This is a genomic window from Thermomonas carbonis (assembly GCF_014396975.1).
Lineage (GTDB): Bacteria > Pseudomonadota > Gammaproteobacteria > Xanthomonadales > Xanthomonadaceae > Thermomonas > Thermomonas carbonis.
Window position 1 is genome coordinate 3,115,545 of sequence record NZ_CP060719.1, and the last position, 115,343, is coordinate 3,230,887.

91 protein-coding genes, 1 tRNA gene and 4 pseudogenes (1 of these 96 only partly in view) are annotated in these 115,343 nt (G+C 66.2%); 34 read left to right on the forward strand and 62 right to left on the reverse strand.

The features are described 5' to 3' along the window. The 6 genes from H9L16_RS14460 to H9L16_RS14485 form a co-directional block, all read left to right on the forward strand. Window positions 1–1,065: the 3' portion of a sensor domain-containing protein gene (locus tag H9L16_RS14460; protein ID WP_229796476.1), read on the forward strand. 1,503 nt of this gene lie to the left of the window's left edge; 1,065 of the gene's 2,568 nt are visible here — the last part of the coding sequence; its start codon lies off the left edge, out of view; its stop codon occupies window positions 1,063–1,065. 61 nt (window positions 1,066–1,126) lie between these two features. Beyond that, window positions 1,127–1,573 (forward strand): GNAT family N-acetyltransferase, encoded by a 447-nt coding sequence (locus H9L16_RS14465; protein ID WP_229796477.1) that lies wholly within the window; start codon window positions 1,127–1,129, stop codon window positions 1,571–1,573. A 248-nt stretch (window positions 1,574–1,821) separates the two neighbouring features. Continuing rightward, entirely contained in the window at window positions 1,822–2,592 is a 771-nt protein-coding gene (locus tag H9L16_RS14470) for an SDR family NAD(P)-dependent oxidoreductase (protein WP_187552349.1), read from the forward strand. Then, entirely contained in the window at window positions 2,589–2,879 is a 291-nt protein-coding gene (locus H9L16_RS14475) for a hypothetical protein (RefSeq protein WP_187552350.1), read from the forward strand. Before H9L16_RS14470 ends, H9L16_RS14475 begins: the two co-directional genes overlap by 4 nt. A 10-nt stretch (window positions 2,880–2,889) precedes the next feature. Beyond that, the gene (gene yeiP / locus H9L16_RS14480; RefSeq protein ID WP_187552351.1) at window positions 2,890–3,456 is read left to right on the forward strand and encodes an elongation factor P-like protein YeiP; all 567 of its coding nucleotides are present in this window, start codon (window positions 2,890–2,892) and stop codon (window positions 3,454–3,456) included. A 105-nt stretch (window positions 3,457–3,561) separates the two neighbouring features. Next, window positions 3,562–4,149, forward strand: coding sequence for a GNAT family N-acetyltransferase (locus H9L16_RS14485; RefSeq protein WP_187552352.1), 588 nt, complete (start codon window positions 3,562–3,564; stop codon window positions 4,147–4,149). On the opposite strand, the gene H9L16_RS14490 is transcribed toward H9L16_RS14485, so the two are convergent. Continuing rightward, the gene (locus H9L16_RS14490) at window positions 4,150–5,532 is read right to left on the reverse strand and encodes an FAD-binding oxidoreductase (RefSeq protein WP_187552353.1); all 1,383 of its coding nucleotides are present in this window, start codon (window positions 5,530–5,532) and stop codon (window positions 4,150–4,152) included. 210 nt (window positions 5,533–5,742) lie between these two features. On the opposite strand from H9L16_RS14490, the gene serA reads away from it, so the two are divergent. Continuing rightward, on the forward strand, window positions 5,743–6,984 hold the full coding sequence (gene serA, locus H9L16_RS14495) for a phosphoglycerate dehydrogenase (RefSeq protein ID WP_187552354.1): 1,242 nt from the start codon (window positions 5,743–5,745) through the stop codon (window positions 6,982–6,984). Between the two features lie 62 nt (window positions 6,985–7,046). On the opposite strand, the gene H9L16_RS14500 is transcribed toward serA, so the two are convergent. After that, the gene (locus H9L16_RS14500) at window positions 7,047–7,598 is read right to left on the reverse strand and encodes an NUDIX hydrolase (protein WP_187552355.1); all 552 of its coding nucleotides are present in this window, start codon (window positions 7,596–7,598) and stop codon (window positions 7,047–7,049) included. Between the two features lie 151 nt (window positions 7,599–7,749). On the opposite strand from H9L16_RS14500, the gene H9L16_RS14505 reads away from it, so the two are divergent. The 4 genes and pseudogenes from H9L16_RS14505 to mtnC all read left to right on the forward strand — a co-directional run bounded on the left by H9L16_RS14505 (window position 7,750) and on the right by mtnC (window position 11,284). Then, a complete protein-coding gene (locus H9L16_RS14505; protein WP_187554213.1) occupies window positions 7,750–9,288 on the forward strand; it encodes an amino acid permease in 1,539 nt (512 codons plus the stop codon). 109 nt (window positions 9,289–9,397) lie between these two features. Then, window positions 9,398–10,033 (forward strand): methylthioribulose 1-phosphate dehydratase, encoded by a 636-nt coding sequence (locus tag H9L16_RS14510; protein ID WP_187552356.1) that lies wholly within the window; start codon window positions 9,398–9,400, stop codon window positions 10,031–10,033. Continuing rightward, window positions 10,030–10,592 (forward strand): annotated as a pseudogene (locus tag H9L16_RS14515) (1,2-dihydroxy-3-keto-5-methylthiopentene dioxygenase). The gene H9L16_RS14510 and the pseudogene H9L16_RS14515 overlap by 4 nt, the downstream one beginning before the upstream one ends. After that, entirely contained in the window at window positions 10,592–11,284 is a 693-nt protein-coding gene (gene mtnC / locus H9L16_RS14520) for an acireductone synthase (protein ID WP_187554214.1), read from the forward strand. The pseudogene H9L16_RS14515 and the gene mtnC overlap by 1 nt, the downstream one beginning before the upstream one ends. 1,167 nt (window positions 11,285–12,451) lie before the next feature. Here the strand turns inward: mtnC and H9L16_RS16280 are convergent. Then, window positions 12,452–13,639, reverse strand: a pseudogene (locus tag H9L16_RS16280) (calcineurin-like phosphoesterase C-terminal domain-containing protein); the annotation flags it as partial. 246 nt (window positions 13,640–13,885) lie between these two features. On the opposite strand from H9L16_RS16280, the gene H9L16_RS14530 reads away from it, so the two are divergent. Next, on the forward strand, window positions 13,886–15,694 hold the full coding sequence (locus H9L16_RS14530; protein ID WP_187552358.1) for a sensor domain-containing diguanylate cyclase: 1,809 nt from the start codon (window positions 13,886–13,888) through the stop codon (window positions 15,692–15,694). Between the two features lie 2 nt (window positions 15,695–15,696). On the opposite strand, the gene hisIE is transcribed toward H9L16_RS14530, so the two are convergent. The 11 genes from hisIE to hisS form a co-directional block, all read right to left on the reverse strand. Continuing rightward, entirely contained in the window at window positions 15,697–16,308 is a 612-nt protein-coding gene (hisIE, locus tag H9L16_RS14535; protein ID WP_187552359.1) for a bifunctional phosphoribosyl-AMP cyclohydrolase/phosphoribosyl-ATP diphosphatase HisIE, read from the reverse strand. Beyond that, a complete protein-coding gene (hisF, locus tag H9L16_RS14540) occupies window positions 16,305–17,075 on the reverse strand; it encodes an imidazole glycerol phosphate synthase subunit HisF (RefSeq protein WP_187552360.1) in 771 nt (256 codons plus the stop codon). Before hisF ends, hisIE begins: the two co-directional genes overlap by 4 nt. After that, on the reverse strand, window positions 17,069–17,803 hold the full coding sequence (gene hisA, locus H9L16_RS14545; protein ID WP_187552361.1) for a 1-(5-phosphoribosyl)-5-[(5-phosphoribosylamino)methylideneamino]imidazole-4-carboxamide isomerase: 735 nt from the start codon (window positions 17,801–17,803) through the stop codon (window positions 17,069–17,071). The genes hisF and hisA overlap by 7 nt, the downstream gene beginning before the upstream one ends. Then, a complete protein-coding gene (hisH, locus tag H9L16_RS14550) occupies window positions 17,800–18,402 on the reverse strand; it encodes an imidazole glycerol phosphate synthase subunit HisH (protein WP_187552362.1) in 603 nt (200 codons plus the stop codon). Before hisH ends, hisA begins: the two co-directional genes overlap by 4 nt. After that, window positions 18,399–19,478, reverse strand: a complete 1,080-nt coding sequence (gene hisB, locus H9L16_RS14555; RefSeq protein WP_187552363.1) for a bifunctional histidinol-phosphatase/imidazoleglycerol-phosphate dehydratase HisB — start codon at window positions 19,476–19,478, stop codon at window positions 18,399–18,401. Before hisB ends, hisH begins: the two co-directional genes overlap by 4 nt. Next, window positions 19,475–20,566, reverse strand: a complete 1,092-nt coding sequence (gene hisC / locus H9L16_RS14560; RefSeq protein ID WP_187552364.1) for a histidinol-phosphate transaminase — start codon at window positions 20,564–20,566, stop codon at window positions 19,475–19,477. The genes hisB and hisC overlap by 4 nt, the downstream gene beginning before the upstream one ends. Beyond that, on the reverse strand, window positions 20,563–21,861 hold the full coding sequence (gene hisD / locus H9L16_RS14565) for a histidinol dehydrogenase (RefSeq protein WP_187552365.1): 1,299 nt from the start codon (window positions 21,859–21,861) through the stop codon (window positions 20,563–20,565). Before hisD ends, hisC begins: the two co-directional genes overlap by 4 nt. Further along, entirely contained in the window at window positions 21,858–22,772 is a 915-nt protein-coding gene (hisG, locus tag H9L16_RS14570; RefSeq protein ID WP_187552366.1) for an ATP phosphoribosyltransferase, read from the reverse strand. Before hisG ends, hisD begins: the two co-directional genes overlap by 4 nt. 10 nt (window positions 22,773–22,782) lie before the next feature. Next, entirely contained in the window at window positions 22,783–23,106 is a 324-nt protein-coding gene (locus H9L16_RS14575; protein WP_187552367.1) for a YerC/YecD family TrpR-related protein, read from the reverse strand. A 90-nt stretch (window positions 23,107–23,196) separates the two neighbouring features. Next, window positions 23,197–25,089 (reverse strand): HAL/PAL/TAL family ammonia-lyase, encoded by a 1,893-nt coding sequence (locus H9L16_RS14580; RefSeq protein ID WP_187552368.1) that lies wholly within the window; start codon window positions 25,087–25,089, stop codon window positions 23,197–23,199. Beyond that, complete coding sequence (gene hisS / locus H9L16_RS14585) at window positions 25,086–26,465, reverse strand: histidine--tRNA ligase (RefSeq protein WP_187552369.1); 1,380 nt, start codon at window positions 26,463–26,465, stop codon at window positions 25,086–25,088. Before hisS ends, H9L16_RS14580 begins: the two co-directional genes overlap by 4 nt. Before the next feature lie 108 nt (window positions 26,466–26,573). On the opposite strand from hisS, the gene H9L16_RS14590 reads away from it, so the two are divergent. Next, window positions 26,574–26,650: transfer RNA gene (locus H9L16_RS14590), tRNA-Pro, on the forward strand. Between the two features lie 65 nt (window positions 26,651–26,715). Here H9L16_RS14590 and H9L16_RS14595 read toward each other — a convergent pair. The 12 genes from H9L16_RS14595 to H9L16_RS14650 all read right to left on the reverse strand — a co-directional run bounded on the left by H9L16_RS14595 (window position 26,716) and on the right by H9L16_RS14650 (window position 35,324). After that, window positions 26,716–28,953: a phage tail tape measure protein gene (locus H9L16_RS14595; RefSeq protein ID WP_187552370.1), complete on the reverse strand. Its 2,238-nt coding sequence runs from the start codon at window positions 28,951–28,953 to the stop codon at window positions 26,716–26,718. Continuing rightward, a complete protein-coding gene (locus H9L16_RS14600) occupies window positions 28,946–29,542 on the reverse strand; it encodes a hypothetical protein (protein WP_187552371.1) in 597 nt (198 codons plus the stop codon). The genes H9L16_RS14595 and H9L16_RS14600 overlap by 8 nt, the downstream gene beginning before the upstream one ends. Then, window positions 29,517–29,663, reverse strand: a complete 147-nt coding sequence (locus H9L16_RS14605) for a hypothetical protein (protein ID WP_187552372.1) — start codon at window positions 29,661–29,663, stop codon at window positions 29,517–29,519. Before H9L16_RS14605 ends, H9L16_RS14600 begins: the two co-directional genes overlap by 26 nt. A gap of 193 nt (window positions 29,664–29,856) precedes the next feature. After that, window positions 29,857–30,147, reverse strand: coding sequence for an HNH endonuclease (locus tag H9L16_RS16595; protein ID WP_189375815.1), 291 nt, complete (start codon window positions 30,145–30,147; stop codon window positions 29,857–29,859). A gap of 96 nt (window positions 30,148–30,243) precedes the next feature. Beyond that, complete coding sequence (locus H9L16_RS14615; RefSeq protein ID WP_187552374.1) at window positions 30,244–31,719, reverse strand: phage portal protein; 1,476 nt, start codon at window positions 31,717–31,719, stop codon at window positions 30,244–30,246. Next, a complete protein-coding gene (locus tag H9L16_RS14620; RefSeq protein ID WP_187552375.1) occupies window positions 31,706–32,035 on the reverse strand; it encodes a hypothetical protein in 330 nt (109 codons plus the stop codon). The genes H9L16_RS14615 and H9L16_RS14620 overlap by 14 nt, the downstream gene beginning before the upstream one ends. Beyond that, complete coding sequence (locus tag H9L16_RS14625; protein ID WP_187552376.1) at window positions 32,032–33,054, reverse strand: phage major capsid family protein; 1,023 nt, start codon at window positions 33,052–33,054, stop codon at window positions 32,032–32,034. Before H9L16_RS14625 ends, H9L16_RS14620 begins: the two co-directional genes overlap by 4 nt. 404 nt (window positions 33,055–33,458) lie before the next feature. Beyond that, a complete protein-coding gene (locus H9L16_RS14630) occupies window positions 33,459–33,908 on the reverse strand; it encodes a hypothetical protein (protein ID WP_187552377.1) in 450 nt (149 codons plus the stop codon). A gap of 237 nt (window positions 33,909–34,145) precedes the next feature. After that, window positions 34,146–34,607, reverse strand: a complete 462-nt coding sequence (locus H9L16_RS14635) for a hypothetical protein (protein WP_187552378.1) — start codon at window positions 34,605–34,607, stop codon at window positions 34,146–34,148. 98 nt (window positions 34,608–34,705) lie between these two features. Further along, window positions 34,706–34,909 (reverse strand): hypothetical protein, encoded by a 204-nt coding sequence (locus H9L16_RS14640; RefSeq protein WP_187552379.1) that lies wholly within the window; start codon window positions 34,907–34,909, stop codon window positions 34,706–34,708. Continuing rightward, a complete protein-coding gene (locus H9L16_RS14645; RefSeq protein ID WP_187552380.1) occupies window positions 34,906–35,139 on the reverse strand; it encodes a hypothetical protein in 234 nt (77 codons plus the stop codon). The genes H9L16_RS14640 and H9L16_RS14645 overlap by 4 nt, the downstream gene beginning before the upstream one ends. Further along, window positions 35,136–35,324, reverse strand: coding sequence for a helix-turn-helix domain-containing protein (locus tag H9L16_RS14650; RefSeq protein ID WP_187552381.1), 189 nt, complete (start codon window positions 35,322–35,324; stop codon window positions 35,136–35,138). The genes H9L16_RS14645 and H9L16_RS14650 overlap by 4 nt, the downstream gene beginning before the upstream one ends. Window positions 35,325–35,422: 98 nt before the next feature. Between H9L16_RS14650 and H9L16_RS14655 the strand changes: the two genes are divergently transcribed. Then, window positions 35,423–35,803 carry an Arc family DNA-binding protein gene (locus H9L16_RS14655; RefSeq protein WP_187552382.1) on the forward strand — a complete coding sequence of 127 codons (381 nt, stop codon included), beginning with the start codon at window positions 35,423–35,425 and terminating at the stop codon, window positions 35,801–35,803. On the opposite strand, the gene H9L16_RS14660 is transcribed toward H9L16_RS14655, so the two are convergent. After that, window positions 35,792–36,988: a site-specific integrase gene (locus H9L16_RS14660; RefSeq protein ID WP_187552383.1), complete on the reverse strand. Its 1,197-nt coding sequence runs from the start codon at window positions 36,986–36,988 to the stop codon at window positions 35,792–35,794. The genes H9L16_RS14655 and H9L16_RS14660 overlap by 12 nt on opposite strands. Window positions 36,989–37,292: 304 nt before the next feature. Between H9L16_RS14660 and H9L16_RS14665 the strand changes: the two genes are divergently transcribed. Both H9L16_RS14665 and H9L16_RS14670 read left to right on the forward strand, forming a co-directional pair. Then, window positions 37,293–38,915: an ATP-binding response regulator gene (locus H9L16_RS14665; RefSeq protein WP_229796479.1), complete on the forward strand. Its 1,623-nt coding sequence runs from the start codon at window positions 37,293–37,295 to the stop codon at window positions 38,913–38,915. After that, window positions 38,912–40,504, forward strand: coding sequence for a methyltransferase regulatory domain-containing protein (locus H9L16_RS14670; RefSeq protein ID WP_187552385.1), 1,593 nt, complete (start codon window positions 38,912–38,914; stop codon window positions 40,502–40,504). The genes H9L16_RS14665 and H9L16_RS14670 overlap by 4 nt, the downstream gene beginning before the upstream one ends. A gap of 16 nt (window positions 40,505–40,520) precedes the next feature. Here the strand turns inward: H9L16_RS14670 and tssE are convergent, their stop codons facing one another. The 9 genes from tssE to H9L16_RS14715 form a co-directional block, all read right to left on the reverse strand. Continuing rightward, on the reverse strand, window positions 40,521–40,949 hold the full coding sequence (gene tssE, locus H9L16_RS14675) for a type VI secretion system baseplate subunit TssE (RefSeq protein ID WP_187552386.1): 429 nt from the start codon (window positions 40,947–40,949) through the stop codon (window positions 40,521–40,523). A 98-nt stretch (window positions 40,950–41,047) separates the two neighbouring features. After that, complete coding sequence (locus tag H9L16_RS14680) at window positions 41,048–41,539, reverse strand: Hcp family type VI secretion system effector (protein ID WP_187552387.1); 492 nt, start codon at window positions 41,537–41,539, stop codon at window positions 41,048–41,050. A gap of 37 nt (window positions 41,540–41,576) precedes the next feature. Continuing rightward, on the reverse strand, window positions 41,577–43,061 hold the full coding sequence (gene tssC, locus H9L16_RS14685; protein ID WP_187552388.1) for a type VI secretion system contractile sheath large subunit: 1,485 nt from the start codon (window positions 43,059–43,061) through the stop codon (window positions 41,577–41,579). 67 nt (window positions 43,062–43,128) lie between these two features. Then, window positions 43,129–43,641, reverse strand: coding sequence for a type VI secretion system contractile sheath small subunit (tssB, locus tag H9L16_RS14690; protein WP_187552389.1), 513 nt, complete (start codon window positions 43,639–43,641; stop codon window positions 43,129–43,131). 193 nt (window positions 43,642–43,834) lie between these two features. Then, entirely contained in the window at window positions 43,835–44,920 is a 1,086-nt protein-coding gene (tssA, locus tag H9L16_RS14695; RefSeq protein WP_187552390.1) for a type VI secretion system protein TssA, read from the reverse strand. A 21-nt stretch (window positions 44,921–44,941) separates the two neighbouring features. Further along, a complete protein-coding gene (locus H9L16_RS14700; RefSeq protein ID WP_187552391.1) occupies window positions 44,942–48,538 on the reverse strand; it encodes a type VI secretion protein IcmF/TssM N-terminal domain-containing protein in 3,597 nt (1,198 codons plus the stop codon). Beyond that, window positions 48,535–49,866 (reverse strand): DotU family type IV/VI secretion system protein, encoded by a 1,332-nt coding sequence (locus tag H9L16_RS14705; RefSeq protein ID WP_187552392.1) that lies wholly within the window; start codon window positions 49,864–49,866, stop codon window positions 48,535–48,537. The genes H9L16_RS14700 and H9L16_RS14705 overlap by 4 nt, the downstream gene beginning before the upstream one ends. A gap of 16 nt (window positions 49,867–49,882) precedes the next feature. Next, window positions 49,883–51,277, reverse strand: coding sequence for a type VI secretion system baseplate subunit TssK (gene tssK, locus H9L16_RS14710; protein ID WP_187552393.1), 1,395 nt, complete (start codon window positions 51,275–51,277; stop codon window positions 49,883–49,885). Between the two features lie 93 nt (window positions 51,278–51,370). Beyond that, window positions 51,371–52,621 (reverse strand): TraB/GumN family protein, encoded by a 1,251-nt coding sequence (locus H9L16_RS14715; RefSeq protein ID WP_187552394.1) that lies wholly within the window; start codon window positions 52,619–52,621, stop codon window positions 51,371–51,373. 225 nt (window positions 52,622–52,846) lie between these two features. Here H9L16_RS14715 and H9L16_RS14720 point away from each other — a divergent pair, with 225 nt between their 5' ends. The 9 genes from H9L16_RS14720 to H9L16_RS14760 all read left to right on the forward strand — a co-directional run bounded on the left by H9L16_RS14720 (window position 52,847) and on the right by H9L16_RS14760 (window position 66,189). Beyond that, entirely contained in the window at window positions 52,847–53,515 is a 669-nt protein-coding gene (locus tag H9L16_RS14720; RefSeq protein WP_187552395.1) for a response regulator, read from the forward strand. A gap of 120 nt (window positions 53,516–53,635) precedes the next feature. Beyond that, a complete protein-coding gene (locus tag H9L16_RS16035; RefSeq protein WP_223158153.1) occupies window positions 53,636–55,513 on the forward strand; it encodes an MltA domain-containing protein in 1,878 nt (625 codons plus the stop codon). Between the two features lie 123 nt (window positions 55,514–55,636). Next, complete coding sequence (gene tssF, locus H9L16_RS14730; protein ID WP_187552396.1) at window positions 55,637–57,472, forward strand: type VI secretion system baseplate subunit TssF; 1,836 nt, start codon at window positions 55,637–55,639, stop codon at window positions 57,470–57,472. 59 nt (window positions 57,473–57,531) lie between these two features. Further along, entirely contained in the window at window positions 57,532–58,566 is a 1,035-nt protein-coding gene (gene tssG, locus H9L16_RS14735) for a type VI secretion system baseplate subunit TssG (RefSeq protein WP_187552397.1), read from the forward strand. Next, a complete protein-coding gene (tssH, locus tag H9L16_RS14740; RefSeq protein ID WP_187552398.1) occupies window positions 58,557–61,217 on the forward strand; it encodes a type VI secretion system ATPase TssH in 2,661 nt (886 codons plus the stop codon). The genes tssG and tssH overlap by 10 nt, the downstream gene beginning before the upstream one ends. A gap of 165 nt (window positions 61,218–61,382) precedes the next feature. Continuing rightward, window positions 61,383–63,548, forward strand: coding sequence for a type VI secretion system Vgr family protein (locus H9L16_RS14745; RefSeq protein ID WP_187552399.1), 2,166 nt, complete (start codon window positions 61,383–61,385; stop codon window positions 63,546–63,548). 235 nt (window positions 63,549–63,783) lie between these two features. Continuing rightward, the gene (locus H9L16_RS14750; RefSeq protein ID WP_187552400.1) at window positions 63,784–64,242 is read left to right on the forward strand and encodes a DUF4123 domain-containing protein; all 459 of its coding nucleotides are present in this window, start codon (window positions 63,784–63,786) and stop codon (window positions 64,240–64,242) included. Window positions 64,243–64,352: 110 nt separating this feature from the next. Continuing rightward, window positions 64,353–64,607 (forward strand): hypothetical protein, encoded by a 255-nt coding sequence (locus H9L16_RS14755; RefSeq protein WP_187552401.1) that lies wholly within the window; start codon window positions 64,353–64,355, stop codon window positions 64,605–64,607. A 1-nt stretch (window position 64,608) separates the two neighbouring features. Beyond that, window positions 64,609–66,189 (forward strand): hypothetical protein, encoded by a 1,581-nt coding sequence (locus H9L16_RS14760; RefSeq protein WP_187552402.1) that lies wholly within the window; start codon window positions 64,609–64,611, stop codon window positions 66,187–66,189. 235 nt (window positions 66,190–66,424) lie between these two features. Here the strand turns inward: H9L16_RS14760 and H9L16_RS14765 are convergent. Together H9L16_RS14765 and H9L16_RS14770 are read right to left on the reverse strand one after the other, a co-directional pair. Continuing rightward, a pseudogene (locus H9L16_RS14765) lies at window positions 66,425–66,709 on the reverse strand (PAAR domain-containing protein); the annotation flags it as partial. A 9-nt stretch (window positions 66,710–66,718) separates the two neighbouring features. Then, window positions 66,719–67,279 (reverse strand): OmpA family protein, encoded by a 561-nt coding sequence (locus H9L16_RS14770; protein ID WP_187552404.1) that lies wholly within the window; start codon window positions 67,277–67,279, stop codon window positions 66,719–66,721. A 224-nt stretch (window positions 67,280–67,503) separates the two neighbouring features. On the opposite strand from H9L16_RS14770, the gene H9L16_RS14775 reads away from it, so the two are divergent. Then, window positions 67,504–68,865, forward strand: a complete 1,362-nt coding sequence (locus H9L16_RS14775) for an ATP-binding protein (protein ID WP_187552405.1) — start codon at window positions 67,504–67,506, stop codon at window positions 68,863–68,865. 25 nt (window positions 68,866–68,890) lie between these two features. Here the strand turns inward: H9L16_RS14775 and H9L16_RS14780 are convergent, their stop codons facing one another. The 16 genes and pseudogenes from H9L16_RS14780 to H9L16_RS14850 all read right to left on the reverse strand — a co-directional run bounded on the left by H9L16_RS14780 (window position 68,891) and on the right by H9L16_RS14850 (window position 99,598). Next, complete coding sequence (locus H9L16_RS14780; RefSeq protein ID WP_187552406.1) at window positions 68,891–75,964, reverse strand: two-partner secretion domain-containing protein; 7,074 nt, start codon at window positions 75,962–75,964, stop codon at window positions 68,891–68,893. 17 nt (window positions 75,965–75,981) lie between these two features. After that, window positions 75,982–77,670 (reverse strand): ShlB/FhaC/HecB family hemolysin secretion/activation protein, encoded by a 1,689-nt coding sequence (locus tag H9L16_RS14785; RefSeq protein WP_187552407.1) that lies wholly within the window; start codon window positions 77,668–77,670, stop codon window positions 75,982–75,984. A 32-nt stretch (window positions 77,671–77,702) separates the two neighbouring features. After that, the gene (locus H9L16_RS14790; RefSeq protein ID WP_223158154.1) at window positions 77,703–79,922 is read right to left on the reverse strand and encodes a CHAT domain-containing protein; all 2,220 of its coding nucleotides are present in this window, start codon (window positions 79,920–79,922) and stop codon (window positions 77,703–77,705) included. Window positions 79,923–80,090: 168 nt separating this feature from the next. Then, the gene (locus tag H9L16_RS14795; RefSeq protein WP_187552408.1) at window positions 80,091–85,085 is read right to left on the reverse strand and encodes a beta strand repeat-containing protein; all 4,995 of its coding nucleotides are present in this window, start codon (window positions 85,083–85,085) and stop codon (window positions 80,091–80,093) included. 17 nt (window positions 85,086–85,102) lie between these two features. Further along, window positions 85,103–86,791: a ShlB/FhaC/HecB family hemolysin secretion/activation protein gene (locus H9L16_RS14800; RefSeq protein ID WP_187552409.1), complete on the reverse strand. Its 1,689-nt coding sequence runs from the start codon at window positions 86,789–86,791 to the stop codon at window positions 85,103–85,105. A 32-nt stretch (window positions 86,792–86,823) separates the two neighbouring features. Continuing rightward, a complete protein-coding gene (locus H9L16_RS16285) occupies window positions 86,824–88,026 on the reverse strand; it encodes a CHAT domain-containing protein (protein ID WP_325065078.1) in 1,203 nt (400 codons plus the stop codon). Window positions 88,027–88,352: 326 nt separating this feature from the next. Beyond that, the gene (locus tag H9L16_RS16290; RefSeq protein WP_233449396.1) at window positions 88,353–88,904 is read right to left on the reverse strand and encodes a hypothetical protein; all 552 of its coding nucleotides are present in this window, start codon (window positions 88,902–88,904) and stop codon (window positions 88,353–88,355) included. Window positions 88,905–89,272: 368 nt separating this feature from the next. Then, the gene (locus H9L16_RS14810; RefSeq protein WP_187552411.1) at window positions 89,273–90,550 is read right to left on the reverse strand and encodes a glutamate-5-semialdehyde dehydrogenase; all 1,278 of its coding nucleotides are present in this window, start codon (window positions 90,548–90,550) and stop codon (window positions 89,273–89,275) included. Then, on the reverse strand, window positions 90,547–91,698 hold the full coding sequence (proB, locus tag H9L16_RS14815) for a glutamate 5-kinase (protein WP_187552412.1): 1,152 nt from the start codon (window positions 91,696–91,698) through the stop codon (window positions 90,547–90,549). Before proB ends, H9L16_RS14810 begins: the two co-directional genes overlap by 4 nt. A gap of 3 nt (window positions 91,699–91,701) precedes the next feature. Then, window positions 91,702–92,997 (reverse strand): argininosuccinate lyase, encoded by a 1,296-nt coding sequence (gene argH / locus H9L16_RS14820; protein ID WP_187552413.1) that lies wholly within the window; start codon window positions 92,995–92,997, stop codon window positions 91,702–91,704. Window positions 92,998–93,021: 24 nt separating this feature from the next. Further along, complete coding sequence (gene argC / locus H9L16_RS14825; RefSeq protein ID WP_187552414.1) at window positions 93,022–93,969, reverse strand: N-acetyl-gamma-glutamyl-phosphate reductase; 948 nt, start codon at window positions 93,967–93,969, stop codon at window positions 93,022–93,024. After that, the gene (locus H9L16_RS14830) at window positions 93,966–95,303 is read right to left on the reverse strand and encodes an acetylglutamate kinase (RefSeq protein WP_187554217.1); all 1,338 of its coding nucleotides are present in this window, start codon (window positions 95,301–95,303) and stop codon (window positions 93,966–93,968) included. The genes argC and H9L16_RS14830 overlap by 4 nt, the downstream gene beginning before the upstream one ends. A gap of 5 nt (window positions 95,304–95,308) precedes the next feature. Beyond that, window positions 95,309–96,418 (reverse strand): acetylornithine deacetylase, encoded by a 1,110-nt coding sequence (locus H9L16_RS14835; RefSeq protein WP_187552415.1) that lies wholly within the window; start codon window positions 96,416–96,418, stop codon window positions 95,309–95,311. A gap of 122 nt (window positions 96,419–96,540) precedes the next feature. Next, window positions 96,541–97,751: pseudogene (locus H9L16_RS14840) on the reverse strand (argininosuccinate synthase). A gap of 65 nt (window positions 97,752–97,816) precedes the next feature. Further along, complete coding sequence (locus tag H9L16_RS14845; RefSeq protein WP_187552416.1) at window positions 97,817–98,824, reverse strand: N-acetylornithine carbamoyltransferase; 1,008 nt, start codon at window positions 98,822–98,824, stop codon at window positions 97,817–97,819. Between the two features lie 318 nt (window positions 98,825–99,142). After that, on the reverse strand, window positions 99,143–99,598 hold the full coding sequence (locus H9L16_RS14850) for a hypothetical protein (RefSeq protein WP_229796481.1): 456 nt from the start codon (window positions 99,596–99,598) through the stop codon (window positions 99,143–99,145). Between the two features lie 97 nt (window positions 99,599–99,695). Here H9L16_RS14850 and cysS point away from each other — a divergent pair, with 97 nt between their 5' ends. Genes cysS through H9L16_RS14865 form a run of 3 tightly spaced genes read left to right on the forward strand, consistent with a single transcriptional unit; the run spans window position 99,696 to window position 102,768 of the window. Then, on the forward strand, window positions 99,696–101,087 hold the full coding sequence (gene cysS / locus H9L16_RS14855; protein WP_187552417.1) for a cysteine--tRNA ligase: 1,392 nt from the start codon (window positions 99,696–99,698) through the stop codon (window positions 101,085–101,087). Continuing rightward, window positions 101,084–101,542, forward strand: a complete 459-nt coding sequence (locus tag H9L16_RS14860; RefSeq protein WP_187552418.1) for a SufE family protein — start codon at window positions 101,084–101,086, stop codon at window positions 101,540–101,542. The genes cysS and H9L16_RS14860 overlap by 4 nt, the downstream gene beginning before the upstream one ends. Beyond that, window positions 101,539–102,768 carry an MFS transporter gene (locus H9L16_RS14865; protein ID WP_187552419.1) on the forward strand — a complete coding sequence of 410 codons (1,230 nt, stop codon included), beginning with the start codon at window positions 101,539–101,541 and terminating at the stop codon, window positions 102,766–102,768. Before H9L16_RS14860 ends, H9L16_RS14865 begins: the two co-directional genes overlap by 4 nt. Window positions 102,769–102,850: 82 nt before the next feature. Here H9L16_RS14865 and H9L16_RS14870 read toward each other — a convergent pair whose 3' ends face one another. Together H9L16_RS14870 and dksA are read right to left on the reverse strand one after the other, a co-directional pair. Next, window positions 102,851–103,051, reverse strand: a complete 201-nt coding sequence (locus H9L16_RS14870; RefSeq protein WP_187552420.1) for a CsbD family protein — start codon at window positions 103,049–103,051, stop codon at window positions 102,851–102,853. A gap of 212 nt (window positions 103,052–103,263) precedes the next feature. Then, window positions 103,264–104,265, reverse strand: coding sequence for an RNA polymerase-binding protein DksA (dksA, locus tag H9L16_RS14875; protein WP_187552421.1), 1,002 nt, complete (start codon window positions 104,263–104,265; stop codon window positions 103,264–103,266). A 111-nt stretch (window positions 104,266–104,376) separates the two neighbouring features. On the opposite strand from dksA, the gene yidD reads away from it, so the two are divergent. From yidD to H9L16_RS14890, 3 genes are all read left to right on the forward strand, one after another. Then, window positions 104,377–104,634, forward strand: coding sequence for a membrane protein insertion efficiency factor YidD (gene yidD, locus H9L16_RS14880; RefSeq protein ID WP_229796566.1), 258 nt, complete (start codon window positions 104,377–104,379; stop codon window positions 104,632–104,634). Then, entirely contained in the window at window positions 104,631–105,977 is a 1,347-nt protein-coding gene (locus H9L16_RS14885) for a dihydroorotase (RefSeq protein WP_187552423.1), read from the forward strand. Before yidD ends, H9L16_RS14885 begins: the two co-directional genes overlap by 4 nt. 170 nt (window positions 105,978–106,147) lie before the next feature. Continuing rightward, the gene (locus H9L16_RS14890) at window positions 106,148–106,927 is read left to right on the forward strand and encodes a M23 family metallopeptidase (protein WP_187554219.1); all 780 of its coding nucleotides are present in this window, start codon (window positions 106,148–106,150) and stop codon (window positions 106,925–106,927) included. Window positions 106,928–106,972: 45 nt separating this feature from the next. Here the strand turns inward: H9L16_RS14890 and folE2 are convergent, their stop codons facing one another. From folE2 to efp, 6 genes are all read right to left on the reverse strand, one after another. Next, on the reverse strand, window positions 106,973–107,896 hold the full coding sequence (folE2, locus tag H9L16_RS14895; protein WP_187552424.1) for a GTP cyclohydrolase FolE2: 924 nt from the start codon (window positions 107,894–107,896) through the stop codon (window positions 106,973–106,975). Window positions 107,897–107,956: 60 nt separating this feature from the next. After that, window positions 107,957–108,643, reverse strand: coding sequence for a phytoene/squalene synthase family protein (locus H9L16_RS14900; RefSeq protein ID WP_187552425.1), 687 nt, complete (start codon window positions 108,641–108,643; stop codon window positions 107,957–107,959). Then, entirely contained in the window at window positions 108,640–109,314 is a 675-nt protein-coding gene (gene gph, locus H9L16_RS14905) for a phosphoglycolate phosphatase (protein WP_187552426.1), read from the reverse strand. Before gph ends, H9L16_RS14900 begins: the two co-directional genes overlap by 4 nt. Before the next feature lie 74 nt (window positions 109,315–109,388). Continuing rightward, window positions 109,389–110,102, reverse strand: coding sequence for a bifunctional 2-polyprenyl-6-hydroxyphenol methylase/3-demethylubiquinol 3-O-methyltransferase UbiG (gene ubiG, locus H9L16_RS14910; protein ID WP_187552427.1), 714 nt, complete (start codon window positions 110,100–110,102; stop codon window positions 109,389–109,391). After that, window positions 110,099–111,439: a TRZ/ATZ family hydrolase gene (locus H9L16_RS14915; RefSeq protein ID WP_187552428.1), complete on the reverse strand. Its 1,341-nt coding sequence runs from the start codon at window positions 111,437–111,439 to the stop codon at window positions 110,099–110,101. Before H9L16_RS14915 ends, ubiG begins: the two co-directional genes overlap by 4 nt. Before the next feature lie 4 nt (window positions 111,440–111,443). Continuing rightward, window positions 111,444–112,010: an elongation factor P gene (efp, locus tag H9L16_RS14920; RefSeq protein ID WP_187552429.1), complete on the reverse strand. Its 567-nt coding sequence runs from the start codon at window positions 112,008–112,010 to the stop codon at window positions 111,444–111,446. A 92-nt stretch (window positions 112,011–112,102) separates the two neighbouring features. Between efp and epmB the strand changes: the two genes are divergently transcribed. Then, window positions 112,103–113,164 (forward strand): EF-P beta-lysylation protein EpmB, encoded by a 1,062-nt coding sequence (gene epmB, locus H9L16_RS14925; RefSeq protein ID WP_187552430.1) that lies wholly within the window; start codon window positions 112,103–112,105, stop codon window positions 113,162–113,164. Between the two features lie 39 nt (window positions 113,165–113,203). Further along, window positions 113,204–115,285: an EAL domain-containing protein gene (locus tag H9L16_RS14930; protein ID WP_187552431.1), complete on the forward strand. Its 2,082-nt coding sequence runs from the start codon at window positions 113,204–113,206 to the stop codon at window positions 115,283–115,285. Window positions 115,286–115,343 lie beyond the last annotated feature (58 nt).

Here is a 115,343-nt window from a genome sequence, read left to right on the forward strand (position 1 = left end):
CTGATCGCGCGTTTCGGCGGCGACGAGTTCCTGGTGGCATGCCGCGCTGACGACGACCACGAACGCCCGCAACGATTGGCGAAGCAGATCCAGCAGGCCTTCGGCGAACCGTTCCGGCTCGGCAAGGACGAGTTCAACGTCACCACCAGCATCGGCATCGCCCGCGCGCCGGACGATGGCGATACCCCGAACCAGCTGATCCAGAGCGCCGACGTGGCGATGTACGACAGCAAGCGCCGGCAACGCAACGGCTTCCAGTCGTTCTCGCCGGAGTTGGCCAGCCGGCAGCACGAGCGTTTGCAGACCGAAACACAGCTGCGCCGCGCGCTCGACAAGGGCGAGTTCCACCTGGTCTACCAGCCGCAGGTCGACCTGCGCACCGGCCGCATCCTCTACGCGGAGGCGCTGGTGCGCTGGCGCAACCCGCAGCTCGGCGAGATGCGCCCGGACCGGTTCATCGAGCTTGCCGAAACCACCGGCGACATCGTGCGCATCGGCCAGTGGGTCCTGCAGGAGGCCTGCGCGCAGATGCGTCGCTGGCGCGAGCAGGACCTGCCGATCCAGCGGGTCGCGGTGAATGTCTCGTACCGGCAGTTCGGTGCGGACGACTTCGGCCAGGGCGTGCAGCGGGTCCTGCACGAGGCCGGCCTGCCCGGCCATGCACTCGAGCTCGAGCTGACCGAACGCGTGCTGGTCGATGACGCGGCGGACTCGCTGGCGGTGTTCGATGCTCTGCGCAGGCTTGGCGTGCAATTGTCGATCGACGATTTCGGCGAGGGCTACAGCGCGCTCAACTACCTGCGCCGGCTGCCGATCCATGCGCTGAAGCTCAGCCAGACTTTCATCAAGGGCGTGCCGGGCAAGCCCTCAGACGTGGCGATCTGCCAGGCGGTGGCCGGCATCGCCGGCAGCCTGGGACTGGGCCTGGTCGCCGAGGGGATCGAGACCGAAGCCCAGCGCGATTTCCTGATCAGGCTCGGGGTCAAGGTCGGCCAGGGGTTCCTGTTCGCCCCGGGCTTGTTGCCGGGCGAATTCGCCAAGCGCGTGATCGCGCAACAGGACTGAGCGTATGGCGCTGCCAGGCAACACGTCGATTCGACCGATTCACCTCGATGACGATGCCGCGATGGCCGCGATCATCCGCACGGTGATGCCTGAATTCGGCGCGACCGGCTGCGGCTTCGCGATCAGCGACCCCGAAGTGGACTGGATGTCGCGTGCGTATGCCGAGCCGCGGCATGCGTATTTCGTGGTCGAACGCGACGGCCGTGTCATCGGCGGTGCCGGTGTCGCACCGCTGGCCGGCGACGATGGCGACACCTGCGAACTGCGCAAGATGTATTTCCTGCCCGAGGCACGCGGCAGCGGTGCCGGTGCGGCGATGATGGCCGCATGCCTGGAGGCGGCGCGAAGCTTCGGTTTCCGCCAGTGCTACCTGGAAACCCTGACCGGCATGGACGCGGCGATGCGGTTGTATGAGCGCAGCGGCTTCCGCCGGATCGACGGGCCGATGGGCGCGACCGGGCATGGCGGCTGCAATACGTTCTACCTGCTCGACCTCGCTTCGCCATAGTCCGCGACGGGCCTGCCGCCGGGGGCTGCTCGCGGCTCAATGCGAACGTCCTGTTCGATATCGCCGACGTGCGCTCGGCAAGCCGACCCTGCCCGGCACAGCGTGCCCGGCGTTCGCGTGCGCCGCGCGGCAATGCCGCGCAATATGGCGCGCGCTCACCCATGGCGCACTCTCCGCAGCCCCCGGCGGCAGGCCCCTCGCTCATCGCAGTTCGGTAAAATCGCGGTTTCCGCCCGCAGGAACCCCGCATGCAACTTTCCAATGCCCTCTCCGTGGTCACCGGAGGTGTCTCCGGCCTCGGCTTCGCGGTGGCGCAGCACCTGGTCGCCCACGGTGGCAAGGTCGCCCTCTTCGACGTCAACGACGACAAGGGCGCAGCCGCCGTCGCCGAACTCGGCGAGGCCAACGCGCGCTATTTCCGCACCGATGTCTCCGACGAAGCCGGCGTCGCCGCCAATGTCGCCGCGGCCAAGGACTTCCTCGGTGGCCTCAACGTCGCGGTGAACTGCGCCGGGATCCTCGGCGCCGGCCGCGTGCTTGGCCGCGATGGCGCGATGAAGCTGTCGCAGTTCCAGACCACGGTGATGGTCAACCTGGTCGGCAGCTTCAACGTGGCCAAGGCCTGCGCCGAACAGATGCAGGGCAACGCGGCCGGCAGCGACGGCGAGCGCGGCGTCATCGTCAACACCGCCTCGGTCGCCGCCTACGAAGGGCAGATCGGCCAGGCTGCGTATTCGGCCTCCAAGGGCGGCGTGGTCGGCATGACCCTGCCGATGGCGCGCGAACTGGCGCGTTTCGGCATCCGCGTGATGACGGTCGCACCCGGCATCTTCTGGACGCCGATGGTCGATGGCATGCCGGACGACGTGCAGCAGTCGCTGGCGGCATCGATTCCGTTCCCCTCGCGCCTCGGCAAGCCGGAGGAGTTCGCCGACCTGGTCGGGTACATCCTCGGCAACATCTACCTCAACGGCGAAACCATCCGCCTGGACGGCGCGACCCGGCTGGCATCGAAGTGACCGACTACGGTTCGCGCGCCGAACGCTGGGTCGCCACCCGCTGGCCGACAATACGAGCACGCGGCATGTGGCGCTTCGTGCTGCTGAAAGGCGTGGCGTTCTGGGGTGGGCTGATGTTCGCCTTCCTCGCCATCATGATGCTGGTGCAGTTCGGCGTCGCGCATCCGAAGTTCCCGCTGCTGCTCGCCGTCGCCCTGCCGCTGTGCGCAATCGGCGGGCTGGGCTGGGGCTTGCTGACCTGGTTCTTCAACGAGCGCATCTTCCGCGCCCTCCACAACTTCCGATAGAAGACATCCCATGAAGGCTTTCGACATCAAGAAAGGCAACGTCGTCGAACACAACGGCAGCGTCTACCAGATCCGCGACATCGAACGTAGCAGCCCGCAGGGCCGCGGCGGCAACGTCAAATTCCGCTTCACGATGTACAGCGTGCCGGGTGGCAGCAAGCTCGACCTGAGCGTGGGCGGCGACGACGAATTGAAAGAGGTCGAGCTCACGCGCCGGCAGGTGACGTATTCGTACAAGGATGGCGATGCGTTCGTGTTCCTCGATGACGAGGACTACACGCCCTACACGCTCGACGCCGAGGTGGTCGGCGATGCCGCCGGCTATATCGTCGACGAACTGACCGGCTGCTATGTGCAGATCATCGACGACCTGCCGGTCGCCATCCAGTTGCCGGCCAGCGTCGCCATCGAAGTGGTCGAGACCCCGCCGGAACTCAAGGGCGGCACCGCCACCAAACGCCCGAAGCCGGCGCGCCTGAGCACCGGCATCGAAATCATGGTGCCGGAGTACATCGGCAACGGCGAAAAGGTCATGGTCAACACGGCGACCGGCGAATTTGCGGGGCGCGCGGACTGAGCAACGCCGCTGCTGTCATCCCCGCGAAGGCAGGGATCCAGCGGTTGGATCAAAAGAACTCAGACGCTGGATTCCCGCCTTCGCGGGAATGACGAGCCAAAGCAAATGAATCCCACTCTTGCGACCATCACCCTCGCCGGCCACGGCATCCGCCTGGAGCCGCTGACGCTCGCGCATGTCCCGGCGCTGCAGGACGCGGTGGACGATGGCGACATCGGCTCGATCAACTACGTCAACGTGCCGGGCCGCGACGGCATCCCGGCATGGATCGAACACGCATTGGCGATGCGCGATGCCGGCCGCGAGCTTCCGTTCGCGATCATCAGCGACGGCCGCGTGGTCGGCAGCACCCGCTTCTACGACATCGACCTGTCCGTGCCCACGCTGGCGATCGGCTACACCTTCCACGCGGCGTCTGTGTGGCGCACCCACGTCAATACCGCCAACAAGCGGCTGATGCTGGGCCACGCCTTCGACGCGCTTGGCGCAAAGTCGGTGTTCTTCCACACCAGCCACCTCAACCTGCGCTCGCAGGCAGCGATCGAACGGCTGGGCGCACAGCGCGACGGCATCCTGCGCGCGCACAGGCGGCACAAGGATGGCTCGCTGCGCGACACCGTCACGTACTCGATCGTCGCGGACGAATGGCCGGCGATCCGCGAGCGGCTGGACGCGCGGCTTGCGACCGCTTGATCAGTCGAACAACTTGCCCGGATTCATGATCCCGGCCGGATCCAGCACCGCCTTGATCCCGCGCATCAGCGCGATCTCCACCTCGCTGCGCGTGCTCGACAGATAGGGTTTCTTGACCAGGCCGATGCCGTGCTCGGCGGAGATGCTGCCGCCATGCGCATGCAGGCGCTCGGCCAGCAGCCTGGTGACGCGGTCGCAATCGGCGACGAACTCCGCCTGCACCATGTCGTCCGGCTTGAGCACGTTGATGTGCAGGTTTCCGTCGCCGATGTGGCCGAACCAGACCACGTCGAACTGCGGATACGCATCGCCCAGCAACGCCTGCGTTTCCGCGAGGAACGCCGGCATCGCCGACAAGCGCACCGACACGTCGTTCTTGTAGGGCACGTACCTCGCCAGGCTCTCGGTGATGCCTTCGCGCAGGCGCCACAGCTGCGCGGCCTGGGCGTCGCTCTGGCTGATCACGCCGTCGCTGACCAGGCCGGCTTCCATGCACTGTTCGAATGCGGCCAGCGCTTCGGTCTCGCTGGCTTCGTCGCTGGCGAATTCGGTGACCACATAGAACGGATGCGTCTCCGCGAACGGCGCCTGCGCACCATGCGCCAACACATGATGCAGCGCGCGGTCGGTGAGGAATTCGAAGGCTTGAAGCTGCAAGCGGGCGCGGAATGCATCGAACACCTGCATCAGCGCATCGAACGACGGCAAGGCCAGCAGCATCACGTTGGTCGGCGGCGGCGGGTCGGTGAGCTTCAGCGTTGCCTCGACGATGATGCCGAGCGTGCCTTCCGAGGCGATGGCGAGGTGGCGCAGGTCGTAGCCGCTGGAGTTCTTGACCAGGCTGCGCCCGACATCGAGCAACTCACCGTCGCCGATCACCAATTTCAGCCCCGCAATCCATTCGCGGGTATTGCCGTAACGCACCACGCGGGTGCCGCCGGCATTGGTGGCGATGTTGCCGCCGATGCTGCACGAGCCGCGCGCAGCGAAATCCACCGGATATTGCAGGCCGTGCTCGCGCGCCGCCTCCTGCGCCAGCTGCAGCGGGATGCCGGCCTGCACGGTCAGCGTCCGGTCGATCGCATCGAAGCCGATGACCTGGTTCATCCGTTCCAGGCTGACGACCAGTTCGCCATTCGCCGCGACTGCACCGCCGGACAGACCGGTGCGGCCACCGGACGGCACGATGGCCACCGCATTCGCCTTCGCCCAACGCACCACCGACTGGACCTCTTCAATGCTGCCCGGCAAGGCGATGGCGAGCGGTGCCGGCGTCCAGCGCCGGGTCCAGTCGCGACCGTAATGCTCGAGGTCGGCGGGGTCGGTCTTCAGGCGCAGGCCGGGCACCGACGCTTGCAGGTCGGCGATGCGGGAATCGGTCATGGGCGGGCAATGCCGACGCGGGGGATGCCGCAGCGTGCCAGCGATGGGGCCATGCGTCCAGCGCGCCAAGAACGCATGGAATGGCGGTTTCAGCCGCAACTTTCGCTAGCGATCCCAGGGCATGGGCGCGGGCGGAAATGGCATGACGCAGTGCGGCAAAACCGTGCTCGCATCTGGCATAGTGCGGCTCCCCTCGCCCGTTGCCGCACCATGCCGCCGAAGAAAACGTCATACCCCAAGCAGGACATCAAGGTGCTGCTGCTCGAAGGCATCAGCCCCAACGCGGTGGAGACGTTCCGCGCGGCCGGTTACAGCAATGTCGTGACCCATGCGAAATCTCTGCCCGAAGATGAACTGCGCAAGGCGATTGCCGACGCCCACTTCGTCGGTATCCGCTCGCGCACGCAGCTAAGCGCCGAGGTACTGGCCGACGCCAAACGCCTGATGGCGATCGGCTGCTTCTGCATCGGCACCAACCAGGTCGACCTGGACGCCGCCGAACTGGCCGGCGTGCCGGTGTTCAACGCGCCCTACTCGAACACCCGCAGCGTGGCCGAACTGGTCCTGGCCGAGGCGATCATGCTGTTGCGCGGGATCCCGCAGAAGTCCGCGCAATGCCATCGCGGCGGCTGGAGCAAGTCCGCGGCCGGCAGTCACGAAGCCCGCGGCAAGACCCTGGGCATCGTCGGCTACGGTCATATCGGCACCCAGGTCGGCGTGCTTGCCGAGGGGTTGGGCATGCAGGTGGTCTTCCACGACATCGAAACCAAGCTCTCGCTGGGCAATGCACGCGCCACCCGCGACCTCGACGAACTGCTGGCGACGTCGGACGTGGTCACCCTGCACGTGCCGGAAACCGCGGCGACGCGCTTGATGTTCGGCGCGCCGCAGATGGCGAAGATGAAACCGGGCGCGCACCTGATCAATGCCTCGCGCGGCACCGTGGTCGACATCGACGCGCTCGCCGCTGCGCTGCATTCGGGCCACATCGGCGGCGCCGCGGTGGACGTGTTCCCGGAAGAGCCCAAGGGCAACGACGATCCGCTGGTGTCGCCGCTGCTCGGCATCGACAACGTGATCCTGACCCCGCACGTCGGCGGCAGCACGCTGGAGGCGCAGGACAACATCGGCATCGAAGTCGCGGCCAAGCTCGTGCGCTACAGCGACAACGGCAGCACGCTGAGCGCGGTGAACTTCCCCGAGGTCACCCTGCCCGAGCATGCCGGCAGCCACCGCCTGCTTCACATCCATCGCAACGTCCCGGGCGTGCTGTCGCGGGTCAACGAGATCTTCGGCCAGCGCGGCATCAACATCGATGGCCAATTCCTGCGTACCGACGCCAATGTCGGTTACGTGGTGATCGATGTCAGCGCCGACGACGCCCAGGCTACCGAACTGCGCGCGGCGCTGGCGGCGATCCCGGGGACCTTGCGGACGCGCGTGTTGTATTGATGTTGGGGTGACCCCCTGTGGTCGCCCTGGGGGGCAGGCACGGGGGCCTGCCCCTGCGAATGCTACGAACGCGCCAACCACTTGCGCGCCATCCGCTGCACCGACGGATCCGTGCCCGCCTCCCTCACCAATTCCGCGATGTTGCGCCACGCAAGGTCGTGCGATTCCTCGCTGACCGTGTAGGCCTCGTCCTCGCCGGCGTGGACAACGTAGCGCACGTCGTAATGCCAGTGCGCGGCAACGCCCTTGTGTTCGGGGATCCAGTGGCGGTCCAGATCGAAGATCGCGGGCTCGATGCGCAGCTCGGGCAGGCCGGACTCTTCCTCGGCTTCCTTCAGGGCCGCAATGCGCAGGTCGCGCTCGCCATCGGCGTGCCCACCCAGTTGCAGCCAAAGGCCCAGCTTGCGGTGATGGGTCAGGAGCGTGCGCTCGCCGCTGCGGTCGACCAGCCAGCAGGACGCGGTGAAGTGGCCGCCAATGCGTTCGCGTACGTACGGATTGCCGGCATCGCCCACCAGCTCTTCGAACAGGCCAACCGTTGCGCGCTCGTCAGGCCATTGCTGGGCGTATTCAGCCAGCGCAGAAGCGAAGGCAACGTCGTCGATGTGGGTCATGGCAGGTCGCGGAAGCTTGCGGAGAGCGCGATTATCGCCGCCGGATGACCGCGGGTGCTTGTGCACGCCGCATGTGAACGTTTATGGTCGCGGGCTTGCGGCCTGCCTGGGCAGGTTCGTTTTCATGAACAAGAACCCGGGGGACCACCTGATGCTGTTCCAGCGAATCAAGCCGCTCGACAAGATCCTCGAGACTGCCGAGAAAAAGGCGCTCAAGCGCCAACTCGGTGCCTTCCAGCTCACCATGCTCGGCATCGGCGCGATCATCGGCACCGGCATCTTCGTGCTGACGGCAGAAGCAGGCCAGAAGGCCGGCCCGGCGATGATGGTAGCGTTCGTGATCGCGGCGGTGGTTTGCGCGCTGGCCGCATTGGCCTACTCGGAACTGGCCTCGATGATCCCGGTCTCCGGCTCGGCCTATACCTACACCTACGGCGTGATGGGCGAAGCCTTGGCGTGGACGGTGGGCTGGGCGCTGGTGCTCGAATACGCGGTCGCCGCGGGCGCGGTCTCGGTTGGCTGGTCCGGCTACATGAACGGGCTGCTCGCGAGTGCGGGCATGGAGATACCTCTCGCCCTCCGGACCGGACCGATGGATGGCGGTGCGTTCAACATCCTCGCCTTCTGCATTGCATTGCTGGTGACCGTATTGCTGGTGATGGGCACTTCGAAATCGGCCAAGGTCAATGCGATCCTGGTGCTGGTCAAGGTCGCCGCGCTCACCGCGTTCATCATCATCGCGGTGCCGGCCGCCCAGGACGAGAACTTCAAACCGTTCTTCCCGACCGGCTGGGGCAGCCCGCTGGGTGGCGTTGGCGTGCTCGGCGCGGCGGCATCGATTTTCTTCGCGTATGTGGGGTTCGATGCGGTGTCCACCGCGGCCGAGGAAACCGAGAACCCGAACCGCAACATCCCGATCGGCCTGATCGGTTCGCTGCTGGTCTGCACGATCTTCTACATGCTGGTCGGCTACGGTGCGGTCGGCGCGATCGGTTCGCAGCCGATGATGGGTGCCGACGGCATGGCCATCCACCCCGGCACACCGGAACTGGCGGCGGCATGCATGGGTTCCGAAGCGCTGGTCTGCAGCAAGGAGCCGCTGGCCCACGTGCTGAAGATGCTGGGCTTCGCCGGCTGGGGCAATGCGATCGGCCTGGCCGCGGCGCTGGCGCTGCCGTCGGTGGTGCTGATGATGCTCTACGGCCAGACCCGCATCTTCTTCACCATGTCGCGCGACGGCCTGTTGCCGGAAGTCCTGTCCCGGGTGCACCCGAAGTACCACACCCCGCACGTGGTCACCATGATCACCGGCGTGTTCGTTGCCCTGTTCGCCGCGATGTTCCCGGTCGGCATCCTGGCCGACATCTCCAACTCGGGCACCCTGTTCGCCTTCATGGCGGTGTCTGCAGGCGTGCTGATCCTGCGCAAGCGCGACCCGCATCGCCACCGCCCGTTCCGTACGCCGCTTGCGTGGGTGGTGTGCCCGCTGGCCATCGCCGGCTGCCTGTTGCTGTTCCTGAACCTGTCGGTCTACACCCTGGGCATGTTCTTTGGCTGGGCGGCCCTCGGTTTCATCGTGTACGCACTGTATGGCTATCGCAACAGCGAGCTGGGGCGTGGGCTGAAGGCGGCGAAGAACGGCCCGAAGATCGATCCGGAGCCGCCGTTCCACGAGGGTCCGCAGGCCTGATCTCCAGCCAGATCGGCATGGACAGATGACGAAGAACCCGGCTCCGGCCGGGTTTTTTGTTGCCTGTGCTTCAACAATCCAACAACCGCCATTCGCTACACTGGCCGGCATGGAAACACTCCCCTACGACGCCCAGCAGCTGCGCCACCTCGCCGGCGAGATCATCACCAACGTGCGCGAGCTCGCGCATGCCGGCTGGACGCCCGCGACCAGCAGTAATTTCTCGCGCCGGCTGGATGACCACCACGCGGCGATCACCGTTTCCGGCCGCGACAAGGGCCGGCTGACCGAAGCCGACATCATGGTCGTCGACTTCGACGGCAATCCCGTGGGCAACGACAAGCGACCGTCCGCGGAGACCCTCCTGCACACCCAGCTGTACCGGCGATTCCCGGAGATCGGCTGCGTGCTGCACACGCATTCGCGCACGCAGACGGTGGCCTCGCGCTTGTACGCGCCTGCTGGCCACATACGCTTCGAAGGCTACGAATTGCAGAAGGCGTTCCAGGGCAACACCACCCACGAAGGCGCGATGGACGTGCCGGTGTTCCCGAACACCCAGGACATGCCCGAACTCGCAGGCTGGGTCGAGGCCGCGCTCGACGCGCAACCGATGTGGGGCTACCTGATCGATGGCCACGGCCTGTACGCCTGGGGCCGCGACATGGCCGAGGCACGGCGCCACCTGGAAGCCTTCGAATTCCTGCTGGGCTGCGAACTGGAACTGAGGACACTGAAGCAATGAGCCGCTTGCGCATCTTCGACGACCACGCCCCGCCACGCCGTTGCTGTCGACCGACGAGCGCGCCGGGATGACCGCCGAACTGGCGAAGATCGGCGTGCACCTGGAGCAATGGGCGCCTGCCCATCCCGTGACGCCCGGCGATGCGCCGGAGACGATCATGGCCGCCTACCAGGACGACATCGATCGCCTGGTCGAAGCCAACGGCTTCAAGTCTGTGGACGTGGTCAGCATCGCGCCGGACAACCCCAATCGCGAGGCGATGCGCGGCAAGTTCCTCGACGAACATTTCCACAAGGAAGACGAGGTGCGCTTCTTCGTCGCCGGCTCCGGCCTGTTCACCCTGCACGTCGATGGCAAGGTCTACGAGGTGCTGTGCGAGGCCGGCGACCTGATCGCGGTGCCGGACAGCATGACCCACTGGTTCGACATGGGCCCGGAGCCGAGCTTCGTCGCGATCCGGTTCTTCACCGAGCCGGACGGGTGGGTCGGCCACTTCACCGGCACCGACATCGCGACGCAGTTCCCGCGCTACGAAATCGGGCAGGCGCGTCCGTCGTGATCAAGACCACCATCCTCACCGATATCGAAGGCACGACGTCCAGCATCTCCTTCGTCCGCGACGTGCTGTTCCCGTACGCGCGCGCCGCCCTGCCCGACTTCGTGCGCGAACACGGCGATGACCCGAACGTGCGCCATTGGCTGGACATCGTTGCAGTCGAGAGCGGCGGGCTGTGCCAGGACGCGATGATCGTCGAGACGCTGCAGGGCTGGATCGACCAGGATCGCAAGCACACCGCACTGAAGGCGCTGCAGGGACTGATCTGGGAAGCCGGTTATCGTGATGGCGACTTCACCGCGCCGCTGTATCCCGACGTGGTGCCAGCGCTGCGCGCCTGGCATGACGCCGGCCATCCGCTGGCGGTGTATTCCAGTGGTTCGGTGCCGGCGCAGAAGCTGCTGTTCTCGCATACCGATGCCGGCGACCTGGTCCCGCTGTTCCGCGGCTTCTTCGACACCGAGATCGGCCACAAGCGCGATGCCGACAGCTACCGGCTGATCGCCGACCGGCTGGATCGCAGCCCGGGCGACATCCTGTTCCTGTCCGACGTGGTCGAAGAACTCGACGCCGCACGCGATGCCGGCATGCGCACTGTCTTGCTGGACCGACTCGAGGACTATCCACAGCCGCGGCTCGATGAGGCGGCCAACGGACATCTTCGCGTCGAATCCTTCGCCGACATCGTGCTGTAGCGCGGCCCTACGCCTGCCACTAGGTTACGGCTTTTCCAGCATCCCCGCACGCACCAGCGCATCGATTAACGGTTGCCGATTGTCGGCAGGATTGCGTGGCCAACCGCTGATGCGCTCGACGATCCTTCCTTCGCGCAGGATGAAGAACACCGGCATTTCCCATCCGCCGGGCAGGAGCGACGCCCACTCCGCACGATCATGGATCGGCTCAGCCTTGGCCTGCGGGAAGCGGTGATTCCATTCGCGGATCGCGTCCAGATCCTCATCGCCCGGCGGTAGTACGAGCCAGTGCGCATGCTTTGCAAAGGCCGGGCCCAGCAATGGATCCCGGGAAATGTCTTCCGCCGCATCGATCGAGAAGTGGCAGCCTGCGGTGACCAGAATCACGGGGCGACTCACGTCGAGCGGCGTTCGGGTGAATGTCTCGCCGTCGATGCTGGCACGCCAAACCGTGGGCATCGAGGCATTGCTGCCGATGCTGTCAACCATGGCCGGAATCGACGGAAGCTCGGCTTGCACGTGTTCTCCGGCAAAACGCCTGGCGTCCTCGAAGCGGCGCACCTTGAGCATGGCATGGAAGACATTGCCCAAGTCGGAGACTTGCGCGATCCGGCGGCGCTGCATCTCGGCAACGATCAGGCGGAGGTGCTCCACATCGTCCGATGTGACTGCAACAGACATCGGCAACTCGACGGCGCGAAGCAGAAAAATCAACTCGCGATCTGGCAGGCGCGCCAGCGCTTCCGGCTGCCGCGACATGCCACCGAACAGTTCCGCGAATGTCCGATGGAGATTGCCGGAACCTTTCTCGCCGGCTTCGGCGATCCGGTAAAGCACATCGAATCCCATCTCGACCCGGCCAGGTGACGAGGCGTTGGCTCGCCATGCAGGTGGACCGTCCTGATGGCGCGACGGGACGACCTTTGCGTACTCCTCCACATCGAATAGCGCCAACACGCGCCCGACCTCCGCGGGCGTCAGTTCCATGGCAAGGTCATCGACACCGAACCCGCCAAGCCCCTTCGATCCGAATCGCAGGCTGGCCAGAAACCGCTGCCTGGTCAGCGGCGGCAACAGGTCGAAAGGGGTGTCGCGACCCTTGTTCGCCGCAAGATAGGCATCCAGGTCTGCCTGCGATCGCAGAACCACCCGAGCGTCGGCAACGAAATCCTCCAGCCGATACGTCGTTCTCGCCCGCACCTCCCCGCGCCAGCGATCGAATGCACGCACCTCGACCACGTGTTCGCCGGCATCGAGTGTCGTCGGCAGCGCACCCCGCCACAGGTGCGGCGACAGTTCGGCCTCCGGCGAGCGATCGAAGCCGCGCAAGACCTCGGTGACATCGTCGCGCGCGTTCTCGGCGACCAGCGCGGGATCCGGCAAAAGCACTTTCTTCATCGGCATCCACTCACCGCCGTCGACGCGGAACTCGACGCGGGTGTCGTCCAGTCCCATGTACACGTTCGCGAATACGCCCCAGGCCGGATACGCACCACGCCGCAGCACGTTCGGTGCATGCAGGCCGATCTGGCGGTCTTCCGCGTCGCGTGCGTTGTGCCAGGCCAGCGCGTACTCGCCGCCCTGCCTGACCGTCAGAAATGCGTAACCGTTCGGCGTGCCGTCCGCCATCGTCGCGGCGGGAATGCCCTGCGCGTCCGCCGCGCCGGACCAGTACGACCCGCAGGCCGCGCCGACGTTGTATTCGTGCAGCGGTTTCGCACCGTGCCAGCCGGTGTCGGCACCGTGGAAGACATGCTGCTGGGTATGGCTATGCGCCGTGAGCACCAGCACGTTCGGAAACGGCTGCAGCAGCACGAACAGGCGCTCGCGGTCGGCATCGCGGAAGCTGTCCTTGCCGGCTTCGTCGAACAGGTGGATGTGCATCGCCAGCACCAGCAGGCGGTTCTTCTGGAGCGTCGGCAGCCAGCGTTCGAGGAAGGCGAACTGATCCTCGCGCAGGCCGCCGATGTAGCCCGGCTTCTGGCCCGGCAGCAGGATCACGTCGTCGAGTACGGCGATGTTGGCCAGCGCGGTCTGTCGGGCGTAGGTGTCCGGCCCGATGTCGCGCTGGAAGTTGCCGAGTGAGGCGGCGTCGCTGGTCGCCCCCGGATCGACATCATGGTTGCCGGGTGCATGCAGCCAGGGGATGCCCAGCGAGGCCGTGGCCGCCTTGACTTCGGGCAACAGCGCGGGGACATCGTCGACCAGATCGCCCAGCGTGATGCCGAGTGCCGCATCGTGCTTGCCGACCAGCGGCTCCACGATGTCGCGGCGGAAGTAATCGACATCGTCCGCCGACTTCACTTGCGGGTCGCCGAACACGAGCAGGCGCGCCTCGGTGGAGGGTATCGCCCGGGCCACGCGCTGATAGGCGATGCAGCCGGGGCCACTGCGATCCGAACGCGGCAATGGCAGCGATGCTTCGACCTGCACCGTCACGCATGCGGCAGGGGAAGCATCGACAGGTGCCCCGAGGGCGAGCATGGCGGCAAGCAGGAGTGCAGGCATGCCCCATTATCGCCTACCGCAGGCGCACGGCGGCTGGACTAGAATCGCCCCAGGGGATCGAGCGGCGGGGGTCGTTTGCGCGCATCACGGGGCATGTTGCAGGCATGGTTGTTGGTGGTGGCGATTGCGCTGCTGTCCACGGCCGGGCCGGCACGCGCGGTGGAACCGCTGCGGCTGGCCGGCGAGCGCGCCATCCCCCTCAACGACGTGATCGCCTACCGGCACGACGTGTACGCCAGCGACGGTGCCACCGATGCGTTTGCACAGGCCCGTGCCGGCAGGCTCTCGCCCTTGCCCGGCGGCAGTCCCAATTTCGGCTTCCAGAAAGGCGCGTACTGGTTCTACCTGCCACTGGTGAACATGCAGCGCGACGAGCCGCGCTGGCTGCTGGTCCAGCAGTACGCGCTCAGCGACCAGCTCGACGTCTACCTGCGCTACCCGGACGGGCACGTCGAGCATCACGCCAGTGGCGACCACGTGCCGTTCAACAGCCGCTACATCCGCTATCGGCACCCCAATTTCCGTCTGGACCTGCCGCACGGCGAACAGGTGGAACTGCTGGTGCGCGTGCAGAGCCAGAGTTCGATGCAAGTACCGCTGGTGCTGTACACGCCACGCACCTTCACCGAGGTCATGCGCGACGCGCAGTTCTCCACCGGCCTCTACTACGGAATCGTGCTGGCGCTGCTGTTCTACAACCTGGTGTTGTGGCTGATGCTGCGCGACTCCGGCTACTTCTGGTACCTGCTGCATACCGGTGCGTTCGGCCTGGTGCTGTTCACCCTCAATGGCTACGGCTTCGAATATTTCTGGCCGAATTCGGCGTGGCTGGCGGATGCCTCGGTGCCATTGTCGATCTGCCTGGCCTTGATCGGCATGCAGCTGTTTACCCGCAGCTTCCTGGAACTGCAGGAACGCTGGCCGCGCGGCAACCTGGTCAGCCTGGGCGTGACCGGCTTCTTCGTGGTGCTGGGCATCGCCTCGTTCTGGCTGCCGTACGGCACGGCGACGCCGCTGGCCTCGCGTGCGGTGCTGGTCAGCGTGGTCTGGATCATGGTGGCCACGGTGGTGATGCTGCGCCGCGGCTACAAGCCGGCGAAGTTGTTGCTGCTGGCGTGGTCACTGTTCCTGGCCGGCACCACCGCCTTCACCCTGCTCGCCTTCGGGGTGGTGCCGCCGAATTTCTGGACGCTCAATGGCGTGCAGATCGGCTCGGCGCTGGAGATGCTGCTGCTGTCGCTGGCGCTGGGCTCGCGCTATGCGGGGCTACGCAACGAGAACATCCGCATCGTCACCGAAAACAACGAAAGGCTGGAACGCAGCGTGATCGACCGCACCCGCCAGCTGCGCACGGCGATGGCGCAACTCGGCGAAGCCAACGTGCAGCTGCGCGAATACAGCCAGCGCGACCCGCTCACCGGCGTCTACAACCGCCGGCATTTCCGCGAAGCGCTGTCGCAAGCATTGGAGCTGCGCGGTACCAATGGTCAACCGGTCGCTCTGCTGCTGCTGGACCTCGACCATTTCAAACGGATCAACGATACCCACGGCCATCTGGTCGGCGACGACTGCCTGAACGTGGCCGCGCGCTGCATCGAGGACGTGGTCCAGCCACGCGGCGGGATCGTCGCGCGCTTCGGCGGCGAGGAATTCGTGGCGGTGCTGCCGGGGCTGGATGCGCAGCAGGCATTGCAGGTCGCCGAAGCGGTGCGCCTGCGCATCCAGCAGACGCCGGTCGACAACGAAGGCCGCAACATCCGCCTCAGCGCCAGCATCGGCGTGCACACCGCGACCGGCGAACGGGCGACGCCGGAGGACGCGATCCGGCTTGCCGATGAAGCCCTGTACCGGGCCAAGGACGACGGCCGCAACTGCGTGCGGCATTCGGTCAGCCTGGTCTGAGGCTACCCGCGGCGTGCCTCGAGCACGCGCTTGGCATCGTCCAGCGACAGGCCGCGCGCGCGCAGCAGCACGATCAGATGGAACAGCAGGTCGGCAGACTCGCCGAGCAAGGCCTCATCGTCCTGCACAACACCTGCAAGCGCGGTTTCCACGCCTTCCTCGCCCACCTTCTGCGCCACCCGGCGCACGCCGCCCTCGAACAGGCGCGTGGTGTAACTGCCCTCGGGACGTTCGCGTTCGCGCATGGCGACCAATGCATCCAGCGTCGCCAGCGTGTCTGCAGGCGCAGCCGGAAAACAGCTGGCGCGCTGCAAATGGCAGGTCGGGCCTTGCGCGCGCGCCTGCACCAGCAGGGTGTCGGCATCGCAGTCGGTTTCGATATGGACAAGATCCAGCACGTCGCCCGAGCTTTCGCCCTTCATCCACAGGCGCTGCTTGCTGCGACTGAAGAACGTGACCCTCCCGCTTTCCAGCGTGGCGACCAGCGCCTCGCGGCTCATGTAGCCGAGCATCAACACGCGCAGGTTGTCGGCATCCTGCACGATCGCCGGCAGCAGTCCACCCTGCTTGTCCCAGGCGAGTGCCTCGATATCGATGTCGATGGCTTGCGTCACAACCGCACCTCGATGCCCTGCGCGCGCAGGGCCTGCTTGAGCGCGGGAATCGCCACCGCGCCGGAATGGAAGATGCTGGCGGCCAGCGCGGCGTCGACATCGGCCTGGCGGAAAGCCTCGGTGAAATGGGCGGCCTCGCCGGCACCACCGGACGCGACCAGCGGCACGTTGCAGACCGCGCGCACCGCAGCGATTTGCTCGAGGTCGTAGCCACCGCGCACGCCGTCGCTGCCCATGCAGTTCAGCACGAGCTCGCCGGCACCCAGCGCCTGCGCCTCGACCACCCAATCGAGCGTGCGCTTGCCGGGCGCGCGCATCGCATCCGGATCGCCGGTGTGGCTGCGCACGCGCCATTCACCATCGACGTCGCGCAGCGAATCGATGCCGACGACCACGCATTGCACGCCGAATGCTTCGGCCAGTTCGGAAATCAACGCCGGCCGTTCCAGCGCGGGTGTGTTGATCGAGACCTTGTCGGCGCCGGCGAGCAACACCGCGCGCGCATCGTCGACGCTGCGGATGCCGCCGGCCACGCAGAACGGGATGTCGATGACGCGCGCCACCCGCTCCACCCACCCGCGATCCACGCTACGCCCCTGCGGGCTGGCGGTGATGTCGTAGAACACCAGCTCGTCCGCGCCCTGGTCGCGATAGCGCATCGCCAGTTCGACGATGTCGCCCATGTCGACGTGGTCGCGGAACTTGACACCCTTGACCACGCGGCCCCCGCGCACGTCCAGGCAGGGAATGATGCGACGGCTCAGCATTGCAGTGCCTCCGGCAACGACAATCGTCCTTCCAGCAAGGCCTTGCCGAGCACCGCACCGCTGCAGCCGGCGTCACGCGCGGCGATGACATCGGCCACGTCGCGCACGCCGCCGCTGGCTTGCAACTGCAGGCCCGGATGCGCGGCGGAGATGTCGCGATACAAGCCGATGTTCGGGCCGGACAGCATGCCGTCGCGTTCGATGTCGGTGCACAGCAGGTGGCGCAATCCGCCATCGGCGTAACGGCGCAGCAAGTCGTCGAGGGTTTCCGATGCGGTCTCTGTCCAGCCGTGCACCGGCAAGCGCCAGACACCATCCCCATCGCGACGCGTATCGAGGGCGACGGTGATGCGCTCGCTGCCGAATTCGCCGATCCACGCCAGCACGCTCGCGGGATCGCGCACCGCCAGCGAACCGATCACCACGCGCGATGCGCCGGCATCGAGCAACGCGGCCACGTCGTCACGGCTGCGGATACCGCCACCGGTTTGCACCTGCAAGCCCTTGCACACAGCGATGTCGCGCAGCAATGGCAGCAGCGTGTAGCCGCCGGCTTTGGCGGCGTCGAGATCGACCAGGTGCAGCCACGTCGCGCCGGCATCGGCATGACGTTTCGCGAAGGCGAACGGGTCATCGCCGTATCGGGTTTCCTCTGCGTAATCGCCCTGCCGCAGGCGCACCACGCGGCCCTCGCGCACGTCGATGGCGGGATAGACAGTGAAACTCATGCGCCGTTCCATTGCAGGAAATTGGACAGCAGCCGCGCGCCGACCGTGGCCGAACGCTCGGGATGGAATTGCGCGCCGACCACATTGCCACGCTGCACCATCGCGGCGAAACGCTCGCCATGCGTGCAGGCGGCGATGCAGTCCGCAGTCACCGGCGCGGCATAGCCATGCACGAAGTACGTACCCGCATCGTTCGCAACGCCTTCGAGCAGGGCCGAATCGCGCACAAATTCAAGCCCGTTCCAGCCCATGTGCGGCACCCGCAATCCCCGAGTACCGACCATCCTTTGCACACGGCCGGGCAACAGGCCGAGACATTCGACATCCCCTTCCTCGGAGGACTCGAACAGCAATTGCATGCCCAGGCAGATGCCCAGCAACGGCACGCGCGTCGCACGCAACGGCTCGACGAGCCCGCGTTCGCGCAGCAGGGCCATCGCCGGAGCGGCCGCACCCACGCCGGGCAGGATGATGCGTTCGGCATCGCGCAGGTCGTCGCCATCGCGCACGATGCGTGCCTCCACGCCCAGGCGCTCCAGTGCGTAACGCACCGAGCCGAGATTGGCACCACCGGCATCGATCAGCGCGAGCGCGGTCACAACGTGCCCTTGGTCGATGGCAGTTCCGCGCCTTCGCGCTTGATCGCTTGCCGCAGTGCGCGCGCCAGTGCCTTGAAGCAGGCCTCGACCTTGTGATGGTCGTTGTCGCCACGCACCTGCAGATTCAAGTTGAGGCCGGACGCATCGCAGACCGAACGGAAGAAATGCGGCACCAGTTCGGTCGGCAGGTCGCCCACCCGCTCGCGCTTGAACTCGCCGTCGAAAACGAAGTACGGCCGGCCGCTGAAGTCCAGCGCGGCACTGGCCAGGGTTTCGTCCATCGGCAGGGTGAAGCCGTAGCGACCGATGCCCCGTTTGTCGCCCAGCGCTTCCTTCAGCGCCTGGCCAAGCGCAAGCCCGGTGTCTTCCACCGTGTGGTGCTCGTCGATGTGCAGGTCGCCGTCGGTGCGTACGTCCAGCGCGAAGCCGCCGTGCTTGCCGATCTGTTCCAGCATGTGATCGAAGAACGGCAAGCCGGTGTTGATGCGAGGCTCGGCCACGCGATCCAGGTTGACCTCGACGCGAATCTTCGTTTCCTTCGTATTGCGCTGGACGACCGCGCGGCGTGGCGCATCCGCGAGTTCATGCGCGATGCCGTTCCAGTCCCACTCGCCACCGAACTGTTCGGTCTTGAGCTGGAAGCCGCGGATCTTCAGGTTGTCGGCAAATTCGATGTCGGTGGGCCGATCGCCGACCATGCCGGAACGCGTCCAGTCGATGCCGCGATCCTGCAGGTAGCCCACCATCATGCCAAGTCCCGGCTTGCGGGTCGGCTTGTTGTCATGCGGGAAGCTTTCGTCGATCAACACGTCGCGGAAACGCAGGCCCTGGCTCTCGAACACCTGCATCATCAGGTCGTGCGGCCCCCGGAAGTTTTCGCGCGGATAGCCTTCGGTGCCCAACCCGTCCTGATTGCTGACGATGACGAACTGGTAGCCGGCGTCACGCAGCTTGAGCATCGCCGGGATCACGTCCTTGACGAAGCGCAGCTTGGGATAGGCATCGATCTGGAAATCCTCCGGCTCCTCGATCAGGGTGCCGTCGCGATCGACGAACAGGATCGGCGTGCCTCTCATGCCGCTACTCCCACTGCATCCGCATCCAGTGCCGCCAGCACGCGCCGGCATTCGTCCGGCGTGCCGACGCTGACCCGCAATGCGTCGCCGAGTTGCGGCATCGCGCGCATGTCGCGCACCACCACGCCGGCTTCCAGCAGTTGGGCGAACGCGGCATCGGCATCGACGAAACGCGCCAGCAGGAAATTACCCGCCGACGGATACACCTGCAGCACCTGCGGCAGGCTGCGCAGGCCGGCCGCGAGCCGTTCGCGCCAGCCGCGCGTCTCCGCGACATGTGCGGCCGTGCTTGCCAGCACCTGCGGCGTCAGTGCCTTCAGCGCGGCTTCCGTCACCGGTCGCGGCATCGGGTACGGGGCTTGGCAGCGGCGCAGGGCGTCGATCAATTCGGGCGCACCCAGCACGCAACCGACACGCGCCGCGGCCAGCGCATGCGCCTTCGACAATGTACGCAGCACCGCGATGTTTTCGTGCGCGGGAAACAGTGCGGTCGCCGATGGCACGTCGGAGTATTCGGCATACGCCTCGTCCACCACCACCAGCGCCTTACCGCGCAGACGCACCGCGAGCGAGGCGATCTCGATCAATGGCAAAGCCTCGCCGGACGGATTGCCGGGTGTGCACAGGAACACCAGGCTCGCGCCACTGGCCAACGCGGCATCGCCCAATGCCTGCAGGTCCACGCACAGGCCCTGCTCGCCATCGACCAGCGGTACGTCGACGATGCGAGCGCCATGCAGGCGCGCAGACACCGCATACATGCCGAACACCGGCGGTGCGATCGCGATCGCACCCTGCCCCGGCGCGCAGAACGCGCGCACCAGGAGGTCGATGGCTTCGTCGCTGCCGCGGCCGACCAGCAATTGCGCCGGTTCGACGTCGTAAAGCGCGGCCAATCGCGAACGCAATGCGCGCGGCTGCGGATCCGGATAGCGGCGCAAGGTCGCGTCCGCATCGGACGGATTGGCCCAGGCCGATTCATTGGCGTTGAGCCAGGCGCTGCCTTCCAGCGATTCGCTGCGCGCCGACTTGTAGCCGGCGAAATCGCGCAGGTCGTCGCGCAGCAGTGCGTTCACCGTCACGTTCATGCCGCGCGCTCCAGGCGCAGTTCGACCGCGCGCGCATGCGCCTGCAAGCCTTCCGCATGCGCGAGCGTGGCCGCGCACGGACCTGCAGCGGCAATGCCGGCGCGAGTTGCATCCTGCACGGTGATCGCCTTCTGGAAACTGGCCACCGACAGCCCACTCCACGCGCGCGCGGCGCCTCCGGTGGGCAGCACGTGGTTGCTGCCGCTGCAGTAATCGCCCAGCGCTTCCGGGGTCCAGTCGCCGAGGAAGATGCTGCCGGCGTTGTGCACGCGCTCCAGCCATGCGCGCGGTTCGCGCACGGCCAGGATCAGGTGTTCGGGCGCATACGCATCGCTGACTTCGATGGCCTGGGTGATGTCGCGCACCCACACCAATCGCGACGCCGACAAGGCCTGCGTGGCGATGGCGGCGCGCGGCAATTGCGCAAGTTGCGCATCGACTTCGACCGCAACCGCATCGAGCAAGGCATCGCTGTCGGATACCAGCAAGACCTGCGAATCGGGACCGTGTTCCGCTTGCGACAACAGGTCTGAAGCAACGAATGCCGGATCGGCACCCGCATCGGCGATCACCAGCACTTCCGACGGACCGGCGGGCATGTCGATCGCAATCCCGCCCGGCCGCTGCAGCGCTTGCCGCTTGGCCTCGTCGACCCAGCCATTGCCCGGCCCAAAGAGTTTGTCGCAACGCGGCACGCGCTCGGTGCCCACGGCCATCGCGGCGATCGCCTGCGCGCCGCCGAGCTTGAACACGCGCACGCCTGGTGCCTGCCGCGCCGCCAGCAAAACCGCGGGATCGGCGGTGCCGTCCTTGCGCGGCGGCGTGCACAGGATGATCTCGATGCATCCGGCCAATCGCGCGGGAATGGTGAGCATCAGTGCGGTCGACGGCAGCGGCGCACTGCCCGCCGGCACGTACAAGCCCACGCGAGCGATCGGCCGTTGCACGCGTTCGCAGCGCAGGCCGGGCGCTGTTTCGACTTCATACGGTGCGGCGATCCCGGCGCGATGAAACGCTTCGATGCGGCCTGCGGCCTCGTCGATCGCCGCCTGTACCTCGGCGCTCACGGATGCACGCGCGGCGTCGAACTCCACCACGTCCACTTCGAAATCGTCGAGCATCACGCCATCGAATTGCCGCGTGCATGCGCGCAACGCCGCATCGCCATCGGCCACGACCGCATCGAAGATCGCCGCGACGCCGCTGCGCACCGCATCGGACACCGCCTGCACCGGGCGCTGCAACACCGCCGCGCGCTCGCCCTCGTCCAGCGCGTTCCAGTCGATCCGCTTCATGCCAGCATCCGCTCCACCGGCAGCACCATCAGTCCACGCGCGCCCGCACGCTTGAGGTCTTCCAGGCGCTGCCAAGTCATCGCGCCATGGCAGAGCGCCTGCAATGAGAGGGTGTCGGCGCCATCGATCGCGCACATCGTCGGCGGCTCGGCATCCGGCAACAGCAACATGAGTTGGTCGACCGCATCGCGCGGGGCCTGGAACATCAGCAGCTTGCTGTCGCGGATGCGCAGTACGCCGTCCATGCGCCGCAGCAGCAGGTCGGCGAGCTCGGCGCGCACATCGCCGAAGGGTTGCGCCGGGCCCGCAAGCACCGCTTCGCTCTGCAGGATGTCGAGCACCGGCTTCAACTGGTTGGCGGCCAAGGTCGCACCGCTCGAAACGAGATCGCAGATCACGTCGGCCTGGCCGAGGCGCGGTGCGATTTCGACCGAGCCGTTCAATACCACCGCTTCGGCCTGCACGCCTTGTTCGCGCAGCCAGCCGCGCAGCAGGTTCGGATAGGTCGTAGCGATGCGCTTGCCGGCGAGTTGCGACGGCCCTTCCCACGTCCAGTCGTCGGGCACCGCCAGCGACAGCTTGCAGGCACCGAAGCCGAGCGAGCGCCATTCGCGGAACACCTCGGGCTTGCCGGCTTCCGCGCGTTCGCCGGCCTGCTCCACCAACACATTGCGACCAACGATGCCGAGGTCGCAGACGCCGTCGGCGATCAGACCGGGAATGTCGTCGTCGCGGACCAGCAACAGGTCGACCGGCAGCGATTCGCCATAGCAGAACAGCTTGTCGCGGCTCTCGCGCCAGCTCAGGCCGGACGAGGCCAGCAAGGCACGCGCCGGTTCGCTCAGGCGTCCGGATTTCTGGATGGCGATGCGCAGTCGGTCGCGCACCGCGCTGTTCGCGGTGGGGCTCATGGGGATTGGCTCAATGGGAAGCGGTGGGCAGGCGCAGGCGACGGGCGGCGGTGCCGTACCCGCCGGTGCCACGTTCGAGCGTGCGGGCAACGCGGCCAACGGTGGTCACGCTGACCAGGGTGCGCTCGTGGATCTCGCGATACGGCAATCCCTGCAGCAGGCACGGCACCACCCGCCAGCGATCGCCCATCGCCTCGAGTTCGGCGGGTGTGCACAGGTCTTCGAGGAAAGCGCGGATCTCGCCCGCCCCCTTGAGTGCGGACAGCGCTTCGGCCAAGGCGTCGATGGCGATGGCGGCGTCGTACTTCGGCAGGGGTTCGGGGCGTTGTTTCATTGGATTAATGTATTAGCGTGTTAATACATTAATCCATCACGACAACCGAGGTCAACCCCTGCCAAGCAAGGGATGACCTCGGTTGTCGTGTCAGTCCAGTGCGCTTCGCGCGGCAGCCAGCACGCTGCCCTCGACCACCAATGCAACGGCAGTCGCGACATCCCCATCCATCGCGTGGTCGCGCCCCATGAACGGGATGCGCGCGCGAATCGCGGCATGCGCCGCAGCGACGGCACGGCCTGGCCGGAATTCGGCAGCATTGGCCAGTTGCGTGCGCAATGCATCGACCTCGACCAGGAACTCGCCATGGTCGCCGGCATCCGGCAGCGGCCCGCCCTGGACTTTCATCGCGAACGCCTCGGCATCGGCGCGATCCGCCAGGTCACGCGCGGCGTTGATCATGTCGCGACGCAGGTCGAGCGCCTGCGCGGCGGTGTACAGCTCCAGCCCGAGCACCTTCCCAAGGTCGGATGCCATCGCCAGCACGTGGCGCGCCTCGTTGGCGCCCATCGAGACATGGTCCTCGGCGTTGGCGGAGGTCGGGATCGAATACACCGACGCCGGCATCGCGCGGCTGGCGAGGTCGTTGACGATCGCCGCAGCGGTGTACTGCACGATCATGTGGCCGGACTCGGTGCCGTCCTCATTGCCGATCAGGAACGCCGGCAGGCCATCGTTGGTCGCCGGATCCACCAGCTTGTTGAGGCGGCGCTCGCTGATCGAGGCCAGCACCGGGATCGCCGCCTTCAGGTAGCTCATCGCCAGCGCCAGCGGCATGCCGTGGAAATGGCCGGCGGAGATCACCTGCTGCTCGACGTGCTCGGCCTGCTTGTCCGGGAAGATCAGCGGGTTGTCGGTGAGCGCGTTGAGCTCGATGTCGAGCACGCGCTTGGCCTGCCCCAGCGCATCACGCACCGCGCCATGCACCTGCGGGATGCAACGCAGCGAATAGCTGTCCTGCGGCTGGTGCTTCTTGCCGCCGCGGAACGGCAGGAAGCGCCGGTAGAACTTCTCGCGGCCATGGCGCTGGCCGAACGGCACCCAGTCCCAGCCGATGTCGAAGCTGAGCGCTTGCGCAGCCTGCGTATCCCAGCTCGACGGCAACCACTGCCGGAACCGTGGCACCAAGTGATACGCGATGTCGGACAGGGTCGATCCGTCGAGCAGGCGCAGCAGGTTGTCGGCGGTCTGCACCTGGCCCGGATGTGGACGCAGTGCGTGCACCTCGGGCGCGAACGCGCCGAGTCGACCCGCGAACGCATCGATGGTCATCGCTGCAGCAAGGTCGGCGGTGTCCAGCAGGTCTTCGAGCTGCTGCACCGCGAGCACACCTGTTGCGAGCATCTGCGCGGTGCCATTGTTCAGCGCCAGCCCTTCCTTGTACGACAGCGTGACAGGCTGCAAGCCCTTGCGACGCAGAGCCTCGGCACCGGCAACGCGCTCGCCGTCGACGAAGGCTTCGCCGCCGCCGAGCAGGACGATGGCCAGGTGCGACAGCGGCGCGAGGTCGCCGGACGCACCGACGGACCCCAGCTGTGGCACCACCGGCACGATACCGGCGTTGAGCATGGCCGCCAGCGCCTGCAGGGTCTGCACGCGGATGCCGGAGTGTCCGCGCAGCAGCGTGTTGATGCGGATGCACAGCATCGCTCGCACCACGCCCGGCGCGAACGGTTCGCCCACGCAAACCGCATGGGTGACGATGAGGTTGCGCTGAAGTTCGATGTGCGGCGACTGCCCGGATTTCGACGCACCCGGCAATTCGTCGCGCAGTGGATGCGCGCCGAGCAGTTTGTCGGCATTGCTGCCGAAGCCGGTCGACACGCCATAGATCGGTTCCTCGCGCGCGACCTGCGCGGCGAGGAAATCGGCAGCACGCGCGACGCGTGGCAGCGAGGCCTCGTCCAGTTCCACGCCTTCGCCACGCGCGACCTGCACCAGTTGCGCGCGCGTCAGCGAAACGCCATCAAGACGGACGGTCATCGCGCTGCTCCGCTCGTGCGCAATTGTTCGCGCTCGACGAGGAGCGTGGGCGCGAGCTCGGCTTCGGAGACCTCGAACTGCTCACCGCGACGCAGGTCCTTCACCGCGACCACGCCGCGCGCGGCCTCGTCCTCGCCGTGCATCACCACGAAGCGGATGCCGGCCTTGTCGGCGTACTGCAACTGCTTTGCCAGCTTGCGCGGCTCCAACTGCGTTTCGACGTTGAGGCCAGCGGCGCGCAGGCGCTGCGACAGGCCGAGCGCATGCGCCAGCCCGGTGTCGTCGAGCAACGCCACCAGCACGTCGACCGAACTCTCGGCGGTATCGACCAGGCCGGCGTCCTTCAACTGGAAGAACAGCCGGGTCAGGCCGATGGAGATGCCGACGCCGGGCAACTTCGACTTGGTGTAATGACCGGCCAGGTTTTCGTAGCGCCCGCCCGAACAGATCGAGCCGATCTGTGGGTAGGCGTCGAGCGTGGTCTCGTAGACCACGCCGGTGTAGTAGTCGAGGCCACGCGCGATCGACAAATTCAGCGCATAGCGCGAGTCGGCCACGCCGAGCGCCTGCAACTGGACCAGGATCGCGCGCAACTCGTCGCGACCTTCCTCGAACAGCGGCGTGCCGGTGCCGAGCGCATCGAGTTTGGCCAATGCATCCGCATGTCCCTGCGAGCGCACCTTCGAGAACGACATCAACCGGCCGATCACCTCGTCGGACAAGCCGAAGCCATCGCCCGCCAAGGTCGCGCGCACCGCGTCCTCGCCACGCTTGTCCAACTTGTCGAGCTCGCGCAGCACCGCGAACTGCGCTTCGCCCTCGATGCCCTGCCCCTCGAAGAAGCCGCGCAGCAGCTTGCGGTGGTTCAGCTGGATGGTGAATTCGCCGATCGCAAGCCGCTCGAACACCGCCGAGATCACCGCCGGCACTTCCGCATCGAAGCGCGGCGACAGCGCGTCCTTGCCGACCACGTCGATGTCGCACTGGTAGAACTCGCGGAAGCGGCCGCGCTGGGCGCGCTCGCCGCGATACACGCGCTGCATCTGGTAGCGGCGGAACGGAAAAGCGAGGTCGTGCTCGTGTTCGGCCACGTAGCGGGCCAAGGGCACGGTCAGGTCGAAGCGCAGGGCCAATTCGGGCAAGCCATCGGCACCCTTCTCGAGAGCGCCAGTGGACTGGACGAAGTACACCTGCCGCTCGGTTTCGCCGCCGGACTTGGTCAGCAGCACCTCGGACAACTCCATCACCGGCGTTTCCACCGGCAAAAAGCCGAAGCGCTCGAACACCTGGCGGATCGTGTCCAGCATGCGCTGGAAGGCAATCTGGTCGCGGGGCAACAGCTCCATGACCCCGGGCGGGGTGCGTGGCTTGATCAAGGCAGGAACTCCGTCACGGAATGGCGTTAGTTTAGCTGCCGATGGCGTGCGAACAGCTGCCCTCTTGCCGACCGCGCCACATGCCCCTAAAATGCGCGGCTCTGCTGTCGGGGTGTAGCTCAGCCTGGTAGAGCGCTACGTTCGGGACGTAGAGGTCGCAGGTTCGAATCCTGTCTCCCCGACCAACAGAATCAAGCATTTAGGCCACCTTTACGGGTGGCCTTTTTGTTTCCGTTCTTTAAGCGTTCTTTTAGGCGAACCTCATCGCGTGCTTCAGCTTCTGTGCCGCTTCGGCCTCGCGTTGCGCGGAGCTACTGCGGTCATACATGCGGGGGTTGTAGAAGTTCTGGACGACTTGCTGGCTGCCGCCTCCCCCGCCGAGCTTGTGGTTAGGCGTGATGGTCACGGCGTCATTCCCAGTCATCAGGTAGTCGCGGCCACGGACGGTCATCAGCTCGGGGCCGTTCTCGTTGACGCGCGCAATGCTGTTGGCAGGCATCAGGCCGCCAGAGGCGTACCCGCCCTGCATCCAGCTCAGGTAGCTCGAACCACCAGCCGCCGAAGCGCCTGCCCCTGCCCCTGCCCCGCCGCCTGCGAAAGCGCCGAGGACTGAGGTAAAGAGTCCCGCCCAGCCATCCCCAGCCTTGCCGCCCTGCGTAGTGCCCAGCTGTCCAAACAAGTCCTCGATGACTTTCTTCGACGCGAAGTCGAACACGGCATCCGCGAAGTTATCGAACGCATCCTTCACCGCATCCCATGCGTTCTTGCCGTTGTAGATGTCGCCGAAGATCCCGCGCACCGACTCGCGGAACTCGTCCATCAAACCGACTTGTTCGCGTATCCGATCACTCTGCGCGTAGGCGTCCTGCAGCTTCGACAGCGCGCCCGCTTGCTGCGCTATTGCGTCGGCATCCATGCCCCGTGTCGCAATCGCCAGTTGCCGCTCAACGTTACCCATTCCGACAAGCGAGTTCTCAAACTCCAGGTCGGCCAGCAACTCGCCCAACGGGTCTAGCTGTTTTCGGATGGCTTCGACGTTGAGGTCGTATTCCTTCCGCAAGTTCGCCTGCGCTTTCTCTAGCTCTTTGGTGCCGACCTCTCCCGCCTTTGCGGTGTCGATCAGCCTTTGATTTTCGACCGTATAGCGATACAACGCCTCGGCTAGCGGGCCTGACAGCGATGCGGCCATGGCGTCGAACTCCTCACGGGCGCGGACGACAGCTTCGACCTGTTCGCGAAGCGCCTTCGCTGCATCCTCGGCGTTGTCTCTGACAGACTTGCCTTTGCCGCCACCCTTGGCCTTGGAATCCCCGCCTCCGTAAACGCCAGCCAATGCAGCGGCCAGTCTTTCGGCTTCCTTCCTTGCTTCCGCAGCCTGAGCCGCCGTCTTTTTGAACAGGCCATCAGGATCGGCGTCGATCCCAGCGAACAGCACCGGCTTCGGCGTGCCGCGCACATTGCTGAAGTCGGGGAGGTCATTGAAGGCGTAGTAATACGCCCTGTCCGCCTTACCTTTAGCGGCCATGATTTGATCAATGCCGCGTGAGGTGTCTTTGAACAGCAGGGTTCCCAGCCCCTGCAGTGCCTGGGCGCTGCCCTCTTTGATCGCGGTGAGCATCTGAATAGTGCCCGCGCCGATAGAGTTGGCTTTCTCCAAATAGTCGACCAGTGAGCTAGCCGCGCCACCGACAGAATCGAGTGCACCGCCTGCCGCTTGGCCCTCTTTCGCTGCGTTCTGGAACATGGTCGCCAAGCGGTCTAGCGATGGCAGCAAGTCCTCCGCGAGCTTCAGGAAAAGCCCCTCAGAGATTGCCCAAATGTCGCCCATCTTGTCGTTGAACTGGTCTGCAGCTCGCAACGTGTCGCCATCAAGTTCGACGCCCAACTCGCGCGCACGGTCGCGCAGGCTTTCGATACCGTCCTGACCCTGATTCAGGAACTCCAGCAAGTCAGTGCCCGACTTTCCAAACAAGTCCATCGCAAGCGCGCTTTCCTGAGTCGCGTTGTCGAGTTCCTTGAAGCGAGCTGCAATCGCGGGCAGTACATCCTCAACATCCCTCAGCTTGCCCTGAGCATCCACGACAGACACGCCTAGCGCATCGAACAGCTTGCCTTGCGACGACTTCGGATCCAGCGCCTCAGCCATGTTCTTGGCGAGCTTCTTCAGGCCGATGCCAAGCGAATCGATGTCCGTGCCGGATTGCTTCGCTGCGTAGGCCCAGCCCGACAACGCTTCGGCAGAAACGCCGAGACGCTGGTTCATGTCGTTGAGCTGGTCGGCGTAGTCAATGGCCTGTTTCACACCAGCGGAAATTGCAACTGCTGCACCGGCTACGGCTGCACCTGCCACGGCTCCGAACTTTTTAGCCCGTGCCTCCATTTCTCGCATGCGCTTGTCGGTAACTCGCGCGGCTTTGTCCATTCCTTGCTCAAATCCGCCCATGCGGAGAACTAAATCGAGCGTGAGCGCGCCCAAAGACTTAGCCATTGATTGCCCCCAAGTCGCGCACATTCGTTCCGGCGCGCGTTATCTCGGCAACCAGCAAACGTCCGCCAGTGACAGCGGTAGGCGTGTTGCCTTCCATCCATGCAACTTGATCGCGTGCGAGCTGGAGCGCACGCTGGTCATCGAAGCAGGCCGGAATCGGCACCTTTGGAAGCGGTGCCACGCGGCAACGATTGACCTCGCCGAATAGCTTGGCTGTCTTGGCATTCAAGTCTGCAACGTAGGTAACGCCCGCCATGCTTTGTTTGGCCTCAGACCAGCCGACCAAGTGCACCTCGCACTGCGTAGCTTCATCGGGGAAGCCGGCAGGAAAGTTAGCCGCAGCCCAGCTAATCAGCTCGGGCAACTTCTCGGCCAGGTTGTCGTAACTGGTAAGCCCCGGCACAAGCCAAACCTGCGCCAGCACTTGGAAGAATGCCAACTGCGATCCACGGCACGCCATCACCGAATTGGACTGCGCGAGGATGACCATCTTGTTCGATTCGACCAGCTCGCCAGTTGCTGCATATGCCAACGTGTCGACTGCAACGACAGCGCGATCCTGCTCAATCCATGACTGAAAAATACTCATTCCCTTCCTCCAGTATTGTTGGATCGCCAATCTGTCCGACTGCGGGCCCGATCATTGCGCCGTAGTACGCGCCCTGCGGGTTGTAGCCGGTGACGATGAAGCCGATGACGGCCCCGACCACTGTTCCTATGGTTCTGCCTGAAATGTTCCTTCTCCTTGTCTTGTGTGAGCCCTGTTGCTTCGCGCACGCGCGTCACCGGCCCATCACCGTGGTGTGTGTTGGTTGAAAGTTGGAATTTGTTACGGTTCAGCACAACGCACCTCCGACGACGGTGTCCGAGACCGTCTCAGCGGCCCAGCAACGGCCCCGCCGCCTACATTGGCCAGCCATCCACGCCGATACGTGCCTTGATCCTTACGTTGCGTCCCTGCGCCTCTGCGGCCTCGCGCTCAGACTTGTCGGCATGGCAGGGAGGGCATATCCAGCCGAGATTGCCCATCTCCGTCTTGCCGCCTTTGGAGACCGGGACAATGTGGTCACACTCGCCCTGCTCCACGATGCGACCGCAGACATAGCACTTGTATCCGTCACGGATCGCCACCGCATCACGTAGGCGTCGCCACGGTCTGCCGCCGCGTCCGTTCCCGTATCTAGTCGCGGTCATGGTGGGGTCGTCTGCTCAATTGTGGATGTGCGTGCAAAGCTTCGTCGGCGGTGTCCGGTGCGGACGCAGGCTCTCGCCAGCCTGCCCCGCCGTGGGTCACGCAGCCCAGCGCGCCTCATGCTCAGGCGTCCATCGCCAGCTAGCCGGATTCCATTCGCCGCTACCTGCCAACGTCTCCCAGCGTTGCGTGGCGTTGTTGAAACGCGCACGCATCTTGGGGTCTCGGCCTTCCATGACCTTCTGGATGTAGTTGGCCTGTCCTCGCGTGAGTAGCGGGCCTGCATCCTTGCTGCCGCCAGTACCGAACGGATCGGCGGATTGATCGCGCCTCGCAAGCGCCTGCAAGCTGAAGTTTTGTTGTTGCAGGTAAACGCTATCGCCACCTTCGAGCGGTGCAAGCCCGAACCGTCGGCGAGCCTCGTTCGGTGCCTTGATCCCGTTCTTGACCAGCGCGCCTTCTATCTCTGCCTGCTGCTGCGCGTCCATGCGTAACAGCGGCTCCAGGTTCAACTCCACGCCTAGCGCATCACCCAGCCCAAGCCCATGGTCGAGACAGTCTTCCATGGACTCGATGCGGGCCTGTAGCGCGTCCTGATAGTAGAGCTGCGAGACATCGCCGACCTTCAGCCCGGTAGGGATTTGCCCGATGCCGATCTTGTAAGGCGGCACGCCGAACGCATGGCATACCTGCTCGTCCGAATACTTCAGTTGCTCGACAAGCTGGCTATCCGCTGCCGTGTTCGCGAATGCCTGATATTTCAGGTCAGCGCCGATCACTCCAACCTTGCCCGCGTTTGAGCCTGAGTAGTTCTGCTGCCAAAACGTCTGGAGCTTCTTTGCGTCCTCTTCCGACATGCCAGCGGGTGCCGTCAGGATTCCGCCCGGTTGAGCATGGTTTCCGAAGAACTCCGCACCAGTTCGATTGATCCGCTGGTTTTTCGCAGCGGGCCAGTAAGCGGCCAGCAGCGGCGGAACGCCGATCAATGGATGGTAGAGCGTCACCTCGCGGTCGTGGATCATCTCGCGCTGAGGAACGATGATCCGTCCGTTCTCGCTAATGTGGTTCAAGTTGTCGACCGACAACTCATAGAACACGTCGCCAGTGTCGGAGACCAGCACCTTCACCTTCGTCGGGTCTAGGATGAAAAGCCCATCCACCACGCCGCGCGCGTCGCGCCTCTTCAGGACATAGGTGTTGCCGTGCTGGAGCTTGCTGAGGATCCACGATTCCCGGAACTGCGCCGCCGTCTGGTAACTGTTCGGCTTCCGCAGGACTGGTGAATATGCCGGGTTCGTGGTCGTGCGCCACAAGCCGTTAGCGTCCAGCTCGCGCAGGGTAAACGGCAACTTGCCGATATCCTTCGCGATGCGGCTCAGGCACGCATAGACCGTCGAGTATCCCGTGACGTTCTCTGCACGCTCGCTGGTAACTCCCTGCTGCCACGCGCCGGCATAGGGTTCAGTCACCAGCGGGAACCATCCGGTTCCCATGCGTGGACTGGAGACCGGCACCAGCGCGGGCGCGGCCTTCTCTCGGGTCAGCAAGCCCCGGAAGCGATCAACGATACCCATCGATCACCTTCCTAGTCTGCGCCTCTGCGTACTGGCGGACGAATGATTCCACCTCCAAGCGCTTACGCAGGACATGGGAAAACTCATGCACCCATTGCTGCTCGATGTAGATATTCCAGCCGGCTGCTGTCAGTGCGACGTTGACCGAGCGAAAACGTGTTGCCGGCAGGTCAGGGAAGTAGGCTTCCATATTCACCGAACAGCCATCAGTGTTCGGGTTTGCCAACATGCTGAAGTCGGTGACGCCGTAAACGCGGTAAACGCGCGCGACATCGTTCGCCAGGGCGAGTTGAGCCTCCGCTTTACTCAGGCTCATTCGTAAGCGTCCGCCAGGCCATAGCTAACGTCGGTCATGGTCACGACATTGCCCGCGCCGTTGACCTCCCAATTCGCGGACGCAGTGCCGCGCCATGCGATTGCATTGGTTTGAAAAAGTGCGACGAAATCGCCGCTGCCGAACGTGGGCGAATCGCTCATTTGCAGCGTCGCGTCCTCGCTCAGACTGAGGTCGAAGTCGCGAGCCGCATAGGCGACTGCTGCCGCGTCAAAGATCGTGATGGTGCCGCCGTTGCTATCGAACGGGACAGACTCGCTGCAAACAACAGGCACGCCCATCAGGACGCCACCGCGAACGGTGAGCTTCGTGTCGCCGAGCTGGGAAGCGGCCACGCCGATCCGGACAGCTACGCGCGGATGCATGACGATGCACGCGGTCAACATGCTGCCTTGATACTGGTCAAACAGGTTTCGGATGTCCTGCCGAATGTTGCCGCTGGATGCGAACTGAAAAGCGCCGTTGGTGATGGAAGCCGGCGCTTGATCGGGAGTGCCGGCGTTGTCGGGGTCGATGAACGCGATGTCGAGCGCGCCCGCAATGGCGTTCAACAGGTCGCGTTGCAGCGCGGCCTCCTGCACGTCGCCCATGGACTGCACGGCTTCCTTCGTCGCCACGATGATGGATGCGACCTTCAGCGGTAGCAGCGTGAAGCGATCCATCGCAGCGGTGGACAAGGGAATCGGTCGACCCTCCGAAACCCAGTAGCCGCGAGCGCCAGAGATTTGACGCAGGTTCGGAATGTTGAAGCCGATGCGGCGCAAGTTCGGAACGCGGCCCAACAGGCTTTGTTCAACGGCCATGCCGAAGAACTCGCGGGCCTCTGGCGTGCCGCCAGGTTCTGCTGTGATCGCAGGAACCGCAGCCTTTGCGATGGCCTGCGCGTGGGTATGGCCCCAGCGATTGGCTGCGTATGCATCGGGATGCGCCGACGACATGGCGTGGGCGATGACACTGCGCACGAAAGTACGCCCGCGAGGAACGAGGGAGACGGTAGACATTGTTTTTTTCCTTTCGGAGCCGACGGCATCACGCCGTTAGGCATTTCCGATTGTTGCCACTGAGCGCCAGTGACCAGCGAATCCGGCAATGCGCCGGGAATCTCTGCAAACAAAAAGGGCCGCCAATCGGCAGCCCTTCGGGATAGATGCGCCCGTATACCGGGGCGCGCGGTTGTCCTCTAAGCCTCAGACGTGGCGGCGGGTGGTTGTCGGGCTTGACCGGGCCGACTCCGGGAACTTGTGTGCTGGCATCACCAGCGATTGACCCACCCGCCAAGGCGATCAAACGCAAAACCCCGGCGCGTGGCCGGGGTCTTTGTGCAGCGCAGGGCAGCCCTAAAAATCGGACTCCCTCACATAAGCGCCAGTTGTGAACCTGAAAGCTCCCAAGCTGAACGGCTCGTTTATCTTCGCGTCCCTGCCCTGTCCAGTCCGGCGTGCCATTCGCCCTGAGGCTCGGGGTGTTCAATCGGATTGATTGGCAGGTTCAGTTCGTCGCGGTGCTGGTTCGCTGGATGCGGTCGCGTGACGCCAAGCCGTCTGGCGCTGCCTGAATGTCGCAGCTTGTCGCTCGATGGCTTAGGAGCCGCGCGAGCCGCCGCGCTGGCGACCATGGACTCCTCGACATCGTCGTCCGCGTCCATTTGCCTGCGCCAGTCAATCATCGCGAACCACTCGTCCGGGTCGATTCCCAAGTAGAGCGCGTCAATCCGCACCAGCTTGGAATCGTGCAACGCCTGCGCGAATGCCTCAGAGCGGATGCCAGCAAGTTTGGCCGCAGCCTTGATCGTCAAGGCAGCCGGCGTGCCGTGCATCATGATGAAGCGGGTTAGCCATCCGTCGAAGCGGCTCATTGCGCCCTTCCATGACTTCCCGGATGGACGGCCCCTTGTGGGGGGCCGCCTCATCCGGTGGCAGATGGACAGCTAGGCAGATATCCGGCGTCCGCCTTAGAAGCGCCGAATCAGGGAAAAGTCGTTGCCAAGCCAAACCGCTCAAAGCTAATTGCAGAGCCGCTTTCAGGGGATGACTGGTAGGTGTGGGTACAGGTCTAGGTGCAGGTGAAGGTACAGGTGCAAGTGCAAGAGCTTTCATGCTGCGATCCTCAGAAGCTCGCGGACGACTGAGTAACGGACAGCGGGTGCCAGCTTTTGCTGGCGGGCGGTCGTGGTGACGGTGTCCACCTTGCCGACGATGATGCGCCGGGTAAGGCTTTGGAGGTCAAACCTGTCAAAGCGCCCCGGAAGCTCTAGCAGGCGCGCGTATTCGCGAACAAGGTCGCAGCCCGCCGATGCCTTGAAACGTCCTGAGCGGCCTTCCTTGCCCACCAGCGCGGCGACGTTGTAGTGCCGGGACACTAGCGCGCCGAAGTGTTCGCCGGGATCAGCTACGGTGAAGGAAAGGGACAGCTTGGGCGACCGGCCCATGAACTTGTATGTCTGCCAGTGCTGGAGCGATAGCTGGTATTCGCCCGGTGGTATCAGGGCCGGCAAACCGCCATCGATGACGCCGTCGCAACTTGGAACGATTCTCAAATCTGGGGCCGCGCCCATTGTTGTCCCTCGCCGGGGCCAGCGTTACACTGGCCCCTGCACTCGTTAGCCCGATTGCACCTTGAAGCCCCAGCCGCGCCAACGGTCTGGGGTTTCGCTTATGCGGCCTCGCCGTCGCCACGGATCAAGCGCGTACGCAACTGCGACACCGCAGTCCTCGCATCCGCCAGGTCGCGCAACAGGTAGTCGCATTTGTCCGCGCATGGCCGCTTGCTCAGTTCGGCGAACTTGGCCGCCAAGCCTTCGCCCAAGTCGGACAACGTCGGCTGCCGCGTCATGGTGAAAATGTTGTCCGCGCTCATGGCGCAGCCGCCTGCATTGCATCGTGCGCGATCCGTGCTTCGGTAATCGTGTCGCTCAGCAGCCACAACACGCTGTTCTGCACGGTCTGATTAAGCCCATGCAGCACGCCGTCGCCTAGCACCGATGCCAGCGCTTCCGCCTGCGTGATGCGCCGTTCAAAAATGTCCAGCGGATGTTCGCCTTGCGTGGGGTGTGGTGCCCGCCACGTCACCTCATTGTGGTCGCTCATGCCGCACCTCGTTCGAGCTGGGCGACGTAGTTCTCCAGCGCCTGCCGGGTGATCCGGCGGAGCCTGCCGACCTTGTAGGACTTCAGTTCGCCGGACTGGATTGCGCGATAGATCGCGCTCCGGTTCATGTCGGTGGCGGCTGCCGCTGCCTCTGGCGAGTAGCTAAGTTTTTGTTCCTGCTGCATTTCGTTACGTCCTATGGAATGTAGCACCCGTGCTACAGGGACGTTGTAGCACCCGTGCTACGTGGCGTCAAGCACCGGTGCTATGCGAGACTGAGTGCATGGCCCGCGACGACACCCAAGTAAACGTTCGACTCCCCGCCGAGCTTGTGGATCGGCTTCGCCATGCAGCAACCCAGAGCGGGAAGTCGCTCACCTCTGAGATTGTCGACCGGCTAATCGAGTCCTTTCCCATAACCATTCAGGACATCGCTCTGGACACAATTAGGAAGGAGGCGGAATTACTATCCGCTCACTCATTCCGCCTGAAGTTTGATCCGAGAGCGAATGCTCCGGTTGGCTCAAAGGAACGCGATTCATACCGAGAGGAAGTCGGTGAAGTGACTGCGCGATTGCGACAGCTAGAGCGGGAAATCTCTGAGAGAAACCGCAAGTTCCGCGAAGAGATAGCTGCGCGAAAAGCGAAAACTTCAACCGACTAGCAACTCCACCGCCGCCGCCTTGTGCTCGGGCGCGAGATGCGCGTACTTCAGCGTCATCGCGATGTCGCTGTGGCCCAGCAGTTCGCGGACGGTGTTGAGGTCGACCCCGGCCATGACCAGCTTCGACGCGAACGTGTGCCGCAAGTCGTGAAACCTGAAGTCCTCCAGCTTGGCCGCCGTCATCAGGCCCGCCCACGACTTTTTCAGGCTGGCGACGCCGAATAGCTCGCCCTTGCCCTTGTGCTGTTTCTGCCACGTCTTCAGCACGGCCAGCGCCTCGCTGTTCAATGGCACATGCCGCGCCTTGCCGGACTTGGCATAGCCGGCCCGGACTGTCAGCCGCTTTCCCGGCAGGTCGATATCGGCCCAAGTGAGCTGGGTTAGCTCGCCACGGCGCAACCCGGTATTGATCGCCAGCAGCACCAGCGGCGCAACGTGGTCGGTATAGCCCTGAAACGCCCCTAGCGGCTCTCTAGCGCGTTCCTTTCGCCACGCATCACCGCTAGCCCTCGCGGCTATGCGGCGATTCTCGCGCGCCTCTAGGGCCTTCCTGAGCCTCTTTTCCTCAGCGGGTGTCAGGAAGCGAACGCGGGACTCAACCTCGCGCTTGATCCGCTTCGCCTTCGCCAGCGGGTTAGCCGGCAGGATCGCCCAATCGACCGCCTGCCCGAATGCCGCCTTGATCCTGTCCAGGTCGCGATTGACGGTCGCCGGCATCGTGCCGCCGTTGAGCCTCGCAGCCTTCACCGCGTCCCAATCGGCCAACGTGATCTTGCCCAGCTTCCGGTTCCACCAGTCGCCGAACGTGGACTTGATCGCCGCCACGGTCGCCTTGCCTTGCTTGTGCGTGGCTTCGACGTGGGGGCCGTAGTGGTTCGCCATGTAGTCGCCGAACGTGCCCGCCAGCCGCTTGCCGCCGGCTACGGGTGCGCCATGCTCGGCAATCTCACCCAGTAGCCGCATTGCAGCCTGCCGCGCACCCTCCAACGTCATCACGGGGTAGTCGCCGATATTGCGAGCTTGGCCCTTCCCGCCCCATACCACCGCCCACGACTTGCGCCCGCTGGGACGGATCCTCAGGATTAGGCCGCCCGGCTTGTTGTCGCGGAGCGTGTAGACGGTGGCCCGTGGCTTCGCGTTCTCGACATCGCGCTTCGTGAGCGTTTCCCGCGCGTTCTGCGGCATCGCCTGCCCCGTTCTTTACCTGTTCCGTTAAAAGTACCACCTCGTTAAACACAGCGGGACTCAATGGGACGATAAATCAACGGCTTAGGCTGTACCTCGTTGTTCTGAAAGGGTGCCCATTCTCGTTCGGGACGTAGAGGTCGCAGGTTCGAATCCTGTCTCCCCGACCAACAGAAACAAGGACTTACGAGAAAACCGCCGAGAGGCGGTTTTTTCGTGGGCGCTGCAGGCAGCCATGCGGCCTTCGATGTCCATCCCCGGCGCGGTTCTGCGTTTGCACAGGCATCCCCTGCCGGATGGATGCATGTCGGAATCCCCCGAAGCACGATCGCTGTCCTCGACGCCGCATGACCGCTCGGCGTTGCTGCGGCTGTGGGCGATGCGCGTCGTCATTCCGCTATCGCTGGCGGTACTCGTGGCGTTCGGCCTGCTGGCATACGCGGCCAAGCTCGCCTTGCCCGGTGACGGCCCGACGCTGATGTCCATCCTGTGGCGCATCGCGGTGCTGTTGCTGCTCGCCTTGGCGGTCGTGGCCGCGATCGGCTGGAGCATCGCCGCGCGCGCCTCGCGACCGGTGATGACCCTGACCGACGCCATCGAGAGCCTGGGCCGAGGCGAACAGGTCCGCCTGCAGGTCGATGACGACGCCCTGCTCGGCCGCCTGCAGCGTGGCGTCAACGATGCCTCGCAGGCGCTGGCCGATGCGCGCAACCGCATGCAGAGCGAACTCGGCCGCACCGCGATCGAACTGGCAGACAAGAACACCCGGCTGGAGGCCGCCAGCCAGTCGCGTGCGCGCTTCCTCGCTGCCGCCAGCCACGACCTGCGCCAGCCGCTGTATGCGCTCACCCTGTTCTCGTCCGCGCTGCGCGCCGGCGAGACTGATCCGGACAAGCTGACCCGGGTGATGCATATCGAGGAATGCGTGTCCTCGCTCGACCAGTTGTTTTCCGAACTGCTGGACCTGTCGCGGCTCGAGGCCGGGGTCATGCATGCGGCGATCGGCGACGTGCGCCTGGATGACGTGTTCGACGAAGTCAGCCGCAATTTCCGCATCCTCGCCGAGTCGCGCGGCCTGCGCCTGATCGTGCGCAAGACCGACGCCTGGGTGCGCACCGACCGCACCATGCTGGCGCGCATCCTCAACAACCTGGTCAGCAACGCGCTGCGCTACACCGACGAGGGCGGCGTGCTGGTCGGCGTGCGCCACCAGGACGACGGCCGCCTGCGCATCGATGTCTGGGACACCGGCACCGGCATCGCACCCGAGCACCAGTCGCAGGTATTCGACGAGTTCTACCAGGTCAGCGCCTGTGGCGACGATGGTGGCGAGCGCAAGCGCGGCCTGGGACTCGGGCTTGCGACCGTGCGCAGGTTGGCCGAACTGGTGGGCTGCGAGGTGCGCCTGGCGTCCAAGCTGCGGCGCGGAACGCTGGTCTCGGTCGTGCTGGACCAGAGCCAGACCGGTGCCGGCGCGGGTGAGGAACCGATGGACATGCCGCTCGACATCAGCGGCCTGCGGGTGCTGGTGGTGGACGACGAAGCCAGCATCCTCGAAGGCCTGCGCGCCTTGCTGCAGGAATGGGGCTGCGAGATCCGCATCGCCGACAGCGAAGCCAACGCGGTCGACGCCGTGGTCGGCTGGCCGCTGCCGCCCGACCTGGTGATCAGCGACCTGCGCCTGCGTGAGGGCCGCAGCGGTCTGGACGTGCTGCGCGCACTGGCCCGCCACTACGATGCCGATCCGCAGCGCCCGCCCTTCGCGCGCCTGCTGGTGACCGGCGAAACCCGCCCGGACCGGATCGGCGAGATCGCCGCCAACCGCATCCCTGTGCTGTTCAAGCCGGTGTCCCCACCGCGCCTGCGCGAGGCGATGCTGGCCACGGTGCTGGCATCGCGAGTCATGCCCATGGAGTCGGAAGAATGAGCGACGGCTTTGCCTACGATGTCCTCGAATATCCCTCGCACGTACATCCGCAGGCGCATCCATCACGGCTGGCGGCGATCGCGCGGCTGCACGGGATCAGTGCCGCCTCGCCGCGGGCCTGCCACCTCCTGGAAGTCGGCTGCGGCGACGGCCTGCAACTGCTGACGCTGGCGATGGCGTATCCGCACAGCCGATTCGTCGGCGTGGATCTGTCGCAGGCGGCGATCACGCGTGGCGAAGCAACGCGACGCAGACTTGGCCTGGAGAACCTGACGCTGGTCGCGGCCGACTTGATGACCTGGGATCCGGGCCCGGATCCATACGACTACATCGTGGCCCACGGGTTCTTCTCGTGGGTGCCGGATGTCGTTCGCGATCGCCTGCTGGCGTTGTGCCGGCAGGCGCTGTCGCCTGCCGGCATCGCTTATGTCAGCTACAACGCGCTGCCCGGTTGCCACCTGCGCCGGCTGATGTGGGACATGCTGCGACATCACACGTGCGACATCGACGACCCGCGCGAACGGATCACCGCGGCGCGCGACCTGCTGGCCAGCCTGGAGAGCGACGTCGCCGGTTCACAGGTCTATGGCGATGCGGTCCGCAGCGAAGCCCGGGACTTGCTGCGGCGCACCGAGACCTCGGTGCTGTTCCATGACGACCTGGCCTACACCAATCAGCCGTTTTCGATCACCGACTTCGCCAGCCGCGCCAGCCACCAGCAACTCCGCTATCTCGGCGAAGCCGATTACCACGAAATCAGCGATGCAGGTCTGACCGAGGATGCCCGTGAACGCCTGGCGCAACGCGCTGGCGGCGATCGCCTGCAACGCGAGCAATACCTGGATTACCTGAAAGGACGTCGGTTCCGGCAAACCCTGCTCTGCCACGCCGATGCGCCGATGCTGGACACCGCGGATCCATCGATGGCGCGCGGGCTGTTCGCGGTCGGGCACCTGCGCACCGATGACGCCGATGGCAATGCGATCGATCTCGCCGAAGGCGTGGCCGCACGCTTCCACAGCGGCGATGGCGCGATGCTCGCCACCGACCACCCCGTCATCAAGGCCGCACTGGCGATGGTCGGTAATGCGTTCCCGGCGGCGCTCGCCTTCGAGCAGGTGTTGGCAGGCGCACGCGATGCCAGCCTCAGCCAGGCCGGCGTCCAGGAAGATGCTGCGGTGCTTGCGGATGCATGGACGGCCGCGTTCGGGCTGGGTCTGCTGACATTGCATTGCGACCCGCCCACGTTCGCCACCGAAGCAGGCCCCAAGCCGAAGGCCAACGCGCTTGCGCGGATGCAGGTGGATGCCGGTTCCGATCTGGTCACCAGCCTGCGCCCATCGATGATCCGCATCGACAGCCGGCTCGCACTGGAATTGATCCGCTTGCTGGACGGCCGGCGCGACCGCGAACAACTGCTGCATGACCTGGCCGAACGCATGGCTGCATTGCCGGCCGATGACGCCGACGGCAATGGCGAAGACAAGCCACATCCGCACGACCCGGCGTGGTGGCGCCAGGCACTGGCCGGGCAACTGGAGGCAGGGCTGTTGCAAACCGCACGCATGGGCCTGCTGGAAACCGGTTGATGCGTGCGTACCGCGCTCAGCGGACCATGTAAGTCTGGGTGTTCAACTGCAGCACGGCGTCGAACTGCACTTTCTCGTTCTCCGGCCCCAGTTCCATCAGCGCGTCCACGCGGAAGCGCAAGGCGCGGTCGAGATCGCGCTGCGGTTCCAGGGTCACGCGAATGCGCGTGAGCCGGCCTTCATGCAGGGAAATCGACTGTTCCAGCGAGCGCCGGATGCGGTCGCGGTCATGCGGGCTGAGCAGGCTGTAGGAGGAAAAATCCAGGATCCCGTAGGTCAGCGAGGACCCCCTGCACTCCTTGAAGCTGTCGCTGATCAGGCGCGCGCCCTCGGAGCGCGTGTTCAGCAGGTTTTCCAGATCACGCGACACGCTGTTGCGCATATCGGTGACGGAGACCCGCCGCCCGCCGTCTTCCGGCAATGCCACGTCGACCAAGCGATCCATCAATCCACGCATGCAACAGGCCCCGCTTCAGCCGCGATCCCGCAACGAAAATGGCCCGCCGCGTATTGCGCGGCGGGCCTGTCTCACGAACGGAGGGATCAGGTCGCCTTGTTCAGCGCGCGATCGTACTGGGCCATCACCGCGCCTTCCAGGCTGCCATCAGCCTTCTGCGGCTTGTACTCGTACTTGATCTTGGTGTAATTCAGGGCGAACTGGTCGACCGGGATGGATGAACTGCCCGCGTTGCCGCCAGTCTGGAACGAACTCACCATCACGTCTTCCATGGTGATGATCAGGTAATCGACCTGGCCCGCCTTGCCGCCGGCCTTGCGCGCGGTCAGCACCGCCTTCTTGATGTGGTCGCCGCTGGCCGCCGACTTCACCAGCAGGGCGCTGGACTTGTCGGTCTGCTTGGTGAAATGCAGATCCTGGAAGTTGGCCTTGCCGGTGCCGCCGCCGCCGCCGCGGCCCATGTTGCCGTCGTTCGACACGCCCCAGCTGAACGAGTCGATCTCGATCTTGTCCTTATGCTTTTCGTCGAGCGATTCGCCCTTGATGCCGTCGAGCTCGAGCAGGTAATCGGATGCCATGGTGGTATCTCCTCAGAGGTTGGAAAGGGAATGCGGTTTAGCGGGCGGACTTCGGCAACTCGGCGACGAGGCGCAACGAGACGCTGAGTTCGTCCAACTGGTAGTGCGGGCGCAGGAAGGCAACCGACTTGAACGCGCCCGGCTTGCCGGGAACCTCGGTCACCTCGATGCGCGCCTCGCGCAGCGGGTACTGGGCCTTCGCTTCCTGCGAGGCGTTGTCGTCCAGCAGCACGTACTGCGAGATCCAGTTGTTCAGGAACAACTCGACACTGGACTTGCTGGCGAAGCTGCCGATCTTGTCGCGCATCATCGACTTCAGGTAATGCGCGATGCGGCTGACTGCGAAGATGTACTGCAGCTGCGAGGACAGGCGCGCGTTGGCGTTGGCCGCGTCGGTGTTGTACTCCTTGGCCTTCTGCGTCGACTGGGTCGAGAAAAACGCCGCGTAGTCGGTGCCCTTGCAGTGGACCAGCGGGATCAGGCCGAGGTCGGCGAGTTCCTTCTCGCGACGATCGGTGATCGCCAGCTCGGTCGGGCACTTGAGCGCGACTTCGCCGTCGTCTGTGGCGAAGGTATGGGTCGGCAGGCCCTCGACCAAACCACCGCCCTCGACGCCGCGGATCGCCGCGCACCAGCCGTACTTGGCGAACGCGTCGGTGACCTTGGTGCCCAGTGCGTAGGCGGCATTCATCCACAGGTACTTGTTGTGGTCGGTGCCGTCGGTGCGCTCGACGAAGTTGAACGCCTCGACCGGATCGGTGTCCGGGCCGTACGGCAGGCGCCCCAGCACGTGCGGCATGGCCAGGCCGACGTAGCGCGAGTCCTCTGACGCACGGAAACTCTTCCACTTCGCGTATTCGACGGTGTCGAAGATCTTGGCCAGGTCGCGTGGGCCGGACAGCTCGGTGAAATCATCGAAGCCGAGCAGCTCCGGTGACGCGGCACTGAGGAACGGTGCGTGCGCCGCGGCACAGACGTGCGAGATTTCCTCGACCAGGTACATGTCTTCCGGATGGCGGCCGAACTCGAAGTCGCCGATCAGGGTCGCGAACGGCGCACCGCCGAAGGTGCCGTACTCTTCTTCGTAGAGCTTCTTGAACAGGGTGCTCTGGTCGAAGTCGGACGCGCTCTTGAAATCCTTGACCAGTTCCTTCTTGGTCGTGTTGAAGACCTTGATCTTCAGGTTGGTGCTGGTCTCGGAGTTGTCGACCAGGTATTTCAGGCCGCGCCAGCTGCCTTCCAGCTGCTGGAACTCCGGCGCATGCATGACCGAGGACAGCTGCTCGGAGAGCACGCGGTCGATCTCGGCGATGCGCGCATCCAGCGCGCCGATGGCGTCCTTGGACACCACCATCGCACCGTCGCTGACCTGCGAGATGAGTTCGGCGATGAGGTCGCGGGCGCGGGTGCGCTCGGTGTCGGAACGGGCGATCTTGCTCTGGGTGAGGATCTGGTCGAGCAGGCCGCCATCGGCTGCTTCTGCTGCTGCGGCGCCCGCCGCCTGGGTTTCGGTATTGGCCATGAGGTCTCTGCTCGTGTGGTCTGGGCGTATTGGAACGACGACAGCAACTGTGCTGCCGACGGGGCGCTTATTCCTCGGACTTGCCGCCGACTTCGCGGGATAGCTGGGCGATCTTGTCGGTGTTCTGCAGGACGTCGTTCAACAAGTCCTCGAACTTGTCGTTGCCGGCCGCCTTGTTGCGCAGATCAGCGAGCTTCTGCCGCGCCTCGAGCAGCTTGCGCAGCGGCTCGATCTGGTTGGCCACGCGCTCCGGCGAGAAATCCTCCAAGCTGCGGAAGGTCAGTTCCACGCCGAGCTTGGAGCCGTCATCGGCCAGCTTGTTGTCGACCTGCATCTGCACGCGCGGCTTCATGCCCTTGAGTACGTCGTCGTAGTTGTCCTTGTCGACGTTGACGAACTTGCGGTCCTTCAGCTTGGCCAGCGGCTCGGCCGGCTGGCCGGTGAAGTTGCCGACCACGCCCGCCACGAACGGCAGTTCCTTCTTCTCGATCGCATCGCCCACTTCGACGTCGTAGGTGAGCTGCACGCGCGGCGCGCGAACCCGATCGAGCTTGTGTTGGGTGCTTTCCTTCTTGGCCATGACGTTCCCCGTGCGCGGTGTGGTGGTGCGGCTGTTGTGGCCGGGACGTTCGCGATTGACTCGGACGTGTCCCGGATTGTGCAAAGAAGTCTAGAAAGCGGGTCGCGAGCGAAACATCCGTCGGACGGCCAGAATTGGGCATATGCCGTTCGACGTGGCCGCAGCCCGGGTGGGAATGCGTGCAGTGCCCATGTCAGTACGACGGCGGCAGGCCGACCCGCTCGCGGATCGAGGACAGGGTGCCTTCATCGCGGATCAATTCGGCCAGGAACTGCTCCAGCGGCATGTTGGCCCAAAGGACCGCGCGCTCCAGCAGATAGGCGACCGGGCTGTGCGGCTCGGTACGGCGGAAGAATCCGGCGATTTCACCCAGCGCGCGCAGCGCGGCTTCCTTCGAGGCCAGGCTGCCACCACCCAAGTCCAGCGCGACACCCCCACCCGTTGCGGCCACGGTCGCGCCACCGCCAGCGCTAGCCTGCACGGCACTGCCGTCGTCGGCGACCACCGCGGCACCGCCGATGCCCTTGGCGGTCGCGACCTTCGAATAGACCTGCTGGATCTTCTTGAGACCGTCGTCGATCGGTGCCAGGTTGGGGGCGTCGCGGCCGAGTTTGGCGTCCGAGGTCGTGCTGAAACGGGTGAACGCATCACGCGCTGCCTGCACCTGGACCAGCCGCTCCATCAACATGGCTTCCGGCGTGGCCAGCATCCGCGCGTCGTAGGCTTCACCGTTGATGCGACCTTCGTCCAGCGCCGCCTGATAGGCCTCGGCATTTTGCCGGCCGAGGTTGTCGACTTCGCGGGAATCGATCCAGCCAGCCAGGGTCAGCGGTGCCTGCGGATCGTCGTTCAGCCGCAAGGCCTGCAGTGCGCGTGCGCCATACGTTGCGAACCAGGCGAGCTTCCCAGCGCGCTCTTCCAGGTCGCCGTCATCGGCGCGTGGATACAGGCCCTCCCAGTAGGTCTCCAGCAAACCGGCCAGCAGCGCGAAGCTGTCCCGCGCGCCTTCCAACCCGTCGCGGGAGATCGCCGCCTCGGCCAGCCACACCGCCGCCTGCAAGTCCTTGCTGGTGCGCAACAGGATGTCTTCGGACAGGCTCTGCGCCTCGCGCCAGTCGGCGACCTTGAGTTCAGTCTGCCATTCGCCCTGCGCAAGGTTGGGATCGTCCGCGCGGCGCGCTTCGCGGATGCGGTCGAACTGGTCGGAGAAGCTGGCATCGCTGCCCGCCGGGTCGCTGCCCGGGATCGGGGCGAGGAGTTCGTTGACGTCGATCGGCATGACAGGCTCCGGATGGCGGGGTTATTCGAGGATCACGCTCGGGACTTCGGCACGCGCGGTGCTGGCGCCGAGGTATTGCTTCATCTGATCCGACAGTTCGACCTGCAGGAACACGCGGGCGCTGCGGAACTTCGCCTCGGCCAGGCGCTGGCGCACTTCGGACCATTGCGCAGGGCTGTAGCTTTCGCGGAAATCCTCCACCGCGAAGGCACGCGAGCCGCCGGCGAACTCCTCGATCAGCTTGGCGAAGCCTTCCGGCCCGCTGTAGATGCGGGTGAGGCTGATCGGCTCACCGGCCGGCGCGGCATCGACCATCTGGCTGGTGGCGGGATCGAACTCCTGCACGGCCTCGGCGTCTTCCGCAGGCGGTGCGGCGATGCTGAGGCGGACGCGCGCCTGCAGGCAGCTGCCCGCAGACCAGAACACCTGGGCGGTGGCATCGGCCAGCGATTCACCGGCGGAACTGGCGCGATACACGCGCTCGCGGCATTCGACCTCGAACACCGTGCCGCCATCACCCTCGTCCAGCGAGCCCAGCTGGCTCGGCTGGGTCAGGGTGAAACTGCCCGCGAGGAACGGCGGGCCGTTGTCGAGCACCGGCAGGAATTTGCGCTGCGCCGCGACCATGTTCTGGTAGCCGGGCGTCAGCGGCATCGCCACCCCGCCCACCTTCACCGGCAGCCGCTCCTTCTCGGTGATGAACGGCTTGAGCCAATCGTTGACGAACGCACCCAACTTGCCCTGCTCGCCATACAGCGCCTCGATCTGCTGTTCCTGCGGCAACGCCGTCAGCGGCTTGACCACGCTGTCGCGCCAGCGTTCCTGCACGTATTCGCCGGCGCGGTGCACGGTCAGGAACAGCACCAGGCGGGCCGGCCCCTGCACCACCGACCATGCGCCGAGGTCGTTGCCCTTGAACGAGGTGGCGAACTTCTCACCTGGCTTGTCGACGGCGTCGAGCATCGCCGTGTATTCCGAAGCCGGCGGCTTGTCCGCCTTGCCCTTGCTGGCGAACAGATCGGAGGCCAGCTGGTAGACATCTTCGCCAGAGCCTTCGGCCTGCAGGCGCAGGTAGGCGCGGGCGTACTCGGATTGCGCAGGCGCGAGCACCCGGGTTTCGGTGTCGTGCATCGCCAGCAGCCACACCGGCGGGGTGACCTTCTCGCCACCGAATTTGAAGGAGTCCGCCACGAAGCGGCCGAATGGCCGCCACGACGACATCCAGTCGCTCTTCATCCGCGCCCACGTAGCCGCCCAGCGCGACGAGAACGGCCAGTCGAGCGGCAGTTCATGCAGGTTGCGCTGGGCGGACTGAAAAAAAAGCGCGTACGGATTCTGGTGGCCGGCCGCGCGCGCCTGCAGGTCGCCGTAACGACCTCGCCACAGGCCGATGCCGTCCTGGAAACGCGACTGGAACCTGGCCCAGTTGGCGAAGTAGTCGCGGAAGTAGCTGGTGCGCAGGTCGTCGACGCGCGCCTGCTGTGCCGGTGCCTGCGCCTTCAGGGTGACCAGCAGTGGCTCGACGATGCCTTCCCAGGCATCGCGGGTGTAGGCGCGCGAGATTCCGATCGTTTCCCCGCCCTCGGTGCCCACCACTGCGCCCTCGGGCAACCAGAACGTGGCCAGGTCCAGTGCCTGGCCGCGCGAGTCCGCCCACTTCTGCAGGTCGGCAGCTCGCGGGGTGTAGTTGGCCAGCAGTTTGGTCAGCAGGCCTTCGAGGCGTTCGCGCTCTGCGTCAAGGACGTTTTTTTTTTGCCAGCGCAGGTAGCCCAGGTAGGTGGCGAACAGGGCGTCGGCGTTGTCGCGGTCCCGCCTCGTGTCGTGGTCGGGACTGACGAACGGCGCGAACAGCCGCGAGCGCGCGTCGAAGCTGACGTTGTTCGGCAACTCGCGCTTGCGGCAGTCGTCGTTGCCGTCGCGACAGTCGTCGAGCAGCCGCAGGCGCTGGGTGATCGCCAGCGCATGCTCGATGCCGGCGCGACGCTGTTCGATATCGGTCGCCAGCATCTGGTCTTCGGGCGCGAGGATCAGGTTGTTGAAGTCGTCGATCACGCGCTGCCGAAGCGTCTCGATATCGGCGTCGGCACGGCGGATGCCGAAGCTCAGCAGGCTCTCGCTGGCCGCGGCATCCAGCGCCTCCACCGTGCGTCCGCAACCGGCGACCCAGGTGATGCGGCCGTTGGAGGTGCGGTCCGCCACTTCGGCGCAGGCGCTGCGGGTCTGCGCCAGCAGGGTGGTGTCGTCACGACGCGCAGACGACAAGCCGTACGCGATCGACGCCGACAGGCCCAGCATCGCCAGCACGCCGACGCCGGCAATCGCCATCCGCCCGGCATTGCCCTTGAAGCTGGCGCCGGCCAGCGACTGGTCGCTGGGCAGGAAGCGGGTGAACAGGTCGGCGACGAAGGCACCGCCACGGTTGTTCGCATCGGCACCACCGGCGAAATACAGGCCACGCCAGCGCGGCGTGCGCTGGAACGGATTGTCTTCCAGCATCAGGCCGACGAACAGGTTGAGCCCCTGCCCGGCCTGGCGCAGCGCCTCGATGAACTCGAACACCGCGCGCCTGGCCTGCGGCGTGTGCTGCGCGCGCAACGCGGTCATGCGCAAGGCGTGCAGGCGCTCCTCGATGGGTTTCATGACGTCGGCGATGCGCCCGCTGCTGGCCGCACTCACCACTTCGTCCTCGGCGAAACGATGGCCCAGTGCTTGCGCAAAGGCTTCCGCCGGCAAGGTGGCGCGCATCTGCGCGTAGCCCGGCAGGCGGTCCAGCCCGCTGACCACGAAATACACCGGCATCTGCACCTGCAGGTGCTCCATCGCCTCGTCCACCAACCGACGCAGGCGGGTCGCAGTCTCCTTGAGCTTGTCGGCCGGGCCGATCAGGGTCTGCGCCGCCACCGTCACCACGATGCCGTTCAACGGCAGCTTCTCGCGCTCGCTGGCGAGCTGCATCAGCGCCTGGTACCACAGGCCGCGATCCAGCCGCGCGCCGGCATCGGCGACCACCCTCGGATGCATCTCGATGGCGATCATCGATTTGTGGAACCACCAGCGCCAGACATCGTCCGCGTCCATCGCCGGCTTGTCCGATGCCGGGAACGGCGAGACCTCGCTGCCGGCGCGCAGCACGCCGAGCACGTCCGCCGCCTGATCGCCGACGAACAGCATCCACGGGATCCGGTACAGCGGGTTGCGGCCCTTCTCGATCTCCGGCGACCGCGCAATGGTCCGCTTGGCTTCGGCGATCGCCGCGGTCATGCGCTCCACCGGTGCTTTCTCGTCGTCGGCGTTGCCGGGGCCGAGGTCGCCGATGCGCTTGCGCGTGCGCCCCTTCAACGAGGCCTTGCGCTGGCCGGCGGTGAACCACCACAGCACCACCAACGCGACCAGGCAGATCGCCAGCACCTGCCAGAAGCGCATCGGCACCATCGGGATCAGCGCCAGGCCCAGGAACACCAGGCCGATGACCACCACCAGCAGGACCAGGGTGACCACGATCCGCCGCAGCCATGGCTTCTTGGCGGTGTCGGAGCCTCTCTCGTACAGATAGCCGATCCGGTAGAACACCGAACTGACGGTCGAGAACAGACGTTCCACGAGGTCCAGCGGATTCATCGTGCGGGCTCCGTCTGCATGAACAGGTAGGTGGCGACGAGTTTGGTGTTGCCCCGGTTGGCATCGACCATCTGCCGCAGCTTGGGCAGGTAGTCCTCGGCCTTGTCGAAGGTCGGCAGCGCGCCCTCGTACAGCGGCGTGGGCGAGCTGATCACGGTGATCAGCTCCTGGCCGAACGGCGCGCCCACTTCCCAGCCTTCCGGCGTGTTGCCGATCACCAGGGTTTCGCCGGCCTTCACCAGGCGTCCGCTCTCCGGCTCGTTCGGGTGCGGGAAGATGTGCGCCATGTTGCCGTCGACGAAGTAGTAGTCCACGTACAGGTAGCCGTCGTAGTTCGGCTGGGTGACCTTGATGGTGACCTTCTCGCCTTCGATGAAGCGATCCGAATGGCCGGTGCTGGGCGTGACCGTCAGGCCGTAGCCGGAGTCGCTGTTGCGGGCCTGGAACGGCTCCAGGATCTTCACCACTTCGCAATGCGGCCAGATCCGCAGCTGCACCTGCACGTCGGTGGACTTCACGCCCTCCAGCGCACTGATGCGCTGCTTGACGCCGGTGATGTCGTCCGCACGCGAGACGTAGCCGCCGATCTTCACCGTGCCCTTGTCCTCGTCCACCGTGGCATTGAGGTCGGAGCACGGGAAACCGGCCAGCGCCTGCTGCACCGGCGCCTCGATGGTCGGCTTGGGCTGGGCGATGAGGATGTAGATCAGGTAACCGACCGGGATCAGCAACGCGATCAGCGCGCCGATGCGCAGCAGGGTGCGGTCCCACTGGCGGGGATACCTGGGACCGGAAGGGTCCGCAACGCCATACGGCTGCGGGGTGATCTTCTCTTCGCGCAGGGTGTGGATCGGCGCCGGCGCGACCGGCAACTGGCGACCGTGCAGTTCCTTGAGCTTGCCCAGCTCGCCGGTGTCGCCGTTCTCGTAGTAGTACTGGCCGACGAAGCCGCACAGGATCGCGTGGTAATAGACCTCGCGTACTTCATCCTGGTCCTGCTTGAGCGCGGACAGGTGGTGGAAGAACTCGTTGCCGGCGTTGTTGGTATTGAACATCGCCACCTGCAGCGGCGGCGTGCCGCTGACCAGCCACGTCGGGTTGCGGGCCATGATCTCGTCGATCCACGCCACCACCGCGAATGCCGCGCCATCGACCTGTTCCGGCCGCTTGCCGTCCGCCAAGGACGCTGCCTTGGCGCGATCGATCAACTCGCGCGCGCGCGCAATGACCGCGGGTGCCGGTTCGCTGGCCTGGCTGGCGCTGACCTTCTCGTCCAGCGCCAGGCCGTACGAGAACAACGGGGTGAAGTGGTGCAGGAGTCGGGCCATGCGTTCAGTCCTGCCGTCAGTCTTGGGTCGCGACCGGGAACAGCTTGATTACGGTCGAATCGGCGGGGAGGTCGGAGAACACCGCGATGTTGCGGCCGTTCTTGATCATCTGCCAGAAGGGATGGGTGGTGTCGACCAGGAAGTACGTGGTGTTCGGGCTCTTCTGCGGCAACTCTTCCGGCGGCACCGGCAACAGGTCGATCTTCAGGCCGAACAGCGCCGCCGACAGCAGCCGCGGCATCTCGTCCATAGAGGCGATCTTGCCGGTGCGCGACAGCCGCGCGAAGAGTTCAGCGCCCTTCTGCTCCGACTCGAAGGCCAGGTAGAAGCGGGTCTTGTCGTTCTCGAACAGGTTGGCCGGCAGGTCGGCGCGATAGAAGCGGCCATCGTGAGCGAGCGTGATGCCGACCTCGGCACCGACCGTCAGTGCCTTGATCAGCACCTCGGCACGATCGAAGCCGATCCGGAAACAGCGCCGCAGGTCTTCGTGGTCGTAGTCCGGCAGTTCGGTTTCGCGCGGCTTGTTGGCAAGCTCGCCGAAGTAACCGATGTCCTCGGAGAACACCGAGAATTCCGCGACCAGTTGCCGCAGGTCCTGGTACATCGCATACGCGGATACGCTGCTGAGCCGCGCATGTTCCTGGAACAGCGGGATGTGGCGGCCGAAGGTCTGCATCATCACCACGCGCATCACTTCCTGCGCGCTGGTCGATGCCGCGCGGATGCCGCGCTGGCGCTTGACCGAGGCGAAGTCCTGCCCGCGCGAGACCAGCAGGTCGCGCAGTGCACGCGTCCAGCGCAACAGGTTGTGCGAGGCGGCGATCGCGGTGGTCGGTGGGATGTAGTCGTGCGACAACTTGAACTTTCCCGGCCCGGCCGGCAGCAGCTCGGCGAACTTGTAGCTGTCCGAAGACCGCACGATGGCCTCGGCGTTCTCGTCCAGCCCGGTCACGATGTTGGGCTGGTACAGCAGGAAATCGACATCGGCCTCGGGAGCCTGCGGATCGAACGGATCGGCGAGGGTATCGGTGGCCAGCGCATACCGCGCCAGCAGGCGCTCGGATTCGCGCTGCGACAGCCCCTGGATCGCACGCTCGCGGTTGAACACCAGCCACACCGGGATCGGATCGTTGCCGGCCATGCGCAGCTCGGCGATGTTGCGCTGAGGCACGCGGGTGTTGCCGCCGGCGGTCTCCACCGAACCGCCGACCAGGCGTTCGCCGGTGCGGGTGACCAGCGAGAAATGCTCGACATCGACCACGCCGCTGCCCAACGCATCCTCGCGCACGCGCAGCGCTTCATAGCCCCACGGGAACGGCGTCAGTCGCAGGTGCAGCGCATGCCGGCACGCCTGATCCCACGCATCCTGTGCCTGCAGGTGTTGCGGACTGAGGAAGGCCCCCTGCCCCAATGCACCTGCCGATCACCGTTCATGCCGAATGCCATTCCGCTTGCTCCTGTTTGCCTTGCCCGACACCACTTTCGCGATAACGCGAAAACCCGCTCACCACGGCAGCGCCTCCACTGTGTACCCGTCGCGGCGCAATGCCGCCAGCAGGCCATCGTTGCCGACCAGGTGCACCGCACCCACCGCGACCAGGCTCGGCCCGTCCTGGAACAACGTTTCCAATGGCCCGATCCAGCGCGCGTTGCGTTCTTCCAGCAGGCAATAGCGCGAGCGCTGCTCGATCGCCTTGGCCTGTTCGCCCAGTCCTTCCATGCGGTCGATGCTGGCCAGCCAGGCGTCCAGATTGCGGCTGCGATAGAAGGCCATCGCTTCCGCCGATTCGATGCGCAGGATCCATGACGTGCGCAACCGCTCGGCCAGCACCATCGAATGCTCCTGCGCGGGCACGCAATCGAGCGCCTGCAGCTGTTGCTCCAATGTCTCCAGGTGCGCCAGTCGCTTGCCCGCGCCGCTGGCCATGCGTTGCAGGCGCGCATCCATGGTCGCTTCACCACCGCTCTCGCCGCGCGCCTCCAGCAGCGCCAGCACCGACCACGGTTTCATCCGCTGCAGATCCTGCGGGCGTACCTGCGGCAGCAGGGCATTCGCCAGGGTGATCGCCTCCTTGCCGATCATCGCTTCCAGCGGCGTCTCCACCGGCAACCAGCGATAGCCGTCGTACTCGGACTTCCAGGCTTCATCGAGATTGGCTTCATTGACGAAGGTTTCGGTCTCGCCCAGCAGTTGTTCGAGCTTGGCGTAGTCGATGCCCTGTTCTTCCGGCGTGCCGAAATGGATCGTGCCCAGCAGGTAGCTGGGGCGCGGCGGTGGCACGCTCGTTGCGGGAGTGGCCGATGATGCGGACTGGCCGGGGCCGGGCGTGGTCGACTGCCCGGCTTCCGCCGGCAACAGCGCAACCGCGGGCGGGGTGATCCGGAAAATCACACCACGCTGGGGTGGGGACGCTGCGGTGGCTGCGCTGTCCGCAGCGGCGGCATCGACATCGACGGGCTTTGCAGGAACCGCATCGGCGGCCATCACCGGTGGTGCCTGCGGCTGTCCCGGCAACGAGGGATCGAGCGGCGCGTTCGCGACGGGACGCACTTGTTCGAGTTGCGCGGATGCGGCTTCGCGCGCGGCATTGGCGGACACGCCGCGGGTCGCGGCCGCCGGCGCATCCGGCTGCGGTAGTGCACTCGCGCCGGATTGCCCATGCGCCAGCGCCGGCATCAGCAATGTCGCCAGCAGCCAACGCGCCGGCGCATGGGCAGGCAGGAACGCATCGCGCTGGCGGGCCATCCCGGTCATCGGCATTCGTATTCGCTGCACCGACGTGGCGCACACTGCCGAGCATTCTTCGGCGTGCGCGCCACCGTCAACCATATGCCGTAGGAGCTATGCCGTTGGAACGGCGCGCATGGCTTGCTGGCAGCTTGCGCGTGCGACTAAGGTAAACGCCATCGAGCGCGCGTGCGTTCGCCTGTGTCGTGCGCGACACCGCGCAACGAGGACGGAACGCATGAAGGTACCGCAGTGAAAGTGCTCATAGCGGACGACCACCGCCTGATCATCGAGGGGGTGAAGCTCAAGCTGGCCGAGCTTGATCCCGCCGTGGAGACGGTGGTGGCGATGAACCTGGACGAGCTTGACCGGATGACGGCAACTCACGCCGATTCGCTCGATCTCGCGCTGGTCGATATCACCATGCCCGGCACCCAGGGACACCAGCACGTCAGTCGCCTGCGCGCGCAGGCGCCGGCGCTGCCGGTGATCGTGCTGTCAGGTTCCGAAGACGTGGACCTGATGCGCTCGCTGATGGAAATCGGCGTGCTCGGCTTCATTCCCAAGGCGTATTCACCCGAAGTCATGCTGTCGGCGATTCGTTTGGTACTGGCGGGCGGCATCTACATCCCGCCACTGCTGCTGGCCAACGCGCAAGCGCAAGGCTGGCAACCCGCCGAGACCGCTGCGCCGCCGCCTGACCCGACGCAAGCAATCGATGGCCTGCGCAGGCTGCTGACCGAACGCCAGATCGACGTCATGCGCCTGCTGTCGCAAGGCAAGCCGAACAAGCTGATCGCGCGCGACCTGGGCATCAGCGAGGGCACGGTGAAGATCCACCTGGCCGCGATCTTCCGCGCGCTCAATGTGCGCAACCGGGTCGAGGCCGTGGTCGCCTCGCGCAAGCTGCAAGGCCTGTAGCCGCATCAGCGTCGCCCCACCGCGGGCCATAGTGCGTACGCCGTATTGTTCGGCCCGGGGGCCGGGCGCAGCCTGCCTGCATCGAGTACGGCCCTTTTTCGTGGCCGTCGAGGCCATGCCATGAAGCGCACCGAACACACTTCCCGCCTGCAACGCATGCGCGCACCGCTGCTCGCGCTGGGCATCGCCCTGTCGAGCTTCGCCGCTGCGCAGAGCGCCCCCGAGGCACCGGTGAATCCCGACCTGGGGCCCGCTTTCGCGACCAAGACCGCGGCCTACGTGCCGGTCTTGTTCGACGAGATCCCGGGCTGGAATGACGAGAGCTTCGACGAGACCTACGCCAGCTTCAGCACGAACTGCAAGGCGATGAAACGGCGCAGCGCGTGGGCACCGCTGTGTGCCCGGCTGGCCAAGTTGTCGCGCAACGACCAGGCCCTGCGCCAGTTCATGCACGACGAGTTCTACGCCTACCAGATGCTGACCTCAACGCGCAGCGCCACCGGCAAGCTGACCGGCTATTTCGAGCCGCTGATTTCCGGCTCGCTGCAGCAGCAGGGCGCCTACAAGTTCCCGATTTACGGCATCCCGAACGACATGTACATGGTCGACTCGCGCACCGTGGCCGGTCAGTCCAGCCGCTGGCTGAAGATCGCTGACGGCCGCATGGTCGGTGCCGAGGCCGGCGCAGCGGGCGCACGCCAGTACAAGATCGATCTGGTCGGCACCTCGCCGAACAACCGCGACAAGCGCTACCGCGTGCGCGTGGTCGGCAACACCATCAAGCCTTACCCGAACCGCCAGGCGATCGATGCCAACGGCATCGATGCGCCGGTGCTGGCCTGGGTGGCGGATCCGTTCAAGCTGTATTCGATGCAGATCCAGGGCTCGGGCAAGATCCAGCTCAAGGATGGCGGCCTGATCCGTTTGGCTTACGCCGAGCAGAACGGGCATCCGTTCATGCCCAACGCCACCCGCGGCGACTCCGACGCGATCCTGCTGGCGATCAAGGCCCGCGCACTGCAGCAGCCGCTGGTCGCGGAGGCCGAAAGCGAGATCCAGGTTCCCGGCGCGACCCGCGGCGGAAAGAAGAAGACGTCCGGCGACGCAGTGGATGACGAAGTCGCGCGCATCGTTGCCGCATTGCAGGGTGGCGGCACGGCCAGTGCCAGCAGTGGTTCACGCCCGGTCGCCAAGGCGAAAGCCAAGCCGAAGCCGCGTCCCAAGTCCAAGCGCCCGACCGAGCAGGAGTTCGACAGCAGTGTCGCGATCGAAGTCCAGTCGTCCGAGGTGGAGGCGATGATCCAGGCGCTGCTGACGGTACCGGTCGCAGACGAAAGCTACATGGCACCGGAGGAAGAAGTAACCGTGGCCACCGCTGCCGATGCCAGGCCCGCATCGACCGGCAAGGCGTCGGCGAAGACGGCCTCGGCCAATGGACCGAAGATGGACATGTCCGAGTTCGAGGGCAAGGGCGGCGGCAAGGCCGCGGGCCAGGCGGTGGGCAGCGGCGTCGCGGTACCGCGCACCGGCATCCCCGACCCCAGCTACGTGTTCTTCCGCCGCATCGGCGACGGTCCGGAAGGCCCGATCGGCGCGCTCGGTGTGCCGCTCAGCGCGGGCCGTTCGATGGCGGTGGATCCGCGTGCAACGCCGCTGGGCGCGCCAGTGTTCATCGACGGCATGCAGCCGGGCAACAAGGGCCCGATGCGCCGGCTGGTGTTCGCCCAGGACACCGGTGGCGCGATCCGCGGCAGCGTGCGCGGCGACTTCTTCTGGGGCTTCGGCGACAAGGCAGGCAAGATGGCGCTGGCGACCAATCAGCCGGTGCGGATGTGGCTGCTGCTGCCGAAGTCGGTGGCTGGCAGCGCGGCCGCTAGCGGCATCAAGACCCGCAGTGCCGGTGGCACGGAGATACTGCGCGACTGCGCGGTGCCGGACGACGAATTCTGCGCCGAGGACGACGGCACCATCTTGGACGAATTGCTGCCCGCGCAGTAGCCGCACCGCGCGACCCGGAGGGCATAGGCCTTCCGGCGAATGGCCGCCTTGCCGATGGCTATCTAGCCTGTGGCGTCACCGGTCGCGCATGTCGCGCCTCCCGGTTCATGCCGCGGGATCGCCATGCTCGACGAGCTGCTGCCGTATTACGAGAACGAACTCACCTACCTGCGGCGGTTGTCGAAGGAGTTCGCCTCCAAGTATCCGAAGATCGCCTCGCGGCTGCAGATGGAGGGCGAGGTCTGCGAAGACCCGCACGTCGAGCGGCTGATCGAGTCGTTCTCGTTCCTCACCGCGCGCATCCACAAGAAGCTCGACGACGAGTTCCCGCAGATCACCGAGGCGATGCTGTCGGTGCTGTATCCGCACTTCCTGCGGCCGGTGCCGTCGATGTCGGTCGCCCAGCTGCAGCTGGCGCCCGGTGCCGAGATCAGCACGATGCAGGAACTACCCCGGCACAGCCAGTTGCTGACGCGCCCGGTGCAGGGCCTGCCGATCCGCTACCGCACCGGCTATCCGGTCGAGGTCTGGCCGATCCGCATCGCCGATGCACGCCTGGAAGCGGCGGAACGCTCGGCCTTCGCGGTGACCCGCACCGATACCGTCGCCACCTTGCGCCTGCGCATCGAACCCACCGCGCAACTGCCGTTGTCGAAGCTGCCGATCCAGCGCCTGCGCCTGTACCTGGACGGCGAGAGCCCGTTGGTCCACGCGCTGCACGAACTGCTGCTCAACGCCACCGCCAGCATCACCCTGCGCGCGCCGGACGATGCCCCGCAGGTGCCGCCACTGCGCCTGCCGGCATCGGCACTGAAGCCGGTCGGCTTCGAGGAAGAAGACGCCCTGCTCGACTACGACCCGCGGTCGTTCCTGGGCTACCGATTGATCCAGGAATACTTCGTGCTGCCGGAGAAATTCCTGTTCATCGACCTGACCGGCCTGGACCTGTCGCGTTTCGACGGCGCGATGGAGATCGCCATCGAACTCGGTGCCTTCGGTCGCCCGGAGCGCCTGCAGCGACTGGAGCAGACCATCACCGCGGACACCTTTCGCTTGTTCTGCACGCCCATCGTCAACCTGTTCAAGCAGCAGGGCGAACCGATCCGGCTGTCGCAGGAGCGCCACGAATACCAGGTGGTGCCGGATGTGCGTCGCCCGCTGGGGCTGGAGGTCTATTCGGTGGATTGGGTGCGCAAGTTCAGCCGCACGCCCACCGGCAACGACTCGGTGGAGTTCTATCCGGCCTACTCCGTGCAGCACGGCCTGCACGACGACGGCAACGGCCACTACTGGTACCAGCAGCGGCGGCCTTCGTTGCTGCCGAACGATGACGGCTCCGATGTGATGCTGAGCCTGGTCGATCGCGACATGAACCCGCGCACGCCGGCGGTGGAAACCCTGTCGGTCAGCCTGACCTGCACCAATCGCGATCTGCCTTCCGCGCTGCCGTTCGGCGGCGACGAGAGCCTGCTGCAACTGGAACAGGGCGGCGTGATCGCCAGCGCGCGGCTGCTGAAGAAACCCAGTGCGACCTGGCGCGCACCGATGCGCCAGGCCAACCAGTGGCGACTGATCTCGCACCTGTCGCTCAACCACCTGTCGATCGTCGATGGCGGCCGCGAGGCCTTGCTGGAAATCCTCAGCCTCTACAACTTCGGGGACTCCGGCACCCTGCGCAAGCAGATCGCCGGCATCACCAGCGTCGGCGGCAAGCCCTCCACGACGCGCGTCGGCCAGGCACCACGCCAGGCCTTCGTGCGCGGCACCGAGATCGAACTGGAATTCGACGAGAACCAGTACGTCGGTTCCGGCGTCTACCTGATGGCCTGCGTGCTCGACCGTTTCTTCGGCCTCTACTGCACCGCCAATTCCTACACCAGGCTCAGCGTGCGCACCCAACAGCGCGAGGACTGGCTGGTCCGCTTTGCGCCGCGCAGCGGGAGTTTGCCGCTGGTATGAGCACCGAGAGCGCAGGCCGATCACCGACACATCGCGATCACGTGGCCAGCATCGATCCGATGCAGCCCGCGCTCGAGCGACTGCACGCCGAGCCGGGCCGTTTCGGTTTCTTCCAGGCGGTGCGGCTGCTGTATTCGGCGAACGGATTCGACGGCCGCGGCACCGGTTCGCGTCCCGGCCCGCTGCGCTTCACCACCCCGGCATCGCTCGCCTTTCCGCCATCCGAATTGCATTCGATCGAAGTCAGCGAAAGCAACACGCGCATGTGCGTGAACTTCATGGGCCTGACTGGTCCATCCGGTGTGTTGCCGCGCACGTACACGGAATTGCTGATCGCACGGAAGACCCATCGCGACCGCAGCGCGCAGGAATTCCTCGACGTTTTCAACCACCGGCTGGTCTCGCTGTTCTGGTTGGCATGGGCCAAGCACCGGCCTGAAATCGGCCGCCAGTTCGGCTTCCAGAATTCGGTGCTGCGCTACCTGGAATACGTGGTCGGGCTGGGCACCCCGGCATTGCAGGCACGGCTGCATCCGAACCGGCGCGTGGCCACCAAGACGCGCGAGTTGCCCGGCGCGGCGCTGGTGTATTTCTCCGGCCTGGTCGCACAGCGCCCGCATGGCGAACGCGCGATCGCGCAGGTGGTGTCGGCAGTGGTCGGCGCACCGGTGGAGGCCGCGGGCTGCCTGGGCACCTGGCAGACGATCTCCGATGACGCACGCACCCGACTGGGTCGCGATGCGCATCGGCTTGGCCACGGCTGCGTGCTCGGCACGCGCTACTGGGACCGGCAGACCACGCTGCGGTTGACCATCGGCCCGCTCGACCGCACGCGCTTCAACACCTTGCTACCGCGCGGCCCGCGGCTGGCCGATGTCATCGAACTCACCCGCTTCCTCACTGGCCTGGCCATCGACCTCCGCGTGCGCCTGTCGCTGCGTGCGGACCAGGTGCCGCCGCTGCGACTGGGCGCGCGCGACCACGACCGCCCGCAACTGGGCTGGAACACCTGGCTGGGTGGTCGTCGCGACCCCGAGCCGGCAAACGACTGCGAATTCCACTTTTCCGCAATGGGAGGCCAATCATGGCGCTGAACCTTCGGTCGCTGATCGCGCGACTCAACACCACCTGCCGCGGCGCGATGGAAGGCGCCGCCGGTCTCTGCATGTCGCGCGGCCATTACGAGGTCGAGGTCGAACACCTGCTGGCCAAGTTGCTGGAAGTCGAGAACAGCGACATCCATCGCATCCTGCGGCAATTCGAGATCGCACCGGAAGCCCTGGAGCGCGAACTCGGCAAGGCCCTGGACGGATTCAAGACCGGCAACCAGCGCACGCCGGCCCTGTCCGCGATGATCCCGAAACTGTTCGAATCCGGCTGGGGCTGGGCCTCGATCGAATTCGGCGAGGCGAAGGTCCGCAGTGGTCACCTGCTGGTCGCATTGCTGGCCGACAACGAATTGCGCCGCCTGGTCAGCGTGAGTGCGCGCTCGCTGGAAAAGATCAACCTCGAAACCCTGACCAAGAATTTCCATGCACTCACCGAATCTTCCAGCGAAGCCCGCGATGCGCGTGCGCTGGGCGACGCCGGCGGCGCGATCAGTGGCGATGCCGGCACGCCCGGCAGTGCGCCAGCCGGCGGCAAGCCCAGCCGCACGCCGAACCTGGACCAGTACTGCATCAACCTGACCCAGCGCGCACGCGAGGGCAAGCTCGACCCGGTGCTGGGCCGCGACTCCGAAATCCGCCTGATGATCGACGTGCTCACGCGTCGCCGGCAGAACAACCCGATCCTCACCGGCGAAGCCGGCGTCGGCAAGACCGCGGTGGTCGAAGGCCTGGCACTGCGCATCGCCCAGGACGACGTGCCGCCGATCCTGCACGGGGTTGAATTGATGTCGCTGGACCTTGGCCTGTTGCAGGCCGGCGCATCGGTGAAGGGCGAATTCGAGAACCGATTGAAGGGCGTGATCGAAGAGGTCAAGTCCAGCCCGAAGCCGATCATCATGTTCATCGACGAGGCGCATACGCTGATTGGCGCCGGCGGCGCGGCCGGCCAGAACGACGCGGCCAACTTGCTGAAGCCCGCGTTGGCGCGCGGGGAAATGCGCACCATCGCTGCGACCACGTGGAGCGAATACAAGAAGTACTTCGAGAAGGATCCCGCCCTCACCCGCCGCTTCCAGGTGGTCAAGGTCGACGAACCGGACGACGAGAAGGCGATCTCGATGCTGCGCGGCGTGGGCCAGGCGATGGCTGCCCACCACAAAGTACGCATCCTCGATGAAGCCGTCACCGAGGCGGTCAAGCTGAGCTCGCGCTTCATCCCCGGCCGCCAGTTGCCCGACAAGGCCGTGAGCGTGCTCGACACCGCCTGCGCGAAGATCGCGATCGGCCAGAACGCAACACCCGCGCGCATCGAGGACGCCAAGCGGCGACTCGACGTGCTGGGTACCGAACGCGCGCAACTCGACAAGGAAACCGCCGGCGGCGCGGAACACGGCAAGCGCCTGGGCGAGATTGCCGAGGAAACCGCCAGGGTCACCGAGTCGCTGGCCGCGGACGAAGCCCGCTTCGCCCAGGAAAAGGAACTGGTCGGCAAGATCCATGCAGAACTCGACAAGGTCGAGGCCCTGCCCGCCGATGATCCGGCGCGCGCCGATGTGGTGGCCACGCTGAATGCGGTGCGTGCCGAACTCAAGGCACTGCAGGGCTTCGAGCCGATGATCCTGCCGGTGGTGGATTCGAGCGCGGTCGCGCAGATCATCGCCGGCTGGACCGGCATCCCGGTGGGCCGCATGGTCGCCGACGAGATCCAGACCGTGCTCAAGCTCAAGGACACCCTGGAGGAACGCGTGATCGGCCAGAGCCACGCGCTCGATGCCATCGCCCAGCGCGTGCGGACCTCGCGGGCGAACCTGGAAGATCCGGACAAGCCGAAGGGCGTGTTCCTGCTGGTCGGCACCTCCGGCGTGGGCAAGACCGAGACCGCGATCGCACTGGCCGACGCGCTGTACGGCGGCGAACGCAGCATGATCACCATCGCGATGTCCGAGTACCAGGAGGCGCACACGGTCTCCAGCCTCAAGGGTTCGCCCCCGGGTTATGTCGGCTATGGCGAGGGCGGCGTGCTGACCGAGGCGGTGCGTCGCCGGCCGTATTCTGTCGTCCTGCTGGACGAGATCGAGAAGGCCCACCCGGATGTGCTGGAGCTGTTCTTCCAGGTGTTCGACAAGGGCCGCATGGAGGATGGCGAAGGCCGCGAGATCGACTTCCGCAACACCCTGATCATCCTCACCTCCAACGCCGGCACCGACCTGGTGATGCAGGCCTGCAACGAGTCCGAGGAATTGCCCACGGTGGCCTACCTCAACGACCTGCTCAAGCCCGAGCTCAACCGCACCTTCAAGCCGGCGTTCCTGGGTCGCACCGCGGTGATCCCGTATTACCCGCTGCGCGACGAGAACATGCGCAAGATCGTGCGCCTCAAGCTCAACAAGATCGGCAAGCGGATCAAGGCCAACCATGGTGCGGCGTTCGAATACGACGAGGCCGTGGTCGATGCCATCGCCCAGCGCTGCACCGAGGTCGATTCCGGCGCCCGCAACATCGACAACATCCTCACCGGGACGGTGCTTCCGGAAGTCTCCGGCCACGTGCTGGAACGGATGGCGGCCGGCGGCGGCATCAGCGCCATCCGCATCGGCGCGGGCGAGGACGGCAACTTCACCTACGCGGTGGACTGAGCCGCCTCCGCACCACCTGCCTGCGCCGCCATGGACGGCAGCGCGGGTTCTACCCCCTTCGCGCTATGCCGTGACTCGCGGCATCGGCCACGCATAGCACTTCGGATGAATGTCGCAACGCTGCGGCAGCGCCGACGATAGCAACACGCCTCCAGGCATCCACTCATGCCCGCCAGTCTTTCCACCAGCAACCGGATGTACTTCCTCACCCTGCAGGAATACGGGGAAGACGATCTGTTGATCGAGGAAATGTCCGGCCGCGAGGCGGTCTCGGAATTGTTCGAGTTCCGCCTGCGCCTGCTGTCGGAGCGCGACGACATCGATCCGGTGCGGATCATCGGCAAGTGGGCGATCCTGCGCATCGAAACCTGGGACAGCCGGCACATGGCCGGCGAGCGCCACTGGAACGGTTATGTCTCGCGCTTCGCGCAGACCGGCCGGGCCCCGTCTCCCGATGGCGAGGGCGACCTCTATACCTACGAATGCGACATCGTGCCGTGGTTCTGGATGCTCACCCAGCACGAGGATTGCCGGATTTTCCAGAACCTCTCGGTGCCGGACATCATCGAGACCATCTTCGGCGAATTCGCGTACAGCGATTTCAAGCTGGAACTGACCGAAGATCATCCGGAGCTCGAGTACTGCACGCAGTACAACGAGAGCACCTTCGACTTCATCTCGCGCCTGATCGAGCGCGAGGGCATCCACTACTACTTCCGCCACAACGAAGACAGCGGCGGGTCGACGCATATCCTGGTCTTCACCGACAACAAGGACAGTAACCCCGCGCTGGATCCGGACGAGCTGCCGTTCCACCACGACGGCCACGCGGAAGATTTCGACGCGATCCGCACCCTGGCCCGCAACGAGCAGATGCGCACGCGCAAGGTGACCCTGCAGGACTGGGACTACAAGAAGCGCGGATCGGTCAGCGAGAACACTCCGACCGTACTCGACATCGGCAGCGACCACGGACTGGAACGCTACCAGTATCCGGGCGGCTTCGTGGCGCCAAGCGGCGCTGCAGACGCAAGCACCGGCAAGCACCTGTCCAAGGTGATCATGGAAGCCGAGGAAGCCAGCCACCTGCGCTTCCGCGGCGACAGCCAGATCCGCACGCTGGCCCCGGGCCATACATTCACCCTCTACGATCATCCGTTCGACACGTTCAATGTCGAGTACCTGCTGCTGTCGGTCTGGCACCACGGCCGCAACAATCTCACCGCCGGCGGGAACGGTGGTGGCGACTACGGCAACAAGTTCACACTGCAACCGCACCAGACGGTCTATCGCGCTCCCTTGACGACCCGCAAGGGACAAGTGCGGGGTCCGCAGACCGCGATCGTGGTCGGCCCGCCCGGCGAGGAGATCTACACCGACGATCTCGGCCGGATCAAGGTGCGCTTCCCCTGGGACCGCAAGGTGTCCGGCCGCAGCACCGACAAGCCGGACGACAAGGCCTCGTGCTGGATCCGCGTGGCGCAGATGTGGGCCGGCAACGGCTACGGGACGATGTTCATCCCGCGCATCGGCATGGAAGTCGTGGTCGACTTCCTCGAAGGGGATCCGGACAGGCCGATCGCCGTCGGCTGCGTCTACAACGGCATCAACAAACCGCCGTATGCACTGCCCGCAGATGCCACCAAGTCCACCATCAAGACGTTGTCGTCGAAGGGCGGCGGCGGCTTCAACGAACTGCGTTTCGAGGACAAGAAGGGCTCCGAGGAAGTCTTCCTGCATGCGCAGAAAGACCTGCAGCATCGGGTCAAGGAAAAGTCGACCACATTCGTCGGCAAGGACGTGCATGTCCTGGTCAACGAGAACCGTTACGAAAAGACGGTGCTCGACGACCACAAGACCGTCGACGGAAAGCGCCTGGCGTATGTCAGGAAAGACGACCACCTGAAAGTCGACGGCGGCGTCCTGATGGAATCCAGCGGGGGCATGAACCTGTCCGCCGGGCAGGATCTGCTGGGCGCGAGCTCGATGAACCTGCACCTCAAGGGCGGGATGAACGTCGTCGTGGAGGCCGGACTGTCGCTTAGCCTCAAGGTCGGCGGCAACTTCATCAACATCGGCCCTGCCGGCGTCGCCATTTCCGGCACGATGGTAATGATCAACTCCGGCGGGAGCGCGATGTCGGCGAACGCACCCGGCAAGCCCGAGAAAGCCAAGGAACCCGAAGAAGCGATCAAGGTCGATCCCGGCAAGGTCACCGACCCCGTCCAGCAATTGCAGGCGCAGGCGTTGCGCAATGCCGCACGCGAGGGTCAACCCTTCTGCGCCGAGTGCCTCGCTGCTCGCGCCGCCTACCAGGCGTTGATGGCATGACCTGTTTCAGTGCCTGCCTGCGTAAACCCAGTGGCATGGGGATGGAGCACCTTCATCACCCAAGTCAGTGTCTTCGACGCCGTGCGTGCGCCTCCAGCGCCTGCCGACGTCGTCGGCGTTGCCGATGAACGCTTGGAGACAGGACCAGGTGATCCCGCAAGGCCAGTACGAGTCGCTGCACAGAATGGTCTTCGGGCAACCTGCCCGGGCGGTCTATGCGGTCATGGATGGGGCCATGATCGACGACCTTCCCGCCCGGCTCGCGCAAGTCGCCCCCGACGCCGCATGCTTGTTCGAAGGCGCGCTGGATCCCATGCTCAGCGCCGCCGCGCCCTGGCTGGTGAAGCTGGATCCGGACACGCCGGTCACCCAGATGGCCCTGCGCGATGGCTGGAACGGCCATTGGGGCATCGTCCTGGTGACCGATGCCGGGCTCGACCTGCGCACCGTGCGCGCGCACCTGCGCCGGGTGTTGCGGGTGCGTGCACCGGACGGCAGCAGCATGCTGTTCCGCTTCTACGATCCACGCGCGTTCCGTACCGTCATCCCGGTACTGGACGCGCCTGCGCGCAAGGAATTCTTCGGCCCGATCCACGGCGCCTACGTCGAAAGCCGCAACCCCGACAGCGTGCTGTTCTTCGCACGCGATGGCCGGCCCGAACCACAGGCCCTGCCGCTGTCCACGGCCGCCTAAGGAGTCCATGTGCTCGCAATCAAGCGCAAACAGATGGCCGCGATCGGCGAAGTGCAACTTCGCAACAACCTGGCCGACTTCCTCAACCAGCACCTGGGGGGAAGGCACCGTTGCAACTGGACCAGCTGGATGCACAGTTGGACGCCGTCATTGCCCATTGCCGCAAGGCCGGACTGAAGAGCCAGCGGGCGGTCGCGTCCTATGCCCTTGCCTGCTCGCTGTTCGGCAACGACCGCGTGGCCGGCGACCCCTCGATCATCGGCATTCTGGCCGACCGCAGCAGCCCGCAGATCGATCGCGCCCTGCTCATCGAGATGTGGACCGCGTCGGCCTACAGCGATTACCGCCGCTCACACGGAGGCTGACATGTTCGAATCACTGACCGAAGGCCTGTCCGAAATCGGCGCTGCCGCAGCGCAGGCCGTGCAGCAGGCGCAGCAAGCCGCGCAGGAAGCAACCCAACAGGCGGGAGCGGCGGCGCAAGGTGCGATCGCCGAGGCGCAGACGGCGGTGTCGAATGCCACCACGGCCGCAGCCGGCGCAGCGAATGGAGCCGTTGCACAAGCGCAACAGGCCGCCGAAAACGCGGCTGCACAGGCCGGTGCTGCCGCACAGGGCGCGATAGGCCAGGCCAAGTCGGCGATGAGCGCCGCGCAGGAGGGCCTGAACCAGGTACAGGGCGTCCTCGCGCAGGCAGACCAGATGTTGCAGCAGGTCCAGGACCTGCCGCCGAATCCGGCACAGGCCTTGCTCGCCCAGGCGAAGAACGCGGTCAACGATGCCAAGAGCCAGGCCAGGGCGATTGCCGAAGGTGCGCTGGAAACCGCCTCGCAGGCCTTGGACGACGCGATGCAGAGCGCCGAGGACGCCGCGCAGTCCGCCATCGACGACGCGATGGGCTATGTCGACAATGCAATGGCATTGGTCGAGAACGGGCTGGACACCGCACTGGATGTCGCCAATACCGCCATCGACCAGGCGCAGAACCAATTGCGCAATGCCGCCACCGATGTGCTGCAGACCGCGCGCAACGAAGTGCTGGACCAGGCGCGTGACGTGCTGGGCCAGATCGGTTCCGCGCTCGGCTCTTTGCCCACGAGCTTCCCCGATCTGCCGATCGACTTCCCTGCGTCCGATTGCCCGTACGTGCGCGCCCTGCAGAACGAATTGGCACGGCGCGCGGCCCAGGCCAACAATGCCCTGGCCAACGCAGTCGGGGCGCTCAACGGCGTGGCCGGTCCGCTGCTGGACCAGGCGAACGGCATGCTGGACCAGGCCGATGCATTGGCCGACCAGGCCATGGAGGCGATGGACGATGCGATGGCCGCGCTGGACGATGCGCAAGCCACTGCCACGGATGCCGCCAGGGATGCGTTGAACACCGTCAAGGACACCGTTCAACAGGCGCAACAGACCGTGCGCGACACCGCGAAGAGCGCCATCGCGCAGGCCAAGGACGCAGTCAACGACGTCAAGGATCAAGCGCAGCAGGCCGCGCAAGGGGTCATCGACGACGCCATGTCCGCGGTGGATTCCGTGCAGGAACAAGCCGAAGGGGTTGCCGATCAGGTCGCCCAGCAAATCGACGAAGCCGTGCAACCGGCCATTGACGCCGCCAAGGGCGCTGCGGCGCAGGCACAGCAAGTCGTGCAACAGGCGCAACAAGGCGCTGCGCAGGTGCAGCAGGCCGCCGAACAGGCCCAGCAGGCCCTGGACAGTGCCTCCCAGCAAGTTGCGCAGGCGCAAGCCGCTGCCCAACAAGCCGCGCAAGAGGCGGGCGAAGCTGCACAAGGCGCGATCGCCAGCGCCCAGACCGCCATGGCTGACGCCGCGGGTGCCGCAGCCGAAGCCGCCTCCAGCGCAGCCAGCGCCGCACAGTCGGCTGCTGCCGGCGCGATCGATGCGATGGGCAATGCGGCTGACTCACTGGGCAACCTGTTCGGCTGACATCAGCAGAACCATGCGACGGCGCGAGCCACCGCTTCGACATGGACACCTCAAGGAAAAAGCCGGCCAGAGGCCGGCTTTTTCCTTGACTACCCTTGAGGGGTAGTCAACCTTCCTCTGCCCTTCGCCTTTCCAGATCTTCGGGTGAGTTGCCCGCCTGCATGAACGCGATCTCGTCAGGAGTCATGTCGGCTGGCGGTGGCGGTGGCGGTGGTGGCGCCGGAGGTGCCGGCCCACCGATCAGAACCGTGGGGCACCCCATCACGATGACCCCGCCATGCGCAGTCAGGTCACTCATGCGCGCAGCCATCAATCCATTGATGAGCACTGTCGCCGAACCACTGACGATCGTGTCCGGACCGCCCGCACAGACCAGCATGTCCGTCACGCGCGCAGCGGGCAGGAAGCCGATGAGCACCGTGGGTGCACACGGTGGAATCACCGGGCCGCCAACGTGGGGGACCACGCCGGACCACATCGGACAGACGTGGTTATCGCTGACGCGAGCGGCAGGAAGCATGGGGTTTTATCAGCCGCCGGTGGCCTGGATCTCGACGCGGCGATTCTCGCCGGCATCCGGATCATCCGCGTTCAGCAGTTGGCTCTCGCCCTTGCCGACCGCACGCAGGCGCGCCGAGGCGACGCCGTTGTCCATCAGGTAGCGGCGCACCGCAGCGGCGCGACGGTCGGACAGGGCCTTGTTGTAGGCCGCCGAACCACTGGCGTCGGTGTGGCCGATCACGGTGAACTTGCGGCCTTCCAGCTGCGGCGAGGCAAGCGCCTTGGCCAGCGTGGCCATGGTCTTCTCGGAGCTGCCGGCGATCTCCGCCGAGTTGTACTCGAAGTTGATCTGCATGTTGATCGACGCCGGCTTGGCCGGTGCCGCGGGCGCAGGTGCCGGAGCGGTGGCCATCGAGGCCGCACCGGGACGCAAGGCGCGGGTCTGGCCCTGCTCAGAGGCCGGTGTGTCCGACTTCAGGCTGTCGATGATCGAATCCACCGACGGTGCACTCTGCGGATCCTGCGCGAACGCGTTGCCGCAGGCGGCAAGCACCGCGATCGCAACGGCGGTGCGGAGATATTTGGTCATGCTCATCGTCCCATCCTCAGTAACGTGGTGGCCTTGCGGCCGGAATGCATTGGATGCACGGGCCAGTGCCCGGCCTTTCCCGGAAGTCTGCACCGCACGCGGCAACGATTCGATACCACATTCGGCCTAGTTCCGGCGTGTGCGGCCCGCATCCCGACTAGCGCCGATGGGATATCGCCGCCGCCGCGGCCGCTGCCTACCCTGAACGGAAATCCGGGGGTTCCATGGAAGCGATGCGGCAACTGCTGCTGGCATCGGGCATCGCCGCCTGCGGCGGGCTGGCGGGCGCGCTTGCATCATGGATCCTGATATCGCGCCGCACCCGGCGGGAAGCCATCCGCCTCGCTTCGCTGGTGGATGCCGAACCAGCGGCACCCCACCAGACCGCAGTGCCCGAACTCGCCCCGCTCCTGGCCGCCTGGCGACATCGCCACGACAGCCTGTTGGCGGGCAGCGAAACGCATGCCGCGCAGTATAGGCACCTATCCGCCGAGATGGTCGGGCTGATGCAGCAGGCAGATGGTGCGCAGCGCGCCAAGGAGCGTTTCCTGGCCGCCAGCAACCACGACCTGCGGCAACCGCTGCAGGCGATGGATCTGGCCCTCGCCCGCCTGCGCCGCAACGCGCAAGCAACACAAACCGCCGACATCGAGGGCCTGCAGGACGGCATCCGGACCATGGCCGACATCCTCGACGGCCTGTTGCTGCTCTCCCAGCTCGAGGCCGACAGCCTGCAGGCGCAACCAGTGGCCTGCGACCTGCAGGATCTGTTCGCCGAACTGCTGCTCGCCCATCGTGGGCGAGCGCAACTGGCCGGCGTCGCCCTGCACGCGAATGCACAGGCGCTGGCGGTCACCACCGACCCGGGACTGCTGGCCGGTCTGCTCGGCCGGCTGCTGGACAATGCGATCAACGCGACCCCGACCGGCGGCCGCGTGCTGCTGGCGGCGCGGGTGCGCGGCGAACGTATCCGCATCGAAGTGCGCGACAACGGTGTCGGCATCGCGCCGGTGCACCAGCCGCGGGTGTTCGACGAGTTCTTCCAGGTCGGCAATCCCGAGCGCGACCATCGCAAGGGCTTCGGCCTGGGCCTGGCCATCGTCTCGCGACTGGCCGCCCTGCTCGGCGGCCGGGTCGAACTGCGCTCGCGACTGCATGGCGGCAGTTGCTTCCGCATCGACCTGCCGCGCGCGACCGCCGGCAAGCGCATGCCGCAGGCATGGGTGCTTTCCGATGTACCAGCCGACGCCGAAACCCTGCCGGCGATGCTGCAGGCCTGGGGTTACGCCGCGATGTTCGCCACGGCCCAGCGCCTGGGGCAGCCCCTGCAGGGCATCAAGGAAGGGATCGATGCGGTGGTCTGCGCCATCGATGCTGCCGATGATCCAGCGTGGGCGGCATTGGAGGCGATCGCCCGGCAACATCCGCGCGCCATCCTCATCGTCCTGTCGGCTACCGCGAGCAGCGAGATCTTCGAGCGCGCCGGACGGATGCATGCACGCGTGCTGTTGCGACCGCTGGCACCTGCCAAGTTGCGCGCCCTTCTGGCCCAGCGCGGCGTGACCACCCTGGCCGGCGCCGCCTGATCGGCGACGCCGGTCAACGGCTCGGTCAGAAGCTGCCGCAACCGTTCTCGCGTTCGCTGTCGAAGCAGTTGGTCAGGTTCGGCCGCGAGCGCACCCTGGTCCATTCCGTGGAGAGTCCGTCGCCGGTCGTCGCCAGGCCGGTATCGTCGATCGAGGCATTCACCGCGCACACCGGCGCGCCGCCGAAGTTGCGGTCGTACACGTAGGTGTTGATGGTCTCGCGAATGAAGTTGACCGGCCTGCCCGGCACCGACGGCAACAGGATGACCTGCAGGGCCGTCGCGTTGCCCGGTGCCTGCGCGAACACGTAGTTTCTCGCGCTGGTCCCGCCGATCACCGGGTAGAACCCGATCGGCGACAATGGCCCGGCCGGCGACGACCAGATCACCGTATCGCCGAACACGCTGGCCACGGTATCTCCGTTGCGGAAACCGCTGACGGTGCCGGTGAAATCCGGATTCGGGAAGCCGAGGTAACGGACCGCGCCATCGGCGGTGAACAGCAGGGTGGCCGGGGTGATCGCCAGCGTGCCAGGCACGAACTGGATCTGGTAGCCGGCGGCCGAGGTGAAGTTACCGAGGATCGGATAGAGGCCGACGTCGCTGCCGATGGTCGCCGTGGTACTCGCACTGCCGACGGCCACATTGGCGGCGGTGTCGCCCAGGATCGCGCCGGTCACGCTGAAGGTGAACAAGGGATTCGGCAGGCCGTACTCGCGGGTGGCATTGTCGAAGGTGATCGTCGCGATCGGCTGTTGCACGTAGATGAAGTGGTTGTCGCCGCTGGTCACGGTGACACCGCAGGTGCCGAGATACGCGCAGCCGTAGAGGTTCGGCAGGTTGCCGTCGCCGGCCAGGCCGCCGCGGGTTTCGCCCTCCCAGGTATTGGCCCACACCCGCCAGTCGCCGCTCGCCACCAGGCTCGCACCCGCCACGTTCTGCAAGCGTCCCGCGGTGACCAGGTCGATGTTGGTCGCGGTCACGCCGGCGTTGAGTGTGAGATCGCCTTGCAGGTTGCGCACGAACGCATCGCCACCGGCCGTGATGCCGGTCGCACCGAAGCTGGACAACTGCCCGGAAGACGCATCGAAGCCGATCGCCGACACGCTGCCGATCGCCAGGGTGTTGGCGTCCTGGAACTCGAAATCGCCACCGGCCAAGCCCGCCAGCGTGGTGTCGGCCACGTCGTTGAGCGCAGTCGCCAGCAGCACGTCGCCACCGGCCTGCGCGAGCAGGCTGTGCGCGGTGATGACGCCTGCACTGGTCTGGATGATGGATCCGCCGGTGGACAGCGCCAGCGTGCCATCGCCCACATCGAGTGCCGCCTGCAGGTCGATGCCGCCAGTACCGCCGGTGTTCTGCAGGGTCAGGTTGCCATCGCGGCTGACGCCGCCGATGACCTGGATGGCACCGGCATGCAGGTTGCTGCCGATGATCAGTTCGGGGGTTTCAATCCGCCCGAGCTCGTCGTCCGTCAACGCGAAGCCCGCCGTTCCACCGATCAGGATTTCATCGCCGGTACGCTCGGTCAGTCCGCCATTCAGATCCACACCGCCGGGACGCAGGTTCACTCCAACGCCACTGCGAATGATGCCGCCGAGGCCGATCGCGTCTCCGTTTCCGGCATTGCCTGCACGGATCACGACCAAGCTGTCGCCGGCATCCACGACTGAACCACCACCGAGGCGCACGCCTCCGCTCCCGCCTTCGCCGCTCAGCTCGACGCCGCCACCGTTGGTCGCGATGGACACGTTCTCGCCGATTTCCAGTCCGATCGAGAACCCCGAAATTCCACGGCCGCGCAGATCGATGTGGCCGCTGTCCGTGGTGAATTCGCCACCGCCCAGCAGCAAGCCGTAGTCCGCGCCGATGCCGGTCAGGCTGATGCCGCCCGTGCTGGTGGCGACTGCGGATGTTCCGAAGAACCTGAGCCCCGTGCCGCCGGCGGCATTGCCGAGAATCGAGACATCTCCTGCCCCCGCCGAAATCTGCGCATTGACCAGGCCCACACCCATTCCCGCCAAGCCAGACGCCATGCCGGTGATGTCGATGGTGCCGCCAGCGCTGTCCAGATCCGTGCCAGCAAGCGACACGCCAAGCAGCCCGCCCTCGCCCTCGATCGTGATGGAGCCACCATCGCTCGCGACGTCGTTCTCGGTCATCAGGACGCCTGTATTCGCACCGGCTCCGATTACGCTGATCGCACCGCCGCCGCTGCCGATCGCGAACGCGCCACCATCGCCCAGTTGCACACCCACGCCCCCGGCACTGGTGCCGGTGACGCTGATGTTGCCGCCATTGGTGACCAGGCCATCGCCGGTCACGCGCACGCCGGCAATGGCCGTTGCAGCCGTGGCGGTGCCTTCCAGGGTGATGTCGCCGCTGTCGGTATCCAGCGCACCGTCGGTGATGTCCAGGCCGAAGTCCGCGCCGGTGCCATAGAGTCCGATCGCGCCGGTCGTGGTGCTGATGCTGCTGCCGTTGGCCATGGCGATGCCGATGCCGGCCACCGCGCTGCCGGTCACACTCACGTCACCTGCGCCGCCGATGAGTTGCGCCGCATACAGCGACACACCCGCGCCCCCCGCAGCGGATGCGGTGCCGTCGATGTCGATGCCACCGCCCGCGCTGTCCACATTGCTGCCATCCAGCGAAACACCGACATCCGCGCCATTGCCGAGGATGCTGATCGCACCACCCGCACTTGCAACCTGATTGCCCTGCATCAACACACCGGCATCGATGCCGGTGCCTTCAATGGTGATTGCGCCGCCGCCGCTGCCGATCGCAAATGCACTGCCATCGCCCAGTTGCACGCCCACGCCGCCGGCACTGGTGCCGGTCACGGTGATGTCGCCACCATTGGTGGTCAGGCCATCGCCGGTCACGCGCACGCCGGCAATCGCTGCCGCCGATGTCGCGGTGCCTTCCAGGATGACATCGCCGCTGTCCGTATCCAGCGCGCCGTCAGTGATATCCAGGCCGAAGTCCGCGCCAGTGCCGTACAAGCCGATCGCGCCGGTCGTCGTCGAGATGCCCGCGCCGTTGGCCAGCAACACGCCGACACCCGCCGTCGCAGTGCCGCGCACGGTCACGTCGCCGGCACCGCCAACGAGCGCTGCATCGTCCAGCGACACACCGATGCCGCCCGGGTCGGACGCAGTCCCGGTCACCGTCATGACGCCGCCATCGCTATCGAAGCTTCCGTCCAGCAACACGCCAATCGCCGCGCCGGTACCGAGGATGTCGATTGCACCGCCATCGCTCTCGACCGAGCTGCCCTGAACCAGCACGCCGGCGTCGATGCCGGTGCCCTCGATGCTGATCGCACCGCCGCCGCTGCTGATGTCTGCGAACGCATCCCCGTCGCCAATCTGCACGCCAACGCCGCCGGCGCTGGTGCCGGTGATTCTGATGTCGCCGCCATTGGTGATCAGGCCATCGCCGGTCACCCGCACGCCGGCGGTCGCCGTTGTGGCCGTCGCCGTGCCTTCCAGGGTGATGTCGCCGCTGTCGGTGTCCAGCGTGCCGTCGGTGATGTCCAGGCCGAAGTCCGCGCCCGTGCCGTACAGGCCGATTGCGCCAGTGGTGGTCGAGATGGCGCTGCCATACCCGAACTCGATGCCGATGCCGCCCGCCGCAGCACCGCGGACAATCACGTCGCCTGCACCGCCGATCAATTGCACGTCGTACAGGGACACGCCCGCGCCGTCCACCGCGGTTGCGGTGCCATCGATCTCGATGTCGCCGCCGGCACTGTCGACATCGCTGCCATCCAGCGAGACGCCGACATCCGCGCCGGCACCGGTGATCGACACCGCACCACCGCCACTCGCCACCTGGTTGCCATCCATCAGCACACCGGCGTCGATGCCGGTGCCTTCAATGGTGATCGCACCACCGCCGCTGCCGATCGCAAACGCAGTGCCATCACCCAGTTGCACACCCACGCCACCTGCGCTCGTTCCGGTGACCGTGATGTCGCCGCCATTGGTGACCAGGCCAGCGCCGGTCACGCGCACGCCGGCCACGGCATCCGCCGCAGTCGCCGTGCCGTCCAGGGTGATGTCGCCGCTGTCGGTATCCAGCGCACCGTCGGCGATGTCCAGGCCGAAGTCCGCGCCGGTGCCGTACAGGCCGATCGCGCCCGTCGTGGTGGAAACGCTCGCGCCGTATTCAAACAGGATGCCGATGCCGGCCGCGGCGCTGCCATCAATCACGACATCGCCCGCCCAGGCAATGACCTCCAGATCGGAAAGCTCGACGCCAACGGCATCGGCGGCGGACGCGGTGCCGATGATCGTGATCAGGCCACCGCCGCTGTCGATGTTGTTGTTGCCATAGCCGCTGCCCACCAGCAGCGCACCGGCAGTCACGCCGTAGCCGGTCAGGTCGATGCTCCCACCCGCGCTGACGATGCCGTTCAGGAAACCGCCCCTGAATGTCAGGCCTTCCGCGTCGGTACTGACGCCGTAGATCTCGATGTCGCCGCCATCGCTGTTGATTTCGCCGGTGAACGACGTCCCTGCTTCGGTGCCGCCCTCGCCACGCACGACGATGTTGCCGCCGCCGCTTTGCAGCCCGCCGCCCATGAAGGCATAGACGCCGTATTCACCGCCCGTGCCGGTGATGGAAACATCGCCGCCTTCGCTGTCCAGGTCGCCGTAGAAGTCGACGCCGCTGGCGTCGCCATTGCCGGTAATGGTGATATTGCCGCCACCCCCTAGTATCTCGCTCAGATCAAAGAACACGCCATCGTTGGTGCCGCCTTCGCCTTCGATCATGACGTTGCCGCCACCCGAATCGAGCAGCGAACTCAGAGCAACCACGCCGCTGGTGTCGCCCACGCCCAAGCCGTAAATGTCGATGGCACCGCCACCGGTATCGATGTCCGTGTCATCCAGCAGCACGCCGGCAGCGTCTTCGCCCGGGTCGTCGCCCGTTGTGCTGCCGCGCAACGACAGGCTGCCGCCGCCCGTGCTGATGGTGCTGTCGGTGAGTTCAATGCCGCTGTCGTAGCCGCTGGCGGTCCCGTTCAACGGATCCGACTGGCCGTACATCGCGATGTCGCCCCCATTGCTGTCCAGCGTTGCATTGCTGAACGTGATGCCCGAGAAGCCGGTGTTGAGACCGGAAGCGTTGCTGTTGAACACCATGTCCAGCGTGCCGCCGAGACTGGTGATCGAGAACGCGTTGCCGGCAATTTCGCCTTCCGCATTCACGGCGAACGTCAGTGGCGATGCATTGTTGGCGACGATTTGCGCATCATCGAAGAACGCATCGTCACCCGACTGCAGCACCACGCTGGTGCCGGTCAGGAGGGCGTAGTTGATCTCGGCATCCTGCACGCTGTCGCCCAATTCCGGTGCAGCGACGCTGCCAACGTCGGTGCCATTGACCACGGTGAGCGACGGTGCCGACAGCAACCAGCTGCCCGCGGTGCCATTGGTGGCACCGGCATCGACCAACAGCCCGCGGAAGTCGAAAGTGCCATCGGACGCGGTGATGATGCTGCCGCCGGCGGTGTTGCCATGCGCAGACAGCAGGCCATAGGCCGCCAGCGCATTGGTTGCGCGGAACCCGACCGTGCCACCGGCGCCGGCACCGCCATCCGCACTTGCTCCGGAATCTTCGGTAAGGACGATGGTCTCGGCCACGCCGGCGATCTGGCCGCCATTGCCGGTGCCGCCATTGGCGCTGACGAAGCCATCAATCGCAAGCCCGCCGTTCATCGCCGACATCAATACCGAGCCGCCATTGTTGGCACCCGTGGCGGAGACCGTGCCGATCAGGAACAGGTTGCCGGTGCTGGACAACAGGCCCACGCTGCCGCCGTTGCCGTCGACCTTCGTCGTGGCACTGATGTCACCCTGGATGAGGATGCTTCCGACTGCGGCGACGCTGACTTGCCCGGCCGTCCCGGCATCCGCATCCGCGATGATCCGCGAAAACCCGAGCATGGTCACGCCGTCGCTGGACTGGATCTCCACCTGGCCGCCACCGGCGTCGCCGGAGGCATTGATCATGCTGCCGACCGAGAACGGATCGGTGGGATTGGTGGGCGTGGCATCGTCGTTGACGAATTGCACGCCATTGCCCTGGATCAGCACCGATCCGCCGGTTTGGCCCGGGCCGCCGGACACATCGATCAAGCCTGCGGTGAAAGGCGAACTCACGTCGTCGTAGAAGCCCAGGGCTCCTACCATCACCGGCCCGCCGATGCTGGTGAGCTCGACCCGCCCGTTGACGTTGGCGATCGACCGCGCCTGGAGCGTGCCGGATGCATAAATCGCGCCACCAGTCCCACCGGTGGTCGCAGCGGTGCGCAGCAGGATCTGCCCGCCATCCGCGATCATCGAACCGGCATTCTCCTGGGCAATCACGGAATCCACCGTGGGCGGCACATTGATGGTGACCTGAGTCAGGCCGTCACCGAACATGTCCAGCGTCACTTGCGTACCCGCACCCGCGACGATGTTGCCGCCATTGCTGGTGATCGCCCCCCCGTTGCGGATGCCCTGGCCGACAAGTCCGACACCGCCTGCACCTGCGGTGATCGTGCCGTCGTTGCGCACTTCGTGGAAGGTGCTGGTGTCGCCGTTGAAACCGCTGAACACGTATTGCCCAGTCGCCAGGCCATTGATGAAGTCGCCCGAGTTCATCCACAGCGTCGAGGCGACGATGCCGCCGACGTTGACCTGTGCGCCACTGCCGAAGGTGATCCCCGCCGGGTTGATGATGAACACGTTGCCGTTGCTGGTCAGCGTGCCGTCGATGAACGACGCACTCGTCGAGTAGCCGAACCCGACCACCCGGTTCAAGGTCACGCTCGTGTTGCCGAACTGCTGGTCGAACGTCACCCCGTAGCCAGCCCCGATGTTGAAGCTGCCCCAGTCGATGATCGCGCCCTTCGTGGTCTGCGTCACCGTCATCTCGTTGCCCGACTGGCCGATCGTGGCACTGCCGTTCACCACGCTGCCGCTGTTCGGGATGTTCTGCGCCAGCGCCGGCATCATCGGCATCGCCATCGCGCCCACCAGCGCCAGCGCCAAACGCCGGCGACGGATCGTCCGAAGCTGCTTCCGTGTCGTCTTCTTCATGCGCATCGCCATGCTCCTCAGAACGCCTTCTGGATCGACCAATACACCCGCGGATTGCGATCGCCGCCATCCGTCAGGCCAACTCCCGTCCCACGCCACGCCACGCTCAGGTTCATCGTCACCTGGCCCGGCTTGCTCCAGTTGAAGCCCACGCCATGCCCGCGCAAGCTGCGGCTGGTCACCACGTCCACCGCCCGCGGGTCGTGGAAGAAGTCGCCCTTCGCCGCGTCATAGAACGCGAACAGCGACGCCTCCGGCCTCAGCGCATACCGCAACTCCACCGTGCCCAGCCAGCCGTCGTCCGCCAGCACCTCGCCGGTCGCGTACGCGCGCACCGCCTTCGGGCCGCCCAGCGACAACTTCTCGTAGGTGTCCAGGTTCTTGCTCGCCCGCTGCAACCCGCCGCCCAGGTACAGGCTCAGCTTCGGTGCCACGTACTGCAGCCGTGCGAACTGCATCGTCAGCTTGCCGAAGCTGCCTTCCGTGTCGTAGCCGAACGGCGGCTTGTCGAACGCCTCGCTCATCGCATCGCGGATATCCAGACTGCCCCGGTATACCTGCGCGTTCAGGCTGGTGTAACCACCGCCCAGCCAGGTGTCGCGCTTCTCCAGCGCAATCCCGATCCCGAGCCCGCGGATCCGCTTCCTCGACTCGAAGCCCACCGCCTCGAAGCGGTCGGTCAGGTCCTTGTTGTCCAGCGCCCCGCGCAGGAACAGGTTCGTGGTGCGCTGGCGGATCAGCGGATAGCTGAACGACACGTCCGCCACGTTGCCCACGCCGGTCGGTTCCAGCGCCGCGAACGGGCCGCCCAACTCGTACTGCACCCGGGCGAGGCCGCCGCCGATGCGCAGGCCGGTGTAGCCCACCGGGGTCTCGTACGACAGCCGCCCGAACGCCGTGTGCATCCCCTGCGCCAGCATCACCCGCAGGTCCAGGTTGTCGCCGCGCTCGAACGGGCTGGCCCAGCGCAGGCTGCCGGTGATCCGGTGCCGACCCGAGTCGCGGCTGCCGAAGTTGTCCAGCTCCAGCCCGAACTGCAGGCGGTCGCGCTGCCCCACCTTCACCGTCAGGTCGGTGGTGCCATTGACCGCGCCGGCCGAGATCGCCGACTGCGGCTTGATCCCCGGCAGGTCCGACAGCAGCAGCATCGCCCGCTCGTAGCGCTGGCCGTTCAGCGGCTTGCCCGGCTCCAGCACCGCCAGCGTCTTCGCTACCCGCTCCTGCTGCACCGGCGCGCCCTCGGCGACCTCGATGCTGACGTTGCCCAGTGATCCTTCGCTGACATTGAAGGTGACTTGCCCGTCGGTGACTTCCTGCACCGGCACGAACACCTGCACCAGCGCATAGCCGTGCGTGCGGTACACCGCGCTGGCCTTGGCCGCCAGTTGCTCCAGGTCGCTGAAGGTCACCGACTGGCCGATCTTGCCGGCCACGGCCGCCTGCAGCTCCGCTTCCGGCACATCGGTCGTCCCGCTCACGCCAACGAAGCGCACGCCCTGCAGCACGAAGCTGGCCTGGCCGGCCATCTGCGGCTCCGGCAGGGCCTGTGCCTGCTGCGGCGTGGCCGAGGGCGTGTCCTGCGGCATCGGCACTGCGTCATCGGCATCTGCTGCCTCGCCGGCCCAGCCGAAGGGCGCGCAGGCCAGCAGCGACAGCGCCAGCAGGTTCATCGTCAGCGGCCTGCGCCGCGGGGTCTGCGTGTGCATGGGAACTCTTCCGCGATGGGTCATCGACGTACTCACTTCTGCACCGTCAGGCGCCAGTTGCCGATCAGGTTGAACGGGGCCCAGAAGAACGGGTGCGCGGTCTCCGGGTTGGCCAGCACCGCGCGCTGCGCGTCGCGCATCGCGTCCTGCACCTGCTCGCCCTTGGCCAGGTCGTCGTACAGCGTGGTCATCAACGTCTCCGTGGCCGCATCCGACACCGGCCACAGCGAGGCCAGCAGCGTGCTGGTCCCGGCCGACAGGAACGAGCGGGTGAAGCCCAACACCTCGTCGCCGTCCTCGACCCGGCCCAGCCCGGACTCGCAGGCCGACAGCGCGATCATCGCGGTGCCGCTCAGGTCCATGCCCAGCACGTCCTTGGCTTCCAGGTAGTTCGGCTGGCCGTTCTCGTCGGCCAGCAGCACCTTGCTGTGCAGCGGGTCCAGGGTATCCGCCACCGCGTGCGCGGCCACGTGCAGCAGCCGCGCCTTGGGCGCGCTGGCCGTGAAGTTGCTCTTGTTCGCCTGGTCCTTGAAGAACAGCGTCGCGCCCGGGAACTGCTTCGACAGTTCATGCACCTCGCGCTCGGCACCGGGCAGCGGGTCGGCCACGTCCGGGTTGATCGTCGGGTTGCCGAACGCCACCAGCTGCGCGGCCACCGTCGGCGTGCGCTCGGCCAGCTTCGCCGCGATGCTGATCGACGGGGCGATGCTGATCGGATTGCGTTCGATCAGGTACTGGCCGTCCAGGCGCAGCGCCTGGAATGGCAGGTAGTGCAGCGGGCCGTGCGGGACGATGATGATCCGCTTGCCGGCCGGGATCTCGAGCGGGGCCAGCAGCAGCGTGCCGATCTTGTCGCCCACGTCGGTGGCCGGCTTCAGGTTGATCAGCGCATCGCGGTAGGCATCCACCAGCCGCGCCAGGTCCGCGCGCTTGACCGCCACCGGCAACGTGGCCTCGCGCACGCCCTCATTGGACAGCACCCACGCCATCAGCCGGTCCGGCAGTGCGTGGTAGGCCACCACCACTTCGTCCGGGCGCAGCATCGTCTGCAGGGTCGCCGCGTCCAGCGCGACTGCCTCGCCATTGCCGATCTCGGCGCGACCGGCCACCGCGTCCAGCAACGCGCGGGCGCGGCTGCGCTCGCTGACATCGAAGGCCTTGGCCGGCTGGCCGAGCCGGGTGTGCATGCCGATCGCCCGCTCGAACACCACCTGCAGGTCCGAGAACAGGCCCATCTTGAACTCGTCGCTGCGGAACTTGGCGCGGGCCTTGTCGAACACGTCGATCGCCTGGTCCAGCGCCTGCGCGGCTTGGGCTTCGTTGCCCAGGGCGGACTCGCTCTTGCTGATGCCGTCCAGCGCCCACGCCCGGTAGAAACCTTCATCGCCGTTCACCGGCGCATTGGCCAGTTGCTGGTACAGCACCAGCGCTTCGGCCGGCTTGTTCTCGGCCAGCAGCAGGCGCCCACGGGTACGTTGCAGCTGGGCCTGCTGCGAAGGATCGCTGGGCACTGCCAGCGCGTCCAGGGTGCTGCGCGCGCGGGTCAGGTCGCCGGACAGGATCAGCGCATTGGCCAGCGAGGCATCCACCAGCGGGCGGAAGCGGTCCGAACTCTCGGTCCGCGCCTGGTCGTACAGCGCGATGGCTTCGGCGAAGCGCTTCTGCCGCGTGCGCACATCGCCCAGCACCTTCTTGCCGGGGCCGTTGACCTGGGTCGGGTCGACCCCGGGGTACTTCAGCGACAGGGTCGCGAACTGTTCGGCCCGCTCCAGCTGGCCGGCGTAGCTGAACGCGATCGCCAGGTCGCGATACGCCTTGCCCAGCAGGTCGGTGTTGCCGGTCTGCAGCGCCACGTGCAGCGCCTTGCTCGCCGCCCGCGTGCTCTCGCGGAACTCGCCCTTCTCCGCCAGCTCCACCGCCTGGCTGCAATACGCATACCCGTCCAGCTTCACCACGTCGCGTTCGTACAGCGCCGCGCCTTCCGCCGCCAGCGACAGCGCCGTGTCCGCATCCTCCAACCGGCCGATCGCCGCCAAGGCCTGGCGCGCTTCCGACTGCATATCGACCGCGGCGGCAGGCGCTGCAGGTGCCGATTGCGGCGTCGACTGCGGCACGGGCGATGCAACCGCAACCGCAGACGCCGTCAACGCTCCTCCCAACGGCGCGCAAGTGGCTTGCACCACGGGGCTGGCAAGCGACAACGCCAGCAGGAAAACGGCAAAGCCGGCGGAGGACGACGCGGTACGACGCATGCGGGGTGCTCCCAGACGTGAACGGACACAGGCGAAAGCCTGTATCGGATTCAACGGAGTCTAGGAACGGTGCAGGACATCGCCCACTGTCGATTAGGCATAGCCCATCTTGGCGTGGATCCGGTGTCCGGAATCCTCGCCATTGCGCGTATCCGGCCTACAATGCCTTCAGAATCGGCATCCAGGCGCGTTATTGCTGTCGATGCAATTGTTCAATCGCAGCCGATGACGGGATTTCAGCCATTCCCTCCCCAGTACATCCCGGCTCGCTCCTGCCTGAAGCGGGTCGGCCGCATCAGCCACCGGGCAGATCGCCGCGTGCAGCAGATCAGTCACCGAACCATCCAGTTCTTCTTCGTCGAACAATTCAGCAACGGATTCCGGTGCGATCGGCGACTGCCGGAAGCGCTGCTCCTGGTAGATGAACTGGTTGCCCTCGCCGATTCCCTCGCAACTCTCCTGTCCGAACGAGCAACCAAACACATCGAACTGGCCATCGCCCTGCAGACCGCCGCGCTCCTCGCCTTCCGGCGTGCGCGCAAAAATCCGCCAGGACTCGCTTGCGGTCAGTGACGCGCCTGCAGGATTGAGGAACAGGTCGGCCGCCACCAGGTCGATGCTGCTGCCGCTGACATCCGCGCCGAGGGTGAGGTTCCCGCTTGCGGTCACCACCAGCACGTTGCCTTCGGCCTCGATACCGGTGGCCGACAGCGAAGTCAGACCCGCGTTGTCGATCAGGCTGAAGCCGAATGACGACACCTCGCCGATCGCAAGGTCGTCCACGTCTTCATAGGCGAAATCACCCCCCGCCGAACCGGCCACACTCGTGGCCGCCACGTTGTTCTGTGCGGCAGTCAGCGACACGTCGCCACTGGCGATCGCCAACAGGCTGTGCGCGGTGATTGCACCGGCCGAGGTCTGCTCGATGTCGCCGCCACTGGCAAGCGTGAGGATGTTGTCGCCAACATCGACAGCGGCCTGGAGGTCGATACCGCCATCACCCCCCTGGTTCTGCAGGGTCAGGTCGTCGTCCCAGTCGACCGCTTCCATCACCCGGATCGCACCTGCATGCTCGGCGCTGCCGATCACCAGCAGCGGCGCATCGATCAATGCCAGTTCGGCGCTGGTCAGCGAGAACCCGTTGCCTGCGCCGAGCAGGATCGTATCGGCCTCATCGACCGCGCGCAGGTTGACCGCGGTGGTGCTGGCAATACTGCCCCGCAGGATGATCGCGTCGACGTTGCCGTCGTTGCTGGCGGCCAGACTCACCAGGCCAGTGCCACCATCGATGCTCGAATCTGCGTCCATTCGAATACCGGCGCGATCGGTTCCTGAACCGATGACGTAGATGTCGCCCGTGGTGCTGGACACATCCCCATCGGACATCCACACGCCACCGGCACCCTCACCCTCGATCGCGATGTCGCCGGACGCGGTGACGATTTCGGCATCGCCACTCATCAGCACCGCGTAATAGGAATCACTGACCGCACTGATCGATACATCGCCAGAGGTCGTGGACACCATGCTGCCCTGACCGAGCGAAACGCCGGAACCGGCGCTACCGCCACCACTTCCGATCAGGCTGATGCTGCCCACCCCACTGTGGATACCGACCGCCGACAGGATCAGGCCGGTCGAGGCACCTTCACCGGTGATCGCGATATCGCCACCGCCACTGGTGATGTCGGCACCGGACACCTGTGTACCGGCCATGTTCGTGCTGGTGCCATGGATCGTGATGTCGCCGCCATTGCTGGTGATGTCACCGCCATTCACCCACACCCCGGTCACGTCCACGCTGCTGCCGATGATGGTGATGTCGCCGCCGTTGCTGGCAAGCCCGCCGGAGCCGACCTGCACGCCGAAGCCGCTGCCCAGCGCATGGCCTTCCAGAGTGATGTCGCCGGTGTCCGTGGTGAACGGCACGCTGCCCACGCTCAGGCCCGACAAGCCCGTGCTGATCACGCTAATGGCACCGCTGGTGGTGGTCACGCTGCTGCCGGGACCGTAGGCCGTGCCACCGAAAAACATGCCTGAACCGTTCGCGGCGCTGCCGTCGACGGTGATGCTGCCACTCGTGCTGGCGAGTGCGGCATCGCGCACGCTGACGCCAAAAGCGCCGGCCCCGGAGGCCACGCCCGTGATATCGATATCGCCACTGCCGCTCGACACCAGGTTCTCCCACACCTGCACGCCATAGAGAACGCCTTCTCCAAGCACGCTGATGTCGCCGCCATTGCTGACGATGTCGCCCTCGTACAGCCAAACGCCCGTGGCAGCGCCACGACCGGTGATGGTGATGTTTCCGCCGTTCGTGGTCAGTCCACCGCTGCTGATGAACACGGCGGCGGTGGCGTCTTCGTCCAGCGCATACCCGGTCAGGCTGATGTCGCCGCTGTCGGTGGTCAGCGTGGCATCACCAAGGCCCAATCCGCTCAATCCCGTACTGGTCAGCGAGATGGCACCGCTGTCGGTGGTGAAGCTGGTGACGGTAGACGTTTGTGTCTGTTCGTCGTAAACCGACCATAGCTGCAAACCCGAACCGCCCACGGCGTCGCCCACGACCGTGATGTCCCCGCCGGTGCTGCTGACGCTGGTTCCGGCCAGTGCAACGCCAAACGGGTAATACCCGGTGGCTTCCAGTGACGCGGTGCCGCTGATGGCGATGTCACCCTCGCCACTGGCGATGTCACTGCCGCGGAAATAAACGCCCGAAAAGACCCCATCGCCATCGATCATGATGGTGCCGTCCGCACTGGCGATATCGGAATACGTGATCGACACGCCATCGTCGCCAACGCCGTCGATGCCGATGTCGCCACCGCCGCTGGCGATGCTCACGTCATGCAGGCGCGCACCGGTGCCGAACTCGCTCGCGGCGGTGATGGAGATGTCGCCTCCGGTGCTGGTCAGGCTGGTCTCCCCGATCGACACGCCATTCTCTTCGCCGCTGCCGAAGATGGCGATGTCGCCTGCGCCGCTGGAAATTCCGCTGTATTCCAGATACACGCCGCGCCCATCGGCGCTCATGTCGATGTCGCCGCCATTGCTGTCGAGCTCGATGGTGAAGAACGACAGGTAACCACCATTCGGATTGTCGCCGGCGACGTTGGCCGTGAACGACAGGTCCAGCGGCCCGCCGGTGGATGTGATGCTGAAATCGCTGCCGTAGATCCCCGCGGTGGCGCGCAGATCGAGCGCTGCCGCATCGCCGGTCGCGTGCACGATGTCGACGCCCTCGTGGATGTGGATGTTGCCGCTAGCGCCGGACGCCAGCGATGCATCGGCATACAGCTGGATCACGGTGCCGCCATCCAGCGTCGCGCTCAATGCATCATCGGTCAGCACGGCTCCGTAACCGGAAACCGCATCATCTGTGGACATGATGTCCACGGAAGGCGCATGCACCAGCCACGTGCCCGCCTCGATGTAGGCGGTTTCACCCAGGAACAGCGAGCCGGTCGTGGTGGTGCTGACGCTGCCATCACTGGTCCCGCCGGTGGACACCAGCCCACCGTCCAGGAACAGGCTGTCGGCATCGATGTCGATGCTGCCGCCGGCTCCCTCGCCCGAGGCGTCGGCGAACAGGGTGTCGTCGATGCTGGCGGAACCGGCATTGATGGTGATGCTGCCGCCATTGCCGCCCAACTGGCCGGTGACGTTGATGACCGGCACCAAGTCCGGGAACTCCGGCGTGACATTGCCCAGGTCGGTGACGACCAAGCTGCCGGCGTCGATGTTGACCATGCCGCCGGTGGTGGTGCCGTAGGCCAGCAGGGACGCGCTCCAGTAGGCCGTGCCCGGCCCGCCGAGCCAGGACTGCTGGCCGCGGAACAGCAGCAGGCTGTTGGCATCGATGTTGATGGTGCCGCCAGTGCCGTTGTTGCCGTAGGCGAAGACCCAGTTGTAGATCTCCGCGTTGTCGGCGGTGATGTCGATCAGCCCGCCCGAGCCGTCGTTCGCCACGGCCTGCAGCAGGCCACCGTGATACAGGCGATTGACGTCGATCTGAATCTCGCCGGCTGAGCCGCCCGCACCGAAGGCGGAAGCGGTCACCAGCCCCAAGCGGTTGTTGGCCACGCACAGGTCGGTGGGACCGGTGCCGTAGCACAGGTGGGTGAACAGCTGGTTGCCGCTCAGTTGGATGGTGCCCGCGTTTTCACCTGCGTTGTTCGCGTTCGCGCTGACGTTGCCCGTGCGGCCGTCCACGCCGCCCAGGTCGATATTGCCCTGGCCGGCATCGATGATGATGGAGCCCTCACGGGTCCCGATGGTGCGCGCGACCACATTGCCGCTGATCCAGATACGCCCGCCGTTGGCCGGATCGACGAACAGTGCATTGCCCGCCGATGCACCATCCATGGTGTTGCTGCGCATCTCGATGTGTCCGCCCTCGGCGAACACGTTGCCGCTGCTGGTGATGCCACCGGTGCAGTCGATCGTGCAATCGGAGATGCCCAGCCCATTCCCCGATACAGTCACCTGGGTCAGGCCGTCGCCGAAGAAATCCAGGGTGACGTCATTGGTCGCGCCGAACACCACGCTGCCCAGATTGGCGGTGATCGTCCCGGAATTCTCGATGTAGGACCCGATCAGGCCGACGGTGCCGCCATCGGCCGTGGTGATCTGGCCGGAGTTGTAGACCGCGCCGGCGCTGCTGCCATTGCCGACGAAGCGGTACTGGCCCGAGGTCAGCCCTGCCAGGAAATCCGCGTTCGACATGTTGAGCGTCGAGGCGACGATGCCGCCGACGTTGACCTGTGCGCCACTGCCGAAGGTGATCCCCGCCGGGTTGATGATGAACACGTTGCCGTTGCTGGTCAGCGTGCCGTCGATGAACGACGCACTCGTCGAGTAGCCGAACCCGACCACCCGGTTCAAGGTCACGCTCGTGTTGCCGAACTGCTGGTCGAACGTCACCCCGTAGCCAGCCCCGATGTTGAAGCTGCCCCAGTCGATGATCGCGCCCTTCGTGGTCTGCGTCACCGTCATCTCGTTGCCCGACTGGCCGATCGTGGCACTGCCGTTCACCACGCTGCCGCTGTTCGGGATGTTCTGCGCCAGCGCCGGCATCATCGGCATCGCCATCGCGCCCACCAGCGCCAGCGCCAAACGCCGGCGACGGATCGTCCGAAGCTGCTTCCGTGTCGTCTTCTTCATGCGCATCGCCATGCTCCTCAGAACGCCTTCTGGATCGACCAATACACCCGCGGATTGCGATCGCCGCCATCCGTCAGGCCAACTCCCGTCCCACGCCACGCCACGCTCAGGTTCATCGTCACCTGGCCCGGCTTGCTCCAGTTGAAGCCCACGCCATGCCCGCGCAAGCTGCGGCTGGTCACCACGTCCACCGCCCGCGGGTCGTGGAAGAAGTCGCCCTTCGCCGCGTCATAGAACGCGAACAGCGACGCCTCCGGCCTCAGCGCATACCGCAACTCCACCGTGCCCAGCCAGCCGTCGTCCGCCAGCACCTCGCCGGTCGCGTACGCGCGCACCGCCTTCGGGCCGCCCAGCGACAACTTCTCGTAGGTGTCCAGGTTCTTGCTCGCCCGCTGCAACCCGCCGCCCAGGTACAGGCTCAGCTTCGGTGCCACGTACTGCAGCCGTGCGAACTGCATCGTCAGCTTGCCGAAGCTGCCTTCCGTGTCGTAGCCGAACGGCGGCTTGTCGAACGCCTCGCTCATCGCATCGCGGATATCCAGACTGCCCCGGTATACCTGCGCGTTCAGGCTGGTGTAACCACCGCCCAGCCAGGTGTCGCGCTTCTCCAGCGCAATCCCGATCCCGAGCCCGCGGATCCGCTTCCTCGACTCGAAGCCCACCGCCTCGAAGCGGTCGGTCAGGTCCTTGTTGTCCAGCGCCCCGCGCAGGAACAGGTTCGTGGTGCGCTGGCGGATCAGCGGATAGCTGAACGACACGTCCGCCACGTTGCCCACGCCGGTCGGTTCCAGCGCCGCGAACGGGCCGCCCAACTCGTACTGCACCCGGGCGAGGCCGCCGCCGATGCGCAGGCCGGTGTAGCCCACCGGGGTCTCGTACGACAGCCGACCGAACGCCGTGTGCATGCCCTGCGCCAGCATCACCCGCAGGTCCAGGTTGTCGCCGCGCTCGAACGGGCTGGCCCAGCGCAGGCTGCCGGTGATCCGGTGCCGACCCGAGTCGCGGCTGCCGAAGTTGTCCAGCTCCAGCCCGAACTGCAGGCGGTCGCGCTGCCCCACCTTCACCGTCAGGTCGGTGGTGCCATTGACCGCGCCGGCCGAGATCGCCGACTGCGGCTTGATCCCCGGCAGGTCCGACAGCAGCAGCATCGCCCGCTCGTAGCGCTGGCCGTTCAGCGGCTTGCCCGGCTCCAGCACCGCCAGCGTCTTCGCGACCCGCTCCTGCTGCACCGGCGCGCCCTCGGCGACCTCGATGCTGACATTGCCCAGTGCTCCTTCGCTGACATTGAAGGTGACTTGCCCGTCGGTGACTTCCTGCACCGGCACGAACACCTGCACCAGCGCATAGCCATGCGTGCGGTACACCGCGCTGGCCTTGGCCGCCAGTTGCTCCAGGTCGCTGAAGGTCACCGACTGGCCGATCTTGCCGGCCACGGCCGCCTGCAGCTCCGCTTCCGGCACATCGGTCGTCCCGCTCACGCCAACGAAGCGCACGCCCTGCAGCACGAAGCTGGCCTGGCCGGCCATCTGCGGCTCCGGCAGGGCCTGTGCCTGCTGCGGCGTGGCCGAGGGCGTGTCCTGCGGCATCGGCACTGCGTCATCGGCATCTGCTGCCTCGCCGGCCCAGCCGAAGGGCGCGCAGGCCAGCAGCGACAGCGCCAGCAGGTTCATCGTCAGCGGCCTGCGCCGCGGGGTCTGCGTGTGCATGGGAACTCTTCCGCGATGGGTCATCGACGTACTCACTTCTGCACCGTCAGGCGCCAGTTGCCGATCAGGTTGAACGGGGCCCAGAAGAACGGGTGCGCGGTCTCCGGGTTGGCCAGCACCGCGCGCTGCGCGTCGCGCATCGCGTCCTGCACCTGCTCGCCCTTGGCCAGGTCGTCGTACAGCGTGGTCATCAACGTCTCCGTGGCCGCATCCGACACCGGCCACAGCGAGGCCAGCAGCGTGCTGGTCCCGGCCGACAGGAACGAGCGGGTGAAGCCCAACACCTCGTCGCCGTCCTCGACCCGGCCCAGCCCGGACTCGCAGGCCGACAGCGCGATCATCGCGGTGCCGCTCAGGTCCATGCCCAGCACGTCCTTGGCTTCCAGGTAGTTCGGCTGGCCGTTCTCGTCGGCCAGCAGCACCTTGCTGTGCAGCGGGTCCAGGGTATCCGCCACCGCGTGCGCGGCCACGTGCAGCAGCCGCGCCTTGGGCGCGCTGGCCGTGAAGTTGCTCTTGTTCGCCTGGTCCTTGAAGAACAGCGTCGCGCCCGGGAACTGCTTCGACAGTTCATGCACCTCGCGCTCGGCACCGGGCAGCGGGTCGGCCACGTCCGGGTTGATCGTCGGGTTGCCGAACGCCACCAGCTGCGCGGCCACCGTCGGCGTGCGCTCGGCCAGCTTCGCCGCGATGCTGATCGACGGGGCGATGCTGATCGGATTGCGTTCGATCAGGTACTGGCCGTCCAGGCGCAGCGCCTGGAATGGCAGGTAGTGCAGCGGGCCGTGCGGGACGATGATGATCCGCTTGCCGGCCGGGATCTCGAGCGGGGCCAGCAGCAGCGTGCCGATCTTGTCGCCCACGTCGGTGGCCGGCTTCAGGTTGATCAGCGCATCGCGGTAGGCATCCACCAGCCGCGCCAGGTCCGCGCGCTTGACCGCCACCGGCAACGTGGCCTCGCGCACGCCCTCATTGGACAGCACCCACGCCATCAGCCGGTCCGGCAGTGCGTGGTAGGCCACCACCACTTCGTCCGGGCGCAGCATCGTCTGCAGGGTCGCCGCGTCCAGCGCGACTGCCTCGCCATTGCCGATCTCGGCGCGACCGGCCACCGCGTCCAGCAACGCGCGGGCGCGGCTGCGCTCGCTGACATCGAAGGCCTTGGCCGGCTGGCCGAGCCGGGTGTGCATGCCGATCGCCCGCTCGAACACCACCTGCAGGTCCGAGAACAGGCCCATCTTGAACTCGTCGCTGCGGAACTTGGCGCGGGCCTTGTCGAACACGTCGATCGCCTGGTCCAGCGCCTGCGCGGCTTGGGCTTCGTTGCCCAGGGCGGACTCGCTCTTGCTGATGCCGTCCAGCGCCCACGCCCGGTAGAAACCTTCATCGCCGTTCACCGGCGCATTGGCCAGTTGCTGGTACAGCACCAGCGCTTCGGCCGGCTTGTTCTCGGCCAGCAGCAGGCGCCCACGGGTACGTTGCAGCTGGGCCTGCTGCGAAGGATCGCTGGGCACTGCCAGCGCGTCCAGGGTGCTGCGCGCGCGGGTCAGGTCGCCGGACAGGATCAGCGCATTGGCCAGCGAGGCATCCACCAGCGGGCGGAAGCGGTCCGAACTCTCGGTCCGCGCCTGGTCGTACAGCGCGATGGCTTCGGCGAAGCGCTTCTGCCGCGTGCGCACATCGCCCAGCACCTTCTTGCCGGGCCGTTGACCTGGGTCGGGTCGACCCCGGGGTACTTCAGCGACAGGGTCGCGAACTGTTCGGCCCGCTCCAGCTGGCCGGCGTAGCTGAACGCGATCGCCAGGTCGCGATACGCCTTGCCCAGCAGGTCGGTGTTGCCGGTCTGCAGCGCCACGTGCAGCGCCTTGCTCGCCGCCCGCGTGCTCTCGCGGAACTCGCCCTTCTCCGCCAGCTCCACCGCCTGGCTGCAATACGCATACCCGTCCAGCTTCACCACGTCGCGTTCGTACAGCGCCGCGCCTTCCGCCGCCAGCGACAGCGCCGTGTCCGCATCCTCCAACCGGCCGATCGCCGCCAACGCCTGCCGCGCTTCCGACTGCATATCGACCGCGGCGGCAGGCGCTGCAGGTGCCGATTGCGGCGTCGACTGCGGCACGGGCGATGCAACCGCAACCGCAGACGCCGTCAACGCTCCTCCCAACGGCGCGCAAGTGGCTTGCACCACGGGGCTGGCAAGCGCGCCCAGGCATGCGCCGAATGCGACCAGCAACGAAAACGCACGATGCCTTGCGCATCGCAATGAAGAGTCCATCGCCCGTCCCCTACGTTCGATAACAGCCCCGGCGACCCGGTGGCCACCCGCAGGTTAGTGCTGCCCCCGTCCGATCGCCTATCGACCAAATGGCCTAGTCGGCTGAACCGGACGAACGACCATGAGCACTGCCCTGCCTGTTAAAGCGCAAAGCGGAGGCGAATCGGCTCAGGCCGTTCCATCCGCCTGCGTCGAGGGAATGCAGGCTGGCGTCAGCCCATCGGTGGGTGGCGACGCTGCCCTTCGCCGCGCACCACGAAGCGCTCGATTGTCAGCGCTTCAGCGCCCATCGGGCCGTATGCGTGCAGGCGCGTCGTGGAGATCCCGATCTCCGCGCCGAGGCCCAGCTGGCCACCGTCGTTGAAACGCGAGGACGCATTCACCATCACCGCCGAACTGCGGGTGCCACGGACAAAGGCCTGCGCCGCCGCACCATCGGTGGTGGCGATCACCTCGGTATGGTCGGAGCCGAAACGGGCGATGTGCGCCAGTGCCGCCGGCATGTCGTCGACGACTTTCACGGCGATGATGAGTTCGAGGAACTCGGCATCAAAGTCGGCATCGGTGGCCGGCGCGAGCGACGGATCGAAGCCGCGGGTGGCCTCGTCGCCGCGCACTTCGACGCCATGCAATCGCAATGCATCGAGCGCACGCGGCAGGAAGTCGTCGGCGATCTCGCGATGGACCAGCAACGTTTCCAGTGCGTTGCACACGCCCGGCCGCGAGGTCTTGCCATCGATCAGCAAACCCAACGCGAGTTCGATATCCGCGGCGCGATCCACGTAGAGATGGCAGACGCCCTTGTAATGCTTGATCACCGGCACGCGCGCATGTTCGGCGACAAAGCGGATCAGGCTCTCGCCGCCGCGCGGAATTGCCAGGTCGATCAGGTCGGACAACTGCAGCAGTTCGAGCACGTGTTCGCGCGCGGTGTCCGCGACCAGCGAGACCGCTGCGTCCGGCAAACCGATCTCGCGCAAAGCCGCGTGCAAGCAAGTGGCAATCGCGCCGTTGCTGGCGGACGCTTCGGAACCGCCGCGCAGCAGCACGGCATTGCCGGCCTTCAGGCACAGCGCTGCGGCTTCGGCGGTCACGTTCGGTCGCGCTTCGTAGATCATCGCGACCAGACCCAGCGGGATGCGCTGGCGTTCGATGACGAGGCCGTTCGGTCGCGTGCCGCTGCGGGTGATCTCGCCGAGCGGGTCGGTCTGTGCGGCGACTTCGCGCAAGGCATCGGCCATGCCGCGAACGCGTTCGGGATTCAACGCGAGACGATCCAGCGTGGCCTTGCTCGCACCGTTCGCGGCGGCTTTCGCAAGATCATCGGCATTCGCGGCGAGAATCGCGCCTTGCCCGGCGAGCAAGTGATCGGCCATCGATTCCAGCAGCGCGCGCCGCGTTTCCGCATCGGCCATCGCGATCGCCGCCTGCGCCTCGCGTGCCGCCAGCGCCAGTCCGCGCACATAGCCACTGGTAAAAGCCGCCGTCATGCCGTCGCTTCCTTTGGGGTGTCGGTGTGTTGCAGCAGGACCAGATCGTCGCGATGGATCATCGCTTCGTCGTAGCGAAAGCCCAGGACCGCCTCGATGTCGCGGCTGTGGCGGCCGGCGATGCGCGCGCTTTCGCCGGCGTTGTACTGCGCCTGTCCGCGCGCCAGCAGCGTGCCGTCGCCTGCGCGTACGTCGACCACGTCACCGCGACGGAAATCGCCCTCGACCGCGCGCACGCCGCCGGGCAGTAGCGACGCGCCACGCAGCAGTGCCGCCTTCGCGCCGTCATCCACCTCGACCACGCCCGCCGTCGGTGAGTGTCGCAACCACTGCTTGCGTGCGCTGATGCGGCTGCCGTGCGCGGCGATGAAGGTGCCGTGCAGCACGTCGTTGCCCAACGCATCGACCGTCGCCACATCGCGCCCGCAGAACAGCGCCGTCGCGATGCCGGCCGCCGACGCCTTCGACGCCGCTTCCAGCTTGGTGCGCATGCCGCCGGTGCCGAGCGCGCCGGCCCCGCCGGCCATCGCCAGCACCTCCGGCGTGACCGCCTCCACGCGCTCGATCGGACGCGCATCGGCATCGCGCCGCGGATGCCCGCTGTAGAGGCCGGCGATGTCGGTCGCGATCAGCAACAGGTCGGCTTCGACCAGCGAAGCAACTGCTGCCGCGAGATTGTCGTTGTCGCCCAGCTTGAGTTCGTCCACCGCGACGGTGTCGTTCTCGTTGACGATCGGTTGCGCGCCCAGCCGCAGCAATTCCTGCAAGGCCGTGCGCGCATTGAGATAGCGACGACGATTGCGCAGGTCGTCATGGGTCAGCAACACTTGCGCCACCGGCGCGTCGAACAAGGCCTGCCAGAAGCCCATCAGCGACGCCTGCCCGAGCGCGGCCAACGCCTGCCGCTGGACGATGCCATTTTTGGCAGTACCCGTACCCGCTGCGCCGATCCGCCCGCGCCCCGCGGCGACCGCGCCGGACGAGACCAGCACGACCTCGCGACCCTGCGCGCGCGACGCCGCGATGAAGCCAGCCAGCCCACGCGCATGCACGGGATCCAGCCCGGCATCGCCGGCGAGCAGGCTGCTGCCGACTTTCAGCACCGCGCGTCGCCAGTTCGGCAGGGATTGCGGTGCGAAGGTCGTCATCGTTCAGCGCAACGCGTCGAAGCGCGCACGCAATGTGTCGAGGCGCAAATCCGCGGCCGCACCGGGCGACGTACGCACGGCCAGCGAGCCTTCCGGCGTCCGTCCCCGCCCAGCCGAATCGGCCGAGGCAGCAGCGGCCTTGTAGGCCTCCCGGAACGGCACGCCGGCGACGGCGGCATCCACTGCGACATCGGTGGCATACATGCCGGAATCGATCGCCGCGCGCAGCCGATCCTCGCGCCACTCCAGGTTGGCCAGCAGGTCAGGCAGCAATTCCAGCGCGGCCAGGCCACGACCGAAGCCGTGGAAGATCGCGCCCTTGCTGGCCTGCAGATCGCGCTGGTAGCCGGACGGCAGCGACAGCAGTTGTTCGATCTCGGTACGTGCCGCCGCCACGCTGGCATGGGTGGCGCGCATCAGTTCGATGACATCGGGATTGCGCTTGTTCGGCATGATCGAACTGCCGGTGGTGTACTGCGCGGGCAACGCGACGAAGCCGAATTCGGCGGTGGTGTAAAGCGACAGGTCCCAGGCGATCCGGCGAAGATCCAGCGTCGCGCTGCCGAGCGCTTCCAATGCCGCCAGCTCGAACTTGCCGCGCGATAGCTGCGCGTAGACCGGCGAGACCTGCATCCGCGCGAAGCCGAGCGCGTGCGTGGTGTGCTCACGATCCAGCGTGAGATTCACGCCGTAACCGGCGGCCGTGCCGAGCGGATTCGCATCGATGAGATTGAGCGTATCGGCGGCGCGGATCGCATCGTCGATGAAGGCCTCGGCCCAGCCTGCCCACCACATCCCCGCCGACGAGACTACGGCGCGCTGGATATGCGTGTAGCCGGGGATCGGCAGTTGCTTCTCGGCATCGGCACGATCCAGTGCGATCTTGGCGATATCGCGGCTGAGTGCTGCAACGCGCGCCAGTTTTTCCTTCAGCCACAAGCGCGTGGCGACCAGTATCTGGTCGTTGCGGCTGCGACCGGTGTGGATCCTGCGACCGGCATCGCCCAGGCGCTCTGTCAGCCGCGCCTCAATCGCGGAATGCCCGTCTTCATAACGCTCGTCCAGGACGAATGCACCGCTGCGGAAATCGTCCGCCAGCACTGCAAGCTCGCGCTTCAGTCCTTCCAGCTCGTCGGCACTGAGGATACCGATGCGCTGCAGGCCTTCGGCATGCGCCGCGCTCGCGGTGATGTCGTGCAGGAAGAATTCGCGATCCAGCAACACGTCGTTGCCGGCCAGGAAGGCCTGGATCCGCGCGTCCACCTCCACGCCGGGTTTTTGCCAAAGCAGGTCAGCCATCGTCGCCTTTCCCTTGTCGGAGGATTACAGCGGAATCCCGAGGAATTCGTCCAAACCAAATGCCATGTTGAGATTCTGCAGCGCCTGCGTGGCCGCGCCCTTCAACAGGTTGTCCTCGGTGGCGACCACGACCAGCCGCTTGCCATCACCACTCAAGGTAAAGCCACCAAGCTCGATGTGATGCATGCCGGCGATGCGGCTCACCCAAGGCGCCTCGTCCAGCACGCGCACCAGCGGCTCACCGGCATAGCGGCCGCGATAACGCGCGAAGATTTCCTCGATGTCGAACGCGATCGACAAGCGGAGGTTCGCGGTGATCGTCAGCCCGCGGAAATGCGGGGCGACATGCGGCATGAACTCGACCGGATGCCCAAGCTGCTTCGAGACCTCGCGCTCATGCACGTGCCCGGTCAGCGCATATGGCATCAGGTTGTCGCGCAGCAACTCGACGTTGTTCTTGTCACTGGGCGTGGTGCCGGCACCGGAATACCCGGAAACGCCGAAGCACTGCACCGGCCCGTCCAGCACATTCGCCATCGGCGCGATCGCCAATTGCATCGCGGTGGCGTAGCAACCGGGATTGCTGATGCGGCGCTGGCCCGAGTACTGCGCGCGGGTCAGCTCGGGCAGGCCGTAGTACCACGACGGATCGAAGCGGTAGTCGGCGGACAGGTCAATGATCACCGGATCCACGCCCGCATCATCGAACTGCTGGACGATTTGCGCAGCCTTGCCGTTCGGAAGCGCCAGCACCACCAAATCGGCAGCGAGCGCAGGCAGGTCTTCGTACGCGGGCGAGGTGTACTGCACGTCACCGGCGTAGCCCGGGATATGCGCGGCCAGCGGCTGTCCCACCAACTCACGCGAAGTGACATAGGCCAACTCGAAACGCGGATGCGCGGCCAGCAGACGGATCAGTTCCGCGCCGACGTAGCCACGGGCACCGACGATGCCGACGCGCAAGGCGCTCATGCCGGGTCCTTCAGGGTGGCCGCATGGCTCGCGCAGTACGCGATGCAACGCGCGATCTCGTCCATCGCGGACAGCCCGTACCAGAACACCTTCCACTTCTCCTGCTTGATGCAGCCGTCCGATTCCGAGTAATAGAACGGATTGACCGGATTGCCATGGCGCGAACGCCAGAACAGGCGTGGATTTGCATCACGCATGACCTGCCAGACCGCGCGACCGAGTCCTTCGCCCTGGGCGTCGTCGAGCACCGCGAACTTGTCGAGGTAGATGCCGGCATCTTCGCGGGTGAGGATCACCGCGGCGCGATAGTTCTCGCTGACATAGGCGTGATGCAGCGTCGTCGTCTCGAAATAATCCGGCAGCAGCTTGCGACCGAACGCGGACTCGATCAGCGTGCGCAGGCGCGGCAAGTCGAACGCATCCCACGAACCCGCTTCCATCACCCGCTCGCCGCGCCGCACCAGCGTGCCCGAGCCCTTGTGGGTGAACAATTCCTTGGCCAGTTCCGCCGGCCGGGTGATCGACACCGACGACGCCAGCGGCAAGCCATCCAGCAGATCCTTGATCTGCTCGATCTTCACCCGCATGCCGCCTTCGATCCACGACTGCTGCATGAGGTGCTCGTATTCGGTGGACAGGTTGATCGAGTCGATCACCTTGCCCTCCGCGTCGAGCAGGCCGCCGGTGCCGGTCAGGAACACGATCTTGTACGGCTGCAGCACCTGCACCAGTTCGTTGGCGGCAAAGTCGGCATTGACGTTGAGGATCTGTCCGCCGATGGTCTCGCCGAGCGAGGCGATCACCGGGATCGAACCCGCCTGCAGGCTGGCCTGGATCGGTGCCAGGTCGACGCGCTTCACTTCGCCGACCAGGCCGAAGCGTTCGCGGTCGAGGTAGTCGGCCTCGAACACGCCGGAGACGATGCTGGTGGCGCGCGCATCGCTGGCCTGCAGCGCTTCGACCAATTTCAGGTTCTGCGCATGGAAGACGCGGCGCACGATCGCCAGCGCTTCCGGCGATGTCACCCGCAGCCCGTCGATGGTCTGCTTGGCGATCCCGGCGGCGGACAATTCCGCGTCGAGTTGCGGACCCGCGCCATGGATCACGATCGGAGTCAGGCCCACGTCCTGCAGGAAGGCCAGCGACGACACCAGCGCGTCGAGATCATCGCGCAACACCGCGCCACCGACCTTGACGATCGCGAAGCGCGCCGCATCCAGTTGCGAGAAACGCTTGAGGTACTGGTTGATTTCCTTGGCGCTGCCCATGCTCGACAACAACCGCACGATGGTCTGGCGGGTCTGCGGATCGTGCACGGCATGCGCGTTCAACATCGGGCTCACTGCGATTGATTTCCAGGCAAGTTGTTTTGAAGCAGGCGGGTGATGGTGCCGGTGTAACGCTGCAATTGATCGAGCGTGACGAACTCGTCGGCGGTGTGGGCCTGGGCGATGTCGCCCGGGCCGTACACCAGCGCGGTCAGGCCGGCCTGCGAGAACAGCGAGGCCTCGGTCCAGAAATCGACCGCGTTGCCGATCGGCAGGCCGAGTTCATCGGCGAGGTCGCGCGCCAGCAGGCGGCGCTCCTCGGCGCTGGCGACGTCACCGGCCGGCAGCGAAGGGCCACGGAACGTTTCTTCGTAGCGCTCCAGCGCGCCTGCAGTCGCGCAGGATCCGAAGCGCAGATGCAGTCCATCGATGTCCTGCGACGGCAACGGGCGGAAACCGAAGCGCACCTCGGCGCTCGGTGCGATCATGTTGGCCTTGATCCCGCCCTCGACCTTGCCGATGTTGAAGCGCAGCCCGGTGAGGCCACCGAAGCGCGCGTTCGCTTCGCCTTCGACCAGGTCCAGCGCATTGCCGCCCCAGCGCATCACCTGGTGCAAGGCATTCGCGGTCATCGCGTTGGCACCGGATGCATGCCCTGCCTCGCCCCTGAATTTCAACAGCACCGAACTGATCCCGCGATGCGCCAGCACGGCCTCGCAACGGGTGGGCTCGGCGATGATCGCTTCGCTGAAGCCATGGTCGCTGCCGAGGAATGCGGCGATGCAACGGGGATCGTTGGCTTCCTCGTCGGAGGAAAACAGGAATGCGGCATCGCCATCGGTCACGTTGGCCGCAGCGATCAACCCCGCCGCCGCGCCCTTGATGTCGCAGACGCCCAAACCAACCACGCGATCATCGAAGCGGCGCATCACGTGCGGATCCGCCGTCCACGCCTCGGACGACGGTACCGTGTCCAGATGCACGTTGAACACCCGGCGCGGGTTGCCGCGCACCGCGAACAGCGACACTGCGCCGTCGCCGTGATCGATGACCTCGGCCCGGAAATCCGGCAACTGCGCGCGGATGTAGTCGAAGATCCCGCCAGTGCCGATCAGGCGCGGCGGGTTGCGGGTATCGAACGACACCAACGCTTCGAGGTGATTCAGGACGGATTGCAGCATTTCCATTTTCTCGTCACTCCTGCGAAGGCAGGAGTCCAGTGGTTGTAGCCCGGACAAGCGAAGCGGATCCGGGATCCCCCCGAAGCTCCCGGATGCGCTTCGCTTGTCCGGGCTAGGTTCGCTTACTTTTCCTGATTCACCTGCGCCCACAAGGTGCTGCTCATGCCGAACAGCTTGATGAAGCCTTCGGCTTCCTCGACGCCCCAGTCCGCGGACTGCGCGTAGGTCGCGCCCTTGCTGTTGAGGATGTGCGGGGAACGCACCGCCACCGCATCGACGCGACCGCCATTCGTGCGCAACACCACTTCACCATTGACCATCGCTTGCGACGAGGCCAGGTAGGCCTCGAGGTCGGCCTTCAACGGGTCGTGGTAAAAGCCTTCGTACACCAGCTCCACCCACTTGCGCGCGACCTCCGGCTTGAAGCGGTTCTGCAGCTTGGTCAGCACCGCTTCTTCCAGCGCTCGATGGGCAGCAAGCAACGCCGCAAGGCCGGGGCCTCGAACACGATCCGACCCTTCAGGCCAATCGTGGTGTCGCCGGTGTACATGCCGCGGCCCACGCCGTACTGCGCGAACATGGTGTTGAGCTTGGCCAGCAGTTTGTCGCCGGCCATTTCATTGCCGTCGAGCGCCACTGCCTCGCCGCCGACGAAGCGCAAGGTGACTTCCAACGCATCGGTGGGCCAATGCTCGCGCTTTGCGCACCAACCGCGCGCGCCATCGCCGGGCGCTTCCCAGCTATCGATCTCGGCGCCAGACATGGTCAGGCCCAGCAGGTTCTCGTTGATCGTGTACTGCTTCTGCTTGCTGCGCACGCCGAAGCCGCGCTGCTCCAGGTAGGCCTGCTCGTACGCACGCGTCTGGGTGTGTTCCTTCTGGATCTCGCGGATCGGCGCCACGATCCGGTAATCGCCGCTGGCCTTCACCGCCAGGTCGAAGCGCACCTGGTCGTTGCCCATGCCGGTGCAACCGTGGGCGATGGCATTGGTGCCGAGTTCCTTCGCGCGCGCCAGCGATGCATCGACGATCAGGTAGCGATCCGACACCAGCAATGGGTACTGGCCCTGGTAGCCCTCGCCCGCCCAAACGAATGGCTTGACGAAGCCGCTCCAGATCGCCGGCCCGCCATCCACCGTCACATGCGATGCCACGCCGAGTTCGGCCGCGCGTGCCTCGATGAAGGCGCGCTCGTCTGCATCCACGCCGCCGGTGTCGGCGAACACGGTATGCACGTTCCAGCCCTGCTCCTTCAGGTACGGCACGCAGAAGCTGGTATCCAGGCCGCCGGAAAAAGCCAGGATGATGTCGCGGGAATCGTTGGGGGAGGTCATTTGCTGTCTCGTTGGTTGCTCCCTCTCCCGCTGGCGGGAGAGGACTGGGGTGAGGGTGGGAAGGCTCAGCGCACCAGCGCCGCCATGATCGCCTTCTGCACGTGCAGGCGATTTTCGGCTTCGTTGATGGCGATGCAGTTGGGCGAATCCATCACCGCATCGCTGGCCTTGACGTTGCGTCGCAACGGCAGGCAATGGCTGAAGACGCCGTTGTTGGTCAGCGCCATCTTGGCTTCGTCGACCATGAAGTGCTTGAACTGGTCGCGGATCGGCTTCTCGGGTTCCCAGTTCCCGAAATACGGCAGCGCGCCCCAGCTCTTGGCGTAGACCACGTCGGCACCGGCGTAGGCGCTTTCGATATCGTGGCTGACCGCCAGCGAGCCGCCGCTCTCGGCCACGTTCTGCGCGGCCCAGTCCATGTAGCGCTGGTCGAGGACGTAGTCAGGCGTCGGGCAAAGCAGGGTCACGTCCATGCCCATGCGGGTGGCGATGGTCAGCGCGGAATTCGCCACCGCGGTGTTCAGCGGCTTCGGGTGGTAGGTCCAGGTCAGCACGTACTTCTTGCCGCGCAAGTCAGGCGTGCCGAAGTGCTCCTGCAAGGCCATCGCATGCGCCAATTCCTGGCAGGGGTGGGTGATCGTCTCCATGTTGATCACCGGCACCGGCGAATACTTCGCGAAGGCCTTCAGCACGATGTCCTCACGGTCGCGCTGCCAGTCCACGAATTTCGGGAACGCACGCACGCCGATCAGATCCACGTAGCGACCCAGCACGCGCGCCACCTCGGCAATGTGTTCTTCGGTATCGCCGTCCATCGCCGTGCCCAGGTCGAATTCGACCGGCCAGGCATCCTTGCCGGGCTGCAGCACCACCGCGTGGCCGCCCAACTGGAACGCACCCAACTCGAAGCTGGTGCGGGTGCGCATCGACGGATTGAAGAACACCAGCGCGATCGACTTGCCTTTCAACTCGCTGCCGAGCTTGTTGCGTTTGAACAAGGCCGCCTGGGTCAGCAAGGCGTCGAGGTCGGCCCGGCTCCAGTCCTGGGTGTTGAGGAAATGCGTCGGCTGCATCATCGGTTCCTTGGATCGGGACAGTGGCGGGACGGTTGCGCTTGAAACCAGGGCGCCGCTGCTGCGCATCCTGCGCCCGCGGCATTCGTGCATCCTGCACGTCAAAACGAAAAAACCCAGCCTGCAGGCTGGGTTTTGACGGGAGATGCACGACAAGGCGATCCGGTCTACCCAGCAGTTCGGGAAGTTTCCGGTCGGCGCGCACGCGAGGTCATGCCGGAGGCCATCCGGGCAGAGCTTGCATAGCGCGTGGCGAGGTGTGCGTGCATCAGGGCGCGGATGCTGACATGCCGCGTCGCAGCATGCAAGCGGCGGGCCTCAATCGTGCGGGTGCGGGGTGATCGAAACGCGCACGCGCAGGCGATTGCCGGGATCGCGCGCCATTCGCGTGCGGAACTTGCTGCCCTTGTAGACGTAATCCACGTCATAGGCGATCGGCCTGCGGAACTCGCGCGCGACCGGCTCCATCCGGCAATTGCTGAGGCCGGCCTTGCGTTCTTCGGGAGTGGTATTGCCGGTCAGACGACCCTTCACGGAACTCCCCACACGAGACAACTTCGATTCACCCGACCGGCTCACGTCGCATACCCGCTCCATGCTGCTGGTGCGCAGCACCTGGTAGATCGGCTTCACGCCGAGCACCTGGGCGTAATCGAAGCGCACGTTCTCGGGCGGGATCACGACCTCGGGCGAAGGATCCTGCGCATGCGTCGTCGCCCCTGCCAGCAGGGCAGACACGAACAGGCTCGACAGGAGGACGCGACGGACGATCATCCGCGCAAGTCTATCGGCGCAAGCCGTGACGGGTATGAATCGCTGCTGTCGTCGGCGCACGGGCCGCTACAATGGGCCATCCCACGCGCTTGCCACCATGACTCCGTCTTCCAGCACGTTGCATCTCTACAACACCCTGACCCGGCGGCTCGAAGCGTTCGCACCGCTCGACCCCGCCAGCCCGACGATGTACGTCTGCGGCCCCACGGTCTACAACTACGTGCACATCGGCAATGCGCGCGGGCCGGTGGTGTTCGGCGTGTTGGCTGCCCTGCTGCGCCGCCGTTACGGCGGCCTGCGCTACGCACGCAACATCACCGACGTCGACGACAAGATCAACGCGGCAGCAAAGGAACTCGGCACCCCGATTTCCACGATCACCGACCAGTACGCCGCGGCGTATCGCGAGGACATGGCGATGCTCGGCGTGGATGGCGACTTCGCCCCCGACATAGAGCCGGCCGCGACCGCGCACATGCCGCAGATGATCGCGATGATCGAGCGGCTGATCGCCGAAGACCATGCGTATGCGGCCGAAGGCCACGTGCTGTTCGCGGTGGCCAGCTTCGACGGCTACGGCAAGCTCTCGCGCCGCGATACCGACGAGATGCTGGCCGGTGCGCGCGTCGAGGTGGCGCCGTACAAGCGCGACGCCGGCGACTTTGTGCTGTGGAAGCCCTCCACCGACGACCTGCCCGGCTGGGACTCGCCCTGGGGCCGCGGCCGCCCGGGCTGGCACATCGAATGCTCGGCGATGGCCGAGGCGCATCTCGGCGCGACCATCGACATCCACGCCGGCGGCATCGACCTGCAGTTCCCGCACCACGAGAACGAAGTCGCGCAGAGCGAGTGCGCGCATGGCGGTGCCCCGTTCGCACGCTGGTGGCTGCACAACGGCATGCTCAATTTCGGCGGCGCCAAGATGGCGAAGTCGGTCGGCAACATCCAGCGCGTCCACGACCTGGTCCGCGAGCATCCGCCGGAAGCACTGCGCTACGCGCTGCTGTCCGCGCAGTACCGACAGCCGCTGGAATGGTCGGATTCGCTCATCGAGCAATCGGTGCGCACGCTGGATCGCCTGTACGGCACCTTGCGCGATCTGGCCGATGTAGATGCACAAGCGGTGATTCCCGCCAGCATCGAAGCCGCGCTCGACGACGACCTCAACACGACCGCGGCGCTGGCCGAAATCGCCCGCATCGCCGGCGAAGCGCGCAAGGCCGCATCGGCCGAAGATCGGGCCGCGCTGAAATCGCAGCTGCTTGGCGCAGGCAGGGTGCTCGGCCTGCTGCAACAGACGCCGACTGCATGGTTCGCCCGCGGCGCCTCGAACGATGACGACGCGCGCATCCAGGCCTTGATCGACGAACGCATCGCCGCCAAGGCATCGCGCGACTTCGCCCGCGCCGATGCGATCCGCCAGCAGCTTGCCGAAGAAGGCATCCTGCTCGAAGACACCACGGCAGGCGTGCGCTGGAAACGCGCATGAGCGACTCGCCCTTCCCGCTCGAAGCGACGCCGGCCGAAGCGCAGGCCGCCATCGCCGAAGAATTTGCGTTCTTCGGCGACTGGTCGGAGCGCTACCAGTACCTGATCGACCTCGGCCGCAAGCTGCCGCCCTTCCCCGATGCCTGGAAGAGTGAGGAGCATCGCCTGCTCGGTTGCCAGTCGATGGTCTGGATCGTGCCATCGGGTGACGCAGCGAAGCTCGAATTCGCCGCCGCCAGCGATTCGGCCATCGTCTCGGGCCTGGTGTTCTTGGCCCTGCGCGTCTACTCGGGGCGCAGCGCCCAGGAGATCCTGGCCACCGATCCCGACTACATCGCCGCCATCGGCCTGGCCAAACACCTGTCGCCGACCCGCAGCAACGGCCTGGCCGCCTTGCTGGCCTTCATCCGCGAACATGCCATGCACATGCAGGCCAGGGCCACCCTGCACGAATGAGCGCGCTGCCGATGTCGCCGCTGGCCAGCATCGGTTTCCGCTGGTTGATGCTGTATCGGATCTGCACGCTGTTCTCTTACCAGATCGTCGCGGTCACCGTGGGCTGGCATGTCTACGAGCTCACCCGCGACCCCTGGTCGCTGGGCCTGATCGGCCTGGCCGAGGTCATTCCGTTCTTCTGCGTGGCACCGTTCTCCGGTTATCTGGTCGATCACCTGCGCCGACGCCGGCTGGGCGCGATCGCCTGCACCGTGCTCGCGTTCAACGCCATCGTGCTGGCCCTGCTCACCATCGGTGCCCTGCCGCTGCAAGGCCTGTGGCCGATCTATCTGGCGATCGCCATCGGCGGCGTCGGTCGCTCCTTCCTGGGCCCCGTGCACAACGCGCTGTTCGCGCGCGTGCTGCGTCGAGACCAGTTCGCGCGTGGCGCGAGCATCGGCAGCGTGGTGTTCCAGACCGGCCTGGTGCTGGGCCCGGCCATCGGCGGCCTGCTGGTCGGCGCAGCAGGCAAGTGGGTGGCCTACGCATTGGCTGCAGTGTTCGCATTGGCGGCCGCCGGCGCGCTGCTGTGCATGCCGGTCAGCGAACCACCGCAGCAACAGCAACGCGGCCCGGTATTCGCCAGCATCGGCGATGGCCTGCGTTTCGTGTTCGGCCACCAGATCCTGCTGGCCGCGCTGGCGCTGGACATGTTCGCGGTGCTGTTCGGCGGTGCGATCTCGCTGGCACCTGCGTTCATCAAGGACGTGCTGCACGCCGGACCGGAGGCGCTGGGTATCTTGCGCGGCGCGCCCGCGCTGGGATCGGTGGCCGCGGCGCTGTGGCTGGCCCGGCATCCGCTGCAGGCCAATGCCGGCAGGATCATGCTGGCGGCGGTGGCCTGCTTCGGCGCATGCATGATCGGCTTCGGCCTGAGCACGGCGTTCTGGCTGTCGGTGTTCTTCCTGCTGCTGTCTGGCGTGTTCGATGGAGTGTCGGTGGTGCTGCGCTCGACCGTGTTGCAACTCAGCACGCCGGACGGGATGCGCGGGCGGGTGTCGTCGGTCAACAGCATCTTCATCAGTTCGTCGAACGAACTGGGCGCGTTCTATGCCGGCTCGATGGCGCGCCTGCTGGGTCTGGTGCCGGCCGTCGTGGTGGGCGGCTTCGTCACCATCGGCGTGGTGGGGATCACTGCGTGGAAGGCACCGCGCCTGCGCAAACTGGACCTGCGCGAACTGCAGTAGCGCAACTCCGCATGTGCGCGCATGAAAAAGCCCGGCGCATGCGCCGGGCTTTCGTTTCGACTGATGGCTGATTCCGCTGGAATCAGTTCAGCGTATTGCGGAAGTCGGAGACTTCCTTGTCGGCGCGATCGCGCTGCCAGCCGTACTTTTCCTGCAGCTTGCCGGAGAGGTATTCGCTGTTGCCTTCGGCAACGTCGAACACGTCATCGGTGAGGTCGCCCCACTTGGCCTGAGCCTTGCCCTTCAACTGCTTCCAGTTGCCGGCGATGATGTCCTTGTTCATGTGCAGTACTCCTTTGGGGGATGGGTGGCGTGCGGAAGGCCGAAACCTTCGTTGTTGCCACCCGCACAGCTTGCTGGCGCCCATGTAGCGACAAGGTGCAGGTTTCGTTAGCGCGCACTCACGAACACCAACGGATATTCATCCGAAATCCTTGTCCACAAACGGAAACGGCGCCTTCCGGCGCCGTTTCTTGGACTGCAACGAGCGTGGAATCAGTCGCCCATCTGCTTCTGCATGTGTTCCCAGCGTTCCTGCGCGTCAATGGTGCGCTCGGCGGTGAGCCGCGCCTCCATGCGATCCAGGCCGATCTCTTCGCCGGTATCCACGCAGAACCCGTAATCCCCGCCGTCCAGCCGCTTCAGCGTGCTGTCGATCTTGCCGATCAGTTTGCGGTAGCGGTCGCGGGTACGCAGTTCCAGCGAGTTCTCGGTCTCGCGGGTGGCGCGTTCGGCCTCGTCGCCGACATCGCGCACTTCTTCCTTGAGGTTCTCGATGGTCTGCTTGGATTCCTCGACCAGGTCGCTGCGCCAGTTGGCCAGGCGTTGGCGGAAATACTCGAGCTGCAACGGGCTCATGTATTCCTCGTCGGCACCCGGCTTGTAACCAACCGGCAGGATCGGGCGGCCGGTAGCCTCGTCGGTCTGGTACGGAACGACCTTGAGCTTGCCCTTCGGGGCGGGGCTGGCGGGCCTGGACACCAGGGCCACTGCCACCTTGCCCTGCGGCTTGCGGACCACCGCAACCGGCTTGGGAGCGGCGACCTGCGCGGCTTCCTTCTTGGCTGCCGGAGCCGCCTTGGACGGCGCAGGCGCGGTCTTGGCGGGTGCGGCCTTTGCCGGAGCTGGCCTGGATGCCACCGGGGCGGACTTCGCCGCTGCAGGCGCGGGCTTGGCTACAGCTGCCTTCACGGGCGCAGCTTTCACCGGGGCCGGTTTGGCAGCAGGCACTTTCTTCGCCGGTGCGGGAGCGGACTTGCTGGCCGTAGCCGCAGTCTTGGCGACCGGCTTCTTGACGGGCGCTGGCTTTTTCGCCGGGGCCGCCTTCTTCGCCACCGGCTTGGCAGTCGGCTTCTTGGCGGGTGCGGGCTTCTTTGCCGGGGCGACCTTCTTCGCCACCGGCTTGGCGGCCGGCTTCTTGGCGGGGGTCGGCTTCTTCGCCGGAGCGGCCTTGCTGGCCGGCTTGGCGGCCTTTTTCACGGGTTTCTTCGCTGCCACGAGCAGGTATTCCTCGATGTTCCCTTGAGGCGGGAAAGCGCGCTGTTATACCCTGATGGGCACATGGCAGCAACCGCGCAACCTTGCGCCTCGCCGCGTTCAAGGCCCGTGATCGACCGATCTTTCGCCAGCGCCTCTTTCGTCAGTGCCGCCCTCATCGCGCTGCTGCGCGGCTACAAGCGCTGGATCAGCCCACTGCTCGGCACCCGCTGCCGGTTCATGCCCACCTGTTCGGAGTACGCGATGCAGGCGATCGACCGATTCGGCACACTCAAGGGCAGCTGGCTGGCGATCCGCCGGATCGGCCGCTGCCACCCCCTGCATCCCGGCGGGCACGATCCAGTCCCGCCCTCGAAGGAATCGACATGACCTCGACGCTGATCGTGAACGCCCGGCTGGTGAACGAAGGCCGCGAATTCGACGGCGACCTGCGCTTTTCCGATGGTCGCATCGCCGAAATCGGCAACGGGCTTTCCGCGCGCGACGGCGAAACCGTCATCGACGCCGCCGGCCGCCGCCTGCTGCCGGGGATGATCGACGACCAGGTGCATTTCCGCGAACCGGGCATGGAATACAAGGCCGACATGGCCATCGAGTCCGCCGCAGCGGTCGCCGGCGGGCTGACCAGCTTCATGGACATGCCGAACACCAATCCGCCCACGCTGAACCGCGATGCGCTGGAAGACAAATACCGGCGCGCCACCGGGCGTTGCCACGCGAACTACGGCTTCTACATGGGCGCGAGCAACGACAACCTGGCGGATGTCCGAGCGATCGACCCGAAGGCCACGCCGGGCCTGAAAGTCTTCATGGGCGCGTCCACCGGCAACATGCTGGTCGACAACCCGGAGACGCTGGATGCGATCTTCCGCGACACCCCGGTGCCGATCATCACCCACTGCGAAGACACCCCGACCATCGACGCCAATCTCGCCGCGTTCAAGGCGATCTACGGCGAGGACATCCCGGTCGAATGCCACCCGGACATCCGCTCGCGCGAGGCCTGCATCAAGTCCACGCGGCTGGCGTTGTCGCTGGCGAACAAGCACGGCACCCATTTGCACGTGCTGCACATCTCCACCGCCGACGAACTGGCGCTGTTCGAGCGGGGCCCACTGATCCGGGCCGACGGCAGCCGCAAGAAGATCACCGCCGAGACCTGCGTGCATTTCCTGCACTTCGCCCGCGGCGATTACGCGCGGCTGGGCAACCTGATCAAGTGCAACCCGGCGATCAAGGACGAGGCCGACCGAGAGGCGATCATCGATGCGTTGGCCGGCGACATCCTCGACGTGCTCGCCACCGACCACGCCCCACACACGCTGGAGGAAAAGGCGCGGCCCTACGCCGGCGCGCCCAGTGGCCTGCCGCTGGTGCAGTTCGCACTGAATGCCGCGCTGGAGCTGGTGCACCAGGGCCGCCTGACCACGGCGCAGGTCGTGCAGAAGTTCGCCCATGCACCCGCGCAGCTGTTCGATGTCGCCAATCGCGGCTACCTGCGCGAAGGCTATGCCGCTGACCTGGTGCTCATCGACGACACGCCGTACACCGTGCGCCGCGAGGACGTGCTGAGCCGTTGCGGCTGGTCGCCGTTCGAGGGCACCACCTTCCGTTCGCGGATCGCTGCGACGTGGGTGAACGGCGTGCTGGGCTGGGACGGCGAACGCCTGGTCGGGACGCCGCAGGGGCAGCGTTTGCAGTTCGATCGATGAGTGCCTTTCGCCTGTCATCCCTGCGAAGGCAGGGATCCAGTGACGTTTGTCTTCGGCAAGACATCCGCAATTCCAGCAAAAGACGCTGGATCCCGGCGTTCACCGGGATGACGATCTTGTTGCTTGCCGCCTGTGCCGCAGCGCAATCCGTCCCTGCCCCGGACAAACCGATGATCGGTGGCGGCGGCGCCATCCCGATGCGCGCGACTCGCTTGCCGGCAACCGCATCGCAGGGCGCGATGGTGACCGGCAATACGCATCCCGCCGCCATCGTCGAATACGCAGGGCGCACGCTGCGGGTCACGCCCTACGGCACTTTCGTGTTCGGCATTGGCCGCGACGCCACCGGCGATGTCATGCTGCGGATCAGGCAACCGGCGACCGGCTGGATCGAACACCGCCTGACAGTGACCGCGCGCGATTGGCCGGTCGAACGGATCAACGGCGTGCCGCCCGCCACGGTAAATCCGCCGAAAGCCATCGCCGAACGCATCGAACGTGAGCAGACCCGGGTGGTCGCCGTGCGCACCCGCGACGATGCACGCACCGGCTTCGCACAAGCGTTCATCTGGCCCGTGCAGGGTCGCATCAGCGGACGTTTCGGCAACCAGCGCGTGTACAACGGCACGCCGAAGTCGCCGCATTCGGGGATGGACATCGCCGTGGCAACCGGCACGCCTGTCAAGGCTCCCGCCGATGGCGTCATCACCTTCGCCGACCCGGGCCTCTATCTCACCGGCGGCACCGTCGTGCTCGACCACGGCCACGGCATCAGCAGCAATTTCCTGCACCTGTCGCGCATCGACACCAAGGTCGGGGACGTGGTGAAACAGGGCGATGTCATCGGTGCCGTAGGGGCCACCGGCCGCGCGACTGGCCCGCACCTGCATTGGGGCATGAACTGGTTCGATACCCGCATCGACCCGTTGCTGGTGCTCGAACGCAACTAGCGACACACCATGAACGCGCCGATGCGGTGCGGGCGAGACGTCCGATTAGGCGTTTCGGCCACTCACGGACGCCACCGCATCGTGCGGGTGCAGGCTCTCGAAATGCGCCACCCGCACCCGCCACGCGGACACCCGCGCATCGGATGCCAACGCGGCAGCCACCCGGCGCGCGGCGTCCTCGCAGAACATCAGGTTGGCAGCGTTGAGCTCCGCGAAAGCCTGCTCGTCCTCGCGCTTGACCGCGGTCTGCACTGGTGTGCCAAGCGAGGCTTCCACTGCATCGACCAGCGAGCGCAGCGGCAATTCGTCGAAGGCGGGCCGCAGCTCGACGCGGATCTCGGCGCGGCTGCGCTGCGCATGCGGCGTCGCGGCCAAGCCACGCTCCGAAGACAGCCAGTCGCGCACCGCATCGCTTGACGGCGCGCGCGTGCCGGCGAAATCCGCTTCGAAGCGCGCGGCGTTGACCTGCCGCGACAACGCCGCGGAAGCCGGACAGGTACTCGAATACTCGACCGAGAATCCCAGCGAAAGATGCAAATGCTCGTCGCGCAACTCGGCCTGGAGCGTCACCGGGTAGTTCTTCCAGCCGGCATTGGCGCTGGCCAGCGCCGGGCGCAGCAGCAGGTGGTCGTAACGCAGGCGCAGGAGCGCGCGCGTCGAAAGGCCTTGCTGTGTCGCGATGCAGGTTTCCAGCAGCTTGCGCAGCGCCGGCGCGCTCAGCGCCTCATTGGCCAGCGACTGCTGCAACTGCATGTACAGCCGCGACATGTGGATACCGCGCGCGGAGGAGTCCTTCAGGTCGACCGCGACATCGACGCTGGCCGGTACGCGCAAGGCTTGACCGCCCTCGCCCTGCAGGCGGATCGGCAGCGCCATCGCATCCATGCCGACCCAATCCAGCGGGCGCGCAAGCGCGGCCGTATCGAAGGCGACGTCGGGCAACGAGGCGTGGCGGGTGGTGTTGTGCATCGCGCCATTGTACCGGCGCGCGGGTGACCACCTGCGCAACGCTGCGTACCGCGCCGGCGCTCAGCCGCGGGCGGCGCGCCAGGCGGTAAACAGCACGCCGGGGCGGCTCATCGGCACCGGCTTGCCACCAGCGAAACGCTGCAGGCGGCCGCGGACGATGGCGGCATGGATGCGACCGGGCCTGCTGCCCTGTGCCGGCGCTGGCCATTGCGCCAGCAGGCCGCGGGCCCAACCGCGCACGTCAAGGTCGCCCAGCGGCGTGGCCGCGTCGGGGTGCCGCAGCACGCGTTCAGCCAGCAAGGAAACCACCACGTTCCGCGCCGGTGCCGGGGTGGCGCTGTCGAACAGGTGCTGGGCAACTCCGGCCAGCGCCTCGGCATACGGCTCCAGCGCGAACATCGCCGGCTCCAGGCCCTGCGGACGCTCGCGACTGGCACGCAAGGCCGGCAGGCAGGCGGCAAGGTTGCCCCAGGGCGCAGGCAGCTTCTGCAGGGTCAACCCGAGCGGATGCCGGCGCAGTCCGCGCGACCAGCCATCCAGTTCCTCGGCCCACCAGCCCAGCTTGGCTTCGCCGGGACGGGAATCCTCGCCGCCCCACGCCGCTTCCGCCAATTCCTGGCGCAGCGCGAACCATGCCTGTGCGCGCTGGCGCTGCGATGCGGGCACGAACGCTTCGGCCACCCGCCATTCGGGCCACTGCGCTTCCCACTTGCCCAGGAACCCCTGGAGTGCGTCGGTCTCGCTCATCGCAATCGCGCCCAGAACCCGGGAGCCGCCAAGTCGCCCGGCGTTTCCGCCATCGCGTCGGCTCCCCAGCGGTCCGGGAGTTCCCCCTCATCCCGATACCCCCACAACGCTACCACCGAACGCATGCCGGCTGCCCGCGCGGCATCGATATCGCGCTGGTCGTCGCCGACGTAGACGCAGTCTTCGATGGCGGCGCCGAGTTGCTCCGCCGCATGCAGCAGCGGCAGCGGATGCGGCTTGCGCTCCGCCAGGGTGTCGCCGCCCAGCAGGATCGCGCTGCGCGTGTCCCAGCCGAGTTGCGGGATTACCTGTTTCGCCAGGTATTCCGGCTTGTTGGTGATGATGCCCCAGCGCGCGCCGTCGGCCTCGATGGCATCCAGCAGTTCGACCACGCCATCGAACAACACGCTGCTGCGGCCGAGTTCCTGTTCGTAGATGTCCAGGAACTCGCGGATCATCGCGCCGCTCACCTCGCCGCCGAGTTCCGGAAATGCCGCGGCGCTCATCGCCCGCGAGCCCTTGGACACGTGCGGGCGCAGTTGGGCCAGCGGCATCGGTGGCTGCCCACGCGCCGTGCGCATGCGGTTGACGGTGGCGACCATGTCCGGCGCACTGTCCAGCAGGGTGCCGTCGAGGTCGAACAGGAGGAGCCGGGGAAATGTCGTTGCCATACTGAGCGTCGCGAAGAATCTGCTTGTGGGGATGACCAGGACAACAGGTTCTTGGCTGCGCTCGGAACGACAAGTCAGGCCGCGGGCTTGCGCGCGACGGCGAGGTAATTGATGTCGGTACGCGAGATGACACGCGCGCTGTTGCGCCACGGTTCGTACATCAGGCCGCTGACGTCTTCCAGTTGCAGGCCGGCCTCTCGCAGCCACTTCGCGAGTTCCGATGGCTTGATGAAGTCGCGGTACTGATGCGTGCCCTTCGGCAGCAGCCGTGCCACGTATTCCGCGCCGACGATCGCCATCGCGAAAGCGGCAGGCGTGCGGTTGAGGGTGGACAGGAACAGGTGGCCGCCGGGCTTGAGCAACTGCGCGCAGGCCTGGATCACCGAACCCGGTTCCGGCACGTGCTCGAGCATTTCCATGCAAGTGATGGTGTCGAACGTTGCGGGCGCTTCTTCTGCCAGCGTCTCGACGGCCATTTCGCGATAGTCGACCTTGATCCCCGACTCGAGGCCATGCAGACGCGCGACCTTGAGCAGGTTCGGCGCGAGGTCGATGGCGGTGACCTTGGCACCGGCCTGCGCCAGCGCTTCGCTCAGCAAGCCGCCACCGCAGCCGACATCGAGGACCGCGGCATCGCGCAGCGGCGTGCGCCCGGCGACGTAGCCAAGGCGCGCCGGATTCAGCGCATGCAGGGCCTTCTGCGGGCCGTCCGGATCCCACCAGCGCTGGGCCAGTTCGTCGAACTTGTCGAGTTCGGCCTGCGAGAAATTCTGCGCGGATGCGGTCATGCCGGCCTCACGGTGGCGATGCGGTCGCGCCACTGCCGCGCATTCGCGATGATGCCGTCCAGATCCATATCGACCAGCACACGCTGGCGCAGTTTGTGCACGCCGTCGATCCAGACGTCGCTGACCTGGTGCCGGCCGGTGGCGTAGATGAGTTGCGAGACCACGTTGTGCAGCGGCTGTGTTTCCAGTGCCGAGAGATCCACGCAAGCAATGTCCGCCTGCTTGCCAGGCTCGATGCTGCCGACCAGGTGATCGAAGCCGATCGCCCTGGCGCCGCCCAGGGTGGCCGCACGCAGCGCTTCGTGTGCATCGAAACCTGCGGCGTCATTGGCGACGGCCTTGGCCAGCAAGGCTGCGGTGCGGGTCTCGCCGAACATGTCGAGGTCGTTGTTGCTGGCGCAGCCGTCGGTACCGATGGCCAAGGTCACGCCCGCCCGCTCGAGTGCGCAGGCCGGGCAGAAACCCGATGCCAGCTTCAAGTTGGATTCCGGGCAGTGCACCACGCTGACGCCACGCTCAGCGCAGAGGTGGATCTCGGCCTCGGTGAGCTGGGTCATGTGCACTGCGATCAGGCGGTCGTTGACCAGGCCGAGCCGATCCAGCCGCGCAATCGGTCGCTGGCCGTGCTGTTCGACGGACTGCTGCACTTCCTGCGCGGTTTCGTGCAGGTGCAGGTGCACCGGCACGTCGAGTTGGTCGGCGAGCATGCGAACACGCTCGAAGTTGGCGTCGTTGACCGTGTACGGCGCATGCGGCGCGAACGCGGTGCGGATCAGCGTGTCGTCGCGCCACTGGTCGTGGACTTCACCGGCGCGGTCGAAGTACTCGTCGTCGGAACTCGCCCACGCGGTCGGGAAGTCGATCACCGGCAAGCCCACCCGTGCGCGAAAGCCGTGGCGCTTGTACGTCGCGGCCTGCACATCGGGGAAGAAATAATTCTCGTTGCAGCAGGTGGTGCCGCCGCGAAGCATTTCGGCGATCGCCAGGGTGACGCCATCGGCGACGAAGCCGGGGCCGATCACCGCGCCTTCGATCGGCCAGATGTGCTGTTGCAGCCAGACCTTCAGCGGCAGGTCGTCGGCGACGCCGCGCAGCAGGGTCATCGGGTTGTGGGTATGCGCGTTGACCAGGCCCGGGATCAGCGCGGCATCGGGACGCTGCACGGTTTCCTTCGCCTCGAAGCGGGCGTGCGCATCGGCAACGGGCAGCACGGCCACGATGACGCCTGCAGACACGACAACGGCGTGATCGGTCAGGACCACGCCGTGCGGGACGACCGGCACCACCCACCCGGCTTCGATGATGAGATCGCAGGCCTGCGGGATGGAATCGGCCATCGGCTTACTTGACCCGCGACTCGTACTCGCCGGTCCTGGTGTTGACCTTGATCTTCTCGTCCTGGCCGACGAACAACGGCACCCGCACCACCGCGCCGGTTTCCAGGGTGGCCGGCTTGCCGCCGGTGCCGGCGGTGTCGCCCTTCACGCCGGGGTCGGTCTCGGTGATCTTCAATTCGACGAAGTTCGGCGGCTGCACCGCGATCGGCGTGCCGTTCCAGAGCGTGACCACGCACTCTTCCTCGCCCTTCAGCCACTTCTCGGCGCCGCCCATGCCGGCCTTGTCGGACTGCACCTGCTCGAACGATTCCTGGTTCATGAAGTGCCAGTACTCGCCATCGGAATAGAGGAACTGCATGTCGGTATCGACCACGTCCGCCTGCTCGACGTTGTCGGTGGCCTTCATGGTCATTTCCACCACGCGGCCCGACTTGATGCTGCGGTACTTGATGCGGGTGAAGGCCTGGCCCTTGCCGGGCTTGACGTATTCGGTCTCGGTGATCACGCAGGGATCGTTGTTGATCAGGATCTTCTGACCGGTCTTGACGTCGTTCATGCCCAGGGAGGCCATGGATGCTCCTTCGCGCCACCCAGCCGGGCAGCTAAAATGTTGGATCAGGAATTCCGGCGTGGCCGGAACATGTCGTTGGATCGCAGACCCGCATGATAACCGCTGCCCCCGTGGCCTTGCAGCACGCCGCTCAACTGCCGCCTCCCGCGCTGCGCTGGCAGCAGGCATGGCGCGATGCCGTGCGCGACCCGCGCGAGTTGCTGGCGATGCTGGGGCTTGGCCATCTCGGCAAAGACCTCTCCGATGCCGCGGCCATGCAATTTCCGTTGCGGGTGCCGCGCGGCTTCGTCGCGCGCATGCGCCATGGCGACCCGACCGACCCCTTGCTTCGGCAGGTGCTGCCGATCCTCGACGAGGAGCGCATCGTCCCCGGGTTCGGGCTGGACGCGGTCGGCGATGGCGCGGCACGTCGCGGTGGCGGCGTCATCCACAAATACAACGGCCGTGCCCTGCTGATCGCCACCGGCAGTTGCGCGGTGCACTGCCGCTACTGCTTCCGCCGGCATTACCCGTATGCCGAGGACACCGCGGCCGCGGCGGGCTGGCGCGAGGCGGTCGAGACGATTCGCGCCGATGACTCCCTCCACGAGGTCATCCTCTCCGGCGGCGACCCGCTGTCGCTGGCCGACCACAAACTGGCGGAACTGACCGACGCCATGCGCGGCATCCCGCACATCCGACGCCTGCGCATCCACACTCGCCTGCCGATCGTGCTGCCGGAGCGGGTGGATGCCGGCTTGCTGGCCTGGCTGCGCGGGCTGCCGTGGCCGGTCGCGGTCGTGGTCCACGCCAACCATGCCAACGAGTTCGACGCCGCGGTCGATGCCGCGATGGTCGCCCTGCGTGATGCCGGAGCCACCCTGCTCAACCAGGCGGTGCTGCTGCGCGGCGTCAACGATTCGGTGGAGGCCCTCGCCGACTTGTGCGAACGCGGCCACCGGGTCGGCGTGCTGCCCTACTACCTGCATCAGCTGGACCGGGTCGCGGGTGCCGCCCATTTCGAAGTCGACGACGCCGAGGCCATCGCCCTTCACGCCACCCTGGCCGCACGCCTGCCGGGTTACCTGGTGCCGCGACTTGTGCGCGAGGTCGCCGGCGCGCCCGGCAAGACCCCGCTGGTTGCCGTGGACGTGGGCATTCCCTCACCGGCATGATGTAGCCTTGCCCCATCACGCAAGGATTGCAGCCCCCGCATGGCGATCGGCAAGGACACCGCTCTACGACTGATGCTTGTCGACGACCAGGTCAACGAGGCCGAGGCCATCGTCAGCAGCCTGCGCAACGCCGGCATCGCCGTGCGTCCTTTGCGCGCGGAAACCATCGACGAGCTGGCCAGCATCCTGGCCCAGCAGCAGGTCGACATGGTGCTGGCCGAATATGCGTCCACGCAGATGCCGTTCGCCGAAGTGGCGATGGTGGTCACGGGCTGCGGCCGCGACGTGCCGCTGCTGGCCGTGCTCGACGGCATCACCGACGAGATCCTGGACAGCGTGCAGGCGCAGGGCGCACAGACGGTCGCCCTGCGCGGCCGGCCGCAGCAATTCCTCAAGAACGTGCGCACCGAATGGCACGACCTCGACGCCCGCCGCTCGCAGCGCCATCTCGAAGCGCAGATGCGCGAGACCGAGCGCCGCTGCGACATGCTGATCGACTCCTCGCGCGAGCCGATCGCCTACATCCACGAAGGCATGCACATCCGCGCGAACCAGGCCTACCTGGAGATGTTCGGCTACGAGACCTTCGAGGACGTCGAGGGCATGTCGCTGCTGGACCTGATCGCGCCGAAGGACGTGGACGAGTTCAAGGCCCTGCTCAAGCGGCTGTCCAAGGGCGAGCCGCCGCCGCCGCGCCATGAACTCACCGCCCGCGACATCGACGGCGACGACTTCCCGGCGATCATGGAATTCACCGCGGCGCAGTACGAGGGCGAGGCCTGCCAGCAGGTGATCTTCCGCCGCCAAGCTGCGGAGCAGGATCCGGAACTGGCCCGCCAGGTCGAGGAGCTCAAGCAGCGCGATGCCGCCACCGGCCTGCTGAACCGCCCGACCTTCCTCGGCCTGCTGGACAACTGCGTCGCCGAGGCAGCCGGCCAAGGTGCGGTGCATGGCCTGCTGCTGATCGAACCGGACCATCACGCGCAACTGCTCGAAGTGATCGGCCTGGATGCCGCCGACGACCTGATGGCGGCGATGGGCCAGCGCCTGGACAGCGTCGCCAATGGTGCGATCACCGCCCGTTTCGGCGAGCACCAGTTGGCCCTGCTGGTCCGCGGCAGCGATTACCGCGCCACCAGCGACCTCGCCGAGAGCGTGCGCGAGGCCTTCGCCGGCCACGTGCTGGAAGTCGGCGACAACACCCTCAACGCCACCGTCAGCGTCGGCGGCGTGCAGATCGGCGAGAAGATCGCCAGCACCAGCCAGGTCCTGGCCAAGGCCACCCAGGGCGTGGTGTCCGCGGTCGGCGTGGGCGGCAACCGGGTACAGCTGTTCGATCCCGGTGCAGTCGATCGCGCCGAACAGGAACGCATCGAGGCCTGGGTCGCGCGCATCCGGGGTGCGCTGGACAGCGAAGGCTTCCGCCTGGACTTCCAGCCGGTCATCGCCCTGCAGGGCGACGGCAGCGAAACCTACGAGATGTTCCTGCGCCTGCACGGCAGCGACGGCGTCCCGGTCGAGGCCAGCACCTACCTGCCGATCGCCGAGGAACACGACCTCCTGCGCCCGATCGACCGCTGGGCGGTATCCCGCGCGATCGCCCTCATCGGTGAGCGCCTGCGCGCCGGCAAGCGCACCAGCGTGCTGCTGTCGGTGTCGCAGGAAGCCCTGCTTGATCCCAGCATGCCGGCCTTCATCGCGGAGCAGCTGGCCAGTGCGGGCGTGCCCGGCGACCAGCTGATCCTGGCCGTGCCGGAAGCGAAGGTGTTCACCAACCTGCACGCGGCGCAGGAATTCGCCGGCGCGCTGGCGGGTTTCGGCAGCCGGATGGCGCTTGAGCATTTCGGCGCGGGCCTCAACTCGTTGCAGACGCTGCAGCACTTCGAGCCTGCCCTGCTCAAGATCGATCCGCAGTTCATGGACGACCTGTCCAAGAGCGCGGACTCGCAGGCACGCGTGCGCGAGATTGCCCAGCAGGCCGGCGGTCGCGGCATCCGCACCGTGGCAGAGCGCGTGCAGGATGCGTCGAGCATGACACTGCTGTTCTCGGCGGGCGTGGATTACGTGCAGGGCGACTTCCTGGCCCCGGCCGGCCCCGACATGACCTACGACTTCAGCTGATCGCCGCCACGTCGCCCCATGAAAAAGCCCGCCTTACGGCGGGCTTTTCGCTTGCATG

Bases quoted from the DNA above. Each gene is read 5' to 3' on its own strand.
- H9L16_RS14465 (WP_229796477.1), top strand. From the start codon at position 1,127: ATGGCCGCGATCATCCGCACGGTGATGCCTGAATTCGGCGCGACCGGC.
- H9L16_RS14470 (WP_187552349.1), top strand. From the start codon at position 1,822: ATGCAACTTTCCAATGCCCTCTCCGTGGTCACCGGAGGTGTCTCCGGC.
- yeiP (WP_187552351.1), top strand. From the start codon at position 2,890: ATGAAGGCTTTCGACATCAAGAAAGGCAACGTCGTCGAACACAACGGC.
- H9L16_RS14485 (WP_187552352.1), top strand. From the start codon at position 3,562: ATGAATCCCACTCTTGCGACCATCACCCTCGCCGGCCACGGCATCCGC.
- H9L16_RS14490 (WP_187552353.1), bottom strand. From the start codon at position 5,532: ATGACCGATTCCCGCATCGCCGACCTGCAAGCGTCGGTGCCCGGCCTG.
- serA (WP_187552354.1), top strand. From the start codon at position 5,743: ATGCCGCCGAAGAAAACGTCATACCCCAAGCAGGACATCAAGGTGCTG.
- H9L16_RS14500 (WP_187552355.1), bottom strand. From the start codon at position 7,598: ATGACCCACATCGACGACGTTGCCTTCGCTTCTGCGCTGGCTGAATAC.
- H9L16_RS14505 (WP_187554213.1), top strand. From the start codon at position 7,750: ATGCTGTTCCAGCGAATCAAGCCGCTCGACAAGATCCTCGAGACTGCC.
- H9L16_RS14510 (WP_187552356.1), top strand. From the start codon at position 9,398: ATGGAAACACTCCCCTACGACGCCCAGCAGCTGCGCCACCTCGCCGGC.
- H9L16_RS14530 (WP_187552358.1), top strand. From the start codon at position 13,886: ATGTTGCAGGCATGGTTGTTGGTGGTGGCGATTGCGCTGCTGTCCACG.
- hisF (WP_187552360.1), bottom strand. From the start codon at position 17,075: ATGCTGAGCCGTCGCATCATTCCCTGCCTGGACGTGCGCGGGGGCCGC.
- hisA (WP_187552361.1), bottom strand. From the start codon at position 17,803: ATGAGTTTCACTGTCTATCCCGCCATCGACGTGCGCGAGGGCCGCGTG.
- hisB (WP_187552363.1), bottom strand. From the start codon at position 19,478: ATGAGAGGCACGCCGATCCTGTTCGTCGATCGCGACGGCACCCTGATC.
- hisC (WP_187552364.1), bottom strand. From the start codon at position 20,566: ATGAACGTGACGGTGAACGCACTGCTGCGCGACGACCTGCGCGATTTC.
- hisD (WP_187552365.1), bottom strand. From the start codon at position 21,861: ATGAAGCGGATCGACTGGAACGCGCTGGACGAGGGCGAGCGCGCGGCG.
- hisG (WP_187552366.1), bottom strand. From the start codon at position 22,772: ATGAGCCCCACCGCGAACAGCGCGGTGCGCGACCGACTGCGCATCGCC.
- H9L16_RS14575 (WP_187552367.1), bottom strand. From the start codon at position 23,106: ATGAAACAACGCCCCGAACCCCTGCCGAAGTACGACGCCGCCATCGCC.
- H9L16_RS14580 (WP_187552368.1), bottom strand. From the start codon at position 25,089: ATGACCGTCCGTCTTGATGGCGTTTCGCTGACGCGCGCGCAACTGGTG.
- H9L16_RS14595 (WP_187552370.1), bottom strand. From the start codon at position 28,953: ATGGCTAAGTCTTTGGGCGCGCTCACGCTCGATTTAGTTCTCCGCATG.
- H9L16_RS14600 (WP_187552371.1), bottom strand. From the start codon at position 29,542: ATGAGTATTTTTCAGTCATGGATTGAGCAGGATCGCGCTGTCGTTGCA.
- H9L16_RS16595 (WP_189375815.1), bottom strand. From the start codon at position 30,147: ATGACCGCGACTAGATACGGGAACGGACGCGGCGGCAGACCGTGGCGA.
- H9L16_RS14615 (WP_187552374.1), bottom strand. From the start codon at position 31,719: ATGGGTATCGTTGATCGCTTCCGGGGCTTGCTGACCCGAGAGAAGGCC.
- H9L16_RS14620 (WP_187552375.1), bottom strand. From the start codon at position 32,035: ATGAGCCTGAGTAAAGCGGAGGCTCAACTCGCCCTGGCGAACGATGTC.
- H9L16_RS14625 (WP_187552376.1), bottom strand. From the start codon at position 33,054: ATGTCTACCGTCTCCCTCGTTCCTCGCGGGCGTACTTTCGTGCGCAGT.
- H9L16_RS14630 (WP_187552377.1), bottom strand. From the start codon at position 33,908: ATGAGCCGCTTCGACGGATGGCTAACCCGCTTCATCATGATGCACGGC.
- H9L16_RS14635 (WP_187552378.1), bottom strand. From the start codon at position 34,607: ATGGGCGCGGCCCCAGATTTGAGAATCGTTCCAAGTTGCGACGGCGTC.
- H9L16_RS14640 (WP_187552379.1), bottom strand. From the start codon at position 34,909: ATGAGCGCGGACAACATTTTCACCATGACGCGGCAGCCGACGTTGTCC.
- H9L16_RS14645 (WP_187552380.1), bottom strand. From the start codon at position 35,139: ATGAGCGACCACAATGAGGTGACGTGGCGGGCACCACACCCCACGCAA.
- H9L16_RS14650 (WP_187552381.1), bottom strand. From the start codon at position 35,324: ATGCAGCAGGAACAAAAACTTAGCTACTCGCCAGAGGCAGCGGCAGCC.
- H9L16_RS14655 (WP_187552382.1), top strand. From the start codon at position 35,423: ATGGCCCGCGACGACACCCAAGTAAACGTTCGACTCCCCGCCGAGCTT.
- H9L16_RS14660 (WP_187552383.1), bottom strand. From the start codon at position 36,988: ATGCCGCAGAACGCGCGGGAAACGCTCACGAAGCGCGATGTCGAGAAC.
- H9L16_RS14665 (WP_229796479.1), top strand. From the start codon at position 37,293: ATGTCGGAATCCCCCGAAGCACGATCGCTGTCCTCGACGCCGCATGAC.
- H9L16_RS14670 (WP_187552385.1), top strand. From the start codon at position 38,912: ATGAGCGACGGCTTTGCCTACGATGTCCTCGAATATCCCTCGCACGTA.
- tssE (WP_187552386.1), bottom strand. From the start codon at position 40,949: ATGGATCGCTTGGTCGACGTGGCATTGCCGGAAGACGGCGGGCGGCGG.
- H9L16_RS14680 (WP_187552387.1), bottom strand. From the start codon at position 41,539: ATGGCATCCGATTACCTGCTCGAGCTCGACGGCATCAAGGGCGAATCG.
- tssC (WP_187552388.1), bottom strand. From the start codon at position 43,061: ATGGCCAATACCGAAACCCAGGCGGCGGGCGCCGCAGCAGCAGAAGCA.
- tssB (WP_187552389.1), bottom strand. From the start codon at position 43,641: ATGGCCAAGAAGGAAAGCACCCAACACAAGCTCGATCGGGTTCGCGCG.
- tssA (WP_187552390.1), bottom strand. From the start codon at position 44,920: ATGCCGATCGACGTCAACGAACTCCTCGCCCCGATCCCGGGCAGCGAC.
- H9L16_RS14700 (WP_187552391.1), bottom strand. From the start codon at position 48,538: ATGAATCCGCTGGACCTCGTGGAACGTCTGTTCTCGACCGTCAGTTCG.
- H9L16_RS14705 (WP_187552392.1), bottom strand. From the start codon at position 49,866: ATGGCCCGACTCCTGCACCACTTCACCCCGTTGTTCTCGTACGGCCTG.
- H9L16_RS14715 (WP_187552394.1), bottom strand. From the start codon at position 52,621: ATGACCGGGATGGCCCGCCAGCGCGATGCGTTCCTGCCTGCCCATGCG.
- H9L16_RS16035 (WP_223158153.1), top strand. From the start codon at position 53,636: ATGAAGCGCACCGAACACACTTCCCGCCTGCAACGCATGCGCGCACCG.
- tssF (WP_187552396.1), top strand. From the start codon at position 55,637: ATGCTCGACGAGCTGCTGCCGTATTACGAGAACGAACTCACCTACCTG.
- tssG (WP_187552397.1), top strand. From the start codon at position 57,532: ATGCAGCCCGCGCTCGAGCGACTGCACGCCGAGCCGGGCCGTTTCGGT.
- tssH (WP_187552398.1), top strand. From the start codon at position 58,557: ATGGCGCTGAACCTTCGGTCGCTGATCGCGCGACTCAACACCACCTGC.
- H9L16_RS14745 (WP_187552399.1), top strand. From the start codon at position 61,383: ATGCCCGCCAGTCTTTCCACCAGCAACCGGATGTACTTCCTCACCCTG.
- H9L16_RS14750 (WP_187552400.1), top strand. From the start codon at position 63,784: ATGATCGACGACCTTCCCGCCCGGCTCGCGCAAGTCGCCCCCGACGCC.
- H9L16_RS14760 (WP_187552402.1), top strand. From the start codon at position 64,609: ATGTTCGAATCACTGACCGAAGGCCTGTCCGAAATCGGCGCTGCCGCA.
- H9L16_RS14770 (WP_187552404.1), bottom strand. From the start codon at position 67,279: ATGACCAAATATCTCCGCACCGCCGTTGCGATCGCGGTGCTTGCCGCC.
- H9L16_RS14775 (WP_187552405.1), top strand. From the start codon at position 67,504: ATGGAAGCGATGCGGCAACTGCTGCTGGCATCGGGCATCGCCGCCTGC.
- H9L16_RS14780 (WP_187552406.1), bottom strand. From the start codon at position 75,964: ATGAAGAAGACGACACGGAAGCAGCTTCGGACGATCCGTCGCCGGCGT.
- H9L16_RS14785 (WP_187552407.1), bottom strand. From the start codon at position 77,670: ATGCACACGCAGACCCCGCGGCGCAGGCCGCTGACGATGAACCTGCTG.
- H9L16_RS14790 (WP_223158154.1), bottom strand. From the start codon at position 79,922: ATGCGTCGTACCGCGTCGTCCTCCGCCGGCTTTGCCGTTTTCCTGCTG.
- H9L16_RS14795 (WP_187552408.1), bottom strand. From the start codon at position 85,085: ATGAAGAAGACGACACGGAAGCAGCTTCGGACGATCCGTCGCCGGCGT.
- H9L16_RS14800 (WP_187552409.1), bottom strand. From the start codon at position 86,791: ATGCACACGCAGACCCCGCGGCGCAGGCCGCTGACGATGAACCTGCTG.
- H9L16_RS16285 (WP_325065078.1), bottom strand. From the start codon at position 88,026: ATGGGCCTGTTCTCGGACCTGCAGGTGGTGTTCGAGCGGGCGATCGGC.
- H9L16_RS14810 (WP_187552411.1), bottom strand. From the start codon at position 90,550: ATGACGGCGGCTTTTACCAGTGGCTATGTGCGCGGACTGGCGCTGGCG.
- proB (WP_187552412.1), bottom strand. From the start codon at position 91,698: ATGACGACCTTCGCACCGCAATCCCTGCCGAACTGGCGACGCGCGGTG.
- argH (WP_187552413.1), bottom strand. From the start codon at position 92,997: ATGGCTGACCTGCTTTGGCAAAAACCCGGCGTGGAGGTGGACGCGCGG.
- argC (WP_187552414.1), bottom strand. From the start codon at position 93,969: ATGAGCGCCTTGCGCGTCGGCATCGTCGGTGCCCGTGGCTACGTCGGC.
- H9L16_RS14830 (WP_187554217.1), bottom strand. From the start codon at position 95,303: ATGTTGAACGCGCATGCCGTGCACGATCCGCAGACCCGCCAGACCATC.
- H9L16_RS14835 (WP_187552415.1), bottom strand. From the start codon at position 96,418: ATGCTGCAATCCGTCCTGAATCACCTCGAAGCGTTGGTGTCGTTCGAT.
- H9L16_RS14845 (WP_187552416.1), bottom strand. From the start codon at position 98,824: ATGCAGCCGACGCATTTCCTCAACACCCAGGACTGGAGCCGGGCCGAC.
- H9L16_RS14850 (WP_229796481.1), bottom strand. From the start codon at position 99,598: ATGATCGTCCGTCGCGTCCTCCTGTCGAGCCTGTTCGTGTCTGCCCTG.
- cysS (WP_187552417.1), top strand. From the start codon at position 99,696: ATGACTCCGTCTTCCAGCACGTTGCATCTCTACAACACCCTGACCCGG.
- H9L16_RS14860 (WP_187552418.1), top strand. From the start codon at position 101,084: ATGAGCGACTCGCCCTTCCCGCTCGAAGCGACGCCGGCCGAAGCGCAG.
- H9L16_RS14865 (WP_187552419.1), top strand. From the start codon at position 101,539: ATGAGCGCGCTGCCGATGTCGCCGCTGGCCAGCATCGGTTTCCGCTGG.
- H9L16_RS14870 (WP_187552420.1), bottom strand. From the start codon at position 103,051: ATGAACAAGGACATCATCGCCGGCAACTGGAAGCAGTTGAAGGGCAAG.
- H9L16_RS14885 (WP_187552423.1), top strand. From the start codon at position 104,631: ATGACCTCGACGCTGATCGTGAACGCCCGGCTGGTGAACGAAGGCCGC.
- H9L16_RS14890 (WP_187554219.1), top strand. From the start codon at position 106,148: ATGATCGGTGGCGGCGGCGCCATCCCGATGCGCGCGACTCGCTTGCCG.
- folE2 (WP_187552424.1), bottom strand. From the start codon at position 107,896: ATGCACAACACCACCCGCCACGCCTCGTTGCCCGACGTCGCCTTCGAT.
- H9L16_RS14900 (WP_187552425.1), bottom strand. From the start codon at position 108,643: ATGAGCGAGACCGACGCACTCCAGGGGTTCCTGGGCAAGTGGGAAGCG.
- gph (WP_187552426.1), bottom strand. From the start codon at position 109,314: ATGGCAACGACATTTCCCCGGCTCCTCCTGTTCGACCTCGACGGCACC.
- ubiG (WP_187552427.1), bottom strand. From the start codon at position 110,102: ATGACCGCATCCGCGCAGAATTTCTCGCAGGCCGAACTCGACAAGTTC.
- H9L16_RS14915 (WP_187552428.1), bottom strand. From the start codon at position 111,439: ATGGCCGATTCCATCCCGCAGGCCTGCGATCTCATCATCGAAGCCGGG.
- efp (WP_187552429.1), bottom strand. From the start codon at position 112,010: ATGGCCTCCCTGGGCATGAACGACGTCAAGACCGGTCAGAAGATCCTG.
- epmB (WP_187552430.1), top strand. From the start codon at position 112,103: ATGATAACCGCTGCCCCCGTGGCCTTGCAGCACGCCGCTCAACTGCCG.
- H9L16_RS14930 (WP_187552431.1), top strand. From the start codon at position 113,204: ATGGCGATCGGCAAGGACACCGCTCTACGACTGATGCTTGTCGACGAC.